Origin of the sequence: Actinosynnema sp. CS-041913, from assembly GCF_050942485.1 — a bacterium.
GTDB lineage: Bacteria > Actinomycetota > Actinomycetes > Mycobacteriales > Pseudonocardiaceae > Actinosynnema.
Genome location: NZ_CP192037.1, coordinates 8,533,112 through 8,648,454 on the forward strand (window position 1 = coordinate 8,533,112; position 115,343 = coordinate 8,648,454).

96 protein-coding genes (2 of these 96 running past the window's edge) are annotated in these 115,343 nt (G+C 71.9%); 36 read left to right on the forward strand and 60 right to left on the reverse strand.

The window, feature by feature from the left end; all coding sequences use genetic code 11:
- The 3 genes in view from ACQPZF_RS38400 to ACQPZF_RS38410 are tightly spaced (at most 34 nt apart) and all read right to left on the reverse strand, a layout consistent with a single transcriptional unit that may run on beyond the window.
- A protein-coding gene (locus ACQPZF_RS38400; RefSeq protein ID WP_433265597.1) for a glycohydrolase toxin TNT-related protein crosses the window boundary here: on the reverse strand, window positions 1-4,960 show its 5' portion. The gene continues 887 nt to the left of window position 1, outside the view; the window shows 4,960 of its 5,847 coding nt (coding positions 1-4,960); the start codon lies at window positions 4,958-4,960; its stop codon lies off the left edge, out of view.
- A gap of 34 nt (window positions 4,961-4,994) precedes the next feature.
- Window positions 4,995-5,309: a WXG100 family type VII secretion target gene (locus ACQPZF_RS38405; protein ID WP_433265599.1), complete on the reverse strand. Its 315-nt coding sequence runs from the start codon at window positions 5,307-5,309 to the stop codon at window positions 4,995-4,997.
- Window positions 5,306-5,812 (reverse strand): YbaB/EbfC family nucleoid-associated protein, encoded by a 507-nt coding sequence (locus ACQPZF_RS38410; RefSeq protein WP_433265601.1) that lies wholly within the window; start codon window positions 5,810-5,812, stop codon window positions 5,306-5,308. The genes ACQPZF_RS38405 and ACQPZF_RS38410 overlap by 4 nt, the downstream gene beginning before the upstream one ends.
- Window positions 5,813-5,897: 85 nt before the next feature.
- Between ACQPZF_RS38410 and ACQPZF_RS38415 the strand changes: the two genes are divergently transcribed.
- From ACQPZF_RS38415 to ACQPZF_RS38430, 4 genes are all read left to right on the forward strand, one after another.
- Window positions 5,898-7,142 carry an MFS transporter gene (locus ACQPZF_RS38415; RefSeq protein WP_433265604.1) on the forward strand — a complete coding sequence of 415 codons (1,245 nt, stop codon included), beginning with the start codon at window positions 5,898-5,900 and terminating at the stop codon, window positions 7,140-7,142.
- Window positions 7,135-8,067 carry a DMT family transporter gene (locus ACQPZF_RS38420; RefSeq protein WP_433265606.1) on the forward strand — a complete coding sequence of 311 codons (933 nt, stop codon included), beginning with the start codon at window positions 7,135-7,137 and terminating at the stop codon, window positions 8,065-8,067. Before ACQPZF_RS38415 ends, ACQPZF_RS38420 begins: the two co-directional genes overlap by 8 nt.
- A 199-nt stretch (window positions 8,068-8,266) precedes the next feature.
- Window positions 8,267-9,124, forward strand: coding sequence for a bifunctional methylenetetrahydrofolate dehydrogenase/methenyltetrahydrofolate cyclohydrolase (locus ACQPZF_RS38425; RefSeq protein WP_433265608.1), 858 nt, complete (start codon window positions 8,267-8,269; stop codon window positions 9,122-9,124).
- Window positions 9,125-9,144: 20 nt separating this feature from the next.
- Window positions 9,145-9,438 carry a DUF3017 domain-containing protein gene (locus ACQPZF_RS38430; protein WP_433265610.1) on the forward strand — a complete coding sequence of 98 codons (294 nt, stop codon included), beginning with the start codon at window positions 9,145-9,147 and terminating at the stop codon, window positions 9,436-9,438.
- Window positions 9,439-9,725: 287 nt separating this feature from the next.
- Here the strand turns inward: ACQPZF_RS38430 and ACQPZF_RS38435 are convergent, their stop codons facing one another.
- On the reverse strand, window positions 9,726-10,289 hold the full coding sequence (locus ACQPZF_RS38435) for a TetR/AcrR family transcriptional regulator (RefSeq protein ID WP_433265612.1): 564 nt from the start codon (window positions 10,287-10,289) through the stop codon (window positions 9,726-9,728).
- A gap of 65 nt (window positions 10,290-10,354) precedes the next feature.
- Here ACQPZF_RS38435 and ACQPZF_RS38440 point away from each other — a divergent pair, with 65 nt between their 5' ends.
- From ACQPZF_RS38440 to ACQPZF_RS38450, 3 genes are all read left to right on the forward strand, one after another.
- The gene (locus tag ACQPZF_RS38440; RefSeq protein ID WP_433265614.1) at window positions 10,355-10,915 is read left to right on the forward strand and encodes a dihydrofolate reductase family protein; all 561 of its coding nucleotides are present in this window, start codon (window positions 10,355-10,357) and stop codon (window positions 10,913-10,915) included.
- A gap of 245 nt (window positions 10,916-11,160) precedes the next feature.
- Complete coding sequence (locus ACQPZF_RS38445) at window positions 11,161-11,496, forward strand: methyltransferase domain-containing protein (protein ID WP_433274910.1); 336 nt, start codon at window positions 11,161-11,163, stop codon at window positions 11,494-11,496.
- 192 nt (window positions 11,497-11,688) lie between these two features.
- Window positions 11,689-12,396 (forward strand): DUF6333 family protein, encoded by a 708-nt coding sequence (locus ACQPZF_RS38450; RefSeq protein WP_433265616.1) that lies wholly within the window; start codon window positions 11,689-11,691, stop codon window positions 12,394-12,396.
- 69 nt (window positions 12,397-12,465) lie between these two features.
- Here the strand turns inward: ACQPZF_RS38450 and ACQPZF_RS38455 are convergent, their stop codons facing one another.
- From ACQPZF_RS38455 to ACQPZF_RS38470, 4 genes are all read right to left on the reverse strand, one after another.
- The gene (locus ACQPZF_RS38455; protein WP_433265618.1) at window positions 12,466-15,762 is read right to left on the reverse strand and encodes an error-prone DNA polymerase; all 3,297 of its coding nucleotides are present in this window, start codon (window positions 15,760-15,762) and stop codon (window positions 12,466-12,468) included.
- 1 nt (window position 15,763) lies between these two features.
- Window positions 15,764-15,922: a hypothetical protein gene (locus ACQPZF_RS38460; RefSeq protein ID WP_433265620.1), complete on the reverse strand. Its 159-nt coding sequence runs from the start codon at window positions 15,920-15,922 to the stop codon at window positions 15,764-15,766.
- Window positions 15,922-17,487, reverse strand: a complete 1,566-nt coding sequence (locus tag ACQPZF_RS38465) for a DNA polymerase Y family protein (RefSeq protein ID WP_433265622.1) — start codon at window positions 17,485-17,487, stop codon at window positions 15,922-15,924. The genes ACQPZF_RS38460 and ACQPZF_RS38465 overlap by 1 nt, the downstream gene beginning before the upstream one ends.
- Window positions 17,488-17,793: 306 nt before the next feature.
- Window positions 17,794-18,468 carry a hypothetical protein gene (locus tag ACQPZF_RS38470; RefSeq protein ID WP_433265624.1) on the reverse strand — a complete coding sequence of 225 codons (675 nt, stop codon included), beginning with the start codon at window positions 18,466-18,468 and terminating at the stop codon, window positions 17,794-17,796.
- Window positions 18,469-18,658: 190 nt separating this feature from the next.
- Here ACQPZF_RS38470 and ACQPZF_RS38475 point away from each other — a divergent pair, with 190 nt between their 5' ends.
- Window positions 18,659-19,396 (forward strand): hypothetical protein, encoded by a 738-nt coding sequence (locus tag ACQPZF_RS38475; protein WP_433265626.1) that lies wholly within the window; start codon window positions 18,659-18,661, stop codon window positions 19,394-19,396.
- 61 nt (window positions 19,397-19,457) lie between these two features.
- Here ACQPZF_RS38475 and purH read toward each other — a convergent pair whose 3' ends face one another.
- From purH to ACQPZF_RS38510, 7 genes are all read right to left on the reverse strand, one after another.
- Window positions 19,458-21,041 carry a bifunctional phosphoribosylaminoimidazolecarboxamide formyltransferase/IMP cyclohydrolase gene (gene purH / locus ACQPZF_RS38480; protein WP_433265628.1) on the reverse strand — a complete coding sequence of 528 codons (1,584 nt, stop codon included), beginning with the start codon at window positions 21,039-21,041 and terminating at the stop codon, window positions 19,458-19,460.
- Window positions 21,038-21,673: a phosphoribosylglycinamide formyltransferase gene (purN, locus tag ACQPZF_RS38485; protein WP_433274912.1), complete on the reverse strand. Its 636-nt coding sequence runs from the start codon at window positions 21,671-21,673 to the stop codon at window positions 21,038-21,040. The genes purH and purN overlap by 4 nt, the downstream gene beginning before the upstream one ends.
- Window positions 21,674-21,729: 56 nt before the next feature.
- Window positions 21,730-23,193, reverse strand: a complete 1,464-nt coding sequence (locus ACQPZF_RS38490; RefSeq protein ID WP_433265630.1) for a cell division protein PerM — start codon at window positions 23,191-23,193, stop codon at window positions 21,730-21,732.
- Between the two features lie 216 nt (window positions 23,194-23,409).
- Entirely contained in the window at window positions 23,410-24,075 is a 666-nt protein-coding gene (locus ACQPZF_RS38495; protein ID WP_433265632.1) for a DUF5336 domain-containing protein, read from the reverse strand.
- Between the two features lie 186 nt (window positions 24,076-24,261).
- Entirely contained in the window at window positions 24,262-25,152 is an 891-nt protein-coding gene (sucD, locus tag ACQPZF_RS38500) for a succinate--CoA ligase subunit alpha (RefSeq protein WP_433265633.1), read from the reverse strand.
- Between the two features lie 2 nt (window positions 25,153-25,154).
- Window positions 25,155-26,324 (reverse strand): ADP-forming succinate--CoA ligase subunit beta, encoded by a 1,170-nt coding sequence (gene sucC / locus ACQPZF_RS38505; RefSeq protein WP_433265635.1) that lies wholly within the window; start codon window positions 26,322-26,324, stop codon window positions 25,155-25,157.
- Window positions 26,325-26,605: 281 nt separating this feature from the next.
- Complete coding sequence (locus ACQPZF_RS38510; protein WP_433265637.1) at window positions 26,606-28,204, reverse strand: hypothetical protein; 1,599 nt, start codon at window positions 28,202-28,204, stop codon at window positions 26,606-26,608.
- A gap of 116 nt (window positions 28,205-28,320) precedes the next feature.
- Here ACQPZF_RS38510 and ACQPZF_RS38515 point away from each other — a divergent pair, with 116 nt between their 5' ends.
- Window positions 28,321-29,433, forward strand: a complete 1,113-nt coding sequence (locus ACQPZF_RS38515) for an esterase/lipase family protein (protein ID WP_433265639.1) — start codon at window positions 28,321-28,323, stop codon at window positions 29,431-29,433.
- Window positions 29,434-29,684: 251 nt separating this feature from the next.
- Window positions 29,685-30,410 carry a M23 family metallopeptidase gene (locus tag ACQPZF_RS38520; RefSeq protein ID WP_433265641.1) on the forward strand — a complete coding sequence of 242 codons (726 nt, stop codon included), beginning with the start codon at window positions 29,685-29,687 and terminating at the stop codon, window positions 30,408-30,410.
- 296 nt (window positions 30,411-30,706) lie between these two features.
- Here the strand turns inward: ACQPZF_RS38520 and ACQPZF_RS38525 are convergent, their stop codons facing one another.
- Window positions 30,707-31,117 carry a winged helix-turn-helix transcriptional regulator gene (locus ACQPZF_RS38525; protein ID WP_433265643.1) on the reverse strand — a complete coding sequence of 137 codons (411 nt, stop codon included), beginning with the start codon at window positions 31,115-31,117 and terminating at the stop codon, window positions 30,707-30,709.
- Between the two features lie 69 nt (window positions 31,118-31,186).
- Here ACQPZF_RS38525 and ACQPZF_RS38530 point away from each other — a divergent pair, with 69 nt between their 5' ends.
- Window positions 31,187-32,530 carry an MFS transporter gene (locus ACQPZF_RS38530; RefSeq protein ID WP_433265645.1) on the forward strand — a complete coding sequence of 448 codons (1,344 nt, stop codon included), beginning with the start codon at window positions 31,187-31,189 and terminating at the stop codon, window positions 32,528-32,530.
- Here ACQPZF_RS38530 and pcrA read toward each other — a convergent pair.
- A complete protein-coding gene (pcrA, locus tag ACQPZF_RS38535) occupies window positions 32,493-34,808 on the reverse strand; it encodes a DNA helicase PcrA (RefSeq protein WP_433265647.1) in 2,316 nt (771 codons plus the stop codon). The two genes, ACQPZF_RS38530 and pcrA, sit on opposite strands and share 38 nt — an antisense overlap.
- 216 nt (window positions 34,809-35,024) lie before the next feature.
- Here pcrA and ACQPZF_RS38540 point away from each other — a divergent pair, with 216 nt between their 5' ends.
- Window positions 35,025-35,294, forward strand: coding sequence for a chorismate mutase (locus tag ACQPZF_RS38540; protein WP_433265649.1), 270 nt, complete (start codon window positions 35,025-35,027; stop codon window positions 35,292-35,294).
- Here the strand turns inward: ACQPZF_RS38540 and ACQPZF_RS38545 are convergent.
- On the reverse strand, window positions 35,263-36,330 hold the full coding sequence (locus ACQPZF_RS38545) for a histone deacetylase (RefSeq protein ID WP_433265650.1): 1,068 nt from the start codon (window positions 36,328-36,330) through the stop codon (window positions 35,263-35,265). The two genes, ACQPZF_RS38540 and ACQPZF_RS38545, sit on opposite strands and share 32 nt — an antisense overlap.
- Before the next feature lie 64 nt (window positions 36,331-36,394).
- Here ACQPZF_RS38545 and ACQPZF_RS38550 point away from each other — a divergent pair, with 64 nt between their 5' ends.
- The 6 genes from ACQPZF_RS38550 to ACQPZF_RS38575 all read left to right on the forward strand — a co-directional run bounded on the left by ACQPZF_RS38550 (window position 36,395) and on the right by ACQPZF_RS38575 (window position 43,499).
- Window positions 36,395-36,712, forward strand: a complete 318-nt coding sequence (locus ACQPZF_RS38550; RefSeq protein ID WP_433265652.1) for a hypothetical protein — start codon at window positions 36,395-36,397, stop codon at window positions 36,710-36,712.
- 182 nt (window positions 36,713-36,894) lie between these two features.
- Window positions 36,895-37,947 (forward strand): hypothetical protein, encoded by a 1,053-nt coding sequence (locus tag ACQPZF_RS38555; RefSeq protein WP_433265654.1) that lies wholly within the window; start codon window positions 36,895-36,897, stop codon window positions 37,945-37,947.
- A 162-nt stretch (window positions 37,948-38,109) separates the two neighbouring features.
- On the forward strand, window positions 38,110-38,910 hold the full coding sequence (locus ACQPZF_RS38560; protein ID WP_433265656.1) for a hypothetical protein: 801 nt from the start codon (window positions 38,110-38,112) through the stop codon (window positions 38,908-38,910).
- A 157-nt stretch (window positions 38,911-39,067) separates the two neighbouring features.
- On the forward strand, window positions 39,068-39,895 hold the full coding sequence (locus tag ACQPZF_RS38565; protein ID WP_433265658.1) for a hypothetical protein: 828 nt from the start codon (window positions 39,068-39,070) through the stop codon (window positions 39,893-39,895).
- 574 nt (window positions 39,896-40,469) lie between these two features.
- Entirely contained in the window at window positions 40,470-41,798 is a 1,329-nt protein-coding gene (locus ACQPZF_RS38570) for a serine/threonine-protein kinase (RefSeq protein ID WP_433265660.1), read from the forward strand.
- 123 nt (window positions 41,799-41,921) lie between these two features.
- Complete coding sequence (locus ACQPZF_RS38575) at window positions 41,922-43,499, forward strand: serine/threonine-protein kinase (protein ID WP_433265662.1); 1,578 nt, start codon at window positions 41,922-41,924, stop codon at window positions 43,497-43,499.
- A 92-nt stretch (window positions 43,500-43,591) separates the two neighbouring features.
- Here the strand turns inward: ACQPZF_RS38575 and ACQPZF_RS38580 are convergent, their stop codons facing one another.
- Window positions 43,592-44,485, reverse strand: coding sequence for a LysR family transcriptional regulator (locus ACQPZF_RS38580; RefSeq protein WP_433265664.1), 894 nt, complete (start codon window positions 44,483-44,485; stop codon window positions 43,592-43,594).
- A gap of 76 nt (window positions 44,486-44,561) precedes the next feature.
- Here ACQPZF_RS38580 and ACQPZF_RS38585 point away from each other — a divergent pair, with 76 nt between their 5' ends.
- The 3 genes from ACQPZF_RS38585 (at window position 44,562) to ACQPZF_RS38595 (ending at window position 47,468) form a co-directional block, all read left to right on the forward strand.
- Complete coding sequence (locus ACQPZF_RS38585; RefSeq protein ID WP_433274914.1) at window positions 44,562-45,482, forward strand: DMT family transporter; 921 nt, start codon at window positions 44,562-44,564, stop codon at window positions 45,480-45,482.
- A 181-nt stretch (window positions 45,483-45,663) separates the two neighbouring features.
- A complete protein-coding gene (locus tag ACQPZF_RS38590; RefSeq protein WP_433265666.1) occupies window positions 45,664-46,074 on the forward strand; it encodes an SsgA family sporulation/cell division regulator in 411 nt (136 codons plus the stop codon).
- 20 nt (window positions 46,075-46,094) lie between these two features.
- Window positions 46,095-47,468, forward strand: a complete 1,374-nt coding sequence (locus tag ACQPZF_RS38595; protein WP_433265668.1) for a serine/threonine-protein kinase — start codon at window positions 46,095-46,097, stop codon at window positions 47,466-47,468.
- On the opposite strand, the gene ACQPZF_RS38600 is transcribed toward ACQPZF_RS38595, so the two are convergent.
- Together ACQPZF_RS38600 and ACQPZF_RS38605 are read right to left on the reverse strand one after the other, a co-directional pair.
- Window positions 47,465-48,130, reverse strand: coding sequence for a response regulator (locus tag ACQPZF_RS38600; RefSeq protein WP_433265670.1), 666 nt, complete (start codon window positions 48,128-48,130; stop codon window positions 47,465-47,467). The two genes, ACQPZF_RS38595 and ACQPZF_RS38600, sit on opposite strands and share 4 nt — an antisense overlap.
- 16 nt (window positions 48,131-48,146) lie before the next feature.
- The gene (locus ACQPZF_RS38605; protein WP_433265672.1) at window positions 48,147-49,421 is read right to left on the reverse strand and encodes an ATP-binding protein; all 1,275 of its coding nucleotides are present in this window, start codon (window positions 49,419-49,421) and stop codon (window positions 48,147-48,149) included.
- A gap of 111 nt (window positions 49,422-49,532) precedes the next feature.
- On the opposite strand from ACQPZF_RS38605, the gene ACQPZF_RS38610 reads away from it, so the two are divergent.
- On the forward strand, window positions 49,533-50,735 hold the full coding sequence (locus ACQPZF_RS38610) for a PspC domain-containing protein (RefSeq protein WP_433265674.1): 1,203 nt from the start codon (window positions 49,533-49,535) through the stop codon (window positions 50,733-50,735).
- Window positions 50,728-50,931: a hypothetical protein gene (locus ACQPZF_RS38615; protein WP_433265676.1), complete on the forward strand. Its 204-nt coding sequence runs from the start codon at window positions 50,728-50,730 to the stop codon at window positions 50,929-50,931. Before ACQPZF_RS38610 ends, ACQPZF_RS38615 begins: the two co-directional genes overlap by 8 nt.
- A gap of 498 nt (window positions 50,932-51,429) precedes the next feature.
- Here ACQPZF_RS38615 and guaA read toward each other — a convergent pair whose 3' ends face one another.
- Window positions 51,430-52,998, reverse strand: a complete 1,569-nt coding sequence (gene guaA, locus ACQPZF_RS38620; protein ID WP_433265678.1) for a glutamine-hydrolyzing GMP synthase — start codon at window positions 52,996-52,998, stop codon at window positions 51,430-51,432.
- Between the two features lie 47 nt (window positions 52,999-53,045).
- On the opposite strand from guaA, the gene ACQPZF_RS38625 reads away from it, so the two are divergent.
- Window positions 53,046-54,491 carry an aldehyde dehydrogenase family protein gene (locus ACQPZF_RS38625; protein WP_433265679.1) on the forward strand — a complete coding sequence of 482 codons (1,446 nt, stop codon included), beginning with the start codon at window positions 53,046-53,048 and terminating at the stop codon, window positions 54,489-54,491.
- A 101-nt stretch (window positions 54,492-54,592) separates the two neighbouring features.
- Here ACQPZF_RS38625 and ACQPZF_RS38630 read toward each other — a convergent pair whose 3' ends face one another.
- From ACQPZF_RS38630 to guaB, 5 genes are all read right to left on the reverse strand, one after another.
- Entirely contained in the window at window positions 54,593-55,891 is a 1,299-nt protein-coding gene (locus tag ACQPZF_RS38630) for an FAD-dependent monooxygenase (protein ID WP_433265681.1), read from the reverse strand.
- Complete coding sequence (locus ACQPZF_RS38635; RefSeq protein WP_433265682.1) at window positions 55,888-56,847, reverse strand: MBL fold metallo-hydrolase; 960 nt, start codon at window positions 56,845-56,847, stop codon at window positions 55,888-55,890. The genes ACQPZF_RS38630 and ACQPZF_RS38635 overlap by 4 nt, the downstream gene beginning before the upstream one ends.
- Window positions 56,848-56,932: 85 nt before the next feature.
- The gene (locus ACQPZF_RS38640; RefSeq protein WP_433265684.1) at window positions 56,933-58,651 is read right to left on the reverse strand and encodes an FAD-dependent oxidoreductase; all 1,719 of its coding nucleotides are present in this window, start codon (window positions 58,649-58,651) and stop codon (window positions 56,933-56,935) included.
- A gap of 190 nt (window positions 58,652-58,841) precedes the next feature.
- Window positions 58,842-59,975 (reverse strand): GuaB3 family IMP dehydrogenase-related protein, encoded by a 1,134-nt coding sequence (locus ACQPZF_RS38645; RefSeq protein WP_433265686.1) that lies wholly within the window; start codon window positions 59,973-59,975, stop codon window positions 58,842-58,844.
- 45 nt (window positions 59,976-60,020) lie between these two features.
- Window positions 60,021-61,532, reverse strand: coding sequence for an IMP dehydrogenase (guaB, locus tag ACQPZF_RS38650; RefSeq protein ID WP_433265688.1), 1,512 nt, complete (start codon window positions 61,530-61,532; stop codon window positions 60,021-60,023).
- Window positions 61,533-61,601: 69 nt separating this feature from the next.
- Here guaB and ACQPZF_RS38655 point away from each other — a divergent pair, with 69 nt between their 5' ends.
- Window positions 61,602-62,051 (forward strand): DUF5319 domain-containing protein, encoded by a 450-nt coding sequence (locus tag ACQPZF_RS38655; RefSeq protein ID WP_433265690.1) that lies wholly within the window; start codon window positions 61,602-61,604, stop codon window positions 62,049-62,051.
- A gap of 188 nt (window positions 62,052-62,239) precedes the next feature.
- Here ACQPZF_RS38655 and ACQPZF_RS38660 read toward each other — a convergent pair whose 3' ends face one another.
- The 5 genes from ACQPZF_RS38660 to ACQPZF_RS38680 all read right to left on the reverse strand — a co-directional run bounded on the left by ACQPZF_RS38660 (window position 62,240) and on the right by ACQPZF_RS38680 (window position 66,664).
- Entirely contained in the window at window positions 62,240-63,061 is an 822-nt protein-coding gene (locus ACQPZF_RS38660) for an anti-sigma-D factor RsdA (RefSeq protein WP_433265692.1), read from the reverse strand.
- A gap of 84 nt (window positions 63,062-63,145) precedes the next feature.
- On the reverse strand, window positions 63,146-63,718 hold the full coding sequence (locus ACQPZF_RS38665) for a sigma-70 family RNA polymerase sigma factor (protein ID WP_433265693.1): 573 nt from the start codon (window positions 63,716-63,718) through the stop codon (window positions 63,146-63,148).
- A gap of 235 nt (window positions 63,719-63,953) precedes the next feature.
- A complete protein-coding gene (locus ACQPZF_RS38670) occupies window positions 63,954-64,550 on the reverse strand; it encodes a response regulator transcription factor (RefSeq protein WP_015805222.1) in 597 nt (198 codons plus the stop codon).
- 80 nt (window positions 64,551-64,630) lie between these two features.
- Entirely contained in the window at window positions 64,631-65,605 is a 975-nt protein-coding gene (locus ACQPZF_RS38675) for a hypothetical protein (protein WP_433265695.1), read from the reverse strand.
- A gap of 33 nt (window positions 65,606-65,638) precedes the next feature.
- Complete coding sequence (locus tag ACQPZF_RS38680) at window positions 65,639-66,664, reverse strand: MerR family transcriptional regulator (RefSeq protein ID WP_433274916.1); 1,026 nt, start codon at window positions 66,662-66,664, stop codon at window positions 65,639-65,641.
- Between the two features lie 189 nt (window positions 66,665-66,853).
- Between ACQPZF_RS38680 and ACQPZF_RS38685 the strand changes: the two genes are divergently transcribed.
- The gene (locus ACQPZF_RS38685; RefSeq protein WP_121009691.1) at window positions 66,854-67,150 is read left to right on the forward strand and encodes a WhiB family transcriptional regulator; all 297 of its coding nucleotides are present in this window, start codon (window positions 66,854-66,856) and stop codon (window positions 67,148-67,150) included.
- Window positions 67,151-67,572: 422 nt separating this feature from the next.
- On the opposite strand, the gene groL is transcribed toward ACQPZF_RS38685, so the two are convergent.
- Window positions 67,573-69,195, reverse strand: a complete 1,623-nt coding sequence (gene groL / locus ACQPZF_RS38690; protein WP_433265697.1) for a chaperonin GroEL — start codon at window positions 69,193-69,195, stop codon at window positions 67,573-67,575.
- 91 nt (window positions 69,196-69,286) lie between these two features.
- Window positions 69,287-69,580 (reverse strand): co-chaperone GroES, encoded by a 294-nt coding sequence (gene groES, locus ACQPZF_RS38695; protein ID WP_158844728.1) that lies wholly within the window; start codon window positions 69,578-69,580, stop codon window positions 69,287-69,289.
- A gap of 311 nt (window positions 69,581-69,891) precedes the next feature.
- Here groES and ACQPZF_RS38700 point away from each other — a divergent pair, with 311 nt between their 5' ends.
- A complete protein-coding gene (locus ACQPZF_RS38700; RefSeq protein WP_433265700.1) occupies window positions 69,892-71,397 on the forward strand; it encodes an alkaline phosphatase D family protein in 1,506 nt (501 codons plus the stop codon).
- 171 nt (window positions 71,398-71,568) lie between these two features.
- On the opposite strand, the gene ACQPZF_RS38705 is transcribed toward ACQPZF_RS38700, so the two are convergent.
- Window positions 71,569-72,432 carry an NAD(P)-dependent oxidoreductase gene (locus ACQPZF_RS38705; RefSeq protein ID WP_433265702.1) on the reverse strand — a complete coding sequence of 288 codons (864 nt, stop codon included), beginning with the start codon at window positions 72,430-72,432 and terminating at the stop codon, window positions 71,569-71,571.
- Between the two features lie 119 nt (window positions 72,433-72,551).
- On the opposite strand from ACQPZF_RS38705, the gene ACQPZF_RS38710 reads away from it, so the two are divergent.
- On the forward strand, window positions 72,552-75,647 hold the full coding sequence (locus ACQPZF_RS38710; RefSeq protein ID WP_433265704.1) for a BTAD domain-containing putative transcriptional regulator: 3,096 nt from the start codon (window positions 72,552-72,554) through the stop codon (window positions 75,645-75,647).
- Here the strand turns inward: ACQPZF_RS38710 and tsaD are convergent.
- From tsaD to tsaB, 3 genes are read right to left on the reverse strand one after another with little or no spacing between them, the layout of a single operon-like run.
- On the reverse strand, window positions 75,618-76,670 hold the full coding sequence (gene tsaD, locus ACQPZF_RS38715; RefSeq protein WP_433265706.1) for a tRNA (adenosine(37)-N6)-threonylcarbamoyltransferase complex transferase subunit TsaD: 1,053 nt from the start codon (window positions 76,668-76,670) through the stop codon (window positions 75,618-75,620). The two genes, ACQPZF_RS38710 and tsaD, sit on opposite strands and share 30 nt — an antisense overlap.
- On the reverse strand, window positions 76,663-77,121 hold the full coding sequence (gene rimI / locus ACQPZF_RS38720; RefSeq protein WP_433265708.1) for a ribosomal protein S18-alanine N-acetyltransferase: 459 nt from the start codon (window positions 77,119-77,121) through the stop codon (window positions 76,663-76,665). The genes tsaD and rimI overlap by 8 nt, the downstream gene beginning before the upstream one ends.
- Window positions 77,118-77,789 (reverse strand): tRNA (adenosine(37)-N6)-threonylcarbamoyltransferase complex dimerization subunit type 1 TsaB, encoded by a 672-nt coding sequence (gene tsaB, locus ACQPZF_RS38725; RefSeq protein WP_433274918.1) that lies wholly within the window; start codon window positions 77,787-77,789, stop codon window positions 77,118-77,120. The genes rimI and tsaB overlap by 4 nt, the downstream gene beginning before the upstream one ends.
- A gap of 126 nt (window positions 77,790-77,915) precedes the next feature.
- Here tsaB and ACQPZF_RS38730 point away from each other — a divergent pair, with 126 nt between their 5' ends.
- The 4 genes from ACQPZF_RS38730 to ACQPZF_RS38745 are packed head-to-tail and all read left to right on the forward strand — an operon-like array spanning window position 77,916 to window position 81,226.
- Window positions 77,916-78,287 carry a MerR family transcriptional regulator gene (locus ACQPZF_RS38730; protein ID WP_433265710.1) on the forward strand — a complete coding sequence of 124 codons (372 nt, stop codon included), beginning with the start codon at window positions 77,916-77,918 and terminating at the stop codon, window positions 78,285-78,287.
- Complete coding sequence (locus tag ACQPZF_RS38735) at window positions 78,275-78,580, forward strand: thioredoxin family protein (protein ID WP_433265711.1); 306 nt, start codon at window positions 78,275-78,277, stop codon at window positions 78,578-78,580. The genes ACQPZF_RS38730 and ACQPZF_RS38735 overlap by 13 nt, the downstream gene beginning before the upstream one ends.
- Before the next feature lie 34 nt (window positions 78,581-78,614).
- Entirely contained in the window at window positions 78,615-79,940 is a 1,326-nt protein-coding gene (locus ACQPZF_RS38740; RefSeq protein ID WP_433265713.1) for an acyl-CoA synthetase, read from the forward strand.
- Window positions 79,937-81,226: a carboxyl transferase domain-containing protein gene (locus tag ACQPZF_RS38745; protein WP_433265715.1), complete on the forward strand. Its 1,290-nt coding sequence runs from the start codon at window positions 79,937-79,939 to the stop codon at window positions 81,224-81,226. The genes ACQPZF_RS38740 and ACQPZF_RS38745 overlap by 4 nt, the downstream gene beginning before the upstream one ends.
- A gap of 154 nt (window positions 81,227-81,380) precedes the next feature.
- Here the strand turns inward: ACQPZF_RS38745 and tsaE are convergent, their stop codons facing one another.
- The 5 genes from tsaE to glmS form a co-directional block, all read right to left on the reverse strand.
- Window positions 81,381-81,833, reverse strand: a complete 453-nt coding sequence (gene tsaE, locus ACQPZF_RS38750) for a tRNA (adenosine(37)-N6)-threonylcarbamoyltransferase complex ATPase subunit type 1 TsaE (RefSeq protein WP_433265717.1) — start codon at window positions 81,831-81,833, stop codon at window positions 81,381-81,383.
- A complete protein-coding gene (locus ACQPZF_RS38755) occupies window positions 81,830-82,933 on the reverse strand; it encodes an alpha/beta fold hydrolase (RefSeq protein ID WP_433265719.1) in 1,104 nt (367 codons plus the stop codon). The genes tsaE and ACQPZF_RS38755 overlap by 4 nt, the downstream gene beginning before the upstream one ends.
- Window positions 82,930-84,030, reverse strand: a complete 1,101-nt coding sequence (gene alr / locus ACQPZF_RS38760) for an alanine racemase (RefSeq protein WP_433265721.1) — start codon at window positions 84,028-84,030, stop codon at window positions 82,930-82,932. Before alr ends, ACQPZF_RS38755 begins: the two co-directional genes overlap by 4 nt.
- A gap of 460 nt (window positions 84,031-84,490) precedes the next feature.
- Complete coding sequence (locus ACQPZF_RS38765) at window positions 84,491-85,894, reverse strand: NAD(P)H-hydrate dehydratase (RefSeq protein ID WP_433265723.1); 1,404 nt, start codon at window positions 85,892-85,894, stop codon at window positions 84,491-84,493.
- A gap of 137 nt (window positions 85,895-86,031) precedes the next feature.
- On the reverse strand, window positions 86,032-87,894 hold the full coding sequence (gene glmS, locus ACQPZF_RS38770; RefSeq protein WP_433265725.1) for a glutamine--fructose-6-phosphate transaminase (isomerizing): 1,863 nt from the start codon (window positions 87,892-87,894) through the stop codon (window positions 86,032-86,034).
- A gap of 134 nt (window positions 87,895-88,028) precedes the next feature.
- On the opposite strand from glmS, the gene ACQPZF_RS38775 reads away from it, so the two are divergent.
- Window positions 88,029-88,844, forward strand: a complete 816-nt coding sequence (locus tag ACQPZF_RS38775; protein ID WP_433265727.1) for a dienelactone hydrolase family protein — start codon at window positions 88,029-88,031, stop codon at window positions 88,842-88,844.
- 168 nt (window positions 88,845-89,012) lie between these two features.
- Here ACQPZF_RS38775 and ACQPZF_RS38780 read toward each other — a convergent pair whose 3' ends face one another.
- The 13 genes from ACQPZF_RS38780 to ACQPZF_RS38840 form a co-directional block, all read right to left on the reverse strand.
- Window positions 89,013-89,480 (reverse strand): hypothetical protein, encoded by a 468-nt coding sequence (locus tag ACQPZF_RS38780; RefSeq protein ID WP_433265729.1) that lies wholly within the window; start codon window positions 89,478-89,480, stop codon window positions 89,013-89,015.
- Window positions 89,477-92,422, reverse strand: coding sequence for a WXG100 family type VII secretion target (locus tag ACQPZF_RS38785; protein ID WP_433265731.1), 2,946 nt, complete (start codon window positions 92,420-92,422; stop codon window positions 89,477-89,479). Before ACQPZF_RS38785 ends, ACQPZF_RS38780 begins: the two co-directional genes overlap by 4 nt.
- Window positions 92,422-92,724, reverse strand: a complete 303-nt coding sequence (locus tag ACQPZF_RS38790) for a hypothetical protein (RefSeq protein ID WP_433265733.1) — start codon at window positions 92,722-92,724, stop codon at window positions 92,422-92,424. The genes ACQPZF_RS38785 and ACQPZF_RS38790 overlap by 1 nt, the downstream gene beginning before the upstream one ends.
- A gap of 163 nt (window positions 92,725-92,887) precedes the next feature.
- Window positions 92,888-93,250, reverse strand: coding sequence for a hypothetical protein (locus ACQPZF_RS38795; RefSeq protein WP_433265735.1), 363 nt, complete (start codon window positions 93,248-93,250; stop codon window positions 92,888-92,890).
- A gap of 24 nt (window positions 93,251-93,274) precedes the next feature.
- Complete coding sequence (gene glmM / locus ACQPZF_RS38800; protein ID WP_433274920.1) at window positions 93,275-94,609, reverse strand: phosphoglucosamine mutase; 1,335 nt, start codon at window positions 94,607-94,609, stop codon at window positions 93,275-93,277.
- A 117-nt stretch (window positions 94,610-94,726) separates the two neighbouring features.
- Entirely contained in the window at window positions 94,727-95,305 is a 579-nt protein-coding gene (gene rpsI / locus ACQPZF_RS38805; RefSeq protein ID WP_433265737.1) for a 30S ribosomal protein S9, read from the reverse strand.
- Between the two features lie 26 nt (window positions 95,306-95,331).
- Window positions 95,332-95,775 (reverse strand): 50S ribosomal protein L13, encoded by a 444-nt coding sequence (gene rplM, locus ACQPZF_RS38810; protein ID WP_121009749.1) that lies wholly within the window; start codon window positions 95,773-95,775, stop codon window positions 95,332-95,334.
- Window positions 95,776-96,149: 374 nt separating this feature from the next.
- Complete coding sequence (locus ACQPZF_RS38815; protein WP_433265739.1) at window positions 96,150-96,437, reverse strand: WXG100 family type VII secretion target; 288 nt, start codon at window positions 96,435-96,437, stop codon at window positions 96,150-96,152.
- 83 nt (window positions 96,438-96,520) lie between these two features.
- Entirely contained in the window at window positions 96,521-96,835 is a 315-nt protein-coding gene (locus ACQPZF_RS38820) for a WXG100 family type VII secretion target (RefSeq protein ID WP_433265741.1), read from the reverse strand.
- Between the two features lie 155 nt (window positions 96,836-96,990).
- Window positions 96,991-97,413: a hypothetical protein gene (locus ACQPZF_RS38825; protein WP_433265743.1), complete on the reverse strand. Its 423-nt coding sequence runs from the start codon at window positions 97,411-97,413 to the stop codon at window positions 96,991-96,993.
- Between the two features lie 19 nt (window positions 97,414-97,432).
- A complete protein-coding gene (locus tag ACQPZF_RS38830; protein ID WP_433265745.1) occupies window positions 97,433-99,217 on the reverse strand; it encodes a type VII secretion-associated protein in 1,785 nt (594 codons plus the stop codon).
- A 277-nt stretch (window positions 99,218-99,494) separates the two neighbouring features.
- Window positions 99,495-102,305, reverse strand: a complete 2,811-nt coding sequence (locus ACQPZF_RS38835) for an AfsR/SARP family transcriptional regulator (protein ID WP_433265747.1) — start codon at window positions 102,303-102,305, stop codon at window positions 99,495-99,497.
- A gap of 372 nt (window positions 102,306-102,677) precedes the next feature.
- Window positions 102,678-105,422, reverse strand: a complete 2,745-nt coding sequence (locus ACQPZF_RS38840) for a BTAD domain-containing putative transcriptional regulator (RefSeq protein WP_433265749.1) — start codon at window positions 105,420-105,422, stop codon at window positions 102,678-102,680.
- Window positions 105,423-105,663: 241 nt separating this feature from the next.
- Between ACQPZF_RS38840 and ACQPZF_RS38845 the strand changes: the two genes are divergently transcribed.
- The gene (locus ACQPZF_RS38845) at window positions 105,664-105,900 is read left to right on the forward strand and encodes a hypothetical protein (protein WP_433265751.1); all 237 of its coding nucleotides are present in this window, start codon (window positions 105,664-105,666) and stop codon (window positions 105,898-105,900) included.
- 270 nt (window positions 105,901-106,170) lie between these two features.
- Here the strand turns inward: ACQPZF_RS38845 and eccCa are convergent, their stop codons facing one another.
- Window positions 106,171-110,175, reverse strand: coding sequence for a type VII secretion protein EccCa (gene eccCa, locus ACQPZF_RS38850; RefSeq protein ID WP_433265752.1), 4,005 nt, complete (start codon window positions 110,173-110,175; stop codon window positions 106,171-106,173).
- A gap of 252 nt (window positions 110,176-110,427) precedes the next feature.
- Between eccCa and eccD the strand changes: the two genes are divergently transcribed.
- Both eccD and mycP read left to right on the forward strand, forming a co-directional pair.
- Window positions 110,428-111,822 carry a type VII secretion integral membrane protein EccD gene (gene eccD, locus ACQPZF_RS38855; protein ID WP_433265753.1) on the forward strand — a complete coding sequence of 465 codons (1,395 nt, stop codon included), beginning with the start codon at window positions 110,428-110,430 and terminating at the stop codon, window positions 111,820-111,822.
- A gap of 4 nt (window positions 111,823-111,826) precedes the next feature.
- Window positions 111,827-113,257, forward strand: coding sequence for a type VII secretion-associated serine protease mycosin (gene mycP, locus ACQPZF_RS38860; RefSeq protein ID WP_433265755.1), 1,431 nt, complete (start codon window positions 111,827-111,829; stop codon window positions 113,255-113,257).
- 195 nt (window positions 113,258-113,452) lie between these two features.
- Here the strand turns inward: mycP and ACQPZF_RS38865 are convergent, their stop codons facing one another.
- From ACQPZF_RS38865 to eccB, 3 genes are all read right to left on the reverse strand, one after another.
- Window positions 113,453-114,550 (reverse strand): WXG100 family type VII secretion target, encoded by a 1,098-nt coding sequence (locus ACQPZF_RS38865; protein WP_433265757.1) that lies wholly within the window; start codon window positions 114,548-114,550, stop codon window positions 113,453-113,455.
- Window positions 114,550-114,906, reverse strand: coding sequence for a hypothetical protein (locus ACQPZF_RS38870; protein WP_433274922.1), 357 nt, complete (start codon window positions 114,904-114,906; stop codon window positions 114,550-114,552). Before ACQPZF_RS38870 ends, ACQPZF_RS38865 begins: the two co-directional genes overlap by 1 nt.
- A gap of 82 nt (window positions 114,907-114,988) precedes the next feature.
- A protein-coding gene (gene eccB, locus ACQPZF_RS38875; RefSeq protein WP_433265759.1) for a type VII secretion protein EccB crosses the window boundary here: on the reverse strand, window positions 114,989-115,343 show its 3' portion. 1,280 nt of this gene lie beyond the right edge of the window; the window shows 355 of its 1,635 coding nt (coding positions 1,281-1,635); its start codon lies beyond the right edge, outside the window; it ends in the stop codon at window positions 114,989-114,991.

Genomic DNA, 115,343 nt, shown 5'->3' on the forward strand with positions numbered 1-115,343 from the left:
CGCCCGCCGGGGCCTGGGTGATCTCCGAGTTCACCCGGCTGCGCTGGCCCGAATGGGTCTCCTCGAACACGACGTGGCCGGCGTCGTCGGTGATGAACCGGCCGCGGCGCTGGCCGTGCTCGTCGGTGACGGTGTACTCGGTGTCGGCGTCGTGCACCTGGCCGGGACGGCTGAACGGCTCGCCCTGCCGGACGTCGTCCACGGACTGCCGGTGGCCGGCCTCCGGCGCGACGCCGTCCACCGCGTTCTGCGGGTGGCCGTTCGCGTCGGTGGTGAACTCCTGGTGCAGCGGGCCGCGGTCGATGTTGTAGTTGGCCCCGCCGATCGGGTGCGTGACCTCGGGATTGCGGCGGTCGCCGATGAAGTCCGGCGCGGCGATCCACTGCGGCCGGCCGGTGGCGTCGGTCTGCACCGTGCCGCGGTAGTCGCCGTCGGTGTCGTGGACCTCCATGCGGGTGTCCCGGGGGAGGTCCGTGCGCGCGGTGAACGGCTCGCCAGGCCGCGGGGCCAGCGGGTGGTCCGGGCCGATGGTCACGCGGCCGTTCGCCGGGTTCGGCGGCGGGTCGATGATGTTCGTGCGCTGGATCGGGACGTCCTGGCCGCCGACCCGGACGGTGTCCGGGGTGGTCTGCCGGGTGCCGTCGGCGTTGGCCACGAACGCGTCGTGCCGGTGGCCGGTCTCGACGCGGTAGTGGGCGTTCGGCGCGGGGTGCCGGACCTCGGGGTTGTCGCCGTGGCGGGTGTTCGGGGCCACCGCGTCGACGTGGACGTTGCCGTCCGCGTCCACGTGCACGACCGTCCGGACCTCGCCGTTCGGGTTCCGCACCTCGATGCGCGTGTCGCGGGGCAGCTCGCGGCCGTCGAACAGCGACTGGTCGTCGCCGAGCCGGACGGTCTGCCGGTGCTGCGTCTCCGGCTCCTGCCACGGGGTCTGGACCTGCGGCTCGATGTCCTGGCGGCCCCGGTGCGCCTGGTCGCCGGTGTCGGCCAGGTCGCCCTTCGGCTCGTGGCCGGGCGGCATCCCGTGCTCGCCGACGGCGGTGCTGGTGCCGTCCGGCTCGAACGTGTGCCAGCCGCCGTCCGGCGGGATCCGCGGGCCGCCGGTCTCGGTCGGGGAGCTGGCGTAGACGTTGCCGTGCTGGTCGGACCAGGCGAGGCGGTCCGGCGCGGTGACCGGCTGACCGGTCTCGCGGGCGACGTGCGCGGCCAGGCTGTGCTCACCGCCGGCCGCGGCGTCGCAGCCGACGAACACGATCGGCCGGCCCGCGAGGTCCGGGTGGTGGTTGATCAGCTCGACCAGTTCGGCGCGGGTGTAGCGGGTGTCGCCGATGCGGACGCCGTCGCCGTCGGTGTGGATGTCCAGCACGGCGTGGCCGTCCGTAGCCGGGATGCGGCCGGCCAGGTCCCGGAGCCGGTCCTCGGTGTGCAGGGCGACACCGGAGTCGGTGACCTGGCTGTTGCGGATGGCCTGGTCGACGCGCTGGGAGACCTCGCCGAGCGGGATCGGGCCCTGGTGGGCGACCGGTCCGAGGTCCGGGTTCGGCGTGTGCGTGGCGGGGCCGTCGGCCGGGGTGTAGTCGTCGAACGCGCCGCTCCGGGCGTCGGCGACGGTGGCCGGGTCGGGCCGGAGGACGTTGCCTTCGCGGTCGAACGTGCCGAAGTCGGGCGCCAGGACCCGCCCGTCGGCGGGCGGCACGTCGACCTCGCGCAGGACGCCGAGGTCGAGCAGGCGCTGGACGCTCATCCCGCCGGTGGCGGGGTCGATCAGCGCGGGGTCGACGACGGGCTGGAGCTGACGCGCGCCGCCGGGCTGGTCGAACGCCGGGGCGACCGGGGCGAGTTCGACGGTGAGCGGGGCGTCCAGGACGTAGACGTGGTAGCCCTTGCCGAGGCTGTCGGGGAGGATCGCGCGCTCCCCGAAGCCGTACGGCTGACCGTCCGGGCGCAGGGGCGACAGGAAGTCGCCGTTGGGGCTGCCGAACCGGTCCAACACCGTGCCCGCGGGGAGTTCGACCACCACCCGGGGGCCGCCCGCGCCTTGGTTCGGGGGCCAGGCGATGGAGCCGTCGGGCCTGGAGTGGGCGTCGATGAACGGCTGGTAGCTGCCGTACGGGCCGTAGGGCTGGTAGGTGGGTTCGACGATCGCGGCGGCGCGCTGGTCGTAGGTGCCCACTTCGCGGTCGGTCGGGCCGGTGCTGTCGTGGACGGAGTGGTAGGGGCCGTCCTGCGAGAAGCCCGGCACCACGCCGGCGGGGTTGCCCCAGACGCCCTTGTGGGGGAACGGATCCGTGCCCGTCGGGCCGGTCGCCGGGTCCGTCGTGGTCGGGTCGGTTGTCGGGTCGGTTGTCGGGTCGGTGGTGGCGTCGGTGTCGGCGGGCCACTCGTGGCTGGAGGCCGGGGAGTGCTCGTCGCCAGGTGTGCCGGCCGGGTCGGCATCCGGAGTCGGGCTGTCCGGATTGCCAGGTGCCGCATTATCGGAAATCGGGCTATCAGGACTCGGGTTGCTGGGAATCGGGTTACCGGGAACCGGCTTGTCCCCGGCCGGGCTGTCCGAAGTCCGGGCCGGGCTTTCGGTGACCGGGGACGGGCCGTCCGTGCGAGGCGTCTGATCAGCACCGCGCGAGGCCGGGGCCGGACCAGCCGGAGGAGGCGTGGGCGCAGGCATCGGAGCCGGTGTCGGGCCGGGTCGGGGAGCCGGAGCGGAGGCGTCCGGCCGGACCGGAGGCGCACCGACGCCGGGCTGGTGGCCGACCGGCCCGAAGCCTCCAGGCTGAGGCCCGAAACCACCCGGCTGGGGTCCGAAACCACCCGGCTGGGGTCCGAAACCACCCGGCTGCGGACCAGGCCCGCCAACCGGACCACGCTGCTCAGGCATCGCGGGCCCGGTGTGCTGAGGAGCAGGCCCGACGTTCTGGAACGGCTGGACCGGCACCCCCGTCACCGAACTGGCACTGACCGCGTCGGTCCCGCGGACGTTCTGCTCACGCCCACCCGGAGCCGGATCCGAGAAGAGTCCGGTCCCGGAAACCGCGGACGGACCACGCCCACCGCCCCCACCGGCACTCCCGCCACCCGCGTTGGCAGGCGGAGGAGCGAACCCGCCACCACCGGCCATCGGCGCACCGACCCCAGCCGAGGAAGAGCCGGCCGCCGGACCACCGGAACCCGTCCCACCCGCAACAGGCCCACCGGCTCCCGTGACAGGTGCCGGAGCCGGCCCGCCAACCGGAGCCACTCCGGGCGTAGGCCCACCGGTCACACCGGGCGTAGGTCCGGCACCAGGCACGCTCCCGCCGGGAACGGCACCCCCGGCGGGCACCGAAGCCCCGGGAACAGCCCCACCCGGAGCCGGAACACCCGGAGTGCCGCCACCAGGAGTCGGGCCGCCCGGAGTACCGCCCGGAATACCGCCACCAGGAGGCAAGCCACCATGCGAAGGCCCACCAGTGCTGAACGCCGACCCGCCAGGCACCCCACCACCAGCCGGGAACCCACCGGCCGCACGCCCACCAGGCGTCCCACCAGGCGTCCCACCAGGCGTCCCACCGGGCGCACCACCAGGCGTCGAACCGCCAGACCCGGGCAGGTTGCCACCGCCAAGCGAACCACCGCCGGGCAAAGCACCACCGGGCAAACCACCACCGGGCGCGGTAGCCGCCCCGAGCCGACCGCTGATCGAAGGCCCACCACCCCCGGTGCCGGGAGACGTCGGCAGCGACCCGCCCGAAGGCCTACCAGCAGGAGGTCCCGAAGCAGGAGTCCCCGACAACCCCGAAGGAGCCGAAGCACCAGGAGCAGGCGAGTGGTCCCCTCCACCGATCGACGGCGGCGCCCCGACCGGAGCCGAAGGCGCAGGCGGCGCGGCGACCGAGGAAGCCGTGGTCGCGTCGGGACCGTTGCCGGGGCGGTTGAGCCCGTCGCGGTTGACCGTCGGACCGCCGGGCGCACCACCGGGAGAACCGCCAGGAGCACCACCGGGCGCACCATTGGGAGAACCGGCGGGAGCACCACCAGGCGTGCCGCCGGGAGAAGAACCGGCCGGGCCGAGGTCGGGCGGTCCGGAGGTGTTGCCGAGGTTGGGTGGGCCGCCGTCCGGGCCGCCGACGTTCACGCGGGGCGGTTCGACGGTCAGGCCGTCCTTCGCCCCGCCGATGCCGCCGGACACCGCGCCGGCCGACGCGCCCATGAGCACGTCCCGCGCACTGATGTCCTGCCCCATCACGGCCGCCGTGCCGACGGTCGACACCGCGCCCTCGACGGCGCCGCGCGTCGCGCCCACCGCCACCTGGCCGGGCAGACCGCCACCCTCGAACTTGAGGCCGCCGGAAACACCGCCGACCAGACCCGAGACCGCGCCGGACACCGCCGCCTCGCCGGTCTTGCCCCAGTCCCAGTCCTGGCGGTCGCCGCGCAGCGTCTGGATGCCCTGGATGGCCACGTCGATGCCGACCGAGATCGCGACCTCCTTGAGGATCGCGAGGATTAGCTGGCGGAACGTGAACTGCACAATCAGGCGGGTCGCCTGCTGGGCGATCGGGATGCCCGCCGTCGACGCGCCGAACGTGCCGAACGCCGCCGCGATCAGGGCGGCGATCTCGATGGCCAGCGCGATCAGCGAGGCGATGATCGACAGCTTGGTGTACTCGACCTCGAGCGCGGTGTTGTCGCAGCTCTCCGCGAGCTGCTCGCAGATCTTCTGGAGCTTCGGCAGGTACGACTCGTCGCCGTCCGCGAACTTCTTCCAGTACTCCTCGAAGCGCTGCACGGCTTCGCCAGTCTGGCTGCTCGTGACCGTCGACGCGGCGCCGTTCGCCTCGTCGATCACCGACTTCACGCCCTGCGCGGCGGTGCGGTAGGCGTCGGCCATGCGCCGCAGCGCCGTCTCGTCGCCCTCCGGCCAGCTCTGCCCGACCACGATCGGGAAGAGCCAGGTGACCTCGCTCGGGATCTCGATGCCCACCGCTGTGCCCCTCAGTAAGTCCGGCGTGGACCGGTCAGTAGGTCCGGGAGATCCCGGTCGCGTTGCCCTGGTCGGAACCCTCGTAGGCGTCGGCCGACTGGTCGATGCCGGTGCGGATGTCCTGGAGCGCCTTGGCGAGGTTCTTGAACGCGTCGAGCGTGGCCGTGGAGTTCGGCACGTACTCCTTGGCGAACGCCTGCCCGGACTCGTCGCCGCCCCAGCACTGGCCCTCGGCCTGCAACGCGCCGTCGAGCGCCTGGAACACGCCGTCGAGCGAGTCGCCCGCCGCGCTGAACTGGGCGCCGCCCCGGCGCAGGCCGGGGACGTCTACCTCGAAACCGCCGGTCACCAGCCACTCCTGTCCATGAAGCTGTCGCCGTCCTCGTCGTCCTGGGGCGGCGCGGGACGACGCGGCGGCGCCCCTTGCGGCTGCGGGACGGCGGGTGGCTTCGGGATGAGGTCGGCCAGCGACGGCACGCCGGGCAGCATCTCCGACAGGTCGACGCTGGCGCCCTGCTGCGCGGGCGTGACCACTTCGGTCAGCTCGGCGCGCGCCTTCGCGACGGCTTGGAGGACCGTTTCGGTGGTGAGCCGGGCCAGCTTGTCCGGGGTGGTGCGCTCGAAGGCGTTGGCCGAGAACTCCAGCGACGTCAACGCGCCCGTGGAGTCGACCGAAGCGCGCACCGAACCGTCCTTGGACACCGCGGACGCGGTGATCGCCTGCACGCGTTCCTGGGTTTCCCGCAGCTCGGCGGTCTTCGTCTTCAGCTCCGCGAGGAGAGAGTCGACCTGTTCGCGCATGGCGGCGTTGCGGGCCTCCAACTCGGCCCTGCGCCCGGTGGGATCGGTCACAGCTTCCCCTCGCTTGTGCCTCTAGAGGGTGCTGACGCTAACCGAGGCGTCCGGGTTCCCGCGGATATCCACGACGGTTTTGTCGGTGCTCCGGTGCAGAGTGGTCGACGTGCTCCGGCCCTATCGCGAACTCGCCGCCATCCCGGGACTGCCCGCGTTGCTGCTGTGGTCGTTGCTGGGGCGGGTGCACATCCCCGGCACGCCGCTGGCCACGTCGTTCCTCATCGCCGGGTGGACCGGGTCGTACGCGGCGGCCGGGCTGGTCGGCGGTGCGTTCTCACTCGGTCTGGGTGTGGCGAGCCCGTTGCGCGGGCGTGCCGCGGACCGGAGCCCGGCGAGCCGCTTGTTGCTGGTCACGACGTTGGGCTACGCGGTGGCGATCGGCGTGGCGGGGCTGCTCCCGACGCTGCTCTCGCCGTCCTGGTGGCCGTTGTCGGTGCTGGTGGCGGCGCTGGCGGGGATGTCGATGCCGCCGGTGACACAGCTAAGTCGGGCGAGTTTCCCGAGGCTGGCCCAGGGGTCGGCGCGGCAGGCCGTGTTCACCGTCGAGGCGTCCATGCAGGAGGTCATGTACATCTTCGGGCCCGCGCTGGTGGCGATCGTCGTGGCGGTGGTGAACCCGCAGGTCGCGCTGTGGACGTGCGGCGCGATGGCCGTGCTCGGGGCCTTCGGGTTCCGCGCGGCGATGCGTCGGGCCGGGCTGGACGACCCGGTGGCGCACGAGCACACGCACGGCGGACGAACCTTGCTGGCCGACCGTTCGATGGTGTTCGCGCTGGTCACGGCGTTGTGCATCGTCGCCTCACTGGTGACGATCGACATGGTGGTCATCGCGTGGGCCCGTGACCTCGGCAATCCGCTGATGGCCGGGGTGCTCACGGCGGTGTGGGGCGTCGGCTCGGTGTTGGGCGGGCTGGTGGTCGGCGGGATGAGCGGCGAGGTCCGGTTCACCCGGCGGATGGTGCTGCTGGCGCTGGGCGTGGTGGCGTTGGTGCCGGTGCTGCCGCCGATCATGGAGCCGTCGTCGGTATGGCTGATCGGGCTGGTGCTGTGCGTCGGCGGGTTGGCCATCGCACCCGCGATCGCCGCCAACAACGGACGCGTCAGCGACCTCGCGCCGGACGGGCGCAAAGCCGAGGCGTTCGGGTGGATGAGCGCGTTCACCACGGCCGGGGCGGCGCTGATCCTGCCGATCGCGGGGTGGCTGCTCGACCACGTCGGACTCGCGGCGGCGGCCGGGGCGAGTGCCGCGGCGGCGGTGCTGGGAGTGCTGCTGGCGAGCCGGGTGCGTGTGGTGAAGCCTTCGTTGACGGGCAGTGCCGTTGGCTGAGCAGTCTTCGGTCCGGTTGGCCGGGACGTTCCTGGTGTTCGTGGGCGGGGTGTTCCTCGCCGTGCAGGGACGGCTCAACGGCGAGTTGGGACACGTGTTCCGGGACGGGTTCCTGGCGGCGCTCGTGTCGTTCGGCGGTGGATTGGCGTTGTTGCTGCTCGCGGTGCTGACGTCGGCCTCCGGGCGGGCGGGAGTGGCCCGGCTGCGCTCGGCGTTGCGACGCGGCGACATCCGGTGGTGGCAGTGCGTCGGCGGGGCGTGCGGGGCGTTCTTCGTGTCCACGCAGGGATTGACGATCGCGTCGCTGGGCGTGGCCGCGTTCACCGTGTCGGTGGTGGCCGCGCAGGTGGTGAGCAGCCTGCTGGTGGACCGCGCAGGCCTGGGTCCGGCCCGTCCGCAGCCGTTCACGTGGCCACGAGTCGCCGGCGCGGGGCTCGCCGTGGTCGCGGTCGGGGTGGCGGTGTCGGACGAGTTCGGGCAGCCGTCGTCGCTGTGGCTCGCCCTGCTGCCCGCGGTGGCGGGCATCGGGCTGGGGTGGCAGCAGGCGGTGAACGGCCTGGTCCGGGAGGCCGCGCGGAGCATCAGGGTGACGACTTTGGTCAACTTCGCGACCGGGACGGCCGTGCTGCTGGCCGTGTGCGCGGTGGACGTGGCCACGCGGGGTTTGCCGTCCGCCGCGCCGTCCTCGCCGTGGTTCTACCTGGGTGGGGTGCTGGGCATCGTGACCATCGGGACCGCTGTGGTGGCGGTGCGTTGGAGCGGTGTGCTGCTGGTCGGGTTGGGACAGGTCGCGGGGCAGTTGGTCGGCGCGGTGGCGGTGGACCTGATCGCTCCGGCGGCCGGTGAGCGGCTCGCGGCGGTGACCGTGGTCGGGACGGTGCTGACTCTGGTCGCGGTAGCGGTCGCCGCGCTTCCCGATCGGTGATGAGGACCTGCCGACGAAAATCGTTCCCCACGCTTCCGTGCGTGGCGAGGTCCTCCCGACGAAACTGGTTCCCGCCCTCCAGGTCTGCGGCCAGACCTTTCCACGAGGGTCGTCCCCGCGCTTGCGGTCGACGGCGAGTCGTCGGCGTCGGCAACGGTCGCCGCGCTCACCGGCCGGCGGTGATGCGAAGATAGGGCGCGTGACGGCGACGATCCTCAACGGCAGGGCCACTCGGGACGCGATCTTCGAAGACCTGCGCGCGCGAGTCGCGGCGCTGGTCGAGCGAGGAGTGACGCCGGGCCTGGCCACGGTGCTGGTCGGCGACGACCCCGGTTCGCACTCGTACGTCAAGGGCAAGCACGCCGCGTGCGCGAAGGTCGGCATCACGTCGATCCGCCGCGACCTGCCCGCGGAGACCACGCAGGAACAGCTCGAAGCCGTCATCGACGAACTCAACGCCGACCCGGCCTGCACCGCGTACATCGTGCAGTTGCCGCTGCCGAAGCACTTGGACGCCAACGCGATCCTGGAGCGCATCGACCCGCACAAGGACGGCGACGGCCTGCACCCGGTCAACCTGGGCAAACTCGTCCTCGGCGACGAGGCCCCGCTGCCCGCGACGCCACGCGGCGTGGTGGAGCTGCTGCGCCGGTACGAGGTGCCGATCGCGGGCGCGAACGTGACCGTCGTCGGCCGCGGCGTGACCGTGGGCCGCCCGATCGGCCTGCTGCTGACCAGGCGCAGCGAGAACGCGACCGTGACCCTGTGCCACACCGGGACCAAGGACCTGGCGGCCGAAGTGCGCCGGGCGGACATCGTGGTCGCCGGCGCGGGCAGCCCCGGCCTGATCACCGCCGACATGGTGAAGCCCGGCGCGGCCGTCGTGGACGTCGGCATCACCCGCACCGACGCCGGCCTGGTGGGCGACGTGCACCCGGACGTGGCGTCGGTAGCGGGTCACCTGGCCCCGATCCCGGGTGGCGCGGGACCGATGACCATTGCGATGCTGCTGACCAATACGGTCGAGGCGGCCGAACGCAACCTGGCGACGGTCTGAGGGCGGAAGCGGTGGAGCTGATGCCGGAACAGCGCTGGCGGTCAGCGGCGGGGCAACACCTGCCGTTCGTGCTGGTGCTCGGTGTGGTCGTGTTGGGAATCGTGCGCATCGTCATGTACCACTGGCGGCAGGGCGCGGTCCTGATCGGCGTGGCCCTGCTGCTCGCGGCACTGCTGCGGGTGCTGGTGACGGACGAGCAGGCAGGCCTGATCGCGATCCGGAGCAGAAGCGTCGACGCACTCCTCTACTCCGGCCTGGGATTCGCCGTGATCGTCGTGGCGATGACCATCATCGGCGGCCCCCTCAGCCGTTGAGCCCGCAGGCCGCTGAACCCCTGAGCCGTGATCCCTCGGGACACCTTGGATGGTGTGCGGGACGGCCTCGGCTCGCGCGCAAGCCGTCCGTCCAGCCCACCACTGCGAGCCTCCCGCTGAACCTTCCCATGTGAGCCTCTCGCCTCGCCCTGGGTTGGGCGGGCGGTGGCCGCCGACTCGCGAGGAGAGGCATTCCAGATGTTTGCCGGTGGCCTTTCTGCTCGCTGCTGTGGCCGCCGCGTCACACCGCCGCGTCACACCGTGTCCAGGTCCGAGCCGGCCCGGCCCTAGACACGGTCGACTAGTGCCACGATCAGGTCGTCCAAAGTAGACGTGGGCAACACCTCCGGAAGAGTGAGATGTTCTACGGCGAGACCGCTCATCGCCAGGTACAGCGACACGACGGTGGTGCGGTCTCCGGGCAGGCCCGCGTCGACGTGGAAGCGGATGTTCTCCTCCAGGCTCTCGCTGATCGTCTTGGTCAGCGACTCCTGCAACTGGGGACGCCGGGTCGCCTCCAGCCGCAGTTCGAGCAGCGCCAGGTACCCGGCGCGGTCCTGTTCGAGTCGATCCACCAGCTCCTGCATCAACTGGACCAGCAGGCCCTTGTCCTTGCGCGCCCGCGCGATCCTGGCCAGTCGCTCGGGTGCGGGTTGGAGTCGGACGTGGATGTGTTCCCCGACCTGTCGCAGCAGGTCGTCGCGGTTGGTGAAGTAGTTCGACGCGGTGCCCGTGGGCACGCCCGCCTCCGCGTCGACGGCACGGAACGTCAAGCCCCGCGCGCCTTCCCGGGCGAGCACCTCGATCGCCGCGTTGACCAGCGCGGTCCGCCTGGCCGGATTTCTGGTCATGACCCCTCCTTGACAACCACTGCACTCATAGTACTACAGTGGGAGTGGTCAAGGGAGGGGAACTGATGAGAAATTTGACTTACCTGGTCGCGATGTCCTTGGACGGGTTCATCGCGGCGCCGGACGGTGGCTTCGCGGACTTCCTGTTCGAAGGCGACCACATGGCCGCGATCGTCGAGGAGTACCCGGACGCGCTGCCCGCGCAACTGCGGGAGGCGCTCGGCATCGACGCGCCCAACACGAACTTCGACACCGTCCTGATGGGTCGGGCGACGTACGAGGTGCCGGGCGGGCTGCCCAGCCCGTACCCGCACCTGCGGCAGTACGTCGTGTCCAGCACGCTCAGCGGCACACCGGCGGACGTGGAGGTCGTGCCCGGTGACGTGCTCGCGAAGGTCCGCGAGCTCAAAGCCGAGGACGGGCTGGACCTCTGGCTGTGCGGTGGGGGGAAGCTCGCCGCATCCTTGCTACCGGAGATCGACCGGCTGATCCTCAAGATCCACCCGATCGTGTTGGGCAAGGGCATCCCGTTGTTCGACGGGGAGTTCCCGGTGGCGCAGTTCGCGAAGGCCGCGGCACGGACGTTCACGACGGGGGTGGTCTTTGTTACCTATACGAAGGCGTAAGCAGGACGTTCGACGAGCTGGTCGCCGAAGGCGCGTCGGTGCCGGCCGAGGGCTGGGATTCCTCCTGGTTCGAAGGCCGGACGAGCGAGCAACGGCCGTCGTGGGGATATTCGAAGCTGCTCGCGGAGCGGATGGCCACCGTGTCCGCGGCACTCGACACCCAACCGGCGGCGGCGAGGTGCCGGCCGGGATCCCGCACCTGCCCGCCGTGCTAGCGGCGACCGAGTCCTCGCGGCGACCGAGTCCTGGCGGCGACCGAGCCCTGGCCGCCGAACGTCGAGAGCGCCCGACGGAACCTCCGCACCGTCGGGGCGAGCGTGGTCAAGGTCGCCGACGACGCACCGCTGCCGTTCCCGGACGCGTCTTTCAACCTGGTGGTGAGCAGGCACCCGGTCGTGACGCGCTGGGACGAGGTGGGCCGTGTGCTGCGGCCGGGCGGCGCCTACCTGTCGCAGCAGGTAGGGGCCGGGTCGGTGCGCGAGCCTCATCACTTCCTGCGAAGGTGCTCTGGACCGACGGTGCGGACGTGCGGTGCGGACGGGGCTGCATTGCGCCTGCGGCCTGGGGATTTCGGCAGATAGTGGCGACCCTGCGGAGGCCTGTCGTGCGCAGGGTCGGTTGGCGACGACACGGCTCTGGGTCACCGCTCGGACGGCGATCGGCTTTGCTCTCACCGTGGTGAGCACTCGACCGGTGCCGCTGGGGTGGGTGTGGCGTGCTCGCGATCAGCGATATCCGCGAGCCGGAGCGGCGGCTTTGACTACCGTGGTGTCGTGATCGACGACCGGGAAGTCAACGGCCACGGCGAGAGCACCATAGCCCTCGTCCTCCCCCCGTTCCGTCCCCACTCACGCAGCTCGCCGGCGAACTTCGCTCCCCACGACCCGGCACGTGCCCGAGCCTTCGCCGAGGCCTTCCCCACCATCGAGGCCGTCCTTGAAGAGCTTCCCCACACCAACGCCGTCTCCACGTCCCCGCACACGCGAGACGACCTGGACCTCGTCGCGGTCGGTTGCTGGGGTGACGTCATCGCCATCTCCGACTTCGCACTCGCCGACGACGGCCTCGACTGGACACTGTTGAACGTGACCAGCGCCCTGGCCGAGCGCCACCCCGAGGCCAGGATCATCGGGGCGGCAAACATCGACCGCGGGGAGAACCACGACGAGACCGCCGTCCACCTGCCGTGCGGGCTGAAGCTGCACACCGAAGGCTGGCCCGCCGTCGATCAATTCCACATCGAGGGCGACCCGCACGCCATCGTGCGCGCACTCGGCATCAGTACCGAAGCCCTCGCCGCGGCCTACATCGACCTCGACGAGGAGCCTTCGAGCGTTCCCTGGGAGCACTTCGGCCGTCAATTGCTGGATCCGTACAACCCCTGGGGGTTCGCACAACTCCGAATGTCCTACTTCCGCGTGCGCCACACCGAAGAAGCCACCCTCCACATGGAGGACATCTGGCTGGCCGGCGTCGACTAGTCGCGCCACCAGTGCCGATCAGGTGCCAAGACCACCGGGAAATGGCGGCGGCGGCACGCGGTGTTCGGGTCAGCGGAAGTCCCTGGACCGGGAGGGGATGCGGAGGTTCAGGGTTTGCAGGCGTTCCGCCCGGATGCTGACCACCCCTTCCGCCTTCTCCACGACTCCCCTGATGAGCAGGGCGGGACTCGATCTGGCGATCTTGCGGTACCTGGCCCACAGGCCGGTCGTGCAGACGACGTTGACCATGCCGGTTTCGTCTTCGATGTTCAGGAAGGTCACGCCGCCCGCGGTGGCCGGGCGTTGGCGGTGGGTCACCGCTCCGCCTATCAGGACCCGGTCGCCGTTCGACGCGTCTGCCAGGGCCGCGGTGGTCACGGCGCCCAGGGAGGTCAGGTGGTCGCGGACGAACTGGGTCGGGAAGCTGTCCGGGGACAGGTTCATCGCCCAGACGTCCGCCACCGCCAGCTCCACCTCGTCCATGCCCGGCAGCGCGGGGGCGTCGGTGCCCACCACGGTGTGCGGTAGGCGGTCCGGGCGGATCCTGGCCACCGCTCCCGCCGCCCACAGCGCCGCGCGCCGGTCCAGGCCGAAGCCGGTGAACGCGCCGGCGGTGGCCAAGGCCTCCACCTGGGCCGTGGTCAGGCGGACCCGCCCGCCGAAGTCGGCCATGTCCCGGTACGGGGCCGATCGCCGGTGCGCCACGATGTCCTCCGCCACCTGTTGGCCGATGGTTCGCACGCCGGCCAGGCCGATGCGCACGGCCTGCTCGCCGTCGACCCGTTCCAGGGTGGCGTGGGGCAGGCTGGCGTTGACGTCCGGCCCCAGCACGCGCACACCGTGCCGGCGGGCGTCGGCCACCAGGGACTGCGGCGAGTAGAAGCCCATGGGCTGGGCCCGGAGCAGTGCCGCGCAGAACGCCGCCGGGTGGTACAGCTTGAACCACGCGCTGACGAACACCAGGTGGGCGAAGCTCAGCGCGTGGCTCTCGGGGAAGCCGAAGTTGGCGAACGCCAACAGCTTCGCGTAGATCTGCTCGGCCAGCACCCCGTCCACGCCGTTCGCCTTCGCGCCCCGGTAGAACCGCTCGCGCAGGCGTTCCATGCGGTGCGTCGAGCGTTTCGCGCCCATCGCCCGGCGCAGCTCGTCCGCCTCGGCGGGGCTGAAGTCGGCCACGTCCACGGCGATCTGCATGAGCTGCTCCTGGAACAGCGGCACGCCCAGAGTCTTGTCCAGCGCGCCTTTCAGCAGCGGGTGGTCGTGGTCCCACTGCTCCTCGCCGCTGCGGCGGCGGATGTACGGGTGCACCGAGCCGCCCTGGATGGGACCTGGCCGGATCAGCGCGACCTCCACCACGAGGTCGTAGAACTCGCGGGGTTTGAGCCTGGGCAGCGTGGCCATCTGCGCGCGGCTCTCGACCTGGAACACGCCGACCGAGTCGGCTTCGCAGAGCATGTCGTAGACGTTCTGGTCGGCCAGGTTCAGCGTGCCCAGGTCGACCTCGACGCCCTCGTGCTCGCGCACCAGGTCGATCGCGTAGTGCAGCGCCGACAGCATCCCCAGGCCGAGCAGGTCGAACTTGACCAGGCCGATGGACGCGCAGTCGTCCTTGTCCCACTGCAACACCGTGCGGTCGGCCATGCGGCCCCGTTCCACCGGGCACACCTCGCTCACCGGGCGGTCGCAGATGACCATCCCCCCGGAGTGGATGCCGAGGTGGCGGGGCGCGTTCTCTAGCTGCGCGGCCAGCTCCAGCACCGGGCCGGGGATGCCGCGCTCCTCCACCGCGGACCGCAGCGGGCCCCAGCGGTCGATCTGCTTGCTCCACGCGTCCTGCTGGCCGGCCGAGTGGCCGAGGGCCCGTGCCACGTCCCGGATCGCCGACCGGGCTCGGTAGCTGATGACGTTCGCCACCTGGGCGGCGTGCCGACGCCCGTACTTGCCGTAGACGAACTGGATGGCCTCCTCGCGGCGGTCCGACTCGATGTCCAGGTCGATGTCCGGCGGGCCGTCGCGGGCCGGGGCCAGGAAGCGTTCGAAGAGCAGGTCGAAGCGGACCGCGTCGACGTTCGTGATGCCCAGGGCGTAGCAGACCGCGGAGTTCGCCGCCGAGCCCCGGCCCTGGCAGAGGATGTCGTTCTCCCGGCAGAACCGCACGATGTCGTGCACCACCAGGAAGTAACCCGGGAAACCCAGTTCCTCGATGACCCGCAACTCGTGTTCGAGCTGCTCGTACGCCCTGGGGTTCTCGTCCATCGAGCCGTAACGCCGCGAAGCGCCCGCGTAGGTGAGCTTGCGCAGGTGGCTGTTCTCGGTCTCCCCCGCGGGCACGTCGAACGGCGGCAGTTCGGGCGCGATGAGCTTCAGGTCGAACTGGCACTGCATCCCCAGCACGGCCGCCCGGTGCACGGCGCCGGGGAACCGGGCGAACCGGCGGGCCATCTCCTCCCCCGACCGCAGGCACGCCGTGCGCCCCGGCGGCAGCCAGCCGGTCATCTCGTCCAGGCTGCGCCGCGCCCGCACCGCCGCCATCGCCGCCGCCAGCCGACCCCGCGCGGGCACCGCGTAGTGCACGGCGTTCGTCGCCACGGTCGGCAGCCCCAGCTCGTGCGCCATGCCCCACAGCAGGTCGTTGCGCGGCCCGTCCTCCGGGTAGCCGTGGTCGGTCAGCTCCACGAACACCCGGTCCGCGCCGTACCACCCCACGAGCCTGCGCAACTGCTCGAACGCCGCTTCCGGACCACCGGCGGCCAACGCCCGCCGCACCGCGCCCTTGCGGCACCCGGTGAGCACGACGCACTCGTCACGGGTGTCCGCGACCACCTGCTCCGGCGAGTACACCGGACGCCCCTTCTCGCTGCCTTCCGCGAGCTGGCCGGTGGTGATGGTGCGGCACAGCGCGTGGTAGCCGGGCCGCCCGGTCGCCAGCAGCAGCAGGTGCTCGCCCTCCGGGTCGGGGAAACCGTTCTGCGGCGCGGAAAGCCCGAGGCTCAGCTCGGTGCCGAACACGGTGCGCACGCCGAGTTCCCGGGCCGCCTCCGCGAACCGCACCACGCCGTACATCCCGTCGTGGTCGGTGATCGCCACCCCGTCCAGGCCGAGCTGCTGCGCCGCCTCCACCAGCTCCTCCGGGTGGCTCGCGCCGTCCAGGAAGCTGAAGTTCGAGTGGCAGTGCAGCTCCACGTACGGCACCCGGGACCGGGTCGCGCCCAGTTCGTCGACCTTGACCGCGAAGTCCGACGGGGCCTCGTACCGCTCACGGCGCCGCGTCCACGCCGGGCCGTCGCCGCCGTCGGGCTGCTGCGGCTTGCCGGACAGCGCTCGTTCCAGCTCCGACCAGCGGACCGGCGGGTTGTTCCAGCCCACGTCAGAACACCTCGTCGGGAGCCCGGCGGGGCAGCGGGATCAGCGGCGGCGTCCAGCCGAAGCTCGCCGGGTAGGCGGGCTCGCCGTCCGAGCCGCCGAACTCGAAGCCGTCCAGCCAGTCCGCCAGGCCCTGGTAGTCGTCGGAAAAGTCACCGGACATCAGTCGTACACCCCTTCCACCGCCCACTTCCCGCCCGCGCGGATCAGCAGGAACGCCAGCTCTTCCCCGTTCGGCGCGGCGCCGAGCACCTGGAGGCGGGCGGCCCGCACGGCGTGCTGGTCGTCCCACCACCGCTCGTCCACCGGCCACGGCCCCGCCCACGCCACGACCTGCCGGGCCTGGCCGCCGTGCACGATCCGGTGCGGCCGGACGACCAGCTCGGCGTACCCGGTGACCACGACGTCCGCGCCCGCCTCGTCCACCAGCGCCACCGGCTCCGGCTCGGCGAACACCGTCGCGGGCGACGGCGCGGGCAGCCGACCCGGCCACGGCTGCGCCGGGTCGGCGGCGGGCGTGCGCTCGTCGCCCCACGGCACCAGCCGGATCCGCTCCACCGGCCCCCGACCGCCCTGCGGCACGGGGGTGACCACCGAGTCCGGGCCGAGCAGCCCCTGCACGTGGACCATGGCGCGGGCGGCGCGCTCGGCGGCTTCGCCCTGGTCCTGTCCCGCGCCCGGCCACAGGCCCGGTTGCAGGGCGCCCGCGTCCACGATCTCCTCCGGGTCGAGCTGGAGGAGGTGGATGCCGGCGGTCAGCCGCTCCCTGGTCAGCCAGCCGTCGAGCTGCCAGCGCACCCGGTCCGCGATGCCCTGCGGCGTCAGGGGGTCCGCGCACCGCCACACCCGGCGCAGCTCCTCACCGTGCTCGGTGGTGGCCTGGATGCCCAGCCGGGTGCAGGCCAGGCCGCGGTCGGCGAGGACCCGGTGCAGGCGTTCGGCGAGGGCTTTCGCGGCGAACGCGGCGGCGTCGACCCGTTCGACGGGCGGGTCCAGGGTCTGGGTGACGGTCAGCTCGGCCGGTGGGCGGCGGCGGACGCGGGGGCGTTCGATCACGCCCGAGGCCATCCGGTGGGCCAGCACCGCCTGCCGGCCGAAGCGGCTGGCGACGTCGCGTTCCGGGATGCCCGCGAACGCGCCCAGCGTGCGCAGGCCGAGCCGGCGCAGCAGGTCGACCAGTTCGGCGCGGTCCTCGCGGTGCTCGGCGGGCGGGTCGAGTTCGTGGATGCCCAGCGGGGCGAGGAAGTCCCCGGTCCCGCCGGGCGGGACGACCAGGCCGCGCTGCGCGGCGAGGGTCGCGGCGAACAGGCCGTCCGCGATGCCGACCTGCGCTTCGACGCCGGTCTGGGCGGCGATGTGGTCGACCAGCCGCTCCGCCGCCCGTTCGGGTGATCCGTAGTAGCCGACGGGCCCTTGGGCGGCGACCGTGACCAGGCCGGGGCGCACCACCTCGATGCCGGGCGCGAGTTCCTCGACGGCGGCGGCGACCGGCTCGAACAGGCGGGCGTCGCGGACCTCGTCGTAGTCGAAGACGACCAGTTCGGGGCACTGGCTCTCGGCCGTGCGCTTGCGCTGGCCACGCCGCACGCCTTCCGCGCGGGCCATGGCGGAGCACGCGACGACCTCGTTCACCCGGACCACGGCGGCGGGCACGTGCGGCAGCAGGGCGGCTTCCGCCGACGCCGCCACCACCGGCCAGTCCGGGCACCACACGGCGAGCGTGCGCATCGGGGTCACCTCGTTCCTCGGGTCAGGCCGCCGGGACGCCACGGGGCCAGTTGGGGCGCGCTGTCCGGGGTGACGGCCCGGAGCCAGGCGCAGGCGGCGGTCAGCAGGCGGCGGGACATCGGCTTCCCTCCGGGTCGGGCTTGGTGCGCGCGGACGGCAGGCACGAGCGGTGGGTGCCGGACGCGGGCGCAGGCGCGGTGCGTGGACGGCAGGCGCCGGCGGCAAGCGCGGTGCGCGGTTGGTAGGCGCCGGCCGCGGGCGGCAAGCGCGGTGCGTGGCCGAGGGCTGGCGGCGGGCGCATGGCGATCACCCCGCCGCCACGGCGACCGGGCGGAGGGCCGGACGAGTTGGTTCGGGGTTTTCCCGACCGGGCAGCGGCAGGGACGTCGTCCTCTCCCGCGCAGCCGCTCCCCGGCCGCTCGCGTGCACGGTCGCCGTGCGGGTGGCGAGCAGGCCGTGGCCCTCGCCCAGGCCGCTCCACGGCCCGAAGGACGCGCGCAGTTCCACGTCCGCGCCCGGCCACGACGACCCGAACGGCAGCAGGACGGCCTTGCGCTGGCGGGCGCGGGCGGAGAGTTTGCGGGCGGTCGCGGGTGTCACCGGGGTGGCCACCGAGACCAGGTCGAAGCCGTCCAGCAGGGCCGCCACGGTGCGTTCGACCTCGCTCCGGCCCCTCCCAGGACGAGGGACCAGAGCGAGTCGATGGACGGCCACCCCCAGTTCGGCCGCCGCGAGTGCCCCACACCGCGGCAGGCCTGCAACGGCCGCCCAGCACCCTTCCGCTGTCGCCTCGGCCAACAGCGTGAGCAGCAACGATGTCGAACCACGCACCGACACCGTGCTGCCCCGCCGCAGGCCGCCCCACGGGAGGAGGTCCGCCAGTTCCCCGCGAACCGGCAGGACCCGAGCCGGTGCCATGGCCGACTCGCCGGCCGCGCCTACCCCGAGCGCGACCAACGTCGCCGTTGCCGACCTGGACACCAACCCTCCTCCCACGAATCCGCGCGCACCCCTGTGCGCGGACCGCCGTGGGAAGCCGGCGACCTGTCCGTCGAACACTTGTTCGAACGACGGAGCGATCTTATCCCCTCCCGACCACCCGGTGTCAATGCCCACGGTCGGGTGACTGGCACACTGCTCCGCGCAGCTTCCGCGACGCACGGGGGGAACCGTGAACGCTCCTCAGAACTGGCCTCCACAACCCGGACCACCCGGACCGCCGGGCTTCGGCCAAGCCCCACAGCCGGGATACGGGCCACCGCAGCCCGGCGGGTACGGCGCGCAGCCGCCCAGGAAGAAGCGGACCGGGCTGATCGTCGGACTGGCGGTGGGGGCCGTCGTGCTGATCGTCGGCGGCGTGTTCGGCGTGATGTACATGAACTACACCGCGGACGTCGGCGGCGGCCCCGGCGACGAGCCTACCGAGGCGTGCGCCATCAGCGACGACCTGAAGAAGCAGGCCAAGGTCAGCAGCTTCCGGCTCGCCATCCCGCCGGACGACGGCAAATCAGGCCTCAAGCACAGCCTGTGCATGTGGGAGCAGACCAAGGGCAAGGACGGCCGGGACACCCGGACGCTGGGCATCCACGTCTACGACTACCGGGTGTTCTCCCAGAAGAAGGACCGCAACCTGGAGCAGGCCAAGAGCACCTACGCCAGTCAGACGGCGTTCCCGATGCCGGGCGACCAGGCCAAGCCCACCGACGGGCTCGGCGACGAGGCGCTGTACGTCGTGCCCGGCCCCAAGACCGACCTCACCGACCTCACCCTGGTGGTGCGCCAGGGCGAAGTCGTCTACTCGGTCCAGTACTCCGGGCACGACAAGGGTTTCTTCAGTGACTCGGAGTTCCCGCTGGCCGACGCCGAGGCCGTGGTGCGCAAGGCCGCCGAGGAACTGACCAAGCGCTGAAACCCCAGCGCTGAAACGCCGGTGGGGGCTCCCGGAAGAGAGCCCCCACCGACGCGGAGATTCAGTGCGCGAAGTGCCGCGTGCCGGTCAGGTACACGGTCGCGCCCGCCGCCTCGGCCGCCGCGATCACCTCCGCGTCCCGCACCGACCCGCCGGGCTGCACGACCGCCCGCACACCGGCCTCCAGCAGCACCTCCAGCCCGTCCGGGAACGGGAAGAACGCGTCCGACGCCGCCACCGAGCCACGCGCCCGGTCACCGGCCCGCGCCACCGCGAGCCGCGCCGCGTCGACCCGGTTGACCTGCCCCATGCCCGCGCCGACGGTCGCGCCGCCGGACGCCAGCAGGATCGCGTTCGACTTCACCGCGCGGCACGCCCGCCACACGAACGCCAAGTCCGCCAAGCCTTCCGCGTCCAGCGGAGTCCCGCACGCCAGCGTCCACTTGGCCGGGTCGTCGCCCTCGGCCTCGATGGTGTCCGCGGTCTGCACCAGCAGCCCACCGGACACCGCGCGCATCTCGACCCCGCCGCGGACCGGCTCCGAAGCGACCAGGATCCGCACGTTCTTCTTGCGCGCCAGCACGTCCACCGCGCCGTCGGCGAACGAGGGCGCGATGATCACCTCGGTGAAGATGTCCGCGACCTGCTCGGCCAGCTCCACGGTCACCTCGCGGTTGGCCGCGATCACCCCGCCGAACGCCGACACCGGGTCGCACGCGTGCGCCTTGCGGTGCGCGTCCGCGATCGCGCCCGGACCGTCCACAGAGGACACCGCGATGCCGCACGGGTTGGCGTGCTTGATAATCGCGACGCACGGCAGCGAGTGGTCCCACGCCGCGCGCCACGCCGCGTCCGCGTCGACGAAGTTGTTGTACGACATCTCCTTGCCGTGTAGCTGCCGCGCGGTCGCCAGGCCGACACGCCCGTCGCCTCCCGTGTACAGCGCGGCCCTCTGGTGCGGGTTCTCGCCGTACCGCAGCACCTGCTTGCGGGTCCACGTCGCGCCGACCCAGCCGGGGAAGCCCGAGCCCTCGTCGTCAGGGCTCAGCGCACTGCCCATCCACGACGCCACGGCCACGTCGTAGGACGCGGTGTGCCGGAACGCCGCCGCCGCCAGCGACTGCCGGTCCGCCAACGTGAAACCGCCGCCGGACACCTGCTCCAACACCCACGCGTACCGCGCCGGGTCCACCACGACGGCCACACTGGCGTGGTTCTTCGCCGCCGCGCGCACCATCGCGGGCCCGCCGATGTCGATCTGCTCGACGCACTCCTCCGGCGCCGCGCCCGACGCCACGGTCCGCGCGAACGGGTAGAGGTTCACCACCAGCAGGTCGAACGGCGCGATGTCCAGCTCGCGCAGCTTCGCCACGTGCTCCGGCCGCCGGGTGTCGGCGAGCAGGCCCGCGTGCACGCGCGGGTGCAGCGTCTTGACCCGGCCGTCGAGCACCTCCGGGAACCCGGTCACGTCCTCCACCGGGGTCACCGGCACGCCCGCGTCGGCCAGCGTCTTCGCCGTGCCGCCGGTGGACACGATCTCGACTCCGGCCGCGTGCAGGCCGGTGGCCAGTTCCAGCAGCCCCGACTTGTCGGACACCCCGATCAGGGCCCGACGAACCGGTCGCCTCTCGGCAGGAGTGGTCACGGGATGCTCACCTTTCGTCCGTTCACGGTGCAGCCCTCGCGGGCCAGGCGGGCGACGACGTCCACCAGCAGCCGCCGCTCCACCACCTTGATGCGCTCGTGCAGGCTGTCGACGTCGTCACCGTCACCGACGACGACGGCTTCCTGGGCCAGGATCGGCCCGGTGTCCACGCCGCCGTCCACCAGGTGCACGGTCGCCCCGGTGACCTTGACGCCGTAGTCGACGGCATCGCGGACGCCGTGCGCGCCGGGGAAGGCGGGCAGCAGCGCGGGATGGGTGTTGACCATCCGGCCGCCGAAGCGGGCCAGGAAGGCGGGTCCGAGGATCTTCATGAACCCGGCGGAGACCACCAGGTCGGGTTCGTGCGCGGCCACCGCCGCGGCCAGCGCGGTGTCCCACTCGTCACGGGAGGGGTGGTCGCGCAGCTTCACCGCGAAGCCGGGCACGCCGGCGCGTTCGGCGCGGTCGAGCCCTTCGATGCCGTCCCGGTCCGCACCGACGGCCACCACCTCGACGGGGTAGCCGGGGTCGGCCGCGGCGTCCAGCAGCGCCTGCAAGAGGGTGCCGGAGCCGGAGACGAGGACGACGACCCGCGCGGGGACAGGAAGCCGGAGTGTGGTCGCGGCGCTCAGCGTGCTTCTCCTTGCTGGGGACTGTCACAGCAGCTCAGGAGCAGCCTAGGCGTTGGCTAGTCGCGCTTGTCGGCCAGGTCCGGGTCAGCTTCGGGGTCGGGATCGGACTCGGCGTCGGTCTCGGCGTCGGACTCGTCCTCTTCTTCTTCGAGTTCGGCCTCTTCCGCCAGCTCCTCGAACTCGTCCTCGTACTCCTCCTCGTCGTCGTAGTCGTCGAAGTCCTCATCGTCTTCACCGAGATCGTCTTCTTCGAGATCGTCAAGATCATCGGCAGACAGATCGTCTTCTTCGAGATCGTCTTCGGCGACATCGACGGCTTCGGGCTCCGGCTCCACGACCGGCGCGGGACGAGCACCGGCGAACCACGCCACGACCGCCCCCGGCACGGCGATCCAGCCCACCGTCAGCACGGCCAGCAGGCCCGCCGGGATGGTCACCGGGTTGAACACGCCGCCGCCGAGGTTGCCACCCGCGACCGCGGCCAGCACCAGCGTCCCCACGCCACCGGTCACGGCCGCCACCAGCACGGCCCGCACCCGCGCGCGGGGCGTCTCGGCGGCGTCCCGCAAGGACAGCCCCACCAGCACGCCGACCACGCCGGGCAGGATCAGCACCAGCGGCAACAGGCCGGACTGCTGCTCCGGCAACGCGGCCAGCAGCGGCACCGCCGGCACGGGTCCGCCGACGAACACGGTCGGGCTGATGGTCACCGCGCCGATGGAGAACCCGGAGCCCACCACGTACGACATGGCCCCGACCACCGCGTTCGGCAGGTAGGCCAGGCACATCAGCCAGATGCCCAGCCCGGTGCCGAGCGTCCCGCCCGCCTGGTCGAACAGACTGCTGGTCAGCGGCCACGACACCAGCAGGCCGAACGCCAGCAGCAGCGCCCCGGCGGCGGTCAGCGCGAACAACGCCAGCGCACCCGCCCGCAGCCCACGCCGGGCCACCGGGTCGATCCGCTCGAACACCACTTCCACCAGGCCGCAGCGCTGCGCCACACCGGCCACCGCCGCGACCCCGGACACCGCCGCACACCCGAAGAACGCCACGGCGGGCGTCGCCCGCACCACGCCACCGTCACCCATCAGGAACGCGATCACCCCGCCGACCACGGCGTGCGCGCCGGCGATGCTGAACACCACGCCCCGCGCCTGCAACGGCTCGAACAGGCCCAGCCGGTCCGCCGCACCCGCCGCCGCCCGCGACACCAGGAGCATCAGCAGCACCGTCGGCAGCAGCGGCAGCACGCCTAGCTGACCGCCGTCGAACCGCAGCGGCACGTGGTGCGCGACCAGCCAGGCCGGTGCGGACGCCGACAGCACGCCGGTGGTGGAGAACTGCGCGTGCGCGGCCGTGGACGACACCAGCGCCAGCACGGCGGCGACGGCCGCGTAGCTGACCACGACCGAGCCGGCGGCCGTCATGGCGAGCACCCTGGCCCGTTCGGCGCGGGAGAACTCGGGCGGGCGCACGGAGTCCGTCACGGCGCCGTGCGAAGGCGATTGCAGCACCGGCATCTTTCCACTGTCTCAGGAGGGATCGGCCGTTCGGGCGAGGCACGCCGCGCACGCGGAAAGGGGTGGCACCGACGCCGCGGTGCCACCCCTCGCACGACTGGACCAGCTCTGCCGCCGGCCTCGGCCGGAGTCAGCTCTGCCGCCGCTCCAGCGGCCGGCTCAGCTCTGCTGCCGCTCCAGCGGCCGGACCAGCTCTGCTGCCTGCCCTCGGCCGGCTCAGCTCTGCTGCTGACCCTGGCCGCCGAACCCGCCGGGCGGGGTGCCTTGGCCACCGCCGGGCTGGTTGAACTGACCGGGCTGCGGCATGTACGAGGTCGGCTGCGGCGCGCCGGGCTGCTGTTGCTGCGGCTGCACCGGGGCCCCGAACTGGCCGGACGGCGGGCCGTACTGGCCGGGCTGCTGCTGGCCGGGCTGCGGGAAGCCGCCGGTCTGCGGGTTCCAGCCACCGGGCTGGCCGCCGCCGTACGGGTTCGCGGGCTTCGGCTCGAACTTCACCACACCCGAGTCGACCAGCAGGCTGAGCACGATCGCCGCCGTCTCCAGCAGCGCGATGATCAGCACGACGATCTGCATGCCCTTGACATCGGCAGTGCTCTTGATGATGCCCTGCAGGAACAGCAGCGTCGGCACGGCCGACAGGACCGCCGCCGCGGGCAGCAGCTTCTGCGCCTTGGGCAGCACCGTCAGGCCCGCGAGGGCGGCGGCGGCGAGCAGGTACTCGATGGTGCCGAACGACGAGACGTCGTCGGCGAAGGCCAACAGGTAGGCGATGAGCCCCAGACCGGCCGCGACCAGCGGAAGGATGAGGGTCAGGTTGACGCCCACCGCCGGCTGCTGCGCCGGACCCGGCTGCTGCTGAGGGGCGCCGTACGGCACGGACATGGCGAGGTCTCCTCCTCCACCGACGGACTAACTTGCGACAACGGAACGCTAGCCGATGCACACTCTCCGACGACGACCGGACCTCCATGGTTCCCCCGGATGTGCGAATCGGCTCGCCCAACCCTCCTCCGAACGCCGTGAAGGCCACCTCCACACGGGAGATGACCTTCACGAACGGGTGGGTGATCAGCCGATCGACTGCATGATCTCCCGCATCAGCACGGCGGTCTCGGACGGCGTCTTGCCGACCTTCACGCCCGCCGCCTCCAGGGCTTCCTTCTTCGCCTGGGCGGTGCCCGCCGAGCCGGACACGATCGCGCCCGCGTGGCCCATCGTCTTGCCCTCGGGGGCGGTGAAGCCCGCCACGTAGCCCACGACGGGCTTGGTGACGTGCTCCTTGATGTAGGCCGCGGCCCGCTCCTCGGCGTCGCCGCCGATCTCGCCGATCATCACGATCGCCGCGGTGTCCGGATCGGCCTCGAAGGCCTCCAGCGCGTCGATGTGCGTGGTGCCGATGATCGGGTCGCCACCGATGCCGATGGCGGTGGAGAAGCCGAAGTCACGCAGCTCGTACATCATCTGGTAGGTCAGCGTGCCCGACTTGGACACCAGGCCGACCTTGCCGGCGCCCGAGATGTTCGCCGGGATGATGCCCGCGTTGGACTGCCCGGGGCTGATCAGGCCGGGGCAGTTCGGGCCGATGATCCGGGTCTTGTTGCCGGTGGCCACGGCGTGCGCCCAGAACACCGCGGTGTCGTGCACCGGGATGCCCTCGGTGATCACGACGGCCAGGCCGATGCCCGAGTCGATCGCCTCGATCACGGCGGCCTTCGCGTAGGCCGGCGGGACGAAGATCACGGTGACGTCCGCGCCGGTCGCCTCGATGGCCTCGGACACCGTGCCGAACACCGGCAGCACGTTGCCGTCGAAATCGACCTTCTCGCCCGCCTTGCGCGGGTTGACGCCGCCGACGATGTTGGTGCCGGACGCCAGCATCCGCTTGGTGTGCTTGGTGCCCTCGGCGCCGGTCATGCCCTGGACGATGACCTTGCTGTCCTTGTTGATGAAGATAGCCATCGTCAGACCCCCGCAGCCGCGAGCTCGGCGGCCTTGTCGGCCGCGTTGTCCATCGTGTCAACCACGGTCACCAGCGGGTGGTTCGCCTCCGCGAGGATGCGGCGGCCCTCCTCCACGTTGTTGCCGTCGAGGCGGACGACCAGCGGCTTGGATGCCTCGTCGCCCAGGATGCCCAGCGCCGCGACGATGCCGTTCGCCACCGCGTCGCAGGCGGTGATGCCGCCGAACACGTTCACGAAGACGCTGCGCACGTCCGGGTCGTGCAGGATGATGTCCAGCCCGTTGGCCATCACCTCGGCGGACGCGCCGCCGCCGATGTCCAGGAAGTTCGCGGGCTTCACGCCGTTGTGCTTCTCGCCCGCGTAGGCCACCACGTCCAGCGTGGACATGACCAGCCCGGCGCCGTTGCCGATGATGCCGACCTGGCCGTCGAGCTTGACGTAGTTGAGGCCCTTCTCCTTGGCCTTCGCCTCCAGCGGGTCCTCGGCCTGCTTGTCGACCAGGGCCTCGTGGGCGGGGTGGCGGAAGGAGGCGTTCTCGTCCAGCGTGACCTTGCCGTCCAGCGCGACGATCTTGCCCTCGGGGTCGCGGACCAGCGGGTTGACCTCGACCAGGGTCGCGTCCTCGGAGACGAAGGTCTCCCACAGCTTCACGATCACGTCGGCGACCTGGTCGGCCACCTCGGCGGGGAACTTGGCGGCGGCGACGATCTCCTCCGCCTTGGCGCGGTCGACGCCCTTGACGGCGTCCACCGGCACCTTCGCCAGCGCCTCGGGCTTGGTCGCGGCCACCTCTTCGATGTCCATGCCGCCCTCGACGGACGCCATCGCCAGGAACGTGCGGTTGGCGCGGTCCAGGAGGAAGGAGAAGTAGTACTCCTCGGCGATGTCGGACGCGGGGGTCACCAGCACGCGGTGAACGATGTGCCCCTTGATGTCCAGGCCGAGGATCGCGTCGGCCTTGACCTCGGTCTCGTCCGGGGTCTCGGCGAGCTTGACGCCACCCGCCTTGCCACGGCCACCCGTCTTGACCTGGGCCTTGACGACGACGGTCTGACCGAAGCGCTCGGCGATGGCCTTGGCCTCGGCAGGGGTGCGCGCCACGTCGCCCGGCAGCACCGGGACATCGTGGGCGGCGAAGAGGTCCTTCGCCTGGTACTCGTACAGGTCCACTCGGGTCTCCTGCGACGTCGGTGTCGGACACCGCGTCATGGTGCGGTCCTCGATAGGTCCGGCGCTCCAGGCTGGGGCCTGGTGCCCACACGTACCAGGCATCACCTGGAACGCCGGCATAGCCGTGGGGGGACCGGCTCGACGCGGCTGCGCAGAACACTATCGACCTGCGTGGACCACTCCGCACCCCATACCCGTGAGGTCGGTCATAAAGGTGGTGAGGTCGATCACCCCACCGATCCGGCGGGCCGCCGGAGGGGAGATTCCGCGAGGGGTGCTCGTCAACGGGTGGTGCGCACGGCCGCCGCGATGAGCAGGGCCGCGGTCGTCGCCAGCGCGAGCCACAGGCCGGGGCCGGGCGCGGTCTCGGCGGCGCGGGACTCGGTGAGCGGGTATTCGAGCGCACGGGTCGCGGTGACGCAGGCCGCCCCGAGCAGCAGGGCCGCGCCCTTGCCCGGCCGCGACACCAGCGCGAGGCCGATCGCCGCCAGCACGGCCACCAGCGCGATCAGCAGCCCCCAGGACCCGACCCGCAGGCCGAACGCCGTGATCGGCACGTAGTCGGGCGCCTCCAACAGCGGCAGGCCGAACGCGCCCAGCGCCAACAGCGCGGCGGTCAGGTTCGTCGCGACCAGCGGCAGCGGCGGCGAGGTCCGGGCAGTGCCCTCCTCGTCCCGCTCCACGGCCCCGGCCAGCGCGGCGGTGATCGCGGCGGCGGACCCGAGCACCACGGCGAGCGCGGTGAACCAGACCCCGGGGCCGGGTTCGACCAGGGGCACGCGGGTCGCGTTGAACACCGCGTCCAGCGCCAACCCGGCGGCCAGCGGAACGGCCGCCAGCGCCGTGATGAACGCCGGCCGGGCCTTCGGGATCAGCGCCAAGAGGGTGGCGGCGATCGCCACCGGCCAGAGCAGGCGGGCGGCGTAGTCGGTCGGCGCCGGCACGCCCTCCGGGACGTTCAGGTGGTCGGTGAGCGCCCCGATCGCGGCGCAGGCGCCGGTCGCGACGCCCAGGGACGCGGCGATCAGGTCCAGCTTGCGGCGTCCCGGCAGTTCGAGGTCGTGCTCCTTCTTGGTGGTGGTCGACCACCCGAGGGCCGCCGCCGCGCCGAGGACCAGCAACGGCCCCGGGGCCACGTCGACCCGGTCCACGGCGACGGCGGTCGCGAGGCCGGGCAGGGCGAGCGCGACCAGGACGGCGGCGATGCCCAGCAGGCCGCCCCGGCGGGTGTCGGCGTTGCCCGAACTGGCCGCGAGCATTGCCAGGACCGGGACGGCGAGCGTGACGAGCAGCCCGCCGGCGAGGGCGAGCGCCGGGGCGTCCAGCGGTCCGCCGGCGGGGATGAAGGCGTCGGACGAGCCGAACGGCGCCATGAACAGCCCCACGGCCGCGACCACGCCCGCCGTGGTCGGGAGGCCGAAGCGCTCGGCCCGGCCGCCTTCCGGGTCGGTCCGGGTGGCGGCCAGGCAGCCCGCGGCGAGGGTGAGGACGTGGCCGGCGAGCAGCAGCCAGAGGCCGGCGGTCACGCTCGGCGTGGCGAGGGTGGTCGGGCGGAACAGCTCGGGCCGGACCGCGCCGACCGGGTCGCGCAGGATCTGGAGGTCGACCAGGAAGCGGCCCACCGCCACGACCCCGGCCGGGACGAGCACGGCGGCGGCGGTCGTCTCCTGGTTCCGGGCCAGGAAGAAACCGGCGACGCCGACCGGCAGCAGGGCGAGCACGGCGAGCAGCGGCCACGCGGTGAACGCGGGCGGCGCGCCGCCGTCGACCACCGACACCACCGGCCCGACGGCGCCGCAGACCGCGCCCACCGCCGCGAGCCCGAACGCCAGGCGGAGCTTGGTGGGCGCCGGCGACGCCGCTTCTGCGGTTCGGATCATCGGCTCGACGCTAGCAAAACGGCGGCGAACCGCCCGGCCGGGAAGGTCGGCCGGGAATGTCGGAGGCCGGCATTGGGTAGCCCGTTTTCGTGGAAGCTTCACCTACCTTCAGTCCTATGGGTGATGCGGCCGACTCGGCGCCGGGCCGGTTCGCAGCCGGGCTGAGAGCCGGGTTCGACGCGGTCCGGGGCGCGGTCGACACGACGGCCGAAACGGTCGGGAGCACGGTCCGGGGCGCGGTCGACACCGCGGCCGGAGCGATCGGGAGCACGGTCCGAAGTGCGATCGGGGCCGGGAGCGAGGTGGCGGTCGGCGTGCTCGGCGGTGCGGCCGAGGTCGCCCGCGGCGTCACCTCGCCCGGTGGCGTGCGCGGCGTGGTGGTGGAGGCCGCGTGGCTGGCCGCGCACACCGTGCTCTACCCGTGGGGAGCGCTTGAGCAGCAGCTCCGGCCCGACGGGCACTTCCGGCACTACCGCACCGACGACCTCCCGCCGCGCCGGCGGGGCCTGGTGGTTTCGGCCATGGAGGCGGCGGGCACTCCCATCGTGTTGGTGCATGGCATCGGGGACAACCGGTCCGCCTTCGCAGTGCTGTCGGGGGCGCTGCGAAGGCGTGGCTTCGGGGTGGTGCACGCCGTCAACTACAGCGTGTTGACGGCGTTGACCGGGGACGTCCGGCGCTCGGCGGCACTGCTGGGCGAGCACATCGAGCGGATCTGCGCGCAGACCGGGTCCGACCGGGTCCACGTCGTCGGGCACTCGCTCGGCGGGTTGATCGCCCGCTACTACGTGCAGCGGCTGCACGGCGACGCGCGGGTGCGGACGCTGGTCACGTTGGGCACCCCGCACGGCGGCACGGTGGCCGCCTACCTGCTCCCGACCCCGCTGACCCGGCAGTTGCGCCCCGGTTCAGAGCTTTTGTCCGAATTGGCCGCACCGTGCCCACCGTGCCGGACGAGGTTCGTCGTGGTGTGGAGCGAGATGGACCAGGTGGTCATCCCGCAGCGGCACGCCCGGTTGGAGCACTCCTCGTTGGTCGTAGAGGAGCATCAGATACGTGATTCAGGTCACCTTTCGCTATCGGTTGACACCCGCGCACTTCACGTCGTTGTGACGGCCATCACCCGTCCGCATGACCCCGAGCCTCACCCCATCTTGCCTGTAAGTGAGGGGTTTAGTAGCTCTCAGGTGACCGAGGGTTACAGCGCACATGTCCAGCCTTCCCTCTAACCGCTAATCGGTAGACATCGCGGCCGGGGATTGCCTACGAGGCTTCCGCCCCGTTATCTTCCCCCGGTCCGTTGTCACGGTCTGGTCACAAGCAAGACAACGAGCCGGTACCCCGACTGGCTCACCCGGGATCCCCCGCCCGGTGTCGACCGGACTCCCCGAAGACGGAAGGCCAGGTTTTGTCTCGACACCGCTCCCCCGGCGGCCATAGCAGTCCCGCTGTGCTCGAAGATGCGGACGACCGCGTCTCCGTGCGTCCAGTGGGATCGCACCGGCTCCCACCACCCCCTTCGGCGCTGCGTGGCCGGATCGTCGTCGCCGCCGTAGCCGTCGGCGCGTTCGCCGCGGCCGGCGCAGGCCAGACGCTGCACGCGCTCGGCTCCAGCTCGGACGCACCATCGGACGAGGTCACGCCCCTCGCGAGCGCCTCGGACGGCGCAGCCGCGTTCGGCGTCGGGGGCACCGGCCCCGCCTCGCCGCACATCCTCCCGGTCGCGAAGACCGTCGACCCCGCCGCCGAGGCGCAGAAGCTCACCAAGAGCGCCAAGATCACCGAGGACCGCGAGGCGGCAGAGGCCGAGGCCCAGCGGCCGAAGTACGCCCGGCCCGCCGCCGGCGAGTTCTCCTCGGGCTTCGGTGGCCGCTGGGGCGAGATGCACTACGGCATCGACATCGCGGGCCCCATCGGCACGCCGATCCTGTCCGCCGCGGACGGCGTCGTGATCGAGGCCGGTTCGGCCAGCGGGTTCGGCCTGTGGGTCAAGGTCGAGCACAGCGACGGCACGGTCACCGTCTACGGCCACGTGGACACCTACTCGGTGCGCAAGGGCCAGGTCGTCCAGGCCGGCGAGCAGATCGCGCGGATGGGCAACCGGGGCTTCTCCACCGGTCCGCACCTCCACTTCGAGGTCTGGAACCCGGACGGCAAGAAGATCAACCCGCTGTCCTGGCTGAACGCCAAGGGCATCAGCGTCTGAGCCGACGAAGGCTCCGCGCGTGGGCACGAGCATGTGACAAGGCGCGCACGAGCGCGTGAAAAGGCCGGGTCGCCTGCGCGACCCGGCCTTTCGTCCCCCTGGACCGCCCCCTGGTGATCCCTGGTCGCGCTCGCCGCCCCCGAAGCGGCTCCCGCGTCCTTCAGTGCTGCCCGCAAGCGGCTCCCTCTGCCCGGTTCACCCCGAATGCCCCGGTCATTCCGCTTGTGACACCCCATAAGACGCACACGTCATATTCGGGTTGCGTGCGACTCGTGGATCAGTCCGGGAGGGCCGTGTCAGGCGGCCCCGGCGCGGGTGTCGAACGCCGCGCGCGCGGCCGTGACCTCGGCTTCGTGCTCGGTCGCCCACACCACGAGCGGGCACAGGGTGGTGTGCAGGGTCGCGCCGAGCGGCGTCAGCTCGTAGTCCACCCGCAGCGGCACGGTCGGGTGCACGGTGCGCCGCACGAGCCCGTCCCGCTCCAACTGGCGCAGGGTGACGGTGAGCATCCGCTGGCTCACCCCGTCGATCTTGCGGCGCAGCTCGCTGAACCGGTGCCGCCGTTCCTCCAGGTAGCCGATGACCAGCAGCGACCACTTGTCGGCTACCCGGTCCAGCATGTCCCGGACCAGGCAGTCCGACCGCGTGTCCCACTGCCTGGGGTCGTCGTCGTCGTCGGTTCCCTCGCAGTGCCCCGGTGACTTCACAGTGCCCTCTTCCACAAGCGGAGATCCTCCCGCAGCATTGCATGCACATGCAAGGAACGAGGAGGAGCTGTGACCACAACGGAAACCACCGCGCGGCTGAGCGGACGCGAGTGGGGCGTCCGGCTGGTGCTGTGCGGTGCGATCTTCCTGGAGGGCGTCGACGTCTCGATGATGGGCGTCGCCCTGCCGTCCATCCAGGCCGAGCTGGGCATGACGCCCGGCGCCCTGCAATGGGTGGTCAGCGCCTACGTGCTGGGCTACGGCGGCTTCATGCTGCTCGGCGGCCGGGCGGCGGACCTGCTCGGCAGGCGGCGGGTGTTCCTGTGCTGGCTCGCCGTCTTCGTGCTGTTCTCCGGCCTCGGCGGGCTCGCGCAGGACGGCTGGGTGCTGATCGTGGCCCGGTTCGTGACGGGCCTCAGCGCCGCGTTCCTCACGCCGGCGGGTCTGTCCATCATCACCACCACGTTCGACGGCCCACGGCGCGATCAGGCCCTCCTGGTGTACGGCGGGGTCGGCGCGGCCGGCTTCTCCCTCGGCATGGTCGTCGGCGGGCTGCTCACCGTGCTGGACTGGCGGTGGGTGTTCTTCGCGCCCGTCGTCCTCGCGCTGGTGATCCTCTTCGCCGCCGTGAAGGCGATCCCGAAGAGCGCCGACCGCGCGCAGGGCCGGTTCGACGTCGCGGGCGCGGTCACCGTCACCGGCGGGATGCTGCTGCTCGTGCTGGCCATCGCCGAAGGCGTCTGGCCGGCGCTGGCGGGCGGTCTGGCGCTGCTGGCGGCGTTCGTGGTGATCGAACGGCGGGCCGCGGAGCCCCTGGTGCGGCTCGGCGTCTTCCGGGTGCGGAACCTCGTCGGCACGAACATCGCCGCCCTGCTGTTCGCGGCGTCGTTCTTCGGTTTCCAGCTCGTCGCCGTGCTCTACCTCCAGCAGGTGCTGGGCTGGTCCGCGCTGGAGACCGGCCTGACGCTGCTCGTCGTGGGCATCGACGCGGTGCTCGCGCCGACCCTCACGCCGCGCCTGGTGAGGCGGTTCGGCCTGATCAAGGTGACGACCGCCGGGCTGCTCTCCGCGACCGCCGCCTACGCGCTGTTCCTGCCCCTGGACCACGGCTGGGACTACTGGCGGCTGCTGCCCACCCTGGTGCTGCTCGGCTTCGCGTTCGCGCTGGCCTACGGCCCGCTGACGATCGTCGCCACGGACGGCATCGCGGACGCCGAACAGGGCCTCGCCGGAGGCCTGCTCAACACGTCGTTCCAGTTCGGCGCGGCCCTCGGGGTCGCGGGCGTGACGGCCGTCGCCACGCTCGGCGACACCCCGCTGGAGGGCTACCGGCTGGCCGTGCTCGTCCCGGTCGCGGCGGGGCTGCTGGCCGCCGTCACAGCTTCACGAGGGGCACGCCGCCGATCAGCATGAGCCGGACCTTCCCCGCGGTGCCGAAGTCGATCGTGGCGGTGGCGCGGGGGCCCGAGCCGTCCACCGCGACCACGCTGCCCAGCCCGTACTTGTCGTGGCTGACCCGGTCGCCCACGTCCAGCTTGAGCGCGGGCGTGTCCTTCCAGGCCGTGTTCGTCGGCGCGGGACGCGAGGGCCCGTCCGAGCGGCGGCCCCACGTCGTCGCGGTGGACGGCGCGGAGCGCTGCGGCTCCACCCGCCGCCACTCGACCAGGTCGGCCGGGATCTCGTCCAGGAAGCGCGACGCCGGGTTCGCGGACGGCTGGCCCCACGCCGAGCGCACCAGCGCCCGCGACAGGTACAGGCGCTGCCGGGCCCGCGTGATGCCCACGTACGCCAGGCGGCGCTCCTCGGCCAGCTCCGTCGGGTCGCCGAGCGCCCTCAGGTGCGGGAAGACGCCGTCCTCCCAGCCGGTGCAGAACACCACCGGGTACTCCAGGCCCTTGGCGGTGTGCAGGGTCATCAGCGTGACCACGCCGTCCGACTCCGCGTCCGGCACCTGGTCGGCGTCCGCGACCAGCGACACCCGCTCCAGGAACGCGCCCAGCGAGCCCTCGGCGGGCAGGCCCTCGTCCTCGGCCGGGACCTGGGTCACCGCGCCCAGGTCGGTGAACTCGCGGGCCACCGTGACCAGCTCGTTCAGGTTCTCCACGCGGGTGTGGTCCTGCGGGTCCTCGCTGGCCTCCAGCTCCGCCCGGTACGCCGTGCGGTCCAGCACGGCCTCCAGGATGTCGGCCACGTCGTCGCCGCGCTCCACCAGCTCGCCCAGCTCGTCCAGCAGCTCGACGAAGCCCGCGATGGCCTTCTGCGACCGGGGGTTCAGCATCGGGACCTTGCCCCGCACGGCCTCCCGCAGCGCCGCCGCGAAGCTGATCCGCTCCCGCTCGGCGTAGGTCGAGACGCACGCCTCCGCGCGGTCGCCGATGCCGCGCTTGGGCACGTTGAGGATGCGCCGCAGCGACACCGTGTCGTCGGGGTTCGCCAGCGTCCGCAGGTACGCCAGCGCGTCCCGCACCTCGCGCCGCTCGTAGAACCGCACGCCGCCGACCACCCGGTACGGCAGGCCGAGCCGGATGAAGATCTCCTCGAACACGCGGGACTGGTTGTTCGTCCGGTAGAACACGGCGATCTCGCCGTTGTTCGCGTCGCCGCCGTCGACCAGCCGGTCGATCTCGCGCGCGACGAACGCCGCCTCGTCGTGCTCGTTGTCCGCGACGTAGCCGACGATCTTCTCGCCGTCGCCCAGCTCGCTCCACAGCCGCTTGTCCCGGCGGTCCGGGTTGCGCGAGATGACGGCGTTCGCGGCGGACAGGATGGTCTGCGTGGACCGGTAGTTCTGCTCCAGCAGGATCGTCGTCGCCTGCGGGTAGTCGCGCTCGAACTCCACGATGTTGCGGATGGTCGCGCCGCGGAAGGCGTAGATCGACTGGTCGGCGTCGCCCACCACGCACAGCTCGCCCGGCGCGACGCCGGCCCGGCCGGTGCCGACCAGCTCGCGGACCAGCGTGTACTGGGCGTGGTTGGTGTCCTGGTACTCGTCCACCAGCACGTGCCGGAACCGGCGGCGGTAGTGCTCGGCCACGTCCGGGTAGTGCTGGAGCAGCTCGACCGTGCGCATGATCAGGTCGTCGAAGTCCAGCGAGTTCGACTCGGTGAGCCGGCGCTGGTAGCTCTCGTAGACCTCGGCGACCCGGCGCTCCAGGTCGTTGCCCGCCTGCTCCTTGGCGGTCTCGACGTCCACCAGCTCGTTCTTCAGGTTCGAGATGTGGATGGCGAGGGTGCGGGCCGGGTACCGCTTCGGGTCCAGGTCGAGGTCGCGCGCCACCAGCGTGATCAGCCGGCGCGTGTCGTCGGCGTCGTAGATGGAGAAGTTCGAGGACAGGCCGAGGGTCTTCGCCTCGCGGCGCATGACCCGGACGCACATCGAGTGGAACGTCGACACCCACATCGAGCGGGCGCGCGCGCCCACCAGGTCGGCGACGCGCTCCTTCATCTCGGCCGCCGCCTTGTTGGTGAACGTGATCGCCATGACCTCGCCGGGGTGGACCTTGCGCTCGGCGAGCAGGTAGGCGATGCGGCGGGTGAGCACGCGGGTCTTGCCCGAGCCCGCGCCCGCGACGACCAGCAGCGGCGACCCGGCGTGCTCGACCGCGCGGCGCTGCGCCGGGTTGAGGTCGGCCAGCAGCCGCGAGGACCGGGAAGCAGGGGGACTTGGAGGCAAGTCGAACAAGGCGCTCATCGTGCGTTCACGTTACCGGGTACCCCCGACAGTCCGCGGCTGTGGCATGATGACGGCATGCGCTCGGCTCACTTCGAGTTTTTCTACGGGATCCGGACTCCGGCTCCCGTGGACCGCTAGCGCACCCAGCCACCCACGAAGCCCCGGAGTCCTCGGATTCCGGGGCTTCGTCGCTTCCGGACCGGGACTCCACTCCAGAGTCGAGAGGTCACCCCGATGAACAGCACCGACACCGCGCCCGCCAACGAGGACATCGACGCGCTGCGGCAGGAGATCGACTACCTGGACGCGGAGCTGCTGCGCCTGGTCAAACGACGCGTGGAGATCTCCAAGACCATCGGCGCGGCCCGGATGGCGGCCGGCGGCACGAAGATCGTGCACAACCGCGAGATCGACGTCCTCAACCGCTACCGGGAACTCGGCCCCGAGGGCCGGGACCTGGCGATGATCCTGCTCAAGCTCGGTCGCGGCCCGCTCGGCCGGTAGCGGCCCTGGCCAGGTCCCGGTCCACCAGTTGGGCGTCGTCGGGCAGGTAGGCGAGGGGATCGTCGAGCAGCGGGGCGGTCCCCACGAGGCCCTCGACCAGGGCGTGCAGGCACAGCGCCGCGTAGCCACGCAGGTAGCCGCCCTCCTGGGTGAGCACGGTCGGGAGGTCCAGCGCCGCCACCTCCCGGCCGATGTCCCGGTACCCGGCGGCGGTCAGGTTGTGCCGCCCGTTCGGATCGAACGCCGAGCCGTCGAACCCGGAGGCGCAGACGAGGAAGTCCGCGCCGTGGTCGCGGATCGCCGGCAGGGCGAGTTCGGCCAACGCGCGGCGGTAGGCGGTGTCGCCCGCGCCCAGGGACAGCTCGATGTTGAGGTTCGCGCCGTCGCTCTCCTCCGGGCCGCCGGTCTGGGTGTGGTTCGCGCCCCACGGGCCGTGCCGCATGTGGACGGAGACGGTGAGCACGTCGTCGGCGTCCCGGAAGATGTCCTGGGTGCCGTTGCCGTGGTGGACGTCCCAGTCGAGGACCGCCACCCGGCGGCCGGCGCGGCGGGCCGTCTCGGCGACCAGGGCCGCGTTGTTGACCAGGCAGTAGCCGTCCGGGAGCGCCCGTTGCGCGTGGTGGCCGGGCGGGCGGACGAGCGCGTACGCCAGGCGGGTCCGACCCGACGCCACCGCCTCGTACGCGGCGAGGGCGGTGCCCGCGGCGGCACGGATCGCGTCCCACGAGCCGGGGCCGACGACGGTGTTGGTCTCCAGCGCGACGCGGCCCTCGCCGGAGCACGCCCTATATAGATAGGTGAGGTATTCGGTCGCGTGGACGCGGGCCAGCTCCTCGTCCGTGGCGAACCGGCCGCTCGACCAGGTGAGGTGCGGCGCCACCGGGCCGTGCGCCAGGGCGTGCCGGAACGTGCGCAGGCGGGCCGCGTTCTCCGGGTGCGGCTCGGGCGCGTCCAACCACTCCCACCGGCCGGGCAGCTCCCACAGACCCGCGCCGGTGTCGTGCTCCAGACAGGCGTCATGCCAGAACAACTCCACACCAGGGGGATATCAGGGCGATCACCCATGGGCCAAGTCGAATAAGCGCAGGCACACTAGGTGTATGGGCGTCATCGGCCTCATCATGGGTCTCATCGCAATCCTCGGCGTGCTCGCCACGCTGGCACACGACGGCTACCTGGCCATGCTGGGCTCGGCAGCCAAGTCCAAGCGCGCCGCGGGTGCGCCGGTCGCGCAATACGTGCGCAGCCGGTGGACGGTCGCGGGCGTGACCACGGTCATCGCGCTGGTCGGGCTGCTGATCACCACGGGCGAGAACATCGCCCCCGACATCATCGGCGCACTGCTGGCCGGCGGCGCGGGGCTGGCCGCGACCAACGCCTTGCAGAGCAGCCGGAAGCGACTGAACAGCGGTAGCTGAACTTCACTCGCACGTGTGCCACCTCGGTACCGCAAGGCTGATCCGACCAGCCGCCCGCAGGCCGTGCACCTACCCTGTGGTAGGCGCAGGGTCTCGCCGTCCCACCCCGATTCCCTGCCTCTGACCAGCCGAACTACAGCCGGACCGGCGTGCGTCCGGGGGCGGGAGAGGTTCGCACAGGCATGGACATCGGGGAACCGGAACGGTCGGGCAGGCTTCGTACGGCGGACGACCGGGCGGCTTGGTGGCTGCCCCTGAGCAGTGAGCTGGACCACACGCCCGTGATGCCGGTGGCGCGGGCCGGCACACCCGACGTCGGGCGGCCGAACCCTCGGCCGGGCACGGTCAGGCAGGCAGTCGTGCGGCCGGACACGCGGCCGGGCACGCAGGCCGTCGTGCGGCGCGTGCGGGCTGTCGTGCGGGGGGACGTGCAGGCGGTCATGCGGCGGGACGTGTTCCCCGTGCAGCGCACCCGTGACCCCTTGGTCGACACCGACGCGATGGGGCTGCGCAACTTCAACATCGGCCTGGTGCCCGCGTCCGTGACGCCGCCGGTGACGTGGCAGCGGGCCGCCTGGTTCGCCGTGCTGTCGTCCGCGGCCGTGCTGATCGGGCTGGCGTTCGCGGCGTCCAAGCTGGTCGGGACGAACGCACCGGACGAAGAGCTGGGGATGCCCGGCTACCCGACCACCGCGCCGATCCTGACCGGGTTCGCCACCAGCCCCGTGCCGTCGCACCGGCAGGACGCGGTCGTCGGCAGGCCGGACGGCACCCCGGTCCAGCGGTCCGAGGCCGTCCTGTCCACCGCGCACCTGCTCCCCGGTCCGCCCCAGCCCGCCGCCTTGGCGCCGGAGGTGGGCACGACGCCGGACGCGCCCCCGCCGCCGACCGTCACGACCGTGCCGAACAGCGCGCGGCCGGTGGTGGACGGGGCCGCGCTCGCGGCCATGACGGAGTGGTTCTACGAGGACGCGGCGTTCGACCCGGCCACCGCGCTGGAGCTGGTCGCCGACCCGTTCCGGGTGGACGTCGAGGCGTTGCTGGCGAAGCGGTTCGCGGAGGTGGCGCTGATCCGCGTGACCGAGATCAGCGTGGACCCGGCGAACGGCGTCACGGTCAGCACGCTGCACGTGACGATGAAGGACGGGACGACGACCACCGAGAAGCGCGAACTGTTCTTCACCACCACCGACGACCCGCTGATCACCGCCGAGCGGCCGGTCGGCGACGCCTAGCGGTCGTTCGCGAACGTACAGCTCGGACTTGATCGCCCGATCGAGCGACACCCTCGGACCGCTGGCCGCCACGAACGGGTGAACCCGCCAGTTTGGCTGGCTTTGCGCTGGTCGGGCACGGTACGAGTTCTCGCTGACGACACAGGTCCGAGGGAGTCGCCAGTGCAACGCCCTACGCCAGGCGGTCGCAGGCACAGCCGCGCCGGCTCGGTCTCGGTGGCCGAACTGATCAGGAAGCACCCCGCTCCGGTGCGCATCCCGTCGCGCGAGCAGGCGGCCACCGACGGGCTGATCGCCGAGCTGCTCGGGGAGCCCGCCGCGCACCAGTGCCCGCCACGCCCGTCCAACCGGGCCGCCAAGGCCGTCGGGCTGGCCGCCGGCGCGCTGGTGCTGCTGGCGTCCGTCGCGACGGCGTCGATCCTGGTCGGAGCCCGGGCCGACAGCCCGTCCCGGCCGTCCGTCGAGCCGCCCGCGGAGATCACCGGGTCGTCCGCGCTGCGGCCGGACGTGCTGGCGGCGGAACTGGGCGGCGCGCCAAACCCGTCGCCGCCGCCGGCCGAGCCCGCGCCGATGGTGGTCGACGTGCCCGTGGAGGTGCCGGTGGACGTGCCGCCGGAGATCGACGTGGCGCCGCCGCCGGAGACCGCGACCAGGTCCAAGCCGCAGGTCGGCGTGGTGCGGCACTTCTACGAGCTGCTGCCGGCCAAGCCCGCCGACGCGGCGCAGTTGCTGACGCCCGACCTGGTCGGCGGGAACGCGCGGGACTTCGTGGCGTCGTGGGGCCGGATCCAGGCGATCACGATCGAGTCGACCTCCCTCCGGCCGGACGGCGCGGTGCACGCGGTGGTGTCGCTGCAGGAGCTGTCGGGGCGGTGGATGAGGGTCGAGCAGCTCTTCTGGCTCACCGACACGACCCGTCCTCGCATTGTCGGGACGCAGGTCCTTTCAGCCCAACGTAGCTGACACTGAGTGACGATCATGCCGTAGAAGCTCACGGACTGTGTATTCCGTCAGTTGTTGATTAGGAAAGTTCACCCAAAGGGGTTACGAAGTCGGTCACGATTCGGTATCCATGGTCCCGGTTAGTAGCGCAACGCACTCTCCGGGAAGGTGACCTTCGGTGTCGAACGACGACAAACGGCGTCGGCGGGATGGCTCGACGGCCCAGCTCTCCGTCGGCGAGTTGATCGCCCGGCGCGAGGCCGAGACCCAGCCCATCCCGAGGATCACCGAGGAGGACACCGTCCGGCCGAGGAGCACCGAGGAGGACACCGTCCGGTTCAAGGCGGCGACGAACCTCTCGGGGCGCGAACTGCACATCACCGAGCTGCTGCGCCGCGAAGGCCGCGCCGGCGAGGAAGAGCGCGGCGGCGGTGGCTTCTCCGTGCCGAAGCTGGTGGCGATGGCGAGCGGCGGCGTGGTGCTGGCGGGCACCGTGGCGTTCACCGCGACGAACCTCCTGTCGTCCCCGGACGAACGCCCGCTGGCGGAGGTCCGCTTCGACACCCGGCCGCAGGCGCGGAGCACGAACACCATCGGCAACGACCTGGCGGCAGCCGCGGCGAAGCAGGAAACGCCGCAAACCCAGGACCAGACCGAGACGTCGACCACGACGCCCACCCAAAGCTCCACCAAACGCCCGCGCGCGACCCAGCAGCCCGCGCCGGCCACGACGACCACCACGGAGCAGGCGCCGGCCCCCACCACCGAGCAGCCGCCCAGCACCACCACCCCGGCGCCCGGCACGACGACACCCCCCGAGACGACCCCGCCGCCGCCCACGAGCACCACGACGCCGCCGCCGTCCTCGGACAGCACGCCGCCCCCGTCTTCGGGCACCACCACCCCGCCGCCGTCGTCGGAGACGCCGGGGGTCGGGATCGGCATCGACTTGGGCGGCATCCTGAACCCGCTCGGTGGGTTCGACTTCTTCGCACCGGCCAAGTAGGGCGGACGGCTCGCCTCGCCTCGCCCTGGACAGCGCTCACTCTGGACGACTCGCTCTGAGCGCCTCGCCCTGAGCAGCTCACTCTGGGCGACTCGCGTCGGGCAGTGCGGTCCGGGCGGCTCGCGCCGAGGATTCAGCTTGGCCGCGACACGCAACTCGCACGCCAAGCCGCAACTCGCTGAGCCGCAACTCGCCGAGCCGGAACGCGAGACACGCCGTCGAGCCGCAACTCGCCGGGCAAACCAGGGCCGCTCAACCCAGGGCCGCTCGGACCAAGACGAGGCGGCGAATCAGGAGCCACCCCGGTTCCGAAATGCCAGGTCCGCCCGGCACCAACCAAACTGGGCCGTTTGGAGCCACTTGCGGCGATCTTCACCCGAACAGGTGGCCGATTGACCCGGTTTCGGGTATCCCTTCCCGGTCCGAACGTAGCTCGCGTGACCTGCGCAACGGTCCGAAAGCCGTCGTCACCGCCGGGGTAGGCTGTCCGCGCATCGATCCGCACGACGAGGAGCCCTAGCGTGAGACCTGCTGCCCTTGCCGCGGTCACGCAGCGCCCCGACGAGGTGGTCCGGTGACCACTGACGGCCGGCTCATCGCCGAGCGCTACCGATTCCTGGACCGGATCGGCAGCGGTGCCATGGGCGTGGTCTGGCGCGCCCAGGACGAGCGCCTCGGGCGGATCGTCGCGGTCAAGCAACTGCTGCTCCAGCCCAGCCTCGACACCACCGAGCAGGACGAGGCCATCCAGCGCGCCATGCGCGAGGGCCGGATCGCCGCCAAGCTGCACCACCCGAACGCGATCGCGGTCTACGACGTGGTCGAGGAGAACGGCGCTCCGTGCCTGGTCATGGAGTACCTCCCGTCCAGCAGCCTGGCCGACACGATGGCCGAGCACGGTCCGCTCGACCCGCTCGAAGTCGCCCAGATCGGCACCCAGGCCGCGTCCGCGCTCGCCGCCGCCCACGCCGCCGGGATCGTGCACCGGGACGTGAAGCCCGGCAACGTGCTGCTCGCCGACAACGGCCTGGTCAAGATCACCGACTTCGGCATCTCCCGGGCCAGTGACGACGTCACCGTCACCAAGACCGGCCTGATCGCGGGCACCCCGGCCTACCTCGCGCCGGAGATCGCGCGCGGCCAGGACCCGACGCCTGCCTCGGACGTGTTCTCGCTCGGGTCGACGCTCTACGCGGCGGCCGAGGGCGAGCCGCCGTTCGGGCTGAGCGAGAACACCCTCGGTGTGCTGCACGCCGTCGCCGCGGGCCGGATCAACCCGCCTTCGCTCGACGGGCCGCTGACCGACGTCCTGCTCGTCCTGCTCAACTACGACCCGGACGAGCGCCCGACCATGGCGCAGGCCCGCGACATGCTCTACGCGGTCGCCCACGGCCGGAACCCCAGCCTCACCGGGCTGCGCGCGGCGCCGCTGGTGGACCCGATCGCGAGCGCGACGACCGTCATGGACGCCGACCGCACTCGCGTGGTGCGGCCGAACCCGCGCACGACCGGTCCGACGACCCCCGTCGCGCCGCCGCCCGCGCCGACGAAGAACAACACCCGCCCGCTGGTCATCACCGCCGTCGTGCTGGGCTGCCTGCTCCTGCTGGGCTTCCTGTTGGTCGCGTTGGGCGTGTTCGACAACAAGGACCCCGAAGTGCCGCCGGCGGGCAACACGAGTTCGTCGAGCACTCCCGCGCCGACGACCACCACGACCGTCGAGCCCACGACTACAGTGCCGCCACGGATCACGACCGAGGAGACGACGACGACCACCACGCCGCCTCCGCAGACGACCACCACCACGACAACGACGACAACCACCACGACGACCACGCCCAAGCCGACGACGACCACCACGACAACGACCACCACGACATCTCCGGCGCTGCCCACCACATAGGGCATGGTGGGCAGACCTCGTAAGGTGGAGCCGAACCCGATCGGGTGACGCAACGTTCTTGTCCTAGTGGCGATGTCACCGGTGTTCGCCACTGAAGTAGCCCGAGCAGCTTTGGAGTCCCCTGTGACCGACGATGGCCGCCTGGTTGCCGGCCGCTACCGACTGGGCCAGCGGATCGGCAGCGGAGCGATGGGCATCGTCTGGCAGGCGCACGACGAGCGCCTGCACCGCACGGTCGCCGTCAAGCAGCTCCTGCTCCAGCCGGGCCTGGCCGAGGCGGACACGGACGAGGCGAAGCGGCGGGCCATGCGCGAGGGCCGGATCGCCGCCCGGTTGCAGCACCCGCACGCCATCGCGGTCTACGACGTGGCGGAGGACGACGGCCAGCCGTGGCTGGTGATGGAGTACCTGCCGTCCAAGAGCCTGTCCACGGTCCTGTCCGAGCGCGGCACGCTGTCGCCCCGCGACGTGGCGTCGATCGGCTCCCAGGTCGCCTCGGCGCTGGCCGCCGCGCACAACGCGGGCATCGTGCACCGGGACATCAAGCCCGGCAACGTGCTGCTCGGCCACGAGGGCACGGTCAAGATCACCGACTTCGGCATCTCCCGCGCGACCGGCGACGTCACCGTCACCGCGACCGGGATGCTCGCCGGCACCCCCGCCTACCTGGCCCCGGAGGTCGCGAAGGGCTACGACCCCGGTCCGCCGGCGGACGTGTTCTCGCTGGGCTCCACGCTGTACGCGGCGATCGAGGGCATGCCCCCGTTCGGGCTGAACGAGAACACCATCGCGCTGCTGCACCAGGTCGCCTCGGGCAAGGTCACGCCGCCGAAGCAGGCCGGTCCGCTGACCGCGCTGCTGATGCGCCTGCTGCGCGCCGAGCCGGAGGACCGGCCCACGATGGCGGAGGCGAGGGAGGCGCTGGCGGCAGTGGCCGCCGGCCGGGCCGCGCCGGAGTTCCCGGTGGCGCTGCCCCAGACGCACCCGCCGTCGTGGCAGGGCACGCCCGTGCAGCAGCCCGCCACAGCGGCGACCAGGGCCATCGCGCCCGCGCCGCCCGCCACCCGGATCTCGCCGACGCCGACGCCGCCGCGCCCGGTCAACCCGCTGCCGCCGCCCTCGCGGCCGGCCGCCGCACCGCGTCCCGCGGGCAGGCCGGCGGGCCGGGGTCCGATCAAGAGCAAGCGGTCCGCGGCGGTCACGGCGCTGGCGATCGTCGCCGCCGCCGTGGTCGGGATCATGCTGGCCAGCATGTTCTCCGGCGATGGTGACAACACCCAGGCCGGGCAGACCACGACGAGCGCGAAGCAGGCGGGCGGCGCCGAGCCGTCGAGCACGCCCACCAGGAAGACCACCGCGCCGCCGCCGAAGATCACCAGCGATCCGACGCCGGAGCAGCAGGAACAGGCGATCCGGGACTACTTCGCGCTGATGCCGACCAACGTGGAGGACGGCTTCAACCGGCTCACCGCCGAGATGAAGAGCAGCACGGGCGGGATCGAGGGCTACAAGAGCTGGTGGAGCCTCGTCCGGTCGGTCGAGCTGATCAGCGTGAAGATCAACTCGCCGTACGCGTACGAGATCGAGATCACCTACAACATGAAGGACAACTCGGTCGCCCGAGAGCGCAAGCTGATCGTGCTCAAGTGGGAGAACCAGGGCCTGTACATCGCCAAGGACCAGACCCTGGGCAAGGGCTAGCTACCCGCCGGCTTCCCGGCTCCTGGACGGCCCCGTCCAGCTCGCGACACTCCAGGCTTCGGCGCGATCGCGCCCCCGGGCCCGTTACCGATCTACGACACGGCCGCTTTCAGGGCGTCCAGCAAGGTCCGCACCGCGGGCGACCCGAGGCTGTCCGCCCGGATCGCCGCGAGGATGGTGCGGCTCGGCTCCGGGTGGCGCAGCCGGCGCACCACCACGCCGGGGTGGATGACGCCCAGCCCGAGCTTGGGCACGATGGTGACGCCCAGCCCGGCGGCCACGAAGCCCTGCGCGGTCGGGTAGTCGTCGGACTCCAGCACGAAGTTCGGCGCGAAGCCGGCGGCGGCGCACGCGTCGAGCACGATGTCGCGGCACGGTCCGGGCGGGCTCACGGCGTCCACCCACGGCTCGTCGGCCAGGTCGGCGAGGTCCACCACGCGCTTGCGGACCAGGTCGTGCCCACGCGGCAGCACGGCCAGGTACGGGTCATCGAGCAGGTGCACGACGTGCACACCGCGCGGGGCCTCCGACCCGCGCGGGAACACGCTCAGCGCCACGTCCGCGCGGCCCGCCTCGATCTCCACCATGGGGTCGTCCGGCTCGATCAGCTTGAGGTCTAGCTGCACGTCGGCGTGCCGGGCCTTGAACGCGGCCACGGCGGGCGGCACCAGGGCCGCCCCGGCGGTGGCGAAGTAGCGGACCCGCAGCCGCCCGGTGCGGCCCGCCCGCAGGTCCGCGAGCGCGGCCTCGGCCTCCACCAGCCGGTCGGTGATGTGCGCCGCGTGCTCGGTGAGCATGCGGCCCGCGACGGTGGGCCGCACGCCCCTCCCGACGCGGTCCAGCAGCGGCAGGCCGGCCTGTTTCTCCAGGGCGGCGACCTGCTGGCTGATCGCGGACGGGGTGTAGCCGAGGTTCACCGCGGCGGCGGTGATGGAGCCGGTGGTGACCACGGCCCGGAGCACCTGCATGCGTCGCACGTCCAGCATGAACCCAACCGTACAGCGCAGCTTAACGGTAGTGCAGTTCTATTCACTTGTCCTGATGGTTCGCTTCGCGCAGCATGTGGTCGTGAACAGACCCGGCACGCTGGTCAGGATGGGCGTCCTCGCCCTGTTCTGGGGTTCCAGCTTCCTCTGGATCAAGATCGCGCTGACCGGGCTGTCGCCGGTCCAGATCGCCCTGGCGCGCACCGTCCTGGGAGCCGCCGTGCTGGTCGTGCTCGCCTACGCGCAGGGCGAGCGGCTGCCCCGCGCCCGGAAGGTCTGGGGCCACCTGGCGTTCGCCGCCGTGTTCGGCAACGTCATCCCGTTCGTGCTGTTCGCGCTGGGCGAGGAGACCGTGGACTCCGGCGTCGCGGGTGTGCTCAACGCCACCACGCCGCTGTGGATGCTCGCGATCGGGCTGGCGCTGGGCTTCGAGCGGCAGCGCAACGCCGCCCGGCTCGTCGGCCTCGTGCTGGGCTTCGCGGGCACCCTGCTGATCTTCGCGCCGTGGCAGCAGGCGGGCCTGGCGAGCTGGGGCGCGCTGGCGTGCCTGGCCGCCGCCGCCTCGTACGCGGTGGCCTACACCTACATCGGCCGCACGGTGGCCGGCAGCGCGTCGGCGTTCCAGCTCTCCTCGACCCAGCTCGTCGCGGCGAGCGGGCTGACCCTGCTGGTGGTGCCGGTGGGCGGGCTGGAGCCGATGCACCTGGGCTGGCAGCCGCTGGTGGCGGTGGCGATCCTGGGCGTGTTCGGCACCGGACTGGCGTTCGTCATCAACTACCGGCTGATCGCGGACGAGGGCCCCACCAACGCCTCGACGGTCGGCTACCTGCTGCCCGTGGTGTCCGTGCTGCTCGGCGCGGCGTTCCTCGGCGAGGATTTGAACCTGCGCGTCGTGGCCGGCATGGTCGTGGTGCTGGTGGGGGTCGCGCTGACCCGCCGGCAGCCCGCCACGGCGATCATCCCGGTCGACCGGGAGCCGGCGACTACGCTCAAGTGACCTGCGATAACACTCGGTTACCCACTGGTACGGCCAGTTGAGACGAGCGGGGTGGGCAAACGGGTGGACCTGAGACCCAGGTCTCCCCCGATAGCGTGGTATTGGGCCGAACCACGTCCCGATCCGCCTCGTCGGACGTCTCCTCTCTGTGAGGGATGAACACAGGAAGGAACCAGGGGACATGAGCACCGACAGCATCACCACCAGGACGACGTTCCACCTCCTCGTCCCCGGCGTCGCACCGGCGCCGGTGGAAGCCGAGCTGCACTACGAACCGGAAGACCCGTACGCGGTCGCCGTCCTCTTCCACACCGGTCAGGGCAAGGTCGAGTGGATCTTCGCGCGCGACCTGCTGGCCGACGGCCTGCTCACGCCGTCCGGCGAGGGCGACATCCTGGTCCGCCCGGCCGCCGACGACCCCGAGCGGGTCCTGCTGGAGCTGAACGCGCCCACCGGGTTCGCCATCCTGTCGGCGCAGGCCGAGGCCATCGCCGACTTCCTGGACATGACGTACGACGTCGTCCAGCCCGGCGAGGAGGACCTGTGGATCGACTTCGACCGCGAGCTGGCCAAGCTGGTCTCGACCAACTGACCGGTCGCTAGTCTCATCGGGTGCACAGGCCCTTCGAAGGGACGTTAGGCGGCCGGTACCGGCTGGGTGAGCGGATCGGCGCCGGCGCCATGGGCATCGTGTGGCGGGCGCACGACCCCGTGCTGGACCGCGAGGTCGCCGTGAAGCAGCTCCGCTGGCCTGATCTGGCCCCCGCCGAGGCGGAGGTGGCCAAGGCGCGGGCCATGCGCGAGGCGCGCAACGCCGCCCGCCTGCACCACCCGCACGCGATCACCGTGTTCGACGTGGTGGTCCAGGACGACCGGCCGTGGCTGGTCATGGAGTACCTGTCCGCGCGCAGCCTGTCCGAGCTGCTGGCCGAACAGGGCCCCCTCAGCCCGGCCGAGGCCGCCCGGATCTGCGGGCACGTGGCGCAAGCGCTGGCGGCGGCGCACGCGGCGGGCATCGCACACCGGGACGTGAAGCCGTCCAACGTGCTGATCGGCCACGACGGCGCGGTGAAGCTCACCGACTTCGGCATCTCCCGCGCCACCGGCGACGGCACGCTCACCGAAAGCGGCATGATCACCGGCACGCCCGCGTACCTCGCTCCCGAGGTGGCGCGCGGCGAGGTGCCCGGCCGCGCGGCCGACGTGTTCTCGCTCGGCGCGACGCTGTACGCGGCGACCGAGGGGCGGTCGCCGTACGGCACATCCGACAACAGCCTGGCACTGATCTACCGGGCCGCGAACGGCGAGATCGAGCCGCCGACCCGGGCCGGCCCGCTGACCGCCGTGCTGACCCGCCTGCTGGCCGTGGACCCGGCACAGCGGCCCACCGCCGCCGACACCGCGCGGCTGCTGGCGAACCCGCACCCGCAGCCGAACCGGCCCGCGAACCCGCACCCGAACCGGCCCGCGGACCGGCCCCGTCCGGGCTGGCTCGCGCCCGCCGTGGCCGCGGCGATCCTGCTCGTCGTGGTGGGGACCATCACGGCGGTGTCGCTGAACTCGCCGTCCGCGGGTGTGTCGGGCCCCACGTCCACGTCCACACCGACCTCCACACCGACCTCTGCGCCGACCTCTGCGCCGACGTCCACGCCGGTGCAGCCGGGCGAGTACCCGGACGAGTACACCGAGGAGCAGGTCGGCGAGTTCGTCCGCGCCCACTACGCGCTGGTGGCGAGCGACCCGCACGCGGCGTGGCACAACCTGTCGGGGTCGTTCCGGCCCGACATCGAGGAGTACGCCTCGTTCTGGGGCCAGTACGACGGGCTCCGGGTGGACCACGTCACGGTGTCCCGGCCGAGCGCGCTGTTCAACGTCGAGGTGAGCCTGGCGTTCGAGCGGGCCGGCTTCGTGTCCGTGGGGCGGTACCGGCTCGGGGTCGAGCCGGTCGACGGCGGGCTGCTGATCGTCAGCTCGGAGCAGGCCTAGACCAGGCGGCGGTCCGACGCCCAGCGGGACAGCTCGTAGCGGTTGGAGAGCTGGGTCTTGCGCAGCACGCTCGACACGTGCGTCTCGACCGTCTTCACCGAGATGAACAGCTCGGACGCGATCTCCTTGTACGCGTAGCCGCGCGCCAGCAGCCGCAGCACGTCCCGCTCGCGCGGCGTCAGCAGGTCCAGCTCGGGGTCGCTGATCGGGGCCGCGCCGGGACGGTCGGCGAACGCGTCCAGCACGAACCCGGCCAGGCGCGGGCTGAACACCGCGTCGCCGTCGGACACCCGGACCACCGCGCGCACCAGCTCCTGGCTGGAGATGGTCTTGGTGACGTAGCCGCGCGCGCCCGCCCGGATGACCGCGATGACGTCCTCGGCCGCGTCGGACACCGACAGGGCGAGGAACACCACGTCGGGCAGCGCCGTGCGGACCTGCCGCAGCACCTCCGCGCCGCCGCCGTCCGGCATGTGCACGTCCAGCAGCACCACGTCCGGCTTCAGGTGGTTGATGCCGACCACGGCCTCGGCCACCGAACCGGCCTCGCCGACCACGTCCACCTCGTCGGTGATCGAGTCGAGTTCGGCCCGCACTCCCGCGCGGAACAACGCGTGGTCGTCCACCAGGAACACCCGCACCGCCGTCTTCTGGCCTGTCACGTCCTGGCCTCCGTGTCTAGTTCCCTGCCGCGCCGGGGTTCGGCTGGCTCCCGGCGGACGCCTTCCTCGGCATCATGAGCTGCACCTCGGTCCCCTCGCCGGGGGTGGTGCGCAGCCGGACTTCGCCACCGTGCCGGTCCATCCTCCCCCGGATCGAGTCCGCCAGGCCATGCCGGTCCTCCGGAACCAGGTCCGGGTCGAACCCCTTGCCCCGGTCGCGCACGAACACCGTCACCCGATCGGGCTCCACCTCGCCGTACACGCTGATCTCGCCGACGCCCGCGTGCTTGGCCGCGTTCACCACCGCCTCGCGGGCCGCCTGCACGACGGCGAGCAGGTTGTGGTCCAGCTCGCAGTCGCCCACCACGACCTGCTGGACGGTGAGCGCGAACTGGTCCTCCACCTCCCCGGACGCCTTCGCGATCGCGGCGGACAGCGTGGTCGGGCGGTCGGTCTCGTCCACGCTGCGCCCGTACAGCCAGTCCCGCAGTTGCCGTTCCTGGCCACGGGCGAGGCGCTTGACCTCGCGCGGGCTCTCGGACTGCTTCTGGATCAGCGCAAGCGTTTGCAGCACGGAGTCGTGCAGGTGGGCGGCGATCTCGGCGCGTTCCTCGGTCCGGATGCGGACCCGGCGCTCCTCGCCCAGGTCGTTGATCAGCTTGATCCACAGCGGCACGGTGAGCACCGCCACGCCGCCCAGCGTCGCCACCACGGCCAGCAGCGCGAACCGCAGTTGGTCGACGCCGTAGTTGCTGACCAGCAGCACACCGATGCCGATCGCGACCAGCGCCACCCCCGCCAGCACCCGGACGACGGCGGACCGGCCGGTGCCCAGGAACCCGGACTTCGCCCCGTCCCGCCACCGCCGGCGCTGCGCCTCGTCCGCCTCCCGCCAGACCACGGCCGCGCCGACCAGCGCCACCGCGAGCGGTCCGACGATCCAGCCGCTGACCGGCCCGGACAGCAGGCCGCTGATGACCGCCGCGCCGATGCCGAGCGCCACCAGGCCGAGCGCCTGCTGGCGTTCCTTGGGGTTGGTCGACGGCTTCTCGGGCGCGGACACGGAACGCTGCGGCACGAACAGCCACAGCAGGCCGTACGCCACCACACCGACGCCGTTGAGCGCGGTCAACGCGGCGAACGCCGCCCGCACCCAGAACACCTCGATGCCGAGGTGATCGGCCACACCCCCGGCCACGCCCGCGACCACCCGCCCGGACCGGCGCCTGCGCACCGGCTCGAAGGGCTTGGCCACCTGCTTGGCCGGGACGGTATCCACCTGCGAACTCACCCTCCGATCGTCACACGCGCGAGGACCTGTTTCATCAGGGTTCCACCCGATGCCCGGTTCAGGGTGCGCCCCCGATGCGCGACGGGCCTGTGGGGAAGCATGCTCGACACCGTGAGCGGGAACCTGAGCACAGCCGGCGTCGAAGAGACGCTGAAGGACTTCTGGGTCAGCCGGCCCAGGCGGCCACACGAAGGGCGCAAGGTCGCCGGTGTCGCCGCCGGTATCGCGGAGCGGTACCAGATCGACCCGGTCATCGTCCGGGTGGCGTTCGTGGCCATGGCGCTGTGCAACGGCGCGGGCATCCTCATCTACCTGCTGGGCTGGCTGTGGCTGGCGCAGAAGGACGACGAGGTGTCGGCGGCCGAGGCCCTGATCGGCCGGGGCCGCAGCTCGACCCCCGTGCCGCTGACCATCCTGCTGGGCCTCGCGTGCATCCCCGCGACCGGCTTCTTCGTGGACGGCGGCTTCACCATGGTCGGCGGCGTCCTGCTGTCCGTCGGCTCGATCTACCTGCTGCACCGCAACCGAGGCGCACTGAACCGCCCGACCGCCGTCAACGAGGTGAACCCCGTGGACCCGACCACCACCCAGACCACCAGATCGACACCCCCCGCCTGGGATCCGTTGGGCGCTGCGCCCTTCGCGTGGGACCTGCCCGAACCCACCCCCACGGTGGTGCCGGTGCAGCCGTCCCGCCCACCCCGACGACGCTCCCGCGTGGGCGGGCTGACGTTCGGCCTGTCCCTGGTAGTCCTCGCCGGCTCACTGGTGGCGTCGTCGTACAGCACCTGGTTCACCCCCACCCACACCATCGGCCTGGTGGTCGCCACCCTGGGCCTGGGCCTCCTGGTCGGCGCGTTCCGAGGCGGCGGCGGACGCGGCCTGATCGGCCTGGTCGTGCCCCTGAGCCTGGTCGGGGTAGCCATGACCAGCATCGACTTCGACACAATCGGCGACTCGGACCACGTAGGCGACGTGGCGGCCCGCCCCGCGTCGATCGAACAGGTCCAGGACCGTTACGACACGAACGCGGGCGAAATCACCCTGGACCTGACCGGCCTGGTGGCGACCGAACCGGTGAAGACCGAGGTGGAGGTCGGAGTAGGCAGCGTGGACATCCGCGTCCCGGCCAACGCCGACGTAGTGGTCACCTGCCACACCGGCCTGGGCTCGGTGGAATGCCTCGGCACGGAAAGCAACGGCCGGGACCGCACGGAGACCGTCACCGACCTGGGCCAGGACGGCAAGGGCGGACCGGAACTGGAACTGGATGTCAGGGCAGGAGTCGGAAAGGTGGTCGTGAGCCGTGGCTGACCAGGAACTGAGTGAAAAGCGTGGCATCGACGTAGTGGGCTTGGTCTTCGGGGCAGCAGCCCTCGTCGCCTCCGCCTACATGCTGTCCGACGGCGCCTCGTGGCCGGACTTCCTGGACCTGAGGTGGGTCCTGGCAGGCGGCGCAATGGTAATCGGCCTGGGCCTCTTGGCAGGATCGGCAAGACGACGCCGCTAGAAGCCAGAAGCCAAACGCAAGCGCCGAACACCAAAGCCTGCGCGAGCACACAAAAGGGGCCTCGTGTTCTCCCCGTATGGCCTGCCCGCAGGGAACCGCGCTTGTTCAGGGAGCGCAAGCACGCTTTTCGCTTGCGCTCCCTGAACAAGTGTGGTGGTCTTTGACCAGGCCATACGGGGAGAACACGACGCCTTGGCATTTCCTCCCCGGAGGCCTGCCAAGCGGCGAGCGTCGCTTTTAATCTTTTAAGACAAAAAGCGGTCGCGACTACTCATAGACGAAAAGCTAAAAGCGTCCTCGCCGGACAGGCAGGCCGCCAAGGATGTACACAAAAGCAAGACTCGGGCGTCGTGCCATCCCCGCATAACCTGGTCAAAGACAACCACCCTTTTCCTGGGAATGCAAGCGAAGAGCGTGCTTGCATTCCCAGGAAAAGCGCGGTTCCCTGCGGGCAGGCCATACGGGGATGACACGCAGCCCACCGACCGGTGTGTGGGGTTACTCCCACTCGATGGTGCCGGGGGGCTTGCTCGTCACGTCGAGCACTACGCGGTTTACTTCTGCCACTTCGTTGGTGATTCGGGTCGAGATGCGTTCCAGCACGTCGTAAGGGAGTCGGGTCCAGTCTGCGGTCATCGCGTCTTCGCTGGACACCGGCCTGAGGACGACCGGGTGGCCGTAGGTTCGGCCGTCGCCTTGCACGCCGACGCTTCGGACGTCGGCCAAGAGCACGACCGGGCACTGCCAGATGGTTCGGTCGAGGCCCGCGCTGGTCAGTTCTTCCCGGGCGATGCCGTCTGCCTTGCGGAGGATTTCCAGGCGTTCCGCCGTGACCTCGCCGATGATGCGGATGCCGAGTCCCGGGCCTGGGAAGGGCTGGCGTTGGACGATGGTTTCCGGCAGGCCCAGTTCGGTGCCCACGCGTCGGACCTCGTCCTTGAAGAGTGCCCGCAGCGGTTCCACCAGGGTGAACTGCAAGTCGTCCGGCAGGCCGCCCACGTTGTGGTGGCTCTTGATGTTCGCCGTGCCCGCGCCGCCGCCGGACTCGACCACGTCCGGGTACAGGGTGCCCTGCACCAGGAACCGGTAGTCGCCTTCGGCCTTCAAATCCCGTTCCGCCTGTTCGAAGACGCGGATGAATTCGCGGCCGATGATCTTGCGCTTCTCCTCCGGGTCGGTGACGCCCGCCAAGGCGTTCAGGAAGCGTTCGCGCGCGTCCACGGTCACCAGCCGGACCCCGGTCGCGGCCACGTAGTCGCGTTCGACTTGGGCGCGCTCGCCCGCGCGCAGCAGACCGTGGTCCACGAAGACACAGGTCAGACGGTCGCCGATGGCGCGTTGCACGAGGGCCGCCGCGACGGCCGAGTCGACGCCGCCGGACAGGCCGCAGATGGCCTTGCCGTCGCCGATCTGCTCGCGGATTCGGGTGACCTGCTCGTCCACGATCGAGGACGTGGTCCACTGCGGGCGGATGCCCGCGATCTCGTGCAGGAACCGGCGCAGGACCTCTTGGCCGTGGGGCGAGTGGCCCACTTCCGGGTGATATTGGACGCCGGCGAAGCGGCGTTCCCGGTTCTCGAACGCGGCCACGGGGGCGCCGTCGCTGGTCGCGGTGACGGTGAAGCCGTCGGGGGCCTCGGTCACGCAGTCGCCGTGGCTCATCCACACCGGGTGGGTGCCGGGCAGCTCCTCGTGCAGCAGGCCGCCGTTCTCCGTGACGCCCAGCTCGGTGCGGCCGTACTCGCGGGTGCCGGTGTGCTCGACGGTCCCGCCGAGCGCTCCCGCCATGGCCTGGAAGCCGTAGCAGATGCCGAACACCGGCACGCCGACGTCGAACAGCTTCGGGTCGACCTGGGGCGCGCCCGGCTCGTACACACTCGACGGGCCGCCGGACAGGACGATCGCCGCCGGGTCCTTGTCCAGCAGTTCCGCCACGGTCGCGGTGTGCGGCACTACCTCCGAGTACACCTGCGCTTCCCGTACCCGACGGGCGATTAGCTGTGCGTACTGCGCACCGAAGTCGATGACCAGAACTGGGCGGCTGCTGCTCTCAGACACGGCTGACATCGTCTCAGACCTGCACCGGATCCTCAGAACGGCCTAGGTTGTGGCCTATGGACGCGATTACCCCGCAGCCACGACCCTGCTGGATCGCCGGACACCCGGAGCAGGGCGCGCAGGCCACCACGGTGTACCACCCGTTCGACGGAACGGAGGTGGCGTCGGTCGCCGTACCCGGTCCTGACCAGGTGGAACGGGCGGTCGCGGCGGCGGCTGCGGTGGCCAGGGAGTTCCGCCGCACACCCGCGCACGTGCGCGCCCAGGCGTTGCTCCAGGTGTCCCTCAAGCTCGCGGAGCGGGCCGAGGAGATCGCCGAGACGATCACCGCCGAGAACGGCAAGCCGCTCAAGTGGGCGAACATCGAGGTGACGCGGGCGGTGAACACGTTCCGGTTCGCGGCCGAGGAGGCCCGGCGGTTCGCCGGGGAACTTCAGCGGCTCGACACCGACGCCAACGGCGAGGGGCGGCTGGCCCTGGTGCGGCGGATCCCGCGCGGCCCGGTGCTGGCGGTGGCGCCGTTCAACTTCCCGCTGAACCTGGTGGCGCACAAGGTCGCGCCCGCGCTGGCGGTGGGCGCGCCGGTGATCGTGAAGCCCGCGTCGGCGACGCCGCTGTCCGCGCTGCTGCTGGGTGAGCTGCTGGCCGAGACGGACCTGCCCGAGGGGGCGTTCTCCATCCTCCCGGTGCGGGGCTCGGACATGAAGTCCCTGGTCACGGACGAGCGGCTGCCGGTGATCTCGTTCACCGGGTCGACCGGCGTGGGCTGGTCGTTGACGGATTCGGCGCCGCGCAAGCACGTGCTGATGGAGCTGGGGTCGAACTCGGCGGCGATCGTGTGCCCGGACTGGCCGGACCTGGACTACGCGGCCTCGCGGATCGCGACGTTCGGCAACTACCAGGCGGGGCAGTCGTGCATCGCGGTGCAGCGGGTGCTGGTGCACCGGGACGTGGCGGCGGAGTTCGTGCCCAAGCTGGTGGCCGCGGTGCGGGCGTTGCGGACCGGCGACCCGCACGACCCCGAGGTCGAGGTGGGGCCGTTGATCGACGAGGACAACGCGCGGCGGGTCGAGGAGTGGGTCGCCGAGGCCGTGTCCGGCGGGGCGACGCTGCACGTCGGCGGCGGGCGGTCTGGGACGTCGGTCGAGCCCACCGTGGTGCAGGACGTGCCGGTGTCGGCCCGGCTGTGGCACCAGGAGGTGTTCGGGCCGGTGTTGGCGGTGTCCGTGGTGGACTCGGTGGGCGAGGCGTTCGAGCGGGCCAACGCCACCGACTACGGGTTGCAGGCCGGGGTGTTCACGCGGGACGTGACGGTGGCGTTCGAGGCGGCGGCCGAGCTGGAGGTCGGCGGGGTGATCATCGGCGACGTGCCGTCGTACCGGGCGGACCAGATGCCGTACGGCGGGGTGAAGGGCTCGGGGACCGGGCGTGAAGGCGTGCGGTCGGCGATGGTGGACTTCACCGAGGAGCGGACCATGGTGCTGACCGGCATCGCCCTGTGATCAGCTCGCTCGTTGATCAACTCGGTGGCCGATCAACTTTCTGCTGGCCAACTTTCTGTTAACCACTCTTCTGCTGATCACGTCCGGTCCGGGCCGTCGGCTCACGCCGGGTTCAGGCCGTCGGTGAAGCCCTTGGCCCGCCGGAGGGCGATGTCGGAATCGGTCCCGACGGCGGCGAGGTGGCCGTCGGGGCGGATCAGGACGTCGCCCTCCACCGTGAAGCCGGGACCGAACCTCTTGCTGTCGCGCGCGAGTTCGCCCGTGCAGCCGGGACTGGTGAGCGGCGAGTCGCGGTAGGCGAACGGCTCGAACAGCCGCCCCGAGTCGATTTTCCCGGTGTCGCCGCGTTCCAGCACGTCCAGCCGGTTCGCCCGCTCGGCTTCCGTTGCCGGCACGAGGAAACGCATGGTGTCGCCGGTGACTCGCAGGTTCTCGTCGGCCGCCGCGCCGCGTTCCTGTTCGTAGGACGGCAGCAGCGCAGGCCCGGCCGCACCCCGGCGGTCCAGCGCGATCTTCCACGTCGCGTTGTCCGCGTCGCAGATGCCGGAGTTCAGGCCCCGTGCGCCGAACGGGCTCATCACGTGCGCCGAGTCGCCGACGAGCAGCACGCGGCCGTCGCGGAGCTTCGTGGCGCGGCGCTGGTGGAAGCGGTAGGTGGACTGCCACAGCACCTCGTACGGGCGGTCGCCGGTGATCTCCCGAATGTGCTTGTCCTCCAACCGGAACCCGGCAGGCACCTGCCAGTCGACCCGGTAAACGCCGTTCGGCTGCGGGTGCAGGAGCACCTGGCGACCGGGATTCCAGACCGGGTCGAAGTAGAACAGGCGTTCCGGCTCCCGCCGGCCGAGGTCGAACCTGATGTCGGCGATCACGAACAGGTCGTCGAACGAGTGCCCTTCGAAGCCGATGCCGAGCAGGTCGCGCACCGTGGACTTGACGCCGTCAGCGGCCAGGCAGTGCGAGCCTTCGTACGTCGTCGTTTCCGTTGTGACACGGACGTTGTCGCCTTGCCGGAGGTCTACGACCCGTTGCCCGTAACGGAGTTCGATCAGCGGTTCCGCCCGGACGCGGTCCTCCAGGATGCGTTCGACGTCGGTCTGCGGCGTGTTGACGAACGGCGGAAAGCCTTGCCGCTTCGGCAGTTCGACGGTCATGACCTCGCGGTCCCGGAAGAACGTGCGACCGCGGTACCAGGTCACCCCGGCGTCCACGACGGCTTGGCCCGCGCCGACGCGTTCCAGGATGTTGAGCACGTCGTGCTGCACGCAGATCGCCCGGCTGCCCACGGCGACGCGTTCCCCGGCCGCCTCCAGGATCACGCTCGGCACACCCGCGCGGGCCAGCAGCAGCGCGGCCGTCATGCCGACCGGGCCCGCGCCGATCACCAGCACCGGGGTCACTGCAACGCCGCCCACACCTCGCGGTCCCGTTCGGCGGTCCAAATTCGGGGCCAGTCCACGCCTTCGCACTCGTCCCAGTACCGCTGCACGTCGAACGGCAGGCAGTGCTCGAAGATCGGCCACCGGCCGTAGCGCGGGGCGAGCGCCTCGTGCGCGGCGGCGAACGCCTCGGCCACCGTGCCGCCGCCGACGTGCACGGACCCGACCGTGCGCCGCAACTCGTCCAGGAAGTGGCGGGACTGCGCGATGGCCGCGTCCACCTCGCCCCGGTCCCGCGCGACCGCGCCACGCCCGCCGACCAGCACCTCCGCGCCCAACGCCCGCACGTTGTCCAAAGTGGACGTTGCCCAGTCGTTGTGGAACGCGTCCCCGGTGTACAGCGCGGCCTGTGACTCCACCAGGTCGCCCGCGAACAGGATCCGCTGGTGCGGCAGCCACGCCACGATGTCGCCGGCGGTGTGGCCACGTCCGCAGTAGCGCAGTTCGAGGTCGCCCCGGTCGCCGCCGAGCGGGATGGTGAGCCGGTCGGAGAACGTCAGCGTCGGCCACGTCAGGCCGGGGATCGAGGCGGGCTCCTCGAACAGCCGCGGCATCCGGCCGTACTCGCTGGCCCAGTCCTGCGCGCCGCGTTCGGCGATCAGCGTCCTGGTCAGCTCGTGCGCGATGATCTCGTCCGCCCCGAACGCAGCGGCGCCCAACGTCCGCACCGCGTGGTAGTGGCTCAGCACCAGGTACCGGACGGGCTTGTCGGTGTGCTCGCGCAGCATGTCCAGCCAGCGCCGCGCGGCCACCGGGGTGGCTCTGGCTTCGATGCAGACGAGGAAGTCCTCGCCCTCGATGGCGCCCACGTTCGGGTCACCTTCGGCGGTGAGCGCGTAGACGCCCTCCGCGAGCTGGACGAACACCTCGTCCTTGGGTGCGAGGTCGGCACTGGACGCAAACGGCTTCGCTGCCACGCCTCCCACCATAGGACGGGCGTGGCGGCCGTGTCGCTGCGAACTCTTCACGCCGCGAAACTCTTCAGCACAACAGTCGGCGCGCCTACGACGTCCTCACCTCGACGATCGGCAGCCGCAACGCCCCGACCGCCGACGCCGGCACGGCGGGCCGCACCGGGCTCACCGCCGGCACGCGCCGGTACCCCTCGCCCTGGGCCGGCCGCCGATCGGCCTCACCCTTGTTGGGCCACAGCGAAAACGCCCGCTCCGCCTGCGCCGTGATGGTCAGCGACGGGTTCACGCCGAGGTTCGCCGAGATCGCCGCCCCGTCCACCACCGACAGGCCGGGGTAGCCGTAGACCCGGTGGTACGGGTCGATCACGCCGTGGTCGGCGTCCGAGCCGATCGGGCACCCGCCGATGAAGTGCGCGGTGAGGGGGACGTTGAACAGCTCGCCCCACGTGCCACCCGCCACGCCGCCGATGTGCTTGGCCGCCAACAGGTTCGCCTGGTAGCCGGCCGGGATGAACGCCGGGTTCGGCTCGCCGTGGCCCTGCTTGGAGGAGAGCTTGCGGCGGAACAGGCCCTTCTTGCTGAACGTCGTGATCGAGTTGTCCAGGCTCTGCATCACCAGCAGGATCACCGTCCGCTCGCTCCAGCGGCGCACGGACACGATCCGCGCGAACTGCACCGGGTGCCGCAACGCCTGCCCGAGGAACTGGAGCACGCGCGGCGTGCTCTTCGCGCCGTCCGTGGACAACGTCTGGAGCAGCCCCATGGCGTTGCTGCCCTTGCCGTAGCGGACCGGCTCGATGTGGGTCTGCTCGTCCGGGTGGATGGAGGAGGTGATCGCCACGCCCTGGCTGAAGTTCCGGTTCTCGTCCACGGTGAACCGACCCGCGCCGATGATCGACTCGGAGTTGGTCCGCGTCAGCTCGCCCAGCTTCGCCGACAGCCGGGGCAGCTTGCCCTCGGCCTTCATCCGGTGCAGCAGCTCCTGGGTGCCCCAGGTGCCCGCCGCCAGCACGACCTGGCCGGCGGTGATGGTGCGACGACCCTTGCGCACCTTGCCGCCCGTGCGACGGGTGCTGATCGACCACGTGCCGTCCCGCGCCTGGCGGAGGTCGGTGACCGTGGTGAGCGGCAGCACCTGCGCGCCGTTGCGTTCGGCGAGGTACAGATAGTTCTTGACCAGAGTGTTCTTCGCGCCCACCCGGCAGCCGGTCATGCACTCGCCGCACTCCACGCACCCGGTGCGCTTCGGCCCCGCGCCACCGAAGTAGGGGTCTTCGACCTCCGTGCCCGGCTCGCCGAAGAACACGCCGACCGGCGTGGCGTGGTAGCTCCCGGCCACGCCCATGTCCTCGGCGACCTTCCGCATGACCTCGTCGGACGGCGTGGTCGTCGGGTTCTCCACCACGCCCAGCATCCGGCTCGCCTGGTCGTAGAACGGGGCGAGTTCGGCCTCCCAGTCGGTGATGTGCGCCCACTGGCGGTCCCGGTAGAACGGCTTGAGCGGGCGGTAGAGGGTGTTCGCGTAGACCAGCGACCCGCCGCCGACGCCGGAGCCGGCCAGGACCACCACGTTGCGCAGGGCGTGGATGCGCTGGATGCCGTAACAGCCGAGCGCCGGCGCCCACAGGTAGCGCCGCAGGTCCCACGACGTCTTGGCGAACTCGTCGTCGGCGAACCGCCGACCCGCCTCGATCACCGCGACGCGGTAGCCCTTCTCGGTGAGGCGGAGGGCCGCGACGCTGCCGCCGAAGCCTGAACCCACGACGACGACGTCGTAATCGGTCTTGTTACCGGCGAGTTCACCCATGGCTGCGAGATTAGGGGTAACTTCGAGTAACAGCTAGTCCCAATCGGTTCAGACGCCGGAGCACGGCAAGGCCCTCGCCGCAGCGAGGGCTCTCGCACCCAACAATCTGTTGGCCAACGTTCTGTTGCCTAACAGAGCAGACGATCAGTTTCCCAACAGTCTGTCGCCGGACAGACGGTCAGCCGGACGGTCAGCCGCGGACGGTGAGGCCGACCTTCTGGAACTCCTTGATGTCCGAGTAGCCGGTCTTCGCCATCGCCCGGCGCAGCGAGCCGAACAGGTTCGTCACGCCGCGCGGGTCCACCGACGGCCCGAACAGCAGGCTGCGCAGGTCCACCACCTGGTCCACCCCGGTCGACACGTGGCTGCGCGGCACTGACGGGTGCGCCGACGACGCCGTCCAGTACAGCCCCTGGCCGGGTGCCTCGGCGGCAGCCGCCAGCGGCTCGCCGAGCATCACCGCGTCCGCGCCGCAGGCGATCGACTTGGCGACGTCACCGCTGGTCAGCACGCCACCGTCGGCGATGACGTGCACGTACCGGCCACCGGTCTCGTCCAGGTAGTCCCGCCGGGCCGCCGCCGCGTCCGCGATCGCGGTCGCCATCGGGACGCCGATGCCGAGCACCGAGTCCGTCGTGGTCACGCCGGGCGTGTAGCCGTAGCCGACGATCACGCCCGCCGCGCCGGTGCGCATCAGGTGCATCGCCGTCCGGTAGTCACCGACACCGCCCGCGATGACCGGGATGTCCAGGTCCGCGATGAACGACTTGAGGTTCAGCGGCTCGCCGTCCCGCGAGACGTGCTCGGCCGAGATGATCGTGCCCTGGACGACCAGGATCTCCACGCCCGCCGCGAGCAGGTCCGGCGTCAGCTCGGCGGCCCGCTGGGGGCTCACCCGCACCGCCACCGTCACACCCGACTCGCGCACCTGCTTGATCGCCTCGGCGATCAGGTCCAGGCGGACCGGCGCGGAGTGCAACTCCTGGAGCACCTTGACCGGGCCGGCCGGGTCGTCGGTGTCCTCCACCGCCTGCACCAGCCGGAACAACGCCTCGTCCACGTCGCCGTGGCGCGCCCACAGGCCCTCGGCGTTGAGCACGCCCAAGCCGCCCAGCTCGCCGACCGCCACCGCCGTGCCCGGCGACATGATCGCGTCCGTGGGGTGGGTGATCAGCGGGATCTCGAACCGGTAGGCGTCGATCTGCCACGCCGTCGAGACGTCCTTCGATGACCGGGTCCGGCGGGACGGGATGATCTCGACGTCGTCCAGCTCGTAGGCCCGCCTCGCGGTCCGGCCCATGCCGATCTCGACCAGATCGCGCACCTTTGTCGTCCTCTCGTGGAGCTAGCGGAACCAGAGGACCCTAGCTCAACGGGTCGTGTAGTTCGGAGCCTCTACGGTCATCGTGATGTCGTGCGGGTGGCTTTCCTTCAGCCCCGCCGCGGTGATCCGCACAAGCTGCTTGCGCTGGAGGTCGGAGACCGTCTTCGAGCCGGTGTAGCCCATGGCCGCGCGCAGGCCGCCGACGAGCTGGTGCACCACCGACGACAGCGGGCCGCGGAACGGCGTGCGGCCCTCGATGCCCTCCGGCACGAGCTTGTCCTCGGACAGCACGTCGTCCTGGAAGTAGCGGTCCTTGGAGTACGACTTGGCCTCGCCACGGCCCTGCAACGCGCTCAGCGAGCCCATGCCCCGGTAGGTCTTGAACTGCTTGCCGTTGACCAGCACCAGCTCGCCCGGGGCCTCGGCGGTGCCCGCGAGCAGGCTGCCCAGCATGACCGTGCTCGCGCCGGCCGCGATCGCCTTCGCGATGTCGCCCGAGTACTGGATGCCGCCGTCGCCGATCACCGGGACGCCCGCCGGCGCGCACGCCAGGCTCGCCTCGTAGATCGCGGAGATCTGCGGCACACCGACACCCGCGACCACGCGCGTGGTGCAGATCGAGCCGGGGCCGACGCCCACCTTCACGCCGTCCGCGCCCGCGTCCACCAGCGCCTGCGCGCCCGCGCGGGTCGCCACGTTGCCGCCGACGACGTCGACCTCCTCGCCCAGCTCCTTCTTCACCCGGGCGACCATCTCCAGCACGTTGCGCTGGTGGCCGTGCGCGGTGTCCACCATGATCACGTCGATGCCCGCGTCGGCCAGCGCCATCGCGCGGGCGAAGCTGTCCTCGCCGACGCCGATCGCCGCGGCGCACAGCAGGCGGCCGTCCGGGTCCTTGGAGGCGTTCGGGTACTGCTCGGTCTTGACGAAGTCCTTGACGGTGATCAGGCCGCGCAGCTTGCCGTCGCCGTCCACGATCGGCAGCTTCTCGATCTTGTGGCGGCGCAGCAGGCCCAGCGCGGCCTCGGCGGAGACGCCGACCTGCGCGGTGACCAGCGGGCCCTTGGTCATGACCTCGCTCACCTTGCGGGAGTGGTCCACCTCGAACCGCATGTCCCGGTTGGTGATGATGCCGACCAGCTTGCCGCTGCCGTCCGTCACCGGGACGCCGGAGATGCGGTAGCGGGCGCACAGGTCGTCGACGTGCTTGATGGTGTCGTCGGGGGTGCAGGTGACCGGGTCGCTGACCATGCCGGCCTCGGAGCGCTTCACCGTCTCGGCCTGGCGGGCCTGCTCCTCGACGGACAGGTTGCGGTGCAGCACGCCGATGCCGCCCTGGCGGGCCATCGAGATGGCCATCCGGCCCTCGGTCACGGTGTCCATCGCGGCGGACGCCAGCGGGACGCGGAGGGTGATGTTGCGGGAGAGCCTGGTGCTGGTGTCCACGCCGCTCGGCACGATCTCGGACTCAGCGGGCAGCAGCAGTACATCGTCGAAGGTCAGTCCCAGCATGGCGAACTTGGGCGGGACTCCGTCAGCGTTGAGCTCGCTGGTCATGGCGGCTGGCTTGCCTTCCGTCGTGCGGTGATCCCGCCGCCCGCGCGGAGGGGTTTTCCGCAGGCGGCGATGGGTTCAGCCCATGGTATCTGGACGTGGTCGGGGGTCCGCCCGGTACCGTGCGTGGTCGTGCCGCACGACGCGTTGCCACCAGACCCGTTCGCGGGCGACCCCGAGGACCCGGCGCGGGCCCTGGGCGCTCCGGACGACGACCACGACCACCCGCCGATGGACGACGTCGAGCGGGCCGAGCTGATCGGCGACCTGAGCGACCTCGCCGTGTACCAGGCGCTGCTGGAACCCCGTGGTGTCAGAGGAATCGTGGTGGACTGCGGCGAATGCCAGGAGCCGCACTACCACGACTGGGCGCTGCTGCGGTCGAGCCTGGAGCAGTTGCTGGCGGACGGCCGGATGCGTCCCCACGAGCCCGCCTACGACCCGGATCCGGTCTCGTACGTGAGCTGGGAGTACTGCCGCGGCTACGCGGACGGCGTGACGGCGACCGAGAGCGCCCGCTGAGCCGACGCCCCGCGCCCTTCGAGGTGTGACGAATCACTCGTCACCCGCTTCGCCAAACCTGCGGAGGATCGTTCAACAATCCTCGCCTTCGCGAGTGTCGGACCCGGTGCTCACGACCCGATGAACGGGACTGCCCGCTCCTCGTGGCGAGGAGCGGGCAGTCCGTCGGAGCCTTGGACTCCCGGCGGTCAGCCGGTGGACACCGTGCCGTTGGGCTCGTTGTTCGTGCCGGGTTCGCTGCGGGTCTCACCGGCGGGCGGCTCACCGCTCGGCGGCGGCGGCACGGCCGTGCCGTCCGTGGTCGGCACGGTGGTCGTCGTCGTGGTCGGCACGGTGGTCGTGGTGGGTGCCGTGGTCGACGTCGACTGCGTGGTGGACGACGGCGCGCTCGGCTCCGTCGGCAGGGCCGGCGTCGTGGACGTCGTGTGGCTGGACGGCGTGTTCGGCGGCTGCGGTGTCGTGCTGGTCAGTTCGCGCAGCAGCGACTCGCGCTTCTTCGTCAGATCGGCCTTGCCGTCGTCCGCCGCGATGGAGGGCAGCACCTCACCCGCCTTGTCCAGCAGGTCGCGGGCTTCGCTGTACCGGCCCGCGCTCATCGCGTTGCGGGCGGTCTCCAGGTCGCTGCTGACCTTCACGGCTGCTTCCACCGACCGCGCGTGGTCGGAGTAGAGGACCCTGGTCAGGCTCCAGAGCGCGTCACCCGGCTGGGCGTCGCGTGCGACCAGGCTCATCCCGGTGAACGCGATCGCCAGCACGGCGGCGGCGCTCGCGAGCGGGATCAGGAAGCGGTGCCGGCTCCGTGACAGGGGGCGGGCGGCGGCGATCGTCGCCACGGCGGTGTCGGTGTCGACCAGTTCGCCCATGGGGCGGCTGTCGACCTCCTGCCGCCAGGCGAGCAGCAGCGCGTTCAGCTCATCCTCGACCAACGCGTCGGTCTGGCCACGCCCGCCGAGCGCGTCCAGCAACGCGTCATCAGCCCGGATGCCCGCGAGGTCGTCGCCGGGCTCCACCTGGGGGTCATCGGAAGTGAGGGGGGTTCTCTCATCCGGTCCGCGCACGACTTGTCCATCGCCCTTCTCGTGCTGGTCGGCCACTCAGACCACCTCCTCCGCTGCCAACGTCTTGCGAAGGCGGGCCAAGGCGCGGTGTTGCGCCACCCGCACCGCGCCCGGCGTGGAGCCGACCGCGTCGGCGGTTTCTTCGGCCGACAGGCCGACGACCACTCGGAGCAGCAGGATTTCCCGCTGCTTCTCGGGAAGGATCTTCAGGAGCTGGGCCATCCGACCCGACAGCTCGCCCTGCATGGCGCGCTGTTCCGGGCCGGCCTCCATCTCGGGGGCGTCCGGCACCTCCGGGACCGGTTCGGACCGGTTCCGGGCGGCTGAGCGATGAGCGTCGGCGACCTTGTGCGCTGCGATCCCGTAGACGAACGCCAAGAACGGCCGACCCTGGTCGCGATAGCTGGGCAGGGCCGTCAGCACCGCGAGACACACCTCCTGGGCCACGTCGTCCGCCGAAGCGAAAGACCTCTCCTGCCTTCCGACTCGGGCGCGGCAGTACCGCACCACCAGGGGACGAATGGATGCCAGCAGTCGCTCGATCGCGTGGCGGTCGCCATCGACGGCTGCGCCCACTTCGGCGTCCAGTCCGTCCCCCAAGTTGGTCATCGCAGACAACAGCCCTGGTGTTACGTGTAGGCGTACCGACAACGAACGGCACGGGACGATCGACGTCGCCCGTACCGGTGACACTAACCGTACCTGTCGCGGGTTTGGTTGTGCGCAAATGGGGTCCAAAGACCCCACCGGACCTGCCGACACGCCCGAACACGAACCAGCCCGGCGACGGCATGCGTCACCGGGCTGACCGGAGGAAGGAGTGCCGGTTGGGGTGACCCGGCGGTTACGACACCAGACCGCGCCGGAAGCCGTGCGCGACGGCCTGGGCGCGGTCGCGGACGCCGAGCTTGCGGAACAGCCGGCGCGCGTGGGTCTTGACGGTGTCCTCCGACAGGTAGAGCTCGCGCCCGATCTGCCCGTTGCTCTTGCCCTGGCTCATCCCGCGCAACACCTGGAGCTCCCGCTCGGTGAGCTGGACCCCCGGGTCCGACGGCTGACGCGGAGCGGGCACGGAGGTGCTCGCCAGCGTGTGCGCGAGCGCGGCCACCAACTCTGGGCGCGAGGCGTCCCAGCGGAGGTAGCCGCGGGCGCCGCCCGCGATGGCGGCGGCGATGCTGCCCGCGTCGTCCGGCGCGCCGAACACGATGACGTTTGCCTGCGGGTTGGCCGAGACGAGTCGCCGGGTCGCTTCGACCCCGGTCGGGACGGCGCGCTGGGTTCCCACCAGCACCACGTCGACCGGCTGCCTGGAGAAGCGAGCCAACAACTCGTCACCGTGCGCTACGCAGTCGATGCGGCTAACCCCTGGGACAGCCGACATCACGCGGGTGAGACCCTCCCGCACACTGCGCCGGTCGTCGCAAATAAGGACCGTGGTCACGGGGACTCCTTCCTGCAGCCGAGTGACGTTCCACTTCCCCTATCGGACGCTAGGGGCGGAACCTTGACACGATCCGGTGCTTAATCCGTCAAGAAGTTCGTCTCAGCGTCTGCGTTCGGGGGTTCCCCGGAACGGAGCAGCGCCATCGGGATCCACGGAGAGTGTGCCGCGAGTCGTCGGCTGATCGGATCAGCTCTGCGTAACACGCAGCTCAGAGCGTTGACGGCGGATTTCCGGACGTTTTCGCTATCCGCAGGATTGCGGACAACAGGGCTGGTCAGGAGCACGAGTGCCGTCGGCCAGGACAACGAGAAAAGGCCTCTGCGGTCAGTGTGATTTAGGTCACACCACAGCGTTCGCGCGCCCCGCTCGACGCTTTCGGGTGTCCCCCACACCACTAACGCGGTCCCCAGGACGAGGCGGGACTTGAGGATGTGTCGCGTTGCGTCGGCCGTTTCGGCGTGCCGAACGGCGGCCTCGGCCGGCCCGACCGCTCGCTCCGCGTGACCACCGGCCAGCTCGATCTCGGCGGCCACCCAGTGCTTGCGGACGGTGGTGCGCCAACTCCGCGGTTCGACCAGAGCGTGCAGCCGCCGCGCCTCCCCGAGCCTGCCGGCGCCCAGGGCGTCGGCCGCCAGCCCGAGCAAGGCGTCACCCCGCGCCCCGGCAAGATCCACACCGTCTTCGTCCCACACGCCCGCCAGGCCGTCCGGACTGTCAGCAGCCGAATAGTCAGCGGCCAATCTGTCTGCGGCCAGACGATTCGCCGGCGGCAGGGTCGCGAGGGCCAGGGCGTCGAGCTTGCGGGCGGCGGCGTGGCCGCCGAGTTGGCGGCGGTGCGAGGCGAGGGTGGAGGCGGCCAGCGAAGCGATCAGACGATCACCGGACCGGACCAGCGTGCCCAGCAGGGTCGCGGCGGCGGCGTAGTGCCCTTGGCCGCCCAGGACGACCGCGGCGAGCCAGCGTTCCCGGGGCGTGCCGGCCGCCGCGTGCCGCACATCGGCCTCGGGCCGGTCGCCGAACGCCGCCGCGCGTAGGGAGTCCACATGAACCATTGTCCGCGAAATCATTGATCAACAGATGGTTGATCAGCAGACGGCCCGTTCGATGGCGTCCGCCGCCTCCACCAAGTCCTTGACCCGCTCGGCCGGCGCGGGCACGACCCCGCGCGTCCACCCCGGCCCGCCGACGAACACCCGCACCTGCTGCCGGGTCCGCGGCAACGCCGACACCGCGCCCGGATCGGCGTAGCGCGGGAGCTGCGCCCACAGCACGACCGCCGAGGGCGCGGTACGGCGCACGGCGGAGGAGAGGGCGTCCAGCGGGAGGGCCGCACCGAGCTGGCGGACGCCCACACCACGCTCGGCGAGCACCGCCGCCAACGGGTAGAGCGGCAGGTTGTGCCGTTCCTCCGGCATGCACGCCAGCAGCACCGGCCGGTGGTTGCGCGGCTCGGCGACGATCGGCGTGGCACGGATCATCGCGGCCAGCACGCACTCGTCCAGCAGGTGCGACACCTCGACGCCCGCGCCGGAATGCTCCCAGCGCGCGGCGATCGCGCTGAGGACCGGCCGGACGACGTCGTTCCAGGTCGCGACCACGCCGTCCTGCGCGATCGAGTCGGCCAACAACAATTGGACCGCAGACGAATCCATCGCCAACGCCGCCCGGCCCACCCCCCGTGCCAACCGCCCGGCGCCCGGCAGCTTGAGCCCGCGACCACCGGCAGGCGGCGAGCCGGTGTCGAACTCGCCACCGGCCAACACCGCCGGCGCGACCTCAGGCGGCCGGACGACGAGTCGTGGCTGCGGCACCGGCGTGGCGAGGGCATACTTGGCCGCCTCGGCGCTGGAGGCCCCCCGGAGCAGTGCCCGCTGCATCAGCTCCAACCGCGCCACGTCCGTGGGTGCGTACTTCCGGTGTCGCCCGGTGGTGTGATCACTGGGTCCGAGGCCGTACCGCCGGTCCCACGTGCGCAAAGTAGCCGGCGCGACGCCCAGCCGCCGGGCGACCGCGGCCACCGACAAGGTCACCGAATGCGCAGGATCGTCTTCTGCCGCAACGGTTTCCCGCTCGCCGTCCGGCATCGCCGCGGTGTGCTCGGGGGGCGTCATCACGCTGACATCGTCCGTTCACCTGACGTCACGGGCAACTCCTGGGGTGACGCGGACTGATCACCCATCGAATGAATTGCCCTATTTCTGCCCCTGACCCCCTTGAACAAGTTTTGGCGCGGTTCTACGGTGGATCATCGTTAAGCCGAATGGAGCAGTTCACGTCAGTGGGCCAAGGAGGCGGTCTCGATGGCGGACACCCGAAGGCTTCCCGGTCCCAACGCCGATCTGTGGGACTGGCAGATGCGCGGCTCGTGCCGCGGGATGGACAGCGCGTTCTTCTTCCACCCGGACGGCGAGCGCGGCCCGGCGAGGGCCAGGCGGGAGGCACGGGCGAAAGCCGTGTGCCTGTCGTGTCCCGTGTTGGAGATGTGCCGGCGACACGCGCTGGCGGTGCAGGAGCCGTACGGGATCTGGGGTGGTCTCTCGGAATCCGAACGCGACAGCATCATCAAGGCGCGCAAGCGGCAGTTGGCGTTGACCTGACGCGTGCGGGCACGGGAGACAGCCACGCGGAGGGGGCGGCATCCACGGATGCCTGCCCCTTCGACGTGCTTCAGGAGGGTGGTGGCCGTGCGAGGCGGATGGCCGACGCGATTACCGCTGGACGGTGCGCGACGGGCCGGTTCACGCGGCGCGGCCAGGCCAGCCCGCCCAGGCCCGCCCAGGCCCGCCCAGACCAGGCTCGGCCAGGCTCGGCCAGCGGGTCACTCGCGGAGTCGGCGGGTCGCTCGCGGAGTCGGAGGGCGCATCAAGCCGCCTTCATGGTCACGAAGCCACGTCCGTGCTCCGGGAACGCCGAAGGGGCGGCACCCCGGTGGGCGCCGCCCCTTCGGGCGGTCGTTCGGCTCGTCGGACCGGGTCGGCTGGTGGAGCCGGCGCCGGTTCAGCCAGGTGAGCCGGCCGGCTCAGTGGCCGTGGCCGTGACCGTGGCCGTGACCGGCCGCGGCGGGCTCCTCTTCCTTCTTCTCCACGACGGCGCTCTCCGTGGTGAGCACCATGCGCGCGATGGAAGCGGCGTTCGAAACGGCCGAGCGGGTGACCTTGACCGGGTCGATGATGCCTGCTTCGAGCAGGTCGCCGTAGGTCAGGGTGGCCGCGTTGAGGCCGAAGCCCCAGTCCTGCTCGCGGACCTTGTTGACCACGACCGCGCCTTCCAGGCCGGCGTTCGCCGCGATCCAGAACAGCGCCGAGCCGAGGGCCTCGCGGACCACGGCGACGCCGGTCGCCTCGTCGCCGGTCAGGTCCAGGTCGCCGTCGAGCACCTTGGCCGCGTGCACCAGCGCCGAACCGCCGCCGGGCACGATGCCCTCCTCGACCGCCGCCTTGGTCGCCGCCACCGCGTCCTCGATGCGGTGCTTGCGCTCCTTCAGCTCGGTCTCGGTGGCCGCGCCGACCTTGATCACCGCGATGCCGCCGGACAGCTTGGCGAGCCGCTCCTGGAGCTTCTCGCGGTCCCAGTCGGAGTCCGTGGCCTCGATCTCGCGGCGCAACTGCTCCGCGCGACCCGCCACGTCGGCCTTCGCGCCGCCGCCGTCGACGATGGTCGTGTTGTCCTTGGACACCACGATGCGCCGCGCCGAGCCCAGCACGTCCAGGCCGGCCTCGGACAGCTTCAGGCCCACCTCGGCGGCGATGACCTGGCCGCCGGTGACGACCGCGAGGTCGTCCAGGAACGCCTTGCGGCGGTCGCCGAAGTACGGCGCCTTGACCGCGACCACGCGCAGCGTCTTGCGCAGGGCGTTGACCACGAGGGTGGACAGCGCCTCGCCCTCGACGTCCTCGGCGATGATGACCAGCGGCTTGCCCGCCTCGGCCACCTTCTCCAGGATGGGCAGCAGGTCGGCCAGGGCGCCGATCTTCTCGCGGTGCAGCAGGATGCGGGCGTCCTCGAACACCGTCTCCTGCGCTTCGAGGTCGGTCGCGAAGTGCGCCGAGATGTAGCCCTTGTCGAACTGCACGCCCTCGGTGATCTGCAGCTCGGTGGCCAGCGACGAGGACTCCTCGACGGTGATCACACCGTCCTCGCCGACCTTCTCGATGGCCTCGCCGAGCAGGTTGCCGATCGACGCGTCACGCGACGACACGGTGCCCACCTGGGCGATGTTGTCGCGGCCCTTGACCGGGGTGGCCTTGCCCTTCAGCGCGTCCACGACGGCGTCGGCGGCGGCCTGGATGCCGCGGCCGAGCGAGGTCGGGTTCGCGCCCGCGGCGACGTTGCGCAGACCGACCCGCACCATGGCCTGGGCCAGCACGGTCGCGGTCGTCGTGCCGTCGCCGGCCACGTCGTTGGTCTTGGTGGCCACGCTCTTCGCGAGCTGGGCGCCGAGGTTCTCGAACGGGTCTTCCAGCTCGATCTCGCGGGCGATGGTCACACCGTCGTTGGTGACCGTCGGCCCACCGAACTTCTTGTCGAGCACCACGTGCCGGCCGCGCGGACCGAGGGTCACCTTGACCGTGTCCGCGAGCTTGTTCACGCCGCGCTCAAGAGCCCGACGAGCGTCCTCGTCGAAGCTGATCTGCTTGGGCATTACCTGGCCTCTCTCAGAAGCGCGAAACGCCCCGGTATCCCCGGTCGCGAACGAGTGGGGTCGCCGGGGCGTCCTGCGTGTCAGCCGAACGTCAGTTGATGACGGCCAGCACGTCGCGGGCGGAGAGGATGAGGTACTCCTCGCCGTTGTACTTGACCTCGGTGCCGCCGTACTTGGAGTAGATGACGACATCGCCGACAGCCACGTCCACGGGGATGCGGTTGCCCTTGTCGTCGATCCGGCCGGGGCCGACCGCGAGGACCTTGCCCTCCTGGGGCTTCTCCTTCGCGGTGTCCGGGATCACAAGGCCGGAAGCCGTCGTGGTCTCGGCCTCGCTGGCCTGGACGACGATCTTGTCCTCGAGCGGCTTGATGTTCACGCTCACCGGGCTGACCTCCACGGTCGTCGAAAGCGTTGGCAGGTTGCGTTTACGGCTCCTGCCACCCCGCCGTCGCGGGGGTCGGGGCGGTTGCTGGTGCCGTGCATCTAGCACTCTACCCATGCGAGTGCCAACGCTTCAACGAGCCCCTCCCAGTCTCCCCGGACAGGGAGCCCTGCCACCCGATCGGGTGGCGCGGTGCCGGGTTCACCCGCCTGCGCCGCGACCGGCCGAGCTGCGTGGGAGAAGTGGAGCTGTCGGCTGTTGGCACGCTCCAGTTCACTTGGACGCCACCCTGATGGGTGACGGTCTGGGGCATGACTTCCGTGACACGGCGTTCCCTGATCATCGGCGGCGTGGCCCTGGCCACGGCGGGTGCCGGCGTGGCCAAGCTGGACAACCCCTTCACGCTCGGCGTCGCGTCCGGCGACCCGAGCCACGACGGCGTGGTGCTGTGGACCAGGCTGGCGCCCAAGCCGGTGAACGAGGACGGCCTCGGCGGGATGCCGAACCGGGTCGTGCCGGTGCACTGGGAACTGGCCGAGGACGAGCGGTTCCGCCGGGTGGTGCGGCGGGGCGTGGAACTGGCCCGGCCGCAGTCGGCGCACAGCGTGCACGTGGAGCCGTTCGGGCTGCGTGCCGGCCGCGAGTACTTCTACCGGTTCCGGGTGGACGGGCACGTCTCGCCGGTCGGGCGCACCCGGACCGCGCCCGAGCCGTGGGCGATCGGGTCGGACCTGACCATGTGCTTCGCGTCCTGCGCGCACTTCGGGGAGGGGTACTTCACGGCGTACCGGCGGCTCGCCGAGGACGACCCCGACCTGGTGCTGCACCTGGGCGACTACCAGTACGAGTACGCGGCCAAGGCGTCCGACGCGCGGGTCGTGCTCGGGCCGGAGACCCGCACGCTGGCCGACTACCGGCTGCGGCACGCCCAGTACAAGACGGACGCCGACCTCCAGTTCGCGCACTCCGTCGCGCCCTGGCTGGTCGTCTGGGATGATCATGAGACCGAGAACAACTGGGCGGACGAGGTGCCCGAGCAGCCGGACCCGGATTTCGCGGCACGGCGGGCGGCGGCGTTCCAGGCCTACTACGAGAACATGCCGCTGCGGCGCGGCGCCCGGCCCAACGGCATCGACATGCAGCTCTACCGGCGGGTGCGGTGGGGCAACCTGGCGACGTTCCACATGCTCGACACCCGGCAGTACCGGGACGACCAGGCGTGCGGGGACGGCTGGAAGACCTGCGCGGACGCGGGTTCGCCGACCCGGACCATCACCGGCGCCGCGCAGGAGGCGTGGCTGCTGGACGGGTTCCGGCGGTCGCGGTCGCGGTGGGACGTGCTGGGGCAGCAGGTGTTCTTCGCCGAGCGCGACCGCAAGGACGGGCCGGAGAAGGAGCTGTCCATGGACTCGTGGGACGGCTACCTGGCGTCCCGGGACCGCATCACGCGCGGTTGGGTGGACGCCCGCGTGCGCAACACCGTCGTGCTGACCGGTGACGTGCACGCGCACTACGCGGCGGACGTCAAGGCCGACTGGAACGACCCGGCGTCGCGGACGGTCGGCACCGAGTTGGTGTGCACGTCGGTCACTTCCGGCGGTGACGGCAACGACACCGTGGACCAGACGCAGTTGCGGTTGAACCCGCACATCAAGCTGCACAGCCGCCGACGCGGGTATGTGCGGACCCGGTTCTCCTCGTCGGAGATGCGGGCGGACTTCCGCACGCTGCCGTTCGTGCGGACGCCGGGGGCCGAGGCCGTGACGCTCAAGTCGTTCGTGGTGGAGGACCGCAACCCCGGCCTGAACCCGGTCTGAGCTTTCTTAGCCGGTCTGGGCATTCCCGGACCGGTCTGGGCGATCGCCACCGCCTGTCGGTGGTCCTGGCGCAGCGGTGATGCGCGGTGGCCTCTCCGCGCCGATGGTCGTCGGCGTGGAGAGGCCACCGGTCCGTGATCGTCTGAGCGACGATGGTCAGTCGGACGATCGTCAGCCAGCAGACGGCTTCATCACGTTGTAGAGGGCGGTCCAGTTGTCCCGGCCGTGCCCGGCTTCGATGCCGCGCCGGTAGAGCGACTGGACCGCCTTCGGCAGCTCGGCGTCCACGCCGGTCGCCTCGCTGGCGCCGACGACGTGGTCGGCGGTGGCGCCCATCATCAGGATGTTCGCCAGGTCGCCCGGGTGTTCGCCGCGGTCGATGTCGCGGACCGTCTCGTCGAGGTACATGGTCATCGATTCGGCGTTGTCCCGCAGGTACGGCGCGAACTGCGCCGCGGTCACGCCGGCCGTCTTGACCAGGGCGATGCTGTGCAGCATCCCGGCCAGCGTGGTCAGGAAGTAGTCGAGCTGCGCCTGGTAGAAGAGCTGGGCCAGCGAATGGTCTTCGCCCAGATAGTCGGTTCGACCGATGACCTTCAAGGTGTCCTGGTGGGCCTCGAAGACCTCCTTCGGTCCGCTGTAGAAGACGTACGCGCCCTCCTCGCCGACCAGCGGAGCGGGCACCATCACGCCGCCCGCCAGCAGTTCCGCGCCCCGCTCGGCGAGCCACGCGGCGGCCTTCAGGGTCTGCTCCGGGGTGTCGGAGCTCAGGTTGACAATCGTCTTACCGGCAATCGTCTGGTCGCCAAGGATGTCGTACATCGCGGCGTAATCCGTCAGGCTCAAGACGATCAGCTTGTTCGCTTCCAGGGCCTCCTGCGGGGTGGCGGCCCGCGTGGCGCCCTTCTCGACCAGTGCGTCGGCTCGGCTCGCGGTCCGGTTCCAGACCGTCGTGGGGTGACCGTGCGCCAGGAACTTGCCGACCATGGCCTGCCCCATCGGGCCGAGTCCGATCACCGTCAGCGGCGTGCTCATCTTGTTTCTCGCTTTCCTCGTCGGTGTCCTCGATGGTGCGGAACCCCGCGCACGGCTCGCTGCGGGTCCGCTGCGGGTCGCCCGCCCGGCACCGTCAGCGCGCGGGTTAACGTCGACATGTGCGATTCGGCGTGTTGGGGCCCTTGGCGGTGTGGGCGGCGGACGGGACGCCGGTCCGAGTGCCGGAGGCGAAGGTCCGGGCGCTGCTGGCGCACCTGCTGATCGCCGAGGGCAAACCGGTGTCGGTGGAAGCGCTGGGGTCGACGCTGTGGGGCGGTCAGCCGCCGGGAAATCCCGCGAACACGTTGCAGACGAAGGTGTCCGCGCTGCGGCGGGTGCTCGGGCGGGACGTGATCGCCTGGGTGCCGCCGGGGTACGTGCTGCGGGTCGACGCGGAGTCGTCGGACCTGCTGGAGTTCCGGGCGCGGGTGGCGGCGGGTGACCACGACGGTGCGCTGGCGCTGTGGCGCGGTGAGCCGTTGGCGGAGTTCGGGGCCGAGCCGTTCGCGGTCGGGTTCGCGCGGCGGATGGCCGAGGAGCGGCTGACCGTGGTGGAGGACTGGGCGCAGGCGCGGCTGGCGGCCGGGCTGCCGGTGTCGTTGGCGGACGAGGTGGCGCGGCACCCGTTGCGGGAACGGTTGCGCGGCTTGCACATGCGGGCGCTGTTCCTGGCGGGGCGGCAGGTGGAGGCGCTGGAGAGCTACGCCGAGCTGCGGCGGCAGTTGGCGGACGAGCAGGGCCTGGAACCCGGGCCCGAGCTGGCGGCCGTGCACCAGGCGCTGTTGAGCCACGAGGTCTCCCGGCCGCGCATGAACCTGCCCGCCGCGGTGACGGAGCTGGTGGGGCGTGCGGAGGCGATCCGCGAGGTCGGCGCGCTGCTGGGGACGTCCCGGCTGGTCACGCTGACCGGGCCGGGCGGGGTCGGGAAGACGCGGCTCGCGGTGGAAACGGCACGCACCTTGACCGACACCGCCGCCGACGGCGTGTGGTTGGTGGAACTCGCGGGCTTGGACCGCGCCGAACCACCCGGCACGGGCACCGACACCGGCGAGTCGACCGGATCGGCCGTCGCCGAGCAGGTCGCGGGAGCGATGGCCGCGGTCCTGGGCGTTCGTGAAGACGCGCCCGGCGGCTTCTCCCTCGGCATGTCCCACCGGCTGGCCGACCGGGTCGTCGAAGCCGTGCGCGGCCGGGCACTCCTGCTGGTCCTCGACAACTGCGAGCGCCTGGTAGAGCCGGTGGCCAACCTCGTCTCGGCCCTCCTGCGCGCCGCGCCCGACCTCCGCGTCCTCGCCACCAGCCAGGAGCCCCTGGGCCTGGCCGCGGAAGCCGTCTGGTCCGTCCCGCCGCTGGACCCGCCCGATGCGATCCGCCTCTTCACCACCCGCGCCACCGCCGCCGCGCCCGGCTTCGCCCTGTCCCCGGCCAACCAGGACGCCGTCGCCGCGATCTGCCGCCGCCTCGACGGCCTCCCGCTGGCCCTCGAACTGGCCGCCACCAGGGTCCGCGCGCTGGGCGTCGACGCCCTCCTGACCCGCCTGGACGACCGCTTCCGCCTCCTCGCCACCGGCCACCGCGACGCCCCGGCCCGCCAGCGCACCCTCCGCGCCATGATCGACTGGAGCTGGGACCTCCTGACCGGGCCGGAGCAGACCGTCCTGCGCCGGCTGGCCGGCACCGTCGAAGGCTGCACGCTGGACGCCGCCGAGGCGATCTGCGCGGGCGGCGACGTGCGGCGGGAGGACGTGCTCGACCTGCTCACCGGACTGGTCAACCGCTCGCTCGTGGTCGCGCCCGACCAAGGCCCGCAGCCCCGCTACCGCCTCCTGGAGTCGGTCTCCGACTACGGCCGCGAACGCCTCCGGGCGGCCGGTGAGCTGGACGCCGTCCGCGCCCGGCACGCCGAGTACTACCGGTCCCTCGCCGAACGCGCCGACCCCGAGCTGCGCGGCCCCGACCAGCTCGCCTGGCTGGACCGCCTGGACGCCGACACGGCCAACCTCCGCGCCGCCCTCGAACTCGCCCCGGACCTGGCCGAGCACCTCGCCTGGTACTGGTTCCTGCGCGGCCGTGTGCAGGAGGCCGGCCGCCACCTCACCGGCCCGTGGCGGATCGGCTTCCGGGTGCTCGCGGGCGGTTCGGCGGAGCCCTTCGACGCCGACGCCATCACCGACCCGCGTGCCCTGTGGTTCCTCGGCTACGTGCTGTCGACGGTGGGCGACATGTCCACCGCCGAGAAGCTCACCGACCGCGCCCACGCCGAGTTCCGGGCCCGGCGCGACGACTGGGGCGTGGCGGCGGCGCTCAGCGACCGGTTCAGCCAGGCCATGGCCAAGGGCGACATCGACGGGGCACAGGACGCCGCCGAACGGGCCGGCGAGACGTTCGCCGCGCTCGGCGACCGGTGGGGACGGCTCCAGACGGCGTTCGCCCTGGGCACGCTGGCCCAACTGGTCGGCGACTACGACACGGCCACCCGGGTGCACGAGGAAGGCCTGCGGCTGGCCGAGGAGCTCCAGTCGTGGCCCGAGGTGTCGTACACGCTGTCGTGGCTGGGCCGGGTCGCGTTGCTGACGCAGGACTTCGCGCGGGCCCGCACGCTCCACGAACGCGCCCGCCGGCTGGCCGCCGACCAGGGCTTCTCACCCGGCGAGATGTACGCGGAGACGGGACTGGCGCTCGGCGCTCGGCAGGAGGGCCTGCTGGACGAGGCCGAACGGCTGCTGCTGCGCATCCAACAGTGGCACCGGCGGGTCGGCTTCGAGGCGGGCGCGGCGCTGATCCTGGCCGAGCGGGGCTTCGTCGCCGAACTGCGCGGCGATGTCGACAAAGCGCTGAAGCTCCAGGAGGAGGGGCTGCACCTGGCGCGGCAGACCGGCGACCCGCGCGCCATCGCGTTGGGCCAGGAGGGCTTGGCCGGTGCGCGGGCGCTCGCCGGCGAGCACGAGGAGGCCGCGCGGCTGCTGGGCCGGGCGACCGCGCACCGGCTGTCGGTGGGCGTGCCGCTGCCCGAGTCCCAGCGCTGCGACGTCGACCGGATCACCGCCGTCGCCCGGGGAGCGTTGGGCGACGAGCTGTTCGACGCGGCGTTCCAGCAGGGCCTGGACGGTTTGAGCCCAAACGATCTGGACCTCAACGATCGCGGCGATCTAGGCGTAGACGATCTGGGCCTCAAGGATCTGGCACTAGAGGATCTGGACAGTGCCGACCGGTAGTCCGGGCGTGGTGGACAGGTCCATCGGGGACGGCTTCGCGCCCGCCGCCACCAGGTGCGCGCCCAGCGCGGCGATCATCGCGCCGTTGTCGGTGCACAGGCGCGGCCGGGGCACGCGCAGCTCGATGCCGGCCTCGGCGCACCGTTCGGCGGCCAGACCGGACAGCCGCGAGTTCGCCGCGACCCCGCCGGAGATCACCATGGTGTCCACGCCGAGGTCCTGGCACGCCCGGATCGCCTTCGCCGTCAGCACGTCCGCCACGGCCTCCTGGAACGACGCGGCGACGTCCGCCAGCGGGATCTCCTCACCCGCCCGTTCGCGCTTCTCCACCCACCGCGCGACCGAGGTCTTCAAGCCGGAGAACGAGAAGTCGTACTTCGAGTCCCGCGGACCGGTCAGGCCGCGCGGGAACGCGATCGCGCACCCGTTGCCCTGCTTGGCCAGCTTGTCGATCGGCGGGCCGCCGGGGTACGGGAGGTCGAGCAGCCGGGCCACCTTGTCGTACGCCTCGCCCGCCGCGTCGTCCACGGTGGACCCGATCTCGGTGATCTTGTCCGCCAGACCTTCCACCAGCAGGAGCTGCGAGTGCCCGCCGGACACCAGCAGCGCCACGCACCGCTTGGGCAGCGGTCCGTGCTGGAGGGTGTCCGCCGCGACGTGCCCCGCCAGGTGGTTCACGCCGTAGAGCGGCTTGTCCAGCGCCGCCGCGTACGCCTTGGCCGCCGCCACGCCGACCAGCAGCGCGCCCGCGAGCCCCGGGCCGGCGGTGACGGCGATGGAGTGGATGTCGGACAGCTCGATCCCGGCCTGCTCCACGGCCCGGCGCATGGTGGGCACCATCGCCTCCAGGTGCGCCCGCGACGCGACCTCGGGCACGACGCCGCCGAACCGGGCGTGCTCCTCGACGCTGGAGGCGACCTCGTCGGCGAGCAGTTCCAGCGCGCCGTCCGGGCCGAGCCGGACGATGCCGACGCCCGTCTCGTCGCACGAGCTCTCGATACCGAGGATGAGCCGGTCAGTCACGGTTCGCGGGCCTTCCCATCGTGTACGCGTCGGCGCCCGACGGCTGGTAGTAGCGGCGGCGCAGGCCGAGGTGCTCGAAGCCGTGCGCCAGGTAGAGGGAGATCGCGGGCGCGTTGTCCGTGCGGACCTCCAGGAACACCGGCAGTCCCTGCTCGTCCGCTTTCGCCAGCAGGGTCCGCAGGAGCGTCCGGCCGACCCCGCCGCCCTGCCGGTCGGTGACCACGGCGATGGTGAGCACGCTCGACTCGAAGTCCGTGAGGCCGAGGCCGGCGTACCCGATCAGCTCGCCGTCCGCGTACGCGCCGACGTAGAAGTTGCCGTTGTCCAGCTCGCTGCGGAACGCGTTCTCGCTCCACGGGTCGTCACCGGGGAACAGGGCGCGCTCGATCTCGGCGCACCGCGCGGCGTCCTCGTGGCGCAACGGCGCGATGGTGACCATGCCGGTGCTCATCTCGTCACCCGCTTGCGGCTCGCGGGTTCGACGGCGTCGGGTCGGCGCAGGTAGAGGGGGGTGAGGGCGGCCGGGCGGGCGCCGGAGAGGAGTTCTTCGGCCGCGGCGGCGACCAGGGAGGCCGGCGACGGGTAGGTGGCGTCGACCACGGGCAGGTTCAGCACGTCCGCGTAGATCCGCGCGCCTTCGCCGGCGGCCTGGGTGACCGTGGTGAGTTTCGGCGGCACGTCGGCGGGGCGGTCCACGTGCGGGCCGTCCGTGCGGCGGCCGGCGGCGTCGTAGGCGGCCCAGTAGACCTCCTTGCGGCGCGCGTCGGTGGCCACCAGGAGCGGCGTGCCGGTGTGGGCGTCCAGCGCGATGGCGTCCGGCGTGGGCACCGGGTAGACCGGGCGGTTGAGCGCCTGGCCGAGGGCGGCGGCGGTGGCCAGGCCGACGCGCAGGCCGGTGAACGGGCCGGGGCCGGAGCCGACGACGATGGCGTCCAGCTCGGACAGCCGGTGGCCCGCTTCGGCCATGGCTTCCTGGAGGTGGGGCGTCAGCAGCTCGCCGTGCGCCTTGGCGTTCACCGTGACCCGTTGGGCGAGCAGGCGCGGCGGCTGGTCGGGCGTGAGTTCCACGACACCGGCGGTGACCGCGGGGGTCGCGGTGTCCAAGGCGAGCACTAGCACAATCGTCAAGAGTACGGCGTCGAACCGCCTGCGCTCCGGCGAGGCGGGCTCCGTCGCGCGGTCGGCCTCCCGGTGCGGGCGGTCACACTGGACTTGACGTAGGCGTCAAGTCGGAGGATCGGCATCGTGCGCATCGGTGAACTGGCTCGGCGGGGTGGGACGACCACCAGGGCGCTGCGCTATTACGAGTCCCTGGGTCTGCTCACCGCGCGGCGGTCGGCCAACGGGCAGCGGGAGTACGACGAGCACGACCTGCGGCTGGTGGCGGAGATCCGCTCGCTGACCGGCATCGGGTTCGCGCTGGAGGACACCCGGCCGTTCGTGGAGTGCCTGCGGACCGGGCACACCAGCGGCGACGCGTGTCCCGCGTCGGTCGCGGTGTACCGGCGCAAGCTGGCCGAGCTGGACGAGTGCATCGCCCGGCTGGAGGACGCCCGGGAACGGGTGCGCGCGCAACTCGACCAGGCCGAACAGAGGAGCCGTCCGTGCAGACCCTGACCGACGAGACGTTCACCGAGGCGACCCGGGACGGCGCGGTGCTCGTGGAGTTCACCGCGAGCTGGTGCCCGCCGTGCCGGATGATCGAGCCGGTGCTCGCGGAGCTGGACCGCGAGCTGACCGCGGTGACCTTCGCCAAGATCGACACCGACGAGCACCCCCGGACCGCGCGTGATCTCGGGGTGATGGGGATGCCGACGCTCCAGCTCTACCGCGACGGAACGCTCGTCGCGCAGATCGTCGGCGCGCGCCCGAAGCAGCAGCTACTGGCGTGGCTCGAACCACACTTGTGATGCACGGCGCGCGGGCGGCGGCCAAGGTGGGCAGATGCTGCTGCCCGCCTTGGCGACGACGCCCGCGAAAGTGGCCCTGCGCTTCCCCGGCCACGAGCTGACCTACGCCGAACTCGCGTCGCAGGCCCGTGCGGTCGCCCACGGGCTGGTGGGCAGGCGGCGGATCGCGGTGTGGGCGCGGCCGGACGTCCGGACGTGCGTCGTGGTGGTGGGCGCGCTGCTGGCGGGTGTGCCGGTGGTGCCGCTCAACCCGAAGCTCGGTGAGCGGGAACTCGACCACATCCTGACCGACAGCGCGCCTGATCTGGTGATAGACGATCTGTTGCCCGACGGTCTCCCCGTCGATCTTCCCGAGCCGGACGGCGAGGCGCCCGCGCTGATCGTCTACACCTCGGGCACCACCGGTCCGCCCAAGGGCGTGGTGCTGCCGCGCCGGGCGCTGGCGTCGAACCTGGACGCCCTCGCCGGCGCCTGGGAGTGGACCGCCGACGACGTGGTGGTGCACGGGCTGCCGCTGTTCCACGTGCACGGGCTCGGGGTCGGGGTGCTCGGGCCGTTGCGGCGCGGCGGCACCGTGCACCACCTCGGGTCGTTCAGCGTCGGCGCGGCGGCCGAGGCGCTGGAAACCGTCGGCACGATGATGTTCGGCGTGCCGACGATGTACCACCGGATCGCGGCCTCCCCCGAGCACGCGTCGGCGTTCGCCAAGGCCCGGCTGCTGGTGTCGGGCTCCGCCCCGCTGCCCGCGACGCTGCACGAACGGCTCGAAGCGTTGACCGGCCAGCGGGTGGTCGAGCGGTACGGCATGACCGAGACGTTGATGAACACCAGCGTGCGGGCGTCCGGCGACCGCCGTCCGGGCACGGTGGGGCCGCCGCTGGACGGGGTCGATGTGCGGGTGGTCGGCGAGGAGCCGGGCGAGATCGAGGTGCGCGGGCCGAACCTGTTCCTGGAGTACCTGAACCGGCCGGACGCGACCCGCGAGGCGTTCGCGGACGGCTGGTTCCGGACCGGCGACCTGGCCGTGGTCGAGCCCGACGGGTACCTGCGGATCGTGGGGCGGCGGGCGACCGACCTGATCAAGAGCGGTGGGTACAAGATCGGCGCGGGCGAGATCGAGAACGCCCTGCTGGAGCACCCCGGCGTGGCCGAGGTCGCGGTGACCGGCGAGCCGGACGACGACCTCGGCGAGCGGGTCGTCGCGTGGGTGGTGGCGACCGAAGTCCCTTCCACCGCGCAGGACCTGGCAGATCACGTGGCCCGGCTGCTGACACCGCACAAGCGGCCGAGGGTGGTCCGTTACGTGGAGTCCTTGCCGCGCAACGACATGGGCAAGGTGCTGAAGCGGGAGCTGCGGTGAACCCGCTGGGCTGGCCGGGGTACGAGGCGCAACTGGAGCGGGCGCGGGAGCGCACGGGAGGCACGGAGTCCGTGGCGTGGCAACGGAACTCCGATGCCGTCGTGATCACGTTCGACTTCCGCTTCCTGGGCGGTTCGGTGGGCACGGCGACCGGCGCGTTGATCGAGGAGGCGTTCACCACGGCCCTCGCGCACCGGTTGCCGGTGGTGTCGCTGATCGCGACCGGCGGCAGCCGGATGCAGGAGGGGATGTTGTCGCTGCGCCAACTCCAGCGCGTGGCGCGGTTGTGTGCGACGCACCGGGAGGCAGGGCTGCCGCACGTGTCGGTGCTCCGCGACCCGACGACCGGCGGCCTGTGGGCTTCACTCGGTGCGGGCGCGGACGTGGTGGTCGCGGTGGTTGGGGCACAGGTGGGTTTCGCAGGGAGCCGGGTGCGTCCCGCCGACGATCCGGCCTACACGGCGGAGGGTCAGTTCGCCGCCGGGACCGTGGACGTGGTCGTGTCCCCCGACGAGGTGGACACGACCGTGACCAGGCTGTTGGACCTGCTGACCAGCGGCGACGCGACAGGGTCCGGCAGAGTGCCCGCAGAAGTACCACGCGCGCTGGGCGCAGACCATCACCAGGCAGACCATCACCACGCCGACCATCACCACGCCGACAATCACCAGGCAGACGATCTCCCCGCAGACGGTTGGAGCGCAGTCTGTCGCGCCCGGGCCCATCACCGCCCTCGGGCACAGGCGTACCTGGACGACTACTTCGAGCACCGGATGGCCATCAGCGGCGACCGGGCGGGCGGAGTCGACCCCGGGATGCTGTGCGGCATCGGGAAGAGGGGGGCGCGATCCATCGCCTACGCGGCCCAGACCGGCACCGCCACGACCCCGGCGGGCTTCCGGACCGCGAGCCGACTGATCCGCCTGGCCGGACGCTTGGCCCTGCCGGTCCTGACCTTGGTGGACACTCCCGGCGCGGCCAACGACGCGGCGGCCGAACGAGCCGGTGTCGGCGCGGCCATCGCGGAACTGTTCGGCGTGGTCGCGGAGGCGCGAGTGCCGATCACCACCCTGGTGATCGGCGAGGGCGGCTCCGGCGGCGCGCTGGCGCTGTCGTCGCCGGAACACACGTGGATCACCCCGAACGCCTACTTCTCCGTGATCGCGCCGGAACTTGCCGCCGCGATTCTAAAACGCGACGACATCCGGACACTCGCCGACGACCTCCGGCTACGGCCACAGGACTTGGTGGAACTCGGCGTCGTCAAAGGAATCTCCGGCCGCTGAGGGGTCGGCGACGCGCCCTCCGTATCGGGCCGCATCGGTCTCGACGATCCGAGCGCGGGAGCGCTTCCAGGCACATGAGAGCGCTTCCACACGCTCAGGGCGGGTGTCCACGGGCACGCTCGCGAAGACCGCGATCGTGGTGTGCGGGCGTGCTTCAGGCCGGCAGCTCTCGTCCATTCCACGAGCCGTGCGGCAGGAGGTGGGCCGTGCGGACATCGTCGTCGTGGCGTTCCAGCTTGATCAGCAGATGGTCTTCGGACAGACGTTCTGCCAGCCCCTCACCCCACTCGACGGCCACGACCGCGTCCACCAGGTCGGTGTCCAGGTCGAGGTCGTCCAGTTCGTCCAGGTGCCCGCCCAGCCGGTAGGCATCGACGTGCACCAGCGGCACACCTCGGCCGCCGGGCGCGGGGTCGTGGACGCGGGCGATGACGAACGTCGGTGAACTCACCCGACCGTTGACGCCCAGACCGTCTGCCAGTCCACGGACCAAGGCCGTCTTGCCCGCGCCCAGTGGACCGGCCAGCAGCAGCAGGTCGCCGCCGCGCACCAGTCCGCCGAGCCTGCGCCCGAACTCCTCGGTGTCCTCCACCTTGGGAAGTGTCACGCTCGTCGCCACCACGGCCGCCTGCTTTCCGCCCGTTCGACGGCACTGCGCCGAACCAAGCCGACCAGGTGCCCGGTCACCAGGTCGGGCTGTTCCATCATCACCATGTGGCCCGCGCCGGGCACGCGGACCAGTTCACCGTGCGGCATCTCCTCGGCCATCCGCTCCGCGTGCGAGAACGGCGTCATCCGGTCGGCGTCGCCGCTGATCACCAACACCTCGCAGTGCCGGAGCCCGGCCAGGGCCTTGTACCGGTTGTGCGTGCCCAGGGTCTCCAGGAACTCGGTGAGCACCTGCACCGTGGTGCCGTTGATCATCTGCTCCATCAGGTCGACCAGCGACGCGCTGACGTCGCGGTCGCCGAAGGCCAACGCCCGGATCCCGCTCCACGTCAACGTGCTCGCCCGCCGCCGGACCCACTCCACGAAGCCCGGCTGGAGCCCGGCCAACCGGCCGACGCCCAGCGTGACCGGGTTGTAGCGGGACAGCACCGACTTGGGCAGCCCCACGCCGCCGACCGCGCCCGCCGCCGTGCCGACCAGCGCGACACCCCGCACCCGGTCGGCGAACAGCTCGGGCTGCTGCTCGGCCAGCGCCATGATCGTCATGCCGCCCATCGAGTGCCCGACCAGCACCAGCGGCCCCGTGGGCACGACCGACCGCAGCACCGAGTCCAGGTCGTGCGCAAGCTGCTCGATCGTGCTGGACTCGGCACCCGACCGCCCGGACCGCCCGTGACCCCGCTGGTCGTAGAGCACCTGGCGAACCCTCGGCTCGGCCAGTTGCGCGAGGTCGCGACGCTGGAAGTGCCAGCAGCGCCGGTCCAGCGCGAACCCGTGCACCAGCACGACGGTCAGGTCCGGCTCGCCGCCGTCCGCCGGGTCGACCTCCTCGACCGACAGCGGCACGCCGTCGTCGGCGGCAACCGTCGACTCCCGATCGGGGGTGAGCAGACCAAGTGGTTCGTCTGCCAACGGATCGTCTGCACGCCGATCATTGGAGACCTTCTTCTGGTTCGCCGCGACGCCGACCGCGACACCGGTGGCCGCCGCGCCGAGGATGCCGCCCGCCCAGCCGACGGCCTTCCACAGCGTGTTCACCGGTAGGTCCTGGCCACGCGCGGCCGGTACATGCCGGTGACGATCTCGTAGTCGATGGTCCCGGTGATGTCGGCCCACTCCCGGGCGGTCGGCTCGCCGTGCGCGCCGGTCCCGAACAGCACCACTTCGTCCCCCTCCGCCACGACGTCGTCACCGCAGTCCACCACGACCTGGTCCATGCACACCCGCCCGACCACGGGACGGCGGCGACCGGCCACCCAGACGTGCATCCGGTGGGAGAGGCTGCGCGGCACACCGTCCGCGTACCCGACGGGGACCAGGGCCAGCGTCGTGTCGCTCTTGGCGGTCCAGCTAAGCCCGTAGGACACGGACTCGCCGGCCGGGATGCGCTTGGCGAACGCGACGGAGGAGCGGAACGTCATCACCGGCCGCAGGTCGAACGGCTCGGGCACCGGGTTGAGCCCGTACACCGCGATCCCCGGTCGGACCAGGTCGAAGTGCAGGTCGGGCCGGGTGAGCAGGGCGGCGGAGTTGGCGATGTGCCGCAGCGGCTCCAGCCCGGCGGCGACCGCTTCGCGGTACGCGTCGTCGAACCGCTCGGCCTGGGCGTCCGTGGCGGGATGCCCGATCTCGTCGGCGCAGGCGAGGTGTGACCAGATCGCGTGCACCCGGACCTCGGGCGTGGCGGCGGCCTTCTCCACGAGGGCGCCCCAATCATCTGCCGCACAACCGTTGCGCGACAAACCAGTGTCGATCTTGAGGTGGACGCGAGCCTGCCTACCCACCGAGCGGGCGGCCTCGGCGATCTCGGCCAACTGCCGAACCGACGAGGCGGAGAGGTCGACATCGGCCGCGACACCTGGCGCGTAGTCCGTGCCGACGGGATCCAGCCAGGCCAGCACCGGGGCAGTGATCCCGGCGTTCCGCAGGTGCAGAGCCTCGACGAGCGAACACGAGCCGAGCCACGAGGCCCCGGCCTCCAGCGCGGCTCTGGCAACCTCCACGGCCCCGTGCCCGTACCCATCCGCTTTGACCACGGCCATCGTGTCGGCACCGGGCGCGAGCCCGGCCAGGAACGAGACGTTGTGCCGGAGATTGTCGAGGTCGATCACGACCTCAGCGCGAGGAGCAGCCATAACGCCTTTCATGGTGACACAGCCCTGTCGTACCGCTGTGGTTGGCTATTTGCCGGGGGCCACTTCACACCAGGGGTACGCCCGATCCATCGTGCCCACCCCGCGTAGTCGGCGCTCGGCAGTGCGCGGTCAGGGCGGGCGGGATCAGTCGACGCTCGGCAGTGCGCAGTCGATCAGGGGCGGGCGAGATCAGTCGGCGCTCGGCCATGCGCAGTCGGCCGGGCCGTGCGCGATCAGGCGACGCCCGGTGGCGTGCGACTGGCCAGCGGGGACTGGCCAGCGGTCTGGTTGCGCGTGTGGCTGGTCAGCTCCAGGTCGTGTGCGGCCGGTCGGGCGGGCGATTGCCCCTGAGCCGTCTCTCAGCTTCACGGCCCTGGTTTGTCGTGCCCGGCCGGCAGGCTTGGCCCCAGGGGTGCTCGGGGGCGGAGTGTCGGTGGGGGGTGGGATGGTTGGCGGTTGGTCATCGGGTGGGGAGGGGGCGGACGGCTCGGATTGCGTCCGGGACGGCTGTCAGCAGGGATGTCGCCGGGATGGGGGCGCCGTCGGCTGCCAGTTCCGCGGCGAGCACGTGCACTTTTGCCGCGCTGCCCGCTGCCAGCAAGGGGTCCAGGCCGGCGGCCAGCAGGGCGCCGATCAAGCCGGACAGGACGTCGCCTGAGCCTGCTGTGGCGGCCCACGACGTCCGCGCCCGGTTCACCAGGACGCGGCCGTCCGGGGCTGCGATCACCGTCGCGTGTCCTTTGAGGAGCACTACGGCGTTGAACTTCTCCGCCGCGCGCCTTGCCGCCGCCACGCGGTCGTCGCCTACTTCGCCCGCCAGGCGTTCGTATTCGCGGTCGTGAGGGGTGAGCACCAGTGGGGTGTCCGGGTCTCGGGCGTCCCACAGGTCCGGGTTGTTCGCGAGCATGGTGATGGCGTCCGCGTCCGCGCAGACCGGCACGCCGGCGTCCAGGACCGTGCGCAGGACGTCCTCAGCTCCTAGGCCCGTCCCCAGGCCCGGCCCTGCCACCCACGCCTGGACGCGGCCCGCGTCGGTGATCGAGCCGGTGCAGATCGCTTCGGGCCAGCGGGCGCGTACGTCTTCCGCCGCGGCGCCTGCGTAGCGGACCATGCCGGACGTCGCCAGCAGGGCTGCGCCGGTGGTCAGGACCGCCGCGCCCGGATAGGTCGCCGAGCCGGCCGCTACGCCGGTCACGCCTTGGGTGTACTTGTCGTCGGTGGGGCCTGGCACGGGCCAGGCCGTGCCGACGTCCGACACTTCCAACTCGCCCAGGTCCGGGCCTGCCAGTTCGGGGGTCAGGCCGATGTCCACCAGGCGGACGTCGCCGCAGTCGGCCAGTGCGTGCACCGGTTTCAGGCAGCCGAACGTCACGGTGACCGCCGCTTGCACTGCCGGGCCGTTGACGGCTCCGGTGTCCGGGTCCACGCCGCTCGGCGAGTCGACGGCCAGGATGGGCGCGTTGAGGTGGGCCACGTGCTCGGCCGCGTCCGGGCGTAGCGGGCCTCTGCCGGACAGGCCGACTATGCCGTCGATCGCCAGGTCGACCTCGCCGAGTCGGTCCACGATCCGGCCGCCTGCCCGGCGGAAGGCGGCCAGGCCCTCGGCGTGCGCCCGGGGTGGGTCGAGCAGGACGGCCGAGACGGCGATGCCCCGTCTGCGCAGGTAGTAGCCGGCCCAGAGGGCGTCTCCGCCGTTGTTGCCGGCGCCTACCAGGAGCCCTACGCGGCGCCCGCCGTTCAGCACTTCCAGCGCGACCGTCGCCACGCCGAACGCCGCCCGCCGCATCAGCGAGCCGGCGGGCACCCTCGCCATCACCCGGTCCTCGGCCGTTCTCACCCGCGCAGTGGTCCACAGTCCCCGCATAGCGGGACAGCCTGCCCGTTGCGTGACTTCGGCGCACCGTCCCGGGACGGCGTGTCGGGGGCGACTGTTGGGTGGGCGATCGTCTGTCGGCCAACCTACTTTCTTGTTGGTCGGCAGATCGTTGGTGGTCAGACGGATTATTCGACCGTCACGGACTTCGCCAGGTTGCGGGGCTTGTCCACGTCGTAGCCGCGGCTGCGGGCGATCTCCGCCGCGAGCACCTGCAACGGCACCGTGGACACCAGCGGCTGCAGGAGGGTCGACACGGCCGGCACCTCGATCAGGTGGTCTGCGAACGGTCGGACGGTCTCGTCGCCCTCTTCCGCGATCACGATCGTGCGGGCGCCGCGGGCCTGGATCTCGCTGATGTTCGACAGCAGCTTCGAGTGCAGCACCGCGCGGCCCTTCGGCGACGGCATCACCACGACCACCGGCAGACCTTCTTCGATCAGCGCGATCGGACCGTGCTTCAGCTCGCCGGCCGCGAAGCCCTCGGCGTGCATGTACGCCAGTTCCTTCAGCTTCAACGCGCCTTCCAACGCCACCGGGTACCCGACGTGCCGGCCGAGGAACAGCACGGCCTTCGAGTCCGCCAGCTCACGCCCCAGCGCCCGCACCTGGTCGACCGTCCCGAGCACCCGCTGCACGGCGTCCGGCATGGACTCCAGGTCGTGGAACTCGCGGCCCACCTCGTCCGGGTACTTGGTGCCGCGCGCCTGCGCCAGCGCCAGACCCACGAGGTAGTTCGCCGCGATCTGCGCCAGGAACGCCTTGGTCGACGCGACCCCGATCTCCGGCCCGGCGTGCGTGTACAGCACCGCGTCCGACTCGCGGGGGATCTGCGCGCCGTTGGTGTTGCACACCGCCAGGACCCGCGCCTTCTGGGCACGCGCGTGCCGCACGGCTTCCAGGGTGTCGGCGGTCTCACCGGACTGCGACACCGCCACCACCAGCGTGTCCCGGTCGAGCACCGGGTCGCGGTAGCGGAACTCCGAGGCCAGTTCCACCTCCACCGGGAGGCGGGTCCAGTGCTCGATCGCGTACTTCGCCACCAGGCCCGAGTGGTACGCCGAGCCGCACGCCACCACGAAGACCTTGTCCACGTCCCGCAGGTCCTGGTCGGACAGGCGCTGCTCGTCCAGCGTGATCCGGCCGTCGCGGAAGTGGCCGCGCAGCGTGTTCGCCAGCGCCTCGGGCTGCTCCTCGATCTCCTTGAGCATGAAGTACTCGTGGCCGCCCTTCTCGGCGGCCGACAGGTCCCAGTTCACCGTGAACGGCTTGGCCTCGGCGGGCTCGCCGGTGAAGTCGGTGACCGCGTAGCCGGACCGGTCGATCACCACGACCTGGTCCTGGCCGAGTTCGACGGCCTCGCGGGTGTGCTCGATGAACGCCGACACGTCCGACGCGACGAACGTCTCGCCCTCGCCGACACCCACCACCAGCGGCGACGAGCGGCGGGCGGCGACCACGGTGTCCGGCTCGTCGGCGTGCGTCACCACGAGGGTGAACGCGCCTTCCAGCCGCCGGACCACGGCGCGCACGCTGGCCGCCAGGTCGCCCTTCGTGTCGCCCTCGTCGTAGGCGAACGCAATCAGGTGCGCGGTCGTCTCCGTGTCGGTGTCGCTGCTCATCTCGACGCCGCGGGCTTCGAGTTCGGCGCGCAGGGCGGCGAAGTTCTCGATGATCCCGTTGTGCACCACGGCGACCCGGCCGGTCACGTCGCGGTGCGGGTGCGAGTTGCGGTCGATGGGCGCGCCGTGCGTGGCCCACCGGGTGTGGCCCATGCCGGCGGTGCCGGCGAACCCCTCCCGGCCGACCTCGTCCAGCCGGTCCTCCAGGTTGGTCAGCCGACCCGCCTTGCGCTCCACGGCGAGACCGCCGGTGCCGTCGAGCACGGCGACGCCGGCCGAGTCGTAGCCCCGGTACTCCAGCCGCCGGAGCCCGTCGAGCACGACGTCCAGCGCCGGGCGATGGCCCACGTATCCCACGATTCCGCACACGCCGCACAGCGTAACCAGACCAGAGGTCTCACCCGAAAGGGCCACTTCACGACGTTTCCGCAGGTCAGCACATCAAGTGGTGTAGACCAATCAAGGTGTGCGGTGCGCCACCTCGATCGACTACCGTTCACCCGGTGAGCGGCTACTCGGCGAAGCAGGTGCTCGACCAGCTCAGCAAGCCCGGCGGGCACCCGGTGCTGCGCGGCGACCTGGCCCTGGTCGGCCTGCCCGGCCTGGTCTACACCCCGGCGTCGGGCCTCGGACTGCCCGCGGTGGCGTTCGGGCACGGCTGGTTGCAGCCGGTCAACCGGTACCGGGCGCTGCTGCGGCACCTCGCGTCGTGGGGCATCGTCGCGGCTGCGCCGGGCACGCAGCGCGGGCCGCTGATGTCGTCCCGGCTGCTCGCGGGCAACTTGCGGACCACGTTGGACATCTGCACCGGGGTGCGGCTCGGCGAGGGCGGGATCAGCGTCGACCCCGAACGGCTCGCGGTCGCCGGGCACTCGATGGGCGGCGGTTCCGCGGTCCTCGCGGCGGCCGACGACGAGCGGGTGCGGGCCGTGGTGACGTTGGCCGCGTCCGAGACCCGGCCGTCGGCGCTCGACGCCGCGCGGCGGGTCGGCGTGCCGGGGCTGCACCTCGCGGCGGGCGAGGACCGGATCGCGCCGCCGGTCGGGCACGCCGAGGCGATCGCGCAGGCTTGGCTCGGGCCGGTGCAGTTGCGGATGTTGCCCAAGGCGAGTCACCTCGGGTTCGCCGAGGGGCGGCACTGGAGCGAGTTGCTGCTGGACGGCAAGGGTGAGCGGGCCGCGCAGAAGGTGGCCAGGGCGATGGTGACCGCGTTCCTGCTGCGGATCCTCAAGGGCGAGAAGAAGTGGGACGTCCTGCTGGAGGACGACGTGAAGGGTGTGCCGCTGCTCTTCCAGCGCGGAGCGCTCGCCCGCCGCTGACTCGGCTTCGCCGCCGACAGCGGTCCGACGATCAGTGGGCCGACAGTCAGCAGGCGGACAGTCAGCAGGCCGACGATCAGTGGGCCGACGATCAGTGGGCTGATGGGTCGAATGTGGAACCGGCCCCCGCTTCGACCTGAGTCGGGGCGGGGGCCGGTTCGTCGCCGGTCAGGTCAGCCAGCTCTGGCCGCCGAAGTCGTCGTCATCGTCCACCGGCGCGGGCCTGCGTGGGGCGGGACGGGCCGGGGGTGGCGGTGGCGGCGGGGCTACCGGGGGCGGGGGTGGTGCGGGCGGTGCGGGCGGGGTTGCCGTCGGGCCTGAGACCCAGCCCGTGCCGGGGGGCGGGGCCTCGTAGGTCGATTCCTCGTCCTCGGTGCCGAAGCGGAACTCGCCGCCCTTCTTCTCGGTCGCCGCGGTCGTGCCCCAGCCGCCGGCCGCCTTCTGGCGCTTGCCGGCCTCCTGGATGCGCTCGATCGTCTTCTCCGCGATGGCCGCCTGCTTGTTCAGGCTGTCGCCTGCCTTGTCCCGTGCCTCACGGGAACGGCGTTCGCGCAGTTCACGGCGGTCGGCGTGTTCCCGGGAGATGTCGTCCATGCGGCTCTTCGCCGCCGCCAGCCGGTCGGACGCGACGCTCATCGGCCCTCCTCGCCCAGCACGCCTTGCACGCGGCTGAGGTTCACATCGTCGTCGAACAGCGAACCGGTCGTGCGCCACTGGCCGGGGCTGCGCTCGGTGTCGCCGCCCTGCTGCTGGCCGCCGCCCGCCATGCCGCCGCCCATGGGTGGCATTCCGCCGCCCATCATGCCGCCCGTGGGTGACGCGGCGGCCGACTGGCCGTGCGCGTCCTGCATGGACGGCAGGCTCGCCGAGCCCGCCTGGCCCGCGGTGGAGGCGTTGGTGTCGGCGGCCAGGCCTTGGTCGGCGGTGTTCGACGGGCTGCTCCACGTGCTGTCCGAACCGGACGGGCTGCCGCCCAGCACCGAGTCCGCGCCGTTGAAGCCGCCCGAGCCGCCGCCGAACACCGACGCGCCGGACGTGGTGGTGGTGCCGCCCGAGTCGGTGGACGCCGCCGCGGCGAAGCCCTGGTCGAACTGGCCCGTGAACTGGGCGGACGCGGGCTGGAACTGCGGCGACTCGAACTGCTGCGGCTGGAACGGCTGCGACTGGAACTGCGGCTGGGCCTGCGAGGGCTCGGTGAAGCCCGGCGCGAAGCCACCGCTGTCGGGGGCCGGCATGGTGGTGAAGGCAGGCTCGGCCACGCCGGGCGCGAAGCCCGCACCGCCGGGCGCGTTCGCACCCGCGGGTTCGGTCACGCCCGGCGCGAAGCCGGGATCGGCGATGGCGGGCTCGGTGAAGCCCGGCGCGAAGCCCTGATCCGCGATCGCCGGCTCGGTGAAGCCCGGTGCAAAGCCCTGATCCGCGATCGCCGGCTCCGCGAAACCTGGCGCGAAGCCCTGGTCCGGTCGGGGTTCGGCGGCGCCGAAAGCGTTTTCGGGCTGGCCGATCAACGGGTCTGCCTGGGCGGGCATCGTGGTCACGCTGTCGTCCAGCGTCAGTGGGTCCGCCTCGGCCGGCAGTGGCACCGCGTCGTCCATGCCCGGGATGCTCGGCGTGCCCTCGTCCGCCTTGTCCTCGCCGAATTCGACGCCGTACTCCTCGGGGGTGCCGTCGCCGTTGTCGACCGTGAGGTTGATCTCACCGGTCAGCGGGTCGACTTCAGCCGTGATCGACAGGCCGTCCGCCTCGATCAGCGCCTTGCCGTCGGCGCCCGCCTCGATCGGGATCGCCCCTTCCGCGCCGCCGCCACCGCTGATCGCCGCGCCGGGCGTGGTCGGCGCGGCGGGAGCCGCCCCCGGCGTGCCCGGTGTCGCGGAGGTCGCGCCGGCCAGTGCCGTCGCCAGGGCCGCTCCGCCGTTCTGGCCGGTCAACGCCTTCAGCGCGTCGGGGTTGTTGCTGAAGTCGACGTCGTAGGTCTTCGGCTCGGTGGTCGGCGTGTCGACGGTGATCTGCACGTGGCCGTTCTCGTCCGGCTCCGTGATCTTGATCTCGTTGTCGCCGCTCTTGATGGTGACGGTCTCGGGCTCTTCCTCGCCCTTCACGCCGTCCGGCTTGCCGTCGCCGTCCTGGTCGTCCGGCTTCCCGTCGCCGTCCAGGTCGTCCGGCTTCCCGTCGCCGTCCAGGTCGTCGGGCTTGCCGTCGCCGTCGGTGTCGCCCGGGATCTTGACGTCGTCCGGCTTGCCGTCGCCGTCCTTGTCCAGGGGGTTCTCCGGCTTCGGGATCTCCGGCACGGGCGGCGGGGTGCCGCCGCCACCGCCGCCGGAACCCGACCCGCCACCACCGGTGCCGGACCCGCCGCCACCACCGGTGCCGTTGCCGCTCCCATTGCCGTTTCCGTTGCCGTTCCCGTTGCCCTCCTTGTCGCCGCCCTTGTCATCGGCGGGCGCGGGGAACGGGTTCTCGAATTCGGCCATGTAGGACGCGAGGGTCTCCCACTTCGCGTCCACGGACGTCTTGGTGTCCGAGCAGCAGCTCTTGAACTGCTCGTAGAGGCCCCAGAACTCGACGTTGAACGACTGCTGGATCCACCGCTTGCACTGGTTGATCGCGTATTCTTTGTTCTCGTCGTTCAGCTTGCAGTCGTCGTCGTTGAGGCGCTCGGCGATGTTGCTGCCCTCGACCACCGAGTCGACCCAGCCGGCGATCTCCCGCACGCGGTCCTTGGAGAACTCGCCCTCGCCGCGCGCGAACGAGACGACCTTCTCCGCCATGTACGTGTCGGCCTTGGCGATCCGCTCCCGGTACATCTCCAGGACCTCGTCGGCCTTGCCCTTGCAGAGCTGGTACACGCCCGAGACGGCGGTGCGGGTCAGGTCGGCCGCGCCGTTCAGGCCGTCACCCAGTTCGGTGATCTTCGGGACGATCTGGTCCGTGTAGTGCTCGTACGACTTGGTGGCGGCCTTGCCCTCCCACTCGCCGTACAGCGTCTTCAGCTTCGCGTCGACGTCCGACTTCATCTCGTCGATCTTCGACTTCGCGGTGCTGAACTCGTCCGCTTCCATCAGCAGCTTGTGGAAGTTGATGCCGCGCTGCTCGTCGTACGGCTTCTGGATGTGGTTGGCGAAGTCCAGGTTGGACGTGTTGCCGAGGCAGTCGCCGGGCCGGTTGTTCCAGATCGGCAGGAACTTCTCGAAGACCTTCAGGCCCGCCTTGCCCGCGTCGAACAGCTCGTCGGACAGCTTCGTGCCGGAGCCGGACGCGGTCGGCGGCTGCTTGCCGTCCAGCGTCTTCTGGCCCTCGTCGACGGCCTTCGTCTGCTCGCGGCTGTTGTAGCCCTTGGTGTCGCTCTCGGCCTTGGCCTCGTCCAGCCGGTCCTGCAGGTTGTCGCCGCGGCCGGCGTGGTCGCCCCAGTTCCAGAAGCTGGAGGTGTCGTAGCGCTCCTTGTAGGCGTCGGCGCCGTCGGGGATGTCCCACGGTGGGGTGGCGGAGACATAGGCGTGCATGAGATCCGCCTTTTTGTCCTCCGACACGTTCGGGTCGTCGAGAACCTTCTGCACGTCGTTCCAGCTCGGGTTGCCCATCAGTACTGGCTCCCCACGTTGCCCGCGTTCGTGGCTTCGACGTCACCGTAGGTGGCCGCGCCGGAGGCGATCTTGCCCGCGAACCCGCCGAGCGTCCCCGACATGTTGGTGATCCCCTTGCCGAAGTTCTCGATGCCGGTCTTGTACTTCGCGAAGTGCTGTTTGTGCGCTTCCCCGAAATCACGCTCGATGGTTTCGGTCTGGCCGACCTTCTTGAGGTCTTCCGCCGTGTCCTTCGCAGCGTCGGAAATGCCCTTCGAGGCTTTTTGCATGGCCTCGGTGCTGGTGCCGTAACCGGCCACGGCGCTTCACTCCCCTCCGTGGCTCACCGCCACGACCCTCGACCGAACTCGTCCGTTACGACGCGACGCTCCGGCGCCCGGTTCCCATGGTGGCACCCGGTGGGTGTGCCGGACGGCCTTTCCGCGCTGCTCCTTGCAGGTGTAAACGGCGATCCCGCGGACGTCAGCCCTGCCGAGGGGGCTGTCCCGGTCCGGGAGGGGGCTGGGGCGGGAAATACCCCTGCGGCGGATTCTGGGGCGGATGACCCTGCGGCGGCTGTTGACCGTAGGGGCCTGACGCGTGGCCCGGCTGTCCCTGGCCCGGCTGACCCTGACCGGGCTGGACCTGACCGGGCCAACCCTGACCGGGCGGGGGCAGTTGGGTGGCCGGCCCGTACTGGTTCGGCGGCTGGCCGTAGGGGTGCTGCGGCGGGTACGGCGGTCGGGCCGCGTTGGACTTGCTCTTCTTGACCAGCACCACGATCACCACCACGACCGCGATGACGACCAGCACGATTCCCGCGAGCGGGATGTAGCCCAGACCCATTCGAGTACCCCCGACCGGTGAGTGTCAGCCCACCGAGGAAACCACACCTGCCAAGCGGCGCGCGGCGGACTCCGCCAGTTCGTGCGTCGACGCCTCCACCATCACGCGGACAAGCTGCTCGGTGCCCGACGGGCGCAGCAGGACGCGGCCGGTGTCGCCGAGTTCCTCGGTCACGGCGGCCACGGCGTCGTTCACCGACGTGTCCCGCGCCACCGCCGCCTTGTCCCCGACCACCACGTTGATCAGCACCTGCGGCAGCCGCCGCATCACGCCCGCCAGCTCGGCCAGCGACCGGCCGGTCTCCGCCATCCGGGACATCAGCCGCAGCGCGGTCAGCAGGCCGTCGCCGGTGGTGGCGTGCGCGGGCAGCACCACGTGCCCGGACTGCTCGCCGCCGAGCGCGAAACCGCCCGCGTGCAGCTCCTCCAGCACGTACCGGTCACCCACGGCGGTGGTGCGCAGCGTCACACCGTGCTCGCGCATCGCGAGGTGCAGACCGAGGTTGCTCATCACGGTCGCGACGAGCGTGTCGTCGGTCAGCTCGCCGGCTTCCTTCATGGCCAGCGCGATGACCGCCATGATCTGGTCGCCGTCGACCTCGTTGCCGTCCGCGTCCACGGCCAGGCAGCGGTCGGCGTCGCCGTCGTGCGCGATGCCCAGGTCGGCCCCGTGCTCCAGCACCGCGGCCCGCACCAGGTCCAGGTGGGTGGAGCCGCAGCCGTCGTTGATGTTCAGGCCGTCCGGCTCCGAGTGGATCTCCACCACGTCCGCGCCCGCCCGGCGGTAGGCGTCCGGCGCGGCGACCGACGCCGCCCCGTTCGCGCAGTCCACGACCACCTTCAGGCCGTCCAGCCGGTGCGGCGTCACCTTCAGCAGGTGCTGCACGTATTGGCCCTCGGCGTCCTCGACCTCCCGCACCCGGCCGATGCCCGCGCCGGTCGGCCGGTGCGCGTGCTCGCCCATCTTGCGCTCGATCTCGTCCTCGACCGCGTCCGCCAGCTTGTGCCCGCCCGCGCCGAACAGCTTCACGCCGTTGTCCGGCATCGGGTTGTGCGAGGCGGAGATCATCACGCCCATGTCCGCGCCCAGCGCCGCCACCAGGTACGCGACGGCCGGCGTCGGCAGCACGCCCGCCCGCAGCACGTCCGCGCCGGACGCCGTCAGGCCCGCCACCACGGCGGCCTCCAGCATCTCGCCGCTGGCCCGCGGGTCGCGGCCCACCACGGCGACCGGGCGGTGCGAGCGGTCGTGTTCGGCCAGCACGCGCGCGGCCGAGGCGGCCACCGAGAGCGCGAGCTCCGGAGTCAGGTCGGCATTCGCCAGACCACGTACGCCGTCGGTGCCGAACAGCCGAGCCATGATCGCCGTGACCTCCGTGATGAACCGCACAACTCCGGGCGTAAAGCACTGCGGGAGCAGCAGTTCGACAAGAACTGGCTGCTCCCGCAGGGTGGTGCTGAGAACGCGACCGTGAGGTCAGCGCTTGCTGTACTGAGGCGCCTTGCGGGCCTTCTTCAGACCGTACTTCTTGCGCTCCTTGACCCTCGGGTCACGGGTGAGGAAGCCGGCCTTCTTCAGCGCCGGACGGTCCTCGGAGTCCACGGCGATCAGCGCGCGGGCGATCGCCAGGCGCAGCGCGCCCGCCTGACCGGTGGTGCCGCCGCCGTGCAGGATCGCGATGACGTCGAACGTCTCCGGCTTCTCCAGCGTGACCAGGGGCTCGCGGATGAGCTGCTGGTGCACCTTGTTCGGGAAGTACTGCTCCAGCGACTTCCCGTTCAGGGTGAACTTGCCGGTGCCGGGCAGCAGGCGCACCCGGACGATCGCCTGCTTGCGGCGGCCGACGGTCTGCGCCAGGTGGTGCGCGCCCGCGCTGAGCACGGGGCGGACCACGGGCGCGGGGGCGGGCTCGGCCGCCTCGTCGGTGTCCGTGGCGTCGGTGTCCGCGGCGCTGGTCTCGGCGGCGTCGGCTTCGACGGCCTCCGGGGCCTCGACGTCGGCGGGCTCGACGACGTCGGCCTCGACCGCGTCGACCTCGGCCTCAGGGGTGGTCACGTCGTTTTCCTCGGTGTTCGGCTCGGTCACTGCGCGACCTTCTTGATCTCGAACGGCTGGGGCTGCTGCGCCGCGTGCGGGTGGGTCGGGCCCGTGTAGACCTTGAGCTTGCCGGCGATCACGCGGCCGAGGCGGTTCTTGGGCAGCATGCCCTTGATCGCCTTCTCGACCAGCCGGTCGGCACGGGTGTCGAGCACCTCGCCGAACGACCGCTGGCGCAGGCCGCCGGGGTGGCCGGAGTGCCGGTACACGAACTCCTGATCGCGCTTGTTGCCGGTCAGCGCCACCTTGTCCGCGTTGATGATGACGACGAAGTCGCCAGTGTCAACGTGGGGGGCGTAAGTCGGCTTGTGCTTGCCGCGCAGCAGCGTCGCGGCCTGGGTGGCGAGCCGACCGAGCACCACGTCCTGGGCGTCGATCACGTGCCAGGCTCGGGTCACCTCGCCGGGCTTCGGGCTGTACGTGCGCACGGGTCTACCTCGTCGTCACTTGCGTCTGGGGTCATTGCGGCGGCTTGCTCAGGCCAGACACCCCAGGTGGGCAAGTGGACCAGAACACGGGGTACGCGAGGGCGCACCTGGTACCGCACAACAACGTAGGAAGATACCGGTTGGGGTGTGGCCGGTCAAAACGGCCCCCTCTTACCGGCTTCGAGCCGGCGGTGGGAACACGTGCGCGGACCCCTCGGGCCAGGCCCTCCTACCGGTTTCAAGCCGGCGGCGGAACACGTGCGCGGGCCTCGGGCCACCCCTCCCGCCGGCTTCGAGCCGGCGGCCGAACACGTACGCGGGCCCCCGGGACCAGGGGTGGTCCGGGGGCCCGCGAGGTCACGCGGTGACGCGGTTCACCAACGCGCGGTGTTCTTGGACTCCGCGGCGCTGTAGGCGTCGTTCGCCGAGGCGACGGCGGTGCCGATCGCGGCGAGGACCTGCTGGATGTCGGCGGCCGAGTCGTCCCACTTCTTCTGGATGACCTGGTAGGCCTCGGACGTGCCACCTTCCCACTGGGCGATGACCGGGGTGAGGCGGGACTTCAGGTCGTCGAGCTGCTGCTGGACCTGGCTCGCCTGGCTGCTGATTTCCGAGGCGGCGGCACCGAGGGCGCCGAAGCTGACCTGGATCTGGTCGTTCATGATCTCCCCTTGGAGGTTAAGACGCAATTTCGACGGGAATTACGGCAAAGCGGTGAGGCGGGCGAGCAGAAATCGCCGGACTATCAGCTACCGCCGAGGCGGCCCATGATGGTCGACATTTCCTGCGCCTGCTGCTCTTCCTCCTGCACGTAGGTCTGCGTGGTGCCGCTGATCTGCTCGGCGATGCCGACCAGGGCCTCCTGCAGCTTGGCCGCGTCGTCGTTGAACCGGGCCATGAGCGAGTTGAAGGCGTCCGCCGCCGTGCCCTTCCAGGCGCCGCTGACCGTGTCGATCGTGTTGCGGAGCTGGTTGAGGACAGCCTGAACGCTTTCGTTCGTGTTCATGACGTCCTCGGAAGCGCGCATGAGCTCCGGGACACCGGTTGCGTAACCAGTCATTGGGTGTAACCCCCTAAGTCGGCGAGATCAGGTCGTACGCCCCTTCTCGGTTCGTACGCCTCTTCCGACGCAGACCCTCCCATGATCGGTTCCACCCTGTCGCGGCTTCTCGGGAAGTAGTTGCGCTAGTAAACGGGCCGGGTGGCGATCCGCCGTCAGTAGAGGATTCGCGCTTGCGAAAAGTCCTCGTCATCATCCCTGTCCGGCGGGAGTTGACCGCTCGGGCCGGCGACCGCGCGAGAACCGAGCGGCACCGCCGGCGGCGCGGTATTTGCATTCGCGTCCGTTCGCTTCTGCGATTCTTCGGGCGCGAGGAGCTCCGCGCCGGTCGGCAGCCGCTCCACGGGCAGCCCCCGGTGCTCCCGGAAGCCGGTCGCGACCCGCTGGACGTCGCCGGGGGTCGGGGCGTGCCGCTCGGGCTCGACGCGGCGGCTCCTGGCCTGTTCGGCGAGTTCCCGGTTGCGGTCGCGCTGGGCGGCGTTCCTCGCACCCGCCGCGGCGGCGGCCCGGCGGCCTCTGGTCACGGCGGCGTCGAGGTCCGAGCGGAACCGGGCGAAGGCCTCCGGGATGCCGGTCATCAGTCTGTCCCCACAAAACTCAGTTGGTCACGGTCAGCGTGCGGACCACGCGCTCGCACGCCGGGCGGACCCGGTCCTCCCCGGACGGGGGGTACTGGCAGCCGACGCTGACCTGGGCGTCGCCCTGGAACAGCACGTACCAGTCGATGGTGGCCGAGCCCGCCTCTTCCCGGTAGTAAACGACATCCTTGCCGCCGAAGCTCGCGGAAGCGTCGAAACCGGACAGGTTCGCGCCCTGGTCGTATTTGGCGCGCAATTCGGTTTCGGCCCGTTGCCGGTTCGCGGTCGAGTCGTAGACGAGCTTCTGCTCGGTCACCGAGATCACGTCGTCGGTCGACTCCGGGGTTTCGGGTTTGAGGAACACCTGCCGGGTCTCGGCAATGCCCCCGGTCTGCACCCAGCCTTCCGGCGCGGTGAAGCTGTAGTCGTACTGGGCGATCGTCTTGCCCGCCGGCGCACTGGTCGCGGTGGTGCCGGGCGTGCCGCCGCTGTGCCTGGTCAGCGCGTACGCCACCGAGCCGGCGACCACCACGACGAGCGCGACCGCCACGCCCGCCACCAGCGGCGTGCGGTTCTTCGGCCGGGTCGGCGGCGGGGCGGGCGGCGGGAAGTACGCCGGCCGCGGGAAGCCGGCCGCGGGCGACGGGGCCGACGTGATGCGGCGGGTGAGCTTGCGGGTCGCGTCGTCGGTGATCTTCCGCGTCAGGTCGCCCTGGTCGGGCAGCGCGCCGGTGCGCATCGGGTCGACCGTCACCGCGCGCAGCGCGCCCCGCGCCACCACGGTCTCCGGCTGGTCGATGCTGGTCGGCACCACGCCGGTCCGCTCCAGCACCAGCCGGGCCACCAGCGGGATCCGGCTGGAGCCGCCGACCAGGAACACGCCGGCCAGTCCGCGCGGGTCCAGCCCGGCGTCCCGCACGGCCGTCGCCAGCAGCGCCGCCGCCCGGTTCAGCGGCGTGGTGATCAGGCTCTCCAGGTCGGTCCGGGTCACGTGGGCGTCGGGGAACGGCGGTGGCATCGGCACGTCGGTGTAGGAGTGTCGGGACAGCGTCTCCTTCGCGCCCCGCACGTCCTGCCGCAGCACGCGCCGCTTGCGCCGGTCGGCCATGCCGCGGCCCTCGACCAGCTCTTGCCACGCCTCCGGGTCGCCGGGCGAGACCAGCGAGCCGACGTGCTCCAGCAGCGCCTGGTCGACGTCCGCGCCGCCGAACGTCGGGTCGCCCTTGGTGGCCAGCACCCGGAACGCGTCGCCCTGCCGGGCCACCACGCTGGCGTCCACGGTGCCGCCGCCCAGGTCGAGCACGGCCAGCGCCGCGCCGTCCGGGATGGCGTGCGTCGCGGAGTGGAACACCGCCGCCGCGACCGGCTCGGGCACCAGCCGCAGGTCCTGGCCCAGCCCGCGGGCGGCTTGGAGCAGCACGCGGGTGCGGATCGCGCCCCAGTCGGCCGGGTGGGTGAGCACCAGCAGGTCGACCGGCGCGCCGCCCGCGACGTGCCGGGCCTCGGTGACCACGCGGGTGAGCACCGCCCGCACCACGTCGGCGACCGGCAGGACGGTGGAACCCAGCAGCAGCTCGCCCTCGTCGACCCGGCGCTTGGGGTGCGGCTCGTACCGGGACGGGTCGACCGCCGCCTGTCGTTCGGCCTCCTGGCCGACGAACAGCGTGCCGTCCGGCGCGGCGTACACGGCCGAGGGCAGGATCGGCTGGCCGTCCACCACGACCACCTGGGGCTCCCGGCCGTTGACCGAGATGGCGACGCAGGTGCTGGACGTGCCGAAGTCGACCGCCACGCGCAAGGTCATCGGTCATCCCCTCGTTCGCCGGGGTCGGCGTGCCCGCATATGCATACCGGATCGTGCCGCCGGGACGCTTCGCCGGGGAAGGCGGTGCCCGCGTGTCGGCCGGTGGTCGCGGGCCGGCCGGATCGTCTGTCGACCGATGGTCGGGGACCGGCCGATGGTCGCGTGTCGGCCAGCGATCGTCTGTCCGCCAATCGTCGCGGGCCAACCGATGGTCGCGGGCCGGCCGGCGATCGTCTGCCGGCCGATGGTCGCGGCGCGGGCACATCGGACTCCGCCGTCACCGCGCAATTCCGAGGTCGGTCAGCTCGGCTCGCACGTCGTCGGCGTGGGGGTGCCGCAGGTCCGTGAAGAGGTCCAGCGAGTGGCGCAACGCGTCCCGCGCGGCGTCGAGGTCGCCGAGCCGCCGATAGGTCTCGCCCAGCCCCCGCCACGCGCCCGCCTCGTAGTACCGCTCGCCGGAGCGCGCGAACAGCTCCAGCCCGCGCCGCTGGTAGGCGACGGCCTCGGTCATCCGTCCCAGCTCGCGGCACGCCAGGCCGAGGTTCTCCGTCACGGCGGCCTGGCCGGGCAGGTCGGCCAGCCGCTCGTAGAGCGCGAGCGCCGCCATTGCCTGCCGCACCGCCTCCTCGTGCTGCCGCAGCTCGTGGTGGATGTACGCGACCGCGGTCAGCGCCCGCGCCTCACCGGCGGCGTGGCCGAGTTCCCGGAACAACGCCAGTCCGCGCAGGTATCGGCGCAGGCTTTCGGCGTGCTGGTTGCGCAGCTCGCACACCCCGCCGAGGTTCACGTGCACGTAGGCCGCCAAGGCGCGCTCGCCCAGCTCCTCGAACAGCCGCAGCGCCGCGTTGAGGTGCCGCTCACCCTCGTCCCAGCGGTGCAGCAGCGTGTTCGCGCGGCCCAGGCCCCGGTGCATCTCCGCCCGGCCGCGCGGGTCGCCGAGGCGTTCCGCCGCCGCGAGGCCCGCCGCGCACAGGTCGAGCCACTCCAGCCAGTGGCCGCTGGAGTGCAGCCACGTCGCCATGCACTGCGGGATCCGCCACGCGTGCGCGTCGGACCCGCGCTCGGCGGCCCGTGCCGCGGCGGCGGCGAGCACCCGGAACTCGGCGTGGAACCAGTCCAGCGCGGCGGCGTGCGACGCCATCGGCTCGGGCGTGACACCCGGCCCGGCCGGCGGCAGCTCCACGGGTTCCCGCTGCGGGTAGAGCACCCGGTCGGCGTGCTCGGCGGTGTGCAGCAGGTGGTCGAGCAGCCGTTCTTCGGCCTCGCGCAGTCCGGTGCCAGGTTCGTCGCCCGCCCGGTCGGCCGCGTAGGCGCGCAGCAGGTCGTGGATCGTGTACCGGCCGGGCAGGTGCTCGGTGACCAGGTGCGCCTGCACCAGCTCGGCGAGCGCCCGGCGGGCCCGGGTGGCGGTCATCGCGGCGAGACTGGCCGCGGCGGGCAGCGACACGTCCGGTCCGGGGTGCACGCCCAGCAGCCGGAACAGCCGCGCGGCGCAGTCGCCCAGGTGTTCGTAGGACCAGGAGAACACGTCCCACACCGTCGTCAGCGCGTCCAGCCGGGTCCGGTCGGCGGCGAGTTCCCCGGCGAACGCGCTCAGCGGCGCGGCCGGCGCTCCGGCCGTGCGGGCGGCGACCACCGCCAGGGCGAGGGGCAGACCCGCGCACCGGTCCACCAGGACGTCCACCGCCGCCGGCTCGGCCGCCGGTCGCGACCGGCCCAGCCGGGCCTCCAGCAGGGCGACGGACTCCTGCCGGCTGAGCAGCCCCAGCCGCACCGGGCGCGCGCCCTCCCGCACCACCAGGCCGGTCAGCCGGTCGCGGCTGGTCACCAGGACCAGGCAGCCGGGGGTGCCGGGCAGCAGCGGGCGGACCTGGTCGACGTCGCGGGCGTTGTCCAGCAGCACCAGGACGGACCGGTCGGCGAGCATGCTGCGGTACAGCGCGGCCTGCTCGTCGACGGTGGCCGGGATCCGGCCGCGCGGCACACCGAGGGCTTCGAGGAACCCGCGCAGCACGTCCGACGGCGACGACGGCCGGCCGGACGGGTCGAAGCCGCGCAGGTTCGCGTAGAGCTGGCCGTCCGGGAAGCGCTCGGCGACCTGGTGCGCCCAGTGGACAGCGAGGGCGGTCTTTCCGATGCCGGCCGTGCCGTTGATCGCGGAGATCACCACCGCCTCGCCGGCCGCTGCCGCGGACAGCTCGCGCAGCGCCTCGTCCCGGCCCACGAACGACTCCGGCGGAGCGGGTAGTTGACGCGGGACGCTGGGCCCGGGTGGCGAAAGGTGCGACTGGCGCGGAGGGTGCGACATCGGGGCAGCCGACAGGCCCGGCGGGTGCGATGCCGGCGACTGGCTGGACCCGTGCGGCCTGGACGGAGCGGGGGACGGCGGTTCGGCGTTCAGGATCAGCCGGTGCTGCTCGCGCAGTGCCGGTCCCGGGCCGACGCCCAGCTCGGCGGTCAGCCGTTCCCGCGCCTCCTGGTACGCGGCGAGCGCCTCCGCCTGCCGCTCCGCCTGCCGCAACGCCCGCACCAGCAGCTCCCAGAACCGTTCCCGCACCGGGTGCCGCCGGGTCAGCGCCCGCAGCTCGGGCACCACACCGGCGGCCCGCCCGGCCTCCAGGTCCATCGCCAGGCGCTGTTCCAGCACCGCCAGCCGGTGTTCCAGCAGCGGCTCGACCTCGTCCCGGTGCAGGGTGTCCGAGCGGACGTCCGACAGCGGGTCGTCGCTCCACAGCGCCAGCGCCTCGGCGGTCCGGCCGCGCTCCACCAAGTCCCGGTAGCGGTGCAGGTCCAGGCCGCCCGGTGGCACTTCGGCGAGGTAGCCGTCGGCAACCGTGCGGATCACGTTCGCCTCGCCCAGGGCCTGGCGCAGCCGCGTCACCACCATCTGGAGCGTCGCCTTGGCCCGCGCCGGGTTGGGCGGGGCGCCGTCCCACAGCCAGTGCACCAGGCGGTCGGCCGACACCACCTCGCCCGCGTGCAGCAGCAGCGCGGCGAGCAGGATCCGGGCACGGCCGGCGGGCAGCGGGAGCACCCGTCCGTCGACCCGGACCTGAAGCGGGCCGAGGACCTTGAACTCGATCGACACGAACAACTCCAAGCCGGTGAGTCCGCTGTGAGCCGACTGTGAGGCGGCTCGCGCAGAGTGGGCATCGTTCACCACCGCTCTCCCAGGGGCCGTGGGCCGGCACATCGGTTCGAGGGGGGTCTGCCGGCCCGACGGGTCCGCGTGTCGTAATCCAGGGGGGCCGACGCGCGGACTTGGCTCGCGGTGGTGACGCCGCACCCGCGGGCGTCTTCCACGCTCCCCCGAGGAAGGCGCCCGCGGTAACGGCTCGTCGTCGTGCTCGCCGCGGTGGTCGCGCGGCCGTGGTGGCGCCCGTTCCGTCGTCCCGGAACAGGACGGGTGCCCGTGGCTGTGCTCCGGCGCCTCCTCCTCCCGTCGGCCGCCCGGCGGGGCTCACCGCAGCGCGGCGACCTTCGCCCGGACCTCGTCGGCCGTGTCGTGGTCCAGCTCGTCCAGGATGGCCACGGCCTGCCGCCACGCCTCGACGGCCGCCTGGTGGTCGCCGTCCTGCGCGTGGGTGTCGCCGAGCCGGCCGAGGGTCGCCGCCTCCTCCAGCCGGTCGCCGCTCTCCCGGTACAGCGGCAGGGCCTGCCGGTAGCACCGCACGGCCTCGCCGAGGTCTCCCAGGTGGTGGTGGACGTAGCCCAGGCTGTCCCAGGTCGCCGCCTCCCCGAGGACGTCGTTCACCTGCCGGAACAGCTCCAGCGCGGCGGTGCAGTCCGCCAGCGCGCGGCGGTGGTCGCCGAGCATGGCCCGGTTCCAGCCGACCGCGTTCAGCGCCCGCGCGCAGCCCGCGAGGTCGCCGAGCTCCTGGAACACCTCCAACGCCTCCTCGGTGTGGCAGAGGGCGTCCTCCACCCGGTCCGCCACCTCGTACAGGCCGCCGAGGTGGCGGTGGATGTTGGCCTGGCTGTGCCGGTCGCCGAGCTTGCGCACCAGGTCGAGCGCGGCCAGCAGGTGGTACTCGGCCTCGTTGGGGCGGCGCAGCATGATGAACATCCGGCCCAGCGCGCGGTGCGTGAACGCCTGCGCCACCCGGTCGCCCAGCCGCTTGGCCGCCACCAGCGCGATATCCTGGCAGCGCACCTGGACCAGCCAGTGGCCACGCAGCCGGGCGAACGACGTGGCCGTCCACGCGAGCTGCCAGGCGTGCTGCTCGAAACCGTGGTCGGCGGCCTGCGCGACGGCCGCGACCAGCACCGGGTACTCGATCCCGAACCAGGACAGCGCGTCCGCCCGGTCGGCCGGCTCGGTCACCACCGCGCCCGGCGCGGGCGGGGCCGGCGTGATCTCGTCCCGGTGCGGGTAGAGCAGCCGGTCGGCCGCGTCGGCGCTGTGCAGGTAGTGGTCCAGCAGCCGCCGCACGCCCTCGCGCGGCGCGGTCCGGTCCGGGTCGGCCAGCGCCAGGTCGCGGGCGTAGGCGTGCACCAGGTCGTGCAGCGAGAAGCGGCCCGGCACGTGCTCCACGACCAGGTGCATCCGGCGCAGCTCGCCCATGATCGTGCGCGCGGTCCGCGTCGGGACGCCCGCCAGGCTGGCCGCCGCCGGCAGCGACAGGTCCGGTCCGCGGTGCAGGCCGAGCAGCTCGAACATCCGGGCGGCGGCGGGCGTCAGCCGCTCGTAGGACCACGAGAAGACGGTCTTGACGCTGGTCGTCGCCTCACCGGTGTCCAGGGCCTCCAGCCGGGTCCGCTCGTCGGCGAGTTCGTCCGCCAGCGCCCGCAACGGGAAGTCGGGGTGCGCGCACGCCCGCGCCGCGACCACCGCGAGGGCCAGCGGCAGACCGGCGCAGTGCCCGACCAGCTCCCGCACCGCCGCCGGCTCGGCGGCCACCCGGCGCACGCCGAGCTGCCGCTCCAGCAGCGCGACGGACTCGGCGTCGCTCAGCACGCCCAGCGCGAGCGGCTGCGCGCCCTCCCGGACCACCAGGCCGTCGAGCTGGTTGCGGCTGGTGACCAGGGTGAAGCAGCCCGGCCCGCCGGGCAGCAGCGGGCGGACCTGCTCGCTGTCGGCGGCGTTGTCCAGCACCACCAGCACCCGCCGGTCGGCCAGCAGCGTCCGGTACACGCCGACCTGCTCGTCCAGCCCGGCCGGGATCTGCTCGTGCGGCACGCCCAACGCGCCGAGGAAGCCGCGCAGCGCCTCGTCCGGGCTCGCCGGCAGGCCGGTCGGGTCGAAGCCGCGCAGGTTCGCGTAGAGCTGGCCGTCCGGGAACCGCTCCTGGCTCTGCGCGGCCCAGTGCAGCGCCAGCGTGGTCTTGCCGACGCCGGCCGTGCCGTTGATCGCGGAGATCACCACCGCGCCGCCCGCCGCCGCGGCCGAGTCGAGCAGCCGCCACAACGCCTCCAGCTCGTGCTCGCGCCCGACGAAGTACCGGGTGTGCACGGGTAGCTGCCGGGGCGCGGGCGCGGTCGGCACGCCGCCGGCGATGTCCGGCGCGGCGGTGAGGATCTTGTGGTGCAGCTCCTGGAGGCGCGGGCCGGGGTCCACGCCCAGCGCCTCGACCAGCAGCCCGCTCACCGCGCGGTACGCGGCCAGCGCCTCGGCCTGCTGGTCGGACCGGTACAGGGCGAGCATGAGCTGACCCCAGAACCGTTCCCGCAACGGGTGGTCCCGGGTCAGGCCGCGCAGCTCGGCCACCAGCTCCGCCGACCGCCCGGCCGCGAGGTCGGCGTCGACGCGCTGTTCGAGGACGGCCAGCCGCTCCTCCAGCAGCGGCACGACCTCCTCGCGGTGCAGGGTGTCCGAGCGGACGTCGGACAGCGGCTCGCCCCGCCACAGCTCCAGCGCCTCGGCGTAGCGGCCCTGCTCGGCCAGCTCGCGGAACACGTGCAGATCCAGCGCGCCGGGCTCGACGTCCACGGCGTAGCCGTTGGTGGCGGTGCGCACGGCGGCGTTCGCCTCGCCCAACGCCTGCCGCAGCCGGGTCATCACCATGTGCAGGCTGGCGCGTGCCCGGCGCGGATCGGTCGCGACGCCGTCCCACAGCCGGTCGACGAGGATGTCCATCGGCACGATCTCCCCGGCCCGCAGCAGCAGGTTCGCCAGCAGCACCCGCGCCTGCCCGGTCGGCAAGGGGATCAACCGGTCGTCGTGCCGGACTTCGAGAGGCCCGAGCACTGTGAACCGTGTGGCCATGTCCCTCCCTCGGACGCGGTCAGTCTACGGACGGCGGTGTCCGGTGAGGCGGGCGTGACCCATGTGTGAGCGCCGCTCACCAGGATGGATCGCGGGACGCACGCGCCGTCCTCTCCTCCTCCGAACGGTCGGAGGGGGCGATGTATGCCGATCACCCGCACCGCGGGCTGGTCGAAGCCCGGAGGCGGGACGGGCGTCCCCCCGACCCCCGTCCCGCCTCCGGCCGACGTCAGGGGGACTCATGACCACGGACCCGGCGTTACCCGGCCTGCACTCGCTGACCGGGGAACACGCGCGGCGGTACGCCGCCGGCTGGACGCGCGCGCTGCGCGGGATCGCGTCGGTGCGGGGGCTGCGCGGGATCGCGTCGGTGCGGGGGCTGCGCGGGATCGCGTCTGCGGGGGCTGCCCGTGCCCGGCAGCCCGGAGGAGACGTGCCTCCGCCTGGATGGCGCGGGCAGCGGAGCGCGATCGCCTGACCGAGCCGGTGGCCGTGGCGCTGCCGGACCCCGCGCCGGTCCGCGCCGCCGCCGAGCGGGCCGTCCGGCGGTACGGCCGCCGGCGCGACCGCTCGGTGTTCGCGCAGGCGCTAGGCGGAAACCCCGACCGGCGGGCGAAAGGCTCCGGACGGCGGGCACCGGGGGGTGTCGCCGTCCGGCAAGGCGAAAGGCCCCGCCGCGGCGGGGCCTTTCGGCTGTGTCGTCGTTTCCCCGGAACTCGGGCTCCGCCCGAACCCCGGCGTGCGGGCGTCAGTCCGGCTGGATCCACGCCACCTGGATGCGCTGCTGGCCGAACTTCCGGGTGACCAGCGTGCCCCGGCCCGGTGGCTGCGGCGAGGGCTTGAGGTTGCCCACGATCGCACCCTCCTCCTTCGAGCCCGAGCCGACCATGATCGGCGCCGAGATCTCCTTGAGCTTGCCCAGGATCGGGTCGTACAGGGCGCGCGAGACGCCACCCATCCGCCGGACCGCGATGACGTGCAGACCGACGTCCTTGGCCTGCGGGATGAACTCCGACAGCGGCTGCAACGGGTTCTGCCCGCCCTGCGGCGCCACCAGGTCGTAGTCGTCGACCACCACGAACAGCTCCGGGCCCTTCCACCAGGAGCGGTTGCGCAACTGGTCCTGGGTCACGTCCGGACCGGGCAGGCGGCCCACCATCGAGCCGCGCACGTCCTTGATCATGTCGGTGAGCTGCGCCGACGACACCGCGTAGGACAGCAGGTGGTCGGTGTCCACGAAGCCCAGCATGGTGCGCCGGTAGTCGACCAGCATGATCAGCGCCTCGTTGGAGGTGTAGCTGTTCATGATGCCGCGGACGATGGTGCGCAACAGGTTCGTCTTGCCGGACTCGCCGTCGGCCAGGCACATGAAGTGCGGGTCGGCGTCGAAGTCCAGGTAAACCGGCGCCAGCTCGTCCTCGTTGACGCCGATGGGCACCAGGTGCCCCCGGTTCGGCTTGATCTGCTGCACCTGCGCCATGAAGTCGGCGTGCGGCAGCAGGTCGGGCAGCAGGCGGACCTGCGGCGCGCGCCTGCCGCGCCAGGCGGCGGACACCTTGGCGATCATGTCCTGCACGCCGGCCGCCACGTTCTCCGCGTCGGAGGACGCGTCGATGCGCGGCAGCGCGGTCAGGAAGTGCAGCTTCTGCGGCGACAGGCCGCGGCCCGGCCGGCCCGCCGGGATGTTCACGGCGACCTTGCGGTCCACGTCGGACTCGCTCGGGTCGCCGAGCCGCAGCTCGAACCGGGTGCCCAGCAGGTCCTTCATCGCGGGCCGGATCTCCGCCCACCGGTTGGCCGCCACGACCACGTGCACGCCGTAGGACAGGCCCTGCGCGGCGAGCGCCTGGACCATCGGCTCCAGCGTCTCGAACTCCTGCCGGAAGTTCATCCAGCCGTCCACGACCAGGAACGCGTCGCCGAAGTTGTCGTCCCGGATCTCGCCGCGCCGCTTGCGGTTGCGGAACTCGACCATCGAGTCGATGCCCTGCGCGCGGAACCGGAGTTCGCGCTCGGAGATCAGGCCGGTCAGCTCGGCCACCATGCGGCGGGCCTTGTCGACGTCCAGCCGCGACGCGAAGCCACCGACGTGCGGCAGGTTCTCCAGCGCGGCGAGCGTGCCGCCACCGAGGTCGAGGCAGTAGAACTGCACTTCCTCGGCGGTGTGGGTGAGCGCCATGGACGTGATCAGGGTGCGCAGCATCATCGACTTGCCGGACTGCGGGCCGCCGACGATCGCGCCGTGGCCGGCCGCGCCGGAGAAGTCCGCCCACAGCAGGTCGCGCCGCTGCTCGAACGGCTTGTCCACCACGCCGAGCGGCACCTGGAGCTTGCTGTTGGAGAAGAAGCCGGGCGAGGTCAGGCCCCGGTCCTCGGTCGCCTGCAACGGCGGCAGCAGGGTGTCCAGCGACGGCGGCTCGTTCAGCGGCGGCAGCCACACCTCGTGCGCGGGCGGGCCCTGGCCCACCAGGCGCTCGACGATGACTTCCAGCTCGCTGGGCTCGTTGCTGTCGTCTTCCTTCTTCTCCTGCTTGACCGGCTCCAGCGGCTTGACCGGCTCCTTGGGCACCTCGATGTAGTCCGGCACGAAGAACCGGGGCCGCTTGTCGCTGGACACCACGGCCGACGGGCCGGCCACCTGGATGCCGGCGGGCCGGTACGGGCCGGACACGTACAGCGCCTTGAACCGGGTCAGCGGCGAGCCCTGCACGCCCAGGTACCCGGAGCCGGGGATGGGCGGCAGCTCGTACGCGTCGGGCACGCCGATCGCGGCCCGCGACTCGGCGGCGGAGAACGTCTTCAGACCGATCCGGTAGGACAGGAACGTGTCCAGGCCGCGCAGCTTGCCCTCCTCCAGCCGCTGCGACGCGAGCAGCATGTGCATCTGCAGCGACCGGCCGACGCGGCCGATCTGGAGGAAGATGTCGATGAAGTCCGGCTTCGCGGTCAGCATCTCGGAGAACTCGTCGATGCAGATGAACAACGCGGGCAGCGGGTCGAGGTCGGCGCCGTTCTCGCGGGCCTTCTCGTAGTCCCAGACGTTCTTGTAGTTGCCCTTGGCCAGGACCTCCTGCCGCCGCGACACCTCGCCGGCGATGGCGTCCTTCATGCGGTCGACCAGGGTGAGGTCGCCCGCCAGGTTGGTGATGGTCGCGGCGACGTGCGGGGCCTTGTCCAGCCCCAGGAACGTCGCGCCACCCTTGAAGTCGACCAGGATCATGTTGAGCGTGGTGGACGAGTGCGTCGCCAGCAGCCCCAGCACGAGCGTGCGCAGGAACTCCGACTTGCCGGAACCGGTCGCGCCGATGCACAGGCCGTGCGGGCCCATGCCCTCCATCGCCGCTTCCTTGATGTCCAGCTCGACCTGCTGGCCGAACTCGCCGATGCCGAACGGCACCCGGTAGCGGTCGCGCACCGGCCGGGGCCGCCACGCCTGCTGCACGTCGAACGTCATCGGGTCGCCCGGGAGCCCCAGGAACTCGATGAGCGGCGGGTTGTTGCTCATCGACAGCGGGTCCTCGTCGCTGCCGCCGGCGTCGACGCCGCCGACCCGGTACGGCGCGAGCCGCCGCGCCAGCGCCTCGGCCTCCACGACGCTCAGCCAGTCCGGCGCGCCGAACCACTCGACGCCGCTGGCGCTGCGCGCGCCGAGCTTGCCGTCCTCGATCACCAGCCGCAGGCCGCGCCGCGCGGTCAGGTTGCCCAGCGACTCCGACAGGTCCAGCAGGGTCACCCCGACCAGGCCCTCTTCGAGGATGATCTGCTCTTCCCGGGTGACGTCGCCGTCGTCGATCACGATCACGACGTGCGGCTGGTCGGCGGGCGGTGGCGCGTTGCGGGTGAACCGCTGCCGGTCGCGGAGCTGCTCGTCCAGCATCTGCTCGACCTCGGCCAGCGAGCCCGCCATCATCCGCATCTGGCCGATGCCGTCCATGATGGACGGGTGCTGCACGTGCGGCAGCCACTTCATCCACTCCCACTCGGCCTTGGTGCGGCCGGTGGTGACGACGGCGATCAGCAGGTCGTCCGGCGAGTGGAAGGTCGCCATCTGGGCCAGCAGGGCGCGGGCCAGGCCGCGCTTCTCGTTGATCTCGCCCAGCAGGCCGACGGCGGCGAACCCGCGCAGCGCGATGGAGATCGGCAGGTCCGGCACCAGCGAGTGGGCGCGCACGAACCGGCGCAGCGCCAGCGTCGCGATCGGCTCCAGCTCCTCCACCGGGCCGGTCTGCGGCGGCACCAGGCGGGTCGCCAGGCGCTGCGAGCCGCGGCCCGCGCGCAGGTGGCAGAAGTCCGGGTCGTTCTGGCGGCGTTCCCACATCCGGCGGGTGGTGGCCAGCGACCACAGCATCTGCGGGTCGGGGTGCACCCACTCGCGCTCGGCGCGCTGCTCGTTGGCCGCCTCGCGGGCGCGGTCGCGCATCTGGCCGAGGTAGCGCAGGTAGTCCTTGCGGTCCTCGTTCATCTCGGCCTTCTTCTGGCCCTTGCCCGAGCCCATGCCGCCGGCCATCATGCCGACCGTCGACACCAGCATCATGCCCGGCATGATCATCGCCGCCGGGCTGCGATTGCTGTAGCTGAACATCAGGACCATCATCCCGATGGAGGCGACGATCATGACCGCCGGCATGGCCTTCATCATGATGTTGCCGGGGATGATCCGGGGCACCTCGGGTGGCGGTTCGAGGTGGACCTCACCGCCCGGCGGACGGGGAGCAGCGAGGCGTGCCGTGCGTTTGAACTGCAACGTGCTCACCTAACAGGCACCTCTTCACACTCTCGTACCTACGCACGCAGGGTGCGCCCACCAGTCGCAACCGACACTATGGCGCATCCCGGCAGCGGGCGAAGGTGGGTCCGGGAAAATCCCTGTCGAACGTGTTCCGCCGAACCGCCCTGCCGGGACGCCGCGTGCGGCCATACTTGGGGCCGCCCGATGGGCCCCCGAGCGGACTAATAAGGTCGGGACGGCCCGCAAGCACACGTGATCAGGACTTAGGGGGCGCTGGTGGCGACCGGTACTACGGTGTTCAGCCGGGTTACGGTGGTTGCGCCGCGAACGCGTATCGACGTCGCGCTGCCCGCCGACGTCGCGGTGGCCGACCTGCTGCCGATGCTGCTGGACATGGCCAAGGAGGCCACTCCGGACGGCGGCGTGCGGCACGGCGGGTGGACGCTGGCCAAGCTGGGCGACAGCCCGCTCGACCCGAGCCGCACGCTGGCCTCGCTCGGTGTGGTGGACGGCGAGCTGCTGCAACTGCGCAAGCGCAACGAGACGCCGCCTCCCCCGCTGTACGACGACGTGGTCGACGCGATCGCCGAGTCCGACCCGGACAGCTTCCGCCCGTGGACCAAGGACACGGCGCGCCGGTACGGCCACATCGCGGGCGCGCTGGCGCTGATCGCGGCGGCCGTCGCGGTGCTGCTGTCCGGTCCGCTCGCGGGCGGCGACGGCCTGTGGCCGGCGATCTGCGCGGGCGCGGTGGCGATCATCGCGCTGGCGGCGGGCGCGGTCGTGGCCCGCTCCTACAACGCGACCGGGACCGGCGTGCTGATCGCCGCCGCCGGCGGGCTGCCGATGGCGTACGTGGCCGGGCTGTACATCGTGCCGGGCGCGATCGGCCGGCCGAACCTGCTGCTGGCCAGCGTCCTGGTGCTGATCTTCGCGTCCGCCGCGATCATGCTGATCGGGCGCGGCATCACGGTGTTCATCGCGGCGGCCACCGCGGGCGCGCTGAGCGGCCTGGCGTTCCTCATCGGCATCTTCGTCGACCACCCGGTGGTGGGCATCGCGGCGGCCACCGCGGCGGTGTCGCTGGCTGCGCTGTCCGCGCTGCCCCGGCTGACCATCCAGCTTGCCAAGCTGCCGCTGCCGACCGTGCCGGGCAGTGCCGAGGACCTCAAGGAGGACACCGGCTTCCCGGAGTACGCGGTGATCGAGCGGCGCACCGCGAACGCCCACGAGTACCTGACCGGCATGATCATCGGCTGCGGCGGCGTCGCGGCGGTGTTCTCGGTGATCGCGGCGAGCGCCGACACGGTGTTCGGCCCGATCCTGGCGATCGTGGTGACCCTGGTCCTGCTGCTGCGCGGCCGGGCCTACGCCAACGGCGCGCAGGCGGTGGCGCTGCTGGTGTCCGGCATGGTGGCGGGCGCGGGCGTGCTCCTCGGGTGGCTGATGGAGTCCAGCGCGGCGGACCGGCTGCTGTTCGTGTTCGGCGCCCTCGTGGTGGTCGGCGTGCTGGCGCTGGTGCTCGGTGTGATCTTCCCCCACCAGAAGTTCTCGCCCGTGCTGCGCCGCACGGTGGACGTCCTGGAAGCCATCCTGATCGCCGCGGTGCTGCCGCTGGCGCTCGCCGTGATGGACCTGTACGTGGCCATGCGCTCGCTGATCCCGGCCTGAGCCCATGAAGCGCACCGCACGGAAGATCGCCGCCCTCACGGCCGTGGCGCTGACCCTGGCGACCGCGCCCGGCGCGTACGCGCAGCCGACCACGACCGCCGCGTCGACCCGGCCGAACTCCGTTCCGCCGCCGGTCGACATGTCGTTCCTCAAGCCGTTCAAGCCGCCCGCCGAGGACGTCAACTACACCCCGAAGACCCTGTGCATCACGTCGGGCACCGGCAACCGGCCGCTCCCCAACAAGCCGTGGGGCCAGATGCAGTTGCGGCTGGAGGAGGCGCACCGCTTCGCCACCGGCGCGGGCGTCAAGCTGGCCGTCATCGACACCGGCGTGAACGCCGAGCACCCGCGCCTGAAGGGCCGGGTGATCCCCGGCGGCGACTACGTGGAGACCGAGCGGAACGGCGTCTTCGACTGCGACGGCCACGGCACCGAGGTGGCGGGCATCGCGGCGGCGAGCAAGGACGACGCGACGGGCTTCGTCGGCGCGGCGCCGGAGGCGGAGATCATCGCGTTCCGCCAGACCAGCAACCACTACAAGTTCGAGGACCCGTCCGGCCGGGACAACCGCGGCTCGGCGGGCAAGGTGCGCACCCTGGCGGAGGCGATCGTGGCCGCCGTGGAGGCGGAGGCGAAGGTCATCAACATCTCGCTGACGTCCTGCGAGCCGCCGCACGCGCCGAGCGACCAGGAACGCGAGCTGCAGGCCGCGATCCACTGGGCGGTCAACGAGAAGAACGTCGTGATCGTGACGGCGGCGGGCAACATCGGGAAGCCGGAGGACGGCTGCTCGGTGCAGAACGACAACCAGAACGTGGACACCGTCAACGTCGTCGCGTCCCCGCCGTGGTACTCGGACAACGTCCTGTCGGTGGCGTCGATGGCCGCGTCGGGCGAGGTCTCGCAGTTCTCGGTGTGGGGCCCGTGGATCAGCATCGCGGCCCCCGGCGAGGACATCACCACCCTGGACCCGGCGGGCCAGGGCCTGTCCAACGTGCGCCTGGACGAGCGCGGCGGGGCGAGCCGCATCCAGGGCACCAGCTTCGCGTCGCCTTACGTGGCGGGCGTGGTCGCGTTGGTGCGCCAGCGTTTCCCGAACCTCAATGCCCACCAGGTGATGGACCGCATCAAGGCGACCGCGCAGCACCCCGGCAACCCGAGCGGCCGTGACCACAAGGTCGGCGCCGGCATGATCAACCCGGTGGCGGCGCTGACCGCGGAACTGCCGTCCGAGAAGGGCGCGAAGGCCACCAACCCACCCCAGGTGATGACCAACCTGGACCCGCTGAACCCCCCGGACCACACGCCGCTGATCGTGGCGCTGTCCGGCACGGGCGCGGGCGTGGGCCTGCTGCTGCTGACCCTCTTCATCGTCCACACGGTCAACCGCAACCGGGCGCGACGCGTCGTGCCGGCGAAGCGCAGCGTGATCTGAGCTACCGCGTGATCTGACCGACAACGCTCGAACCCCGCGCCCGAGGCCCTTGAACAGACTTCGGGCGCGGGGTTCGTCGGTCCTGAGCGATCTCCGGCGCGGGAAGTTCCCGGCCTCAAGGGATCTCCGGCGCGGGATGGCGGGAAGTTCCCGGCCTCAAGCGGTCTCCGGCGCGGGATGGCGAAGTTCCCGGCCTCAGTCGTCCTCGCCGAGGATCGGCGGAGCGGTCTTCTTGGGCTTGCCGAACAGCTCTTCGGTGGTCCCGGTGATGCGGACCTTCGCCTTGTGGTCCTTGTCACCCCCCTGCTGGCCGCCCGCGCCCATGCCGCCCATCATCCCGCCGCCCATCATGCCGCCGGGAGCGCCACCAGGGGCGCCACCACCGCCGCCGGCCACCCCCGCCGCCGCAGGACGTGGGCCGCCGTCGACCGGCTTGGGTTCCTGGACCGTGGTCGAGCCGCCAGGCTGGAGCTGGGGTTCCGGCGTCGCACCGCCACCCGGAACGCCACCACCTACGCCCCCACCGACACCGCCTCCGCCGACGCCACCGCCACCGGGCGAACCACCGCCCGGCGAACCACCGCCCGGAGCGCCGCCACCGGGAGGAGCCACCGCCGCGGCGGGCTTGTCGGCTCCACCACCGGACGGCGGAGGCGCGGCGGGCTTCGCGGGCTCGGTGAACGTCCAGTCCCGCTCCGGGTACTTGTGCTCCATCTTCACGTCGGCGAAGTCCGAAGCCCCCGACACCCCGTCGCACAGCCGCAGGAAAGCCTCCAGGATGTCCCGGACGGACTCGTGCAGCTCCTTCGCCGGGCCCCGCAGCTCGTCCAGGGCCTCGATCACCCGACGGTCCCCGTCCAGCGGCAGGGCCGCCGCGCCGGACACCGAGTCGGCGGCGTCGGCGAACATCCGGGACATGTCCGAGACGATGTCCCGGATCCCGTCGGCCGTCTGGTCCAGCGCGTCGCCCATGGCGTGCATCGCGTCGGACATGTCGTGCCCGGCCAGCCCGACCGACTGCATGTGCGCCACGAACGACTCGGCGTCCTTGCCCTGCCAGGCCGAGTCGAGCTTCCCCAGCGGCTTGGTCAGGTCCCGCGTCACGTGTTCCGCGACCAGGCCGGCCGCGCGCCACCGCTCGGCCTCGTCGTGCAGGTCGTTCCACGAGCCGACGACCGGCCGGAAGTAGTCCTCCACCAGGTCCTGCACGCCCAGCCGCCGACTGAGCCCGGACAGGTAGTCCAGCTCCGGCCCGACGGACGCGGCGAGCTGGCGGCCGTCCTGCCCCGGCATCAGGACCCTCCCAGGCGGCGGTCGGCCTTCTTGATCAACGCCACGGCCTCTTCGTCCTGCGAGCCGTAGTGCTCCGCCACCTCGTGCAGGCCGCGGGCCGCCGACGTGAGCACCTCGCACGCCCGGTCGAGCTGCTGGTTGAGCATCCCGGCCGCGCGGCGGTACGCCTCGTCGCTGCGCAGGGTCCGGCCGAGTTCGCCGAAGCTCTGCGCGCGCACCGGGGCGGCCCGCAGTTCGGTGCGGGCGCGGGACAGTTCCGCCGCGGCCTCGTCCACCCGCTTCGCGTACAGCTCGACCCAGCGCGCGTCCACCGCGATCTTCCCGGTGGTGCGCGCCGGGGCGGCGTGTCGTGACACCTCGTTCAACCCGGACACCTCCCTGCCCCCTGTGACGGTCCCCGGCCGGAGCCGGTTCCGCCACCAGGAGCACGAAAGACGGTCAGCCGCCGGACGCCTTCTTCTGCTGGTCCTCCGGGAGCTGGCTCAGGTTCTTCGGCACCGGGATGGAGTCCCAGCTACGCGAGGCGTCGTTGCGGTTGAGCTGCGGCCCGTTCGGCAGCAGGCGCAGGATCGACTCCGGGCCCGGCGTGAACTGGTCGCCGAGGCCGAGCGCGCCGCTGACCATCGTGTCCGGCACGCCGTACTTCACGCCGCGGCCGGTCACCAGATGGATGGGGCCGCTGCGGAAGTCCTGGGTGGACGTCGCCGAGCGGACCACCGCGGACCTGCCGGGGGCCATCATGAACTTGCCCACGACCTCGCCGGTCGCGCCGACCTGGTTGATGTCGACGGCC

Bases quoted from the DNA above. Each gene is read 5' to 3' on its own strand.
- ACQPZF_RS38795 (WP_433265735.1), bottom strand. From the start codon at position 93,250: ATGGGTCTGGGCTACATCCCGCTCGCGGGAATCGTGCTGGTCGTCATC.
- ACQPZF_RS38815 (WP_433265739.1), bottom strand. From the start codon at position 96,437: ATGAACGACCAGATCCAGGTCAGCTTCGGCGCCCTCGGTGCCGCCGCC.
- guaB (WP_433265688.1), bottom strand. From the start codon at position 61,532: ATGACCAGCGAGCTCAACGCTGACGGAGTCCCGCCCAAGTTCGCCATG.
- ACQPZF_RS38440 (WP_433265614.1), top strand. From the start codon at position 10,355: ATGAGAAATTTGACTTACCTGGTCGCGATGTCCTTGGACGGGTTCATC.
- ACQPZF_RS38555 (WP_433265654.1), top strand. From the start codon at position 36,895: ATGGACATCGGGGAACCGGAACGGTCGGGCAGGCTTCGTACGGCGGAC.
- ACQPZF_RS38705 (WP_433265702.1), bottom strand. From the start codon at position 72,432: ATGAGCACGCCGCTGACGGTGATCGGACTCGGCCCGATGGGGCAGGCC.
- alr (WP_433265721.1), bottom strand. From the start codon at position 84,030: ATGGCTGCTCCTCGCGCTGAGGTCGTGATCGACCTCGACAATCTCCGG.
- ACQPZF_RS38685 (WP_121009691.1), top strand. From the start codon at position 66,854: ATGGCGGACACCCGAAGGCTTCCCGGTCCCAACGCCGATCTGTGGGAC.
- ACQPZF_RS38830 (WP_433265745.1), bottom strand. From the start codon at position 99,217: ATGACCTTGCGCGTGGCGGTCGACTTCGGCACGTCCAGCACCTGCGTC.
- ACQPZF_RS38675 (WP_433265695.1), bottom strand. From the start codon at position 65,605: ATGGTTCATGTGGACTCCCTACGCGCGGCGGCGTTCGGCGACCGGCCC.
- pcrA (WP_433265647.1), bottom strand. From the start codon at position 34,808: ATGAGCGCCTTGTTCGACTTGCCTCCAAGTCCCCCTGCTTCCCGGTCC.
- ACQPZF_RS38785 (WP_433265731.1), bottom strand. From the start codon at position 92,422: ATGGGCAACCCGAGCTGGAACGACGTGCAGAAGGTTCTCGACGACCCG.
- glmM (WP_433274920.1), bottom strand. From the start codon at position 94,609: ATGGCTCGGCTGTTCGGCACCGACGGCGTACGTGGTCTGGCGAATGCC.
- sucD (WP_433265633.1), bottom strand. From the start codon at position 25,152: ATGGCTATCTTCATCAACAAGGACAGCAAGGTCATCGTCCAGGGCATG.
- ACQPZF_RS38765 (WP_433265723.1), bottom strand. From the start codon at position 85,894: ATGCGGGGACTGTGGACCACTGCGCGGGTGAGAACGGCCGAGGACCGG.
- ACQPZF_RS38640 (WP_433265684.1), bottom strand. From the start codon at position 58,651: ATGGGTGAACTCGCCGGTAACAAGACCGATTACGACGTCGTCGTCGTG.
- ACQPZF_RS38490 (WP_433265630.1), bottom strand. From the start codon at position 23,193: ATGCCGGTGCTGCAATCGCCTTCGCACGGCGCCGTGACGGACTCCGTG.
- rimI (WP_433265708.1), bottom strand. From the start codon at position 77,121: ATGAGCACCGGCATGGTCACCATCGCGCCGTTGCGCCACGAGGACGCC.
- ACQPZF_RS38780 (WP_433265729.1), bottom strand. From the start codon at position 89,480: ATGAGCGTCGCGTCCGACCGGCTGGCGGCGGCGAAGAGCCGCATGGAC.
- ACQPZF_RS38495 (WP_433265632.1), bottom strand. From the start codon at position 24,075: ATGTCCGTGCCGTACGGCGCCCCTCAGCAGCAGCCGGGTCCGGCGCAG.
- ACQPZF_RS38540 (WP_433265649.1), top strand. From the start codon at position 35,025: ATGAACAGCACCGACACCGCGCCCGCCAACGAGGACATCGACGCGCTG.
- ACQPZF_RS38510 (WP_433265637.1), bottom strand. From the start codon at position 28,204: ATGATCCGAACCGCAGAAGCGGCGTCGCCGGCGCCCACCAAGCTCCGC.
- ACQPZF_RS38865 (WP_433265757.1), bottom strand. From the start codon at position 114,550: ATGCCGGGGCAGGACGGCCGCCAGCTCGCCGCGTCCGTCGGGCCGGAG.
- ACQPZF_RS38680 (WP_433274916.1), bottom strand. From the start codon at position 66,664: ATGACGCCCCCCGAGCACACCGCGGCGATGCCGGACGGCGAGCGGGAA.
- ACQPZF_RS38845 (WP_433265751.1), top strand. From the start codon at position 105,664: ATGACCACGGACCCGGCGTTACCCGGCCTGCACTCGCTGACCGGGGAA.
- ACQPZF_RS38740 (WP_433265713.1), top strand. From the start codon at position 78,615: ATGCTGCTGCCCGCCTTGGCGACGACGCCCGCGAAAGTGGCCCTGCGC.
- mycP (WP_433265755.1), top strand. From the start codon at position 111,827: ATGAAGCGCACCGCACGGAAGATCGCCGCCCTCACGGCCGTGGCGCTG.
- ACQPZF_RS38840 (WP_433265749.1), bottom strand. From the start codon at position 105,422: ATGGCCACACGGTTCACAGTGCTCGGGCCTCTCGAAGTCCGGCACGAC.
- groL (WP_433265697.1), bottom strand. From the start codon at position 69,195: ATGCCCAAGCAGATCAGCTTCGACGAGGACGCTCGTCGGGCTCTTGAG.
- ACQPZF_RS38550 (WP_433265652.1), top strand. From the start codon at position 36,395: ATGGGCGTCATCGGCCTCATCATGGGTCTCATCGCAATCCTCGGCGTG.
- guaA (WP_433265678.1), bottom strand. From the start codon at position 52,998: ATGTCAGCCGTGTCTGAGAGCAGCAGCCGCCCAGTTCTGGTCATCGAC.
- ACQPZF_RS38625 (WP_433265679.1), top strand. From the start codon at position 53,046: ATGGACGCGATTACCCCGCAGCCACGACCCTGCTGGATCGCCGGACAC.
- ACQPZF_RS38590 (WP_433265666.1), top strand. From the start codon at position 45,664: ATGAGCACCGACAGCATCACCACCAGGACGACGTTCCACCTCCTCGTC.
- ACQPZF_RS38665 (WP_433265693.1), bottom strand. From the start codon at position 63,718: ATGACCAACTTGGGGGACGGACTGGACGCCGAAGTGGGCGCAGCCGTC.
- ACQPZF_RS38465 (WP_433265622.1), bottom strand. From the start codon at position 17,487: ATGCGCACGCTCGCCGTGTGGTGCCCGGACTGGCCGGTGGTGGCGGCG.
- ACQPZF_RS38435 (WP_433265612.1), bottom strand. From the start codon at position 10,289: ATGACCAGAAATCCGGCCAGGCGGACCGCGCTGGTCAACGCGGCGATC.
- ACQPZF_RS38580 (WP_433265664.1), bottom strand. From the start codon at position 44,485: ATGCTGGACGTGCGACGCATGCAGGTGCTCCGGGCCGTGGTCACCACC.
- ACQPZF_RS38515 (WP_433265639.1), top strand. From the start codon at position 28,321: ATGGGTGATGCGGCCGACTCGGCGCCGGGCCGGTTCGCAGCCGGGCTG.
- ACQPZF_RS38820 (WP_433265741.1), bottom strand. From the start codon at position 96,835: ATGACTGGTTACGCAACCGGTGTCCCGGAGCTCATGCGCGCTTCCGAG.
- ACQPZF_RS38460 (WP_433265620.1), bottom strand. From the start codon at position 15,922: ATGTCCGGTGACTTTTCCGACGACTACCAGGGCCTGGCGGACTGGCTG.
- ACQPZF_RS38700 (WP_433265700.1), top strand. From the start codon at position 69,892: ATGACTTCCGTGACACGGCGTTCCCTGATCATCGGCGGCGTGGCCCTG.
- ACQPZF_RS38825 (WP_433265743.1), bottom strand. From the start codon at position 97,413: ATGACCGGCATCCCGGAGGCCTTCGCCCGGTTCCGCTCGGACCTCGAC.
- ACQPZF_RS38655 (WP_433265690.1), top strand. From the start codon at position 61,602: ATGGGTTCAGCCCATGGTATCTGGACGTGGTCGGGGGTCCGCCCGGTA.
- ACQPZF_RS38430 (WP_433265610.1), top strand. From the start codon at position 9,145: ATGCCGGAACAGCGCTGGCGGTCAGCGGCGGGGCAACACCTGCCGTTC.